Source organism: Acinetobacter sp. YH12144, assembly GCF_013418345.1.
GTDB classification, from domain to species: domain Bacteria; phylum Pseudomonadota; class Gammaproteobacteria; order Pseudomonadales; family Moraxellaceae; genus Acinetobacter; species Acinetobacter amyesii.
The window spans coordinates 1-115,343 of record NZ_VPCD01000009.1 but is presented as its reverse complement, the minus strand read 5'-3'; the positions used below and the strand labels follow the sequence as shown (position 1 = coordinate 115,343).

General features: G+C 40.9%; 114 protein-coding genes and 3 tRNA genes. 66 read left to right on the top strand and 51 right to left on the bottom strand.

Annotated elements, in window-relative coordinates; all coding sequences use genetic code 11:
* The first annotated feature begins 54 nt into the window (after positions 1 to 54).
* Both dapB and FTU79_RS07915 read left to right on the top strand, forming a co-directional pair.
* The gene (dapB, locus tag FTU79_RS07920; protein WP_078194102.1) at positions 55 to 876 is read left to right on the top strand and encodes a 4-hydroxy-tetrahydrodipicolinate reductase; all 822 of its coding nucleotides are present in this window, start codon (positions 55 to 57) and stop codon (positions 874 to 876) included.
* A 58-nt stretch (positions 877 to 934) separates the two neighbouring features.
* On the top strand, positions 935 to 1,579 hold the full coding sequence (locus FTU79_RS07915) for an START domain-containing protein (RefSeq protein ID WP_078191634.1): 645 nt from the start codon (positions 935 to 937) through the stop codon (positions 1,577 to 1,579).
* A 41-nt stretch (positions 1,580 to 1,620) separates the two neighbouring features.
* Here the strand turns inward: FTU79_RS07915 and FTU79_RS07910 are convergent, their stop codons facing one another.
* The 13 genes from FTU79_RS07910 to FTU79_RS07850 all read right to left on the bottom strand — a co-directional run bounded on the left by FTU79_RS07910 (position 1,621) and on the right by FTU79_RS07850 (position 12,584).
* Positions 1,621 to 1,983 carry a hypothetical protein gene (locus FTU79_RS07910; RefSeq protein ID WP_180049563.1) on the bottom strand — a complete coding sequence of 121 codons (363 nt, stop codon included), beginning with the start codon at positions 1,981 to 1,983 and terminating at the stop codon, positions 1,621 to 1,623.
* Positions 1,984 to 2,128: 145 nt separating this feature from the next.
* Positions 2,129 to 3,151, bottom strand: coding sequence for an NAD(P)-dependent alcohol dehydrogenase (locus FTU79_RS07905; protein WP_180049561.1), 1,023 nt, complete (start codon positions 3,149 to 3,151; stop codon positions 2,129 to 2,131).
* A 25-nt stretch (positions 3,152 to 3,176) separates the two neighbouring features.
* Positions 3,177 to 3,746, bottom strand: a complete 570-nt coding sequence (locus FTU79_RS07900) for a DNA-3-methyladenine glycosylase I (RefSeq protein ID WP_180049559.1) — start codon at positions 3,744 to 3,746, stop codon at positions 3,177 to 3,179.
* 19 nt (positions 3,747 to 3,765) lie between these two features.
* On the bottom strand, positions 3,766 to 4,011 hold the full coding sequence (locus tag FTU79_RS07895; protein ID WP_180003637.1) for a hypothetical protein: 246 nt from the start codon (positions 4,009 to 4,011) through the stop codon (positions 3,766 to 3,768).
* 15 nt (positions 4,012 to 4,026) lie between these two features.
* Positions 4,027 to 4,533 (bottom strand): M23 family metallopeptidase, encoded by a 507-nt coding sequence (locus FTU79_RS07890; protein WP_180026235.1) that lies wholly within the window; start codon positions 4,531 to 4,533, stop codon positions 4,027 to 4,029.
* Positions 4,534 to 4,618: 85 nt separating this feature from the next.
* On the bottom strand, positions 4,619 to 5,665 hold the full coding sequence (mutY, locus tag FTU79_RS07885) for an A/G-specific adenine glycosylase (RefSeq protein WP_180049557.1): 1,047 nt from the start codon (positions 5,663 to 5,665) through the stop codon (positions 4,619 to 4,621).
* A gap of 153 nt (positions 5,666 to 5,818) precedes the next feature.
* Positions 5,819 to 6,178, bottom strand: a complete 360-nt coding sequence (locus FTU79_RS07880) for an HIT family protein (protein WP_078191628.1) — start codon at positions 6,176 to 6,178, stop codon at positions 5,819 to 5,821.
* A 51-nt stretch (positions 6,179 to 6,229) separates the two neighbouring features.
* Positions 6,230 to 6,970 (bottom strand): dienelactone hydrolase family protein, encoded by a 741-nt coding sequence (locus FTU79_RS07875; RefSeq protein WP_168379440.1) that lies wholly within the window; start codon positions 6,968 to 6,970, stop codon positions 6,230 to 6,232.
* Positions 6,971 to 7,163: 193 nt separating this feature from the next.
* On the bottom strand, positions 7,164 to 7,856 hold the full coding sequence (locus FTU79_RS07870) for an FKBP-type peptidyl-prolyl cis-trans isomerase (RefSeq protein ID WP_180022944.1): 693 nt from the start codon (positions 7,854 to 7,856) through the stop codon (positions 7,164 to 7,166).
* Between the two features lie 54 nt (positions 7,857 to 7,910).
* Complete coding sequence (locus FTU79_RS07865) at positions 7,911 to 8,624, bottom strand: FKBP-type peptidyl-prolyl cis-trans isomerase (RefSeq protein WP_078191625.1); 714 nt, start codon at positions 8,622 to 8,624, stop codon at positions 7,911 to 7,913.
* Positions 8,625 to 8,870: 246 nt separating this feature from the next.
* Positions 8,871 to 11,063 carry a polysaccharide biosynthesis tyrosine autokinase gene (locus tag FTU79_RS07860; protein WP_180049555.1) on the bottom strand — a complete coding sequence of 731 codons (2,193 nt, stop codon included), beginning with the start codon at positions 11,061 to 11,063 and terminating at the stop codon, positions 8,871 to 8,873.
* A 16-nt stretch (positions 11,064 to 11,079) separates the two neighbouring features.
* Complete coding sequence (locus FTU79_RS07855; protein WP_180049553.1) at positions 11,080 to 11,508, bottom strand: low molecular weight protein-tyrosine-phosphatase; 429 nt, start codon at positions 11,506 to 11,508, stop codon at positions 11,080 to 11,082.
* Entirely contained in the window at positions 11,508 to 12,584 is a 1,077-nt protein-coding gene (locus FTU79_RS07850; protein WP_218945431.1) for a polysaccharide biosynthesis/export family protein, read from the bottom strand. The genes FTU79_RS07855 and FTU79_RS07850 overlap by 1 nt, the downstream gene beginning before the upstream one ends.
* 404 nt (positions 12,585 to 12,988) lie before the next feature.
* On the opposite strand from FTU79_RS07850, the gene tviB (FTU79_RS07845) reads away from it, so the two are divergent.
* From tviB (FTU79_RS07845) to FTU79_RS07750, 20 genes are all read left to right on the top strand, one after another.
* Positions 12,989 to 14,266 carry a Vi polysaccharide biosynthesis UDP-N-acetylglucosamine C-6 dehydrogenase TviB gene (gene tviB / locus FTU79_RS07845; RefSeq protein ID WP_180049551.1) on the top strand — a complete coding sequence of 426 codons (1,278 nt, stop codon included), beginning with the start codon at positions 12,989 to 12,991 and terminating at the stop codon, positions 14,264 to 14,266.
* A gap of 15 nt (positions 14,267 to 14,281) precedes the next feature.
* The gene (locus FTU79_RS07840; protein WP_180049549.1) at positions 14,282 to 15,304 is read left to right on the top strand and encodes an NAD-dependent epimerase/dehydratase family protein; all 1,023 of its coding nucleotides are present in this window, start codon (positions 14,282 to 14,284) and stop codon (positions 15,302 to 15,304) included.
* A gap of 10 nt (positions 15,305 to 15,314) precedes the next feature.
* On the top strand, positions 15,315 to 16,487 hold the full coding sequence (locus FTU79_RS07835; protein WP_180049547.1) for a lipopolysaccharide biosynthesis protein: 1,173 nt from the start codon (positions 15,315 to 15,317) through the stop codon (positions 16,485 to 16,487).
* Complete coding sequence (locus tag FTU79_RS07830; RefSeq protein ID WP_180049545.1) at positions 16,487 to 17,080, top strand: DapH/DapD/GlmU-related protein; 594 nt, start codon at positions 16,487 to 16,489, stop codon at positions 17,078 to 17,080. The genes FTU79_RS07835 and FTU79_RS07830 overlap by 1 nt, the downstream gene beginning before the upstream one ends.
* Before the next feature lie 119 nt (positions 17,081 to 17,199).
* Positions 17,200 to 17,748: an acyltransferase gene (locus FTU79_RS07825; protein WP_180049543.1), complete on the top strand. Its 549-nt coding sequence runs from the start codon at positions 17,200 to 17,202 to the stop codon at positions 17,746 to 17,748.
* 31 nt (positions 17,749 to 17,779) lie between these two features.
* Entirely contained in the window at positions 17,780 to 18,898 is a 1,119-nt protein-coding gene (locus FTU79_RS07820; RefSeq protein ID WP_180049541.1) for a glycosyltransferase, read from the top strand.
* Positions 18,895 to 19,989, top strand: a complete 1,095-nt coding sequence (locus tag FTU79_RS07815; RefSeq protein WP_180049539.1) for a glycosyltransferase — start codon at positions 18,895 to 18,897, stop codon at positions 19,987 to 19,989. The genes FTU79_RS07820 and FTU79_RS07815 overlap by 4 nt, the downstream gene beginning before the upstream one ends.
* Positions 19,986 to 21,125, top strand: a complete 1,140-nt coding sequence (locus FTU79_RS07810) for a glycosyltransferase family 4 protein (RefSeq protein WP_180049537.1) — start codon at positions 19,986 to 19,988, stop codon at positions 21,123 to 21,125. The genes FTU79_RS07815 and FTU79_RS07810 overlap by 4 nt, the downstream gene beginning before the upstream one ends.
* Positions 21,126 to 21,157: 32 nt before the next feature.
* On the top strand, positions 21,158 to 21,697 hold the full coding sequence (locus tag FTU79_RS07805; protein ID WP_180049535.1) for a serine O-acetyltransferase: 540 nt from the start codon (positions 21,158 to 21,160) through the stop codon (positions 21,695 to 21,697).
* Between the two features lie 142 nt (positions 21,698 to 21,839).
* Complete coding sequence (locus tag FTU79_RS07800; RefSeq protein WP_180049533.1) at positions 21,840 to 22,442, top strand: sugar transferase; 603 nt, start codon at positions 21,840 to 21,842, stop codon at positions 22,440 to 22,442.
* On the top strand, positions 22,442 to 23,098 hold the full coding sequence (locus FTU79_RS07795; RefSeq protein ID WP_180049531.1) for a NeuD/PglB/VioB family sugar acetyltransferase: 657 nt from the start codon (positions 22,442 to 22,444) through the stop codon (positions 23,096 to 23,098). Before FTU79_RS07800 ends, FTU79_RS07795 begins: the two co-directional genes overlap by 1 nt.
* A 35-nt stretch (positions 23,099 to 23,133) precedes the next feature.
* A complete protein-coding gene (locus FTU79_RS07790) occupies positions 23,134 to 24,303 on the top strand; it encodes a DegT/DnrJ/EryC1/StrS aminotransferase family protein (protein ID WP_180049528.1) in 1,170 nt (389 codons plus the stop codon).
* Between the two features lie 60 nt (positions 24,304 to 24,363).
* Positions 24,364 to 26,202, top strand: coding sequence for a nucleoside-diphosphate sugar epimerase/dehydratase (locus FTU79_RS07785; RefSeq protein ID WP_180049526.1), 1,839 nt, complete (start codon positions 24,364 to 24,366; stop codon positions 26,200 to 26,202).
* Positions 26,203 to 26,353: 151 nt separating this feature from the next.
* On the top strand, positions 26,354 to 27,631 hold the full coding sequence (gene tviB / locus FTU79_RS07780) for a Vi polysaccharide biosynthesis UDP-N-acetylglucosamine C-6 dehydrogenase TviB (RefSeq protein ID WP_180049524.1): 1,278 nt from the start codon (positions 26,354 to 26,356) through the stop codon (positions 27,629 to 27,631).
* A 19-nt stretch (positions 27,632 to 27,650) separates the two neighbouring features.
* Positions 27,651 to 28,676, top strand: a complete 1,026-nt coding sequence (locus tag FTU79_RS07775; protein WP_180049522.1) for an NAD-dependent epimerase/dehydratase family protein — start codon at positions 27,651 to 27,653, stop codon at positions 28,674 to 28,676.
* Positions 28,677 to 28,753: 77 nt separating this feature from the next.
* Positions 28,754 to 29,941, top strand: coding sequence for a lipopolysaccharide biosynthesis protein (locus tag FTU79_RS07770; RefSeq protein WP_180049520.1), 1,188 nt, complete (start codon positions 28,754 to 28,756; stop codon positions 29,939 to 29,941).
* A gap of 179 nt (positions 29,942 to 30,120) precedes the next feature.
* The gene (locus tag FTU79_RS07765) at positions 30,121 to 31,548 is read left to right on the top strand and encodes a hypothetical protein (RefSeq protein WP_180049518.1); all 1,428 of its coding nucleotides are present in this window, start codon (positions 30,121 to 30,123) and stop codon (positions 31,546 to 31,548) included.
* A 70-nt stretch (positions 31,549 to 31,618) separates the two neighbouring features.
* On the top strand, positions 31,619 to 32,800 hold the full coding sequence (locus tag FTU79_RS07760; RefSeq protein WP_180049515.1) for a glycosyltransferase: 1,182 nt from the start codon (positions 31,619 to 31,621) through the stop codon (positions 32,798 to 32,800).
* Complete coding sequence (locus FTU79_RS07755) at positions 32,797 to 33,903, top strand: glycosyltransferase (RefSeq protein WP_180049513.1); 1,107 nt, start codon at positions 32,797 to 32,799, stop codon at positions 33,901 to 33,903. Before FTU79_RS07760 ends, FTU79_RS07755 begins: the two co-directional genes overlap by 4 nt.
* 36 nt (positions 33,904 to 33,939) lie before the next feature.
* Positions 33,940 to 34,548: a sugar transferase gene (locus FTU79_RS07750; protein ID WP_180049511.1), complete on the top strand. Its 609-nt coding sequence runs from the start codon at positions 33,940 to 33,942 to the stop codon at positions 34,546 to 34,548.
* A gap of 510 nt (positions 34,549 to 35,058) precedes the next feature.
* On the opposite strand, the gene glmS is transcribed toward FTU79_RS07750, so the two are convergent.
* From glmS to FTU79_RS07710, 8 genes are all read right to left on the bottom strand, one after another.
* Positions 35,059 to 36,897 carry a glutamine--fructose-6-phosphate transaminase (isomerizing) gene (gene glmS, locus FTU79_RS07745; RefSeq protein ID WP_180049509.1) on the bottom strand — a complete coding sequence of 613 codons (1,839 nt, stop codon included), beginning with the start codon at positions 36,895 to 36,897 and terminating at the stop codon, positions 35,059 to 35,061.
* A 12-nt stretch (positions 36,898 to 36,909) separates the two neighbouring features.
* Positions 36,910 to 38,274: a bifunctional UDP-N-acetylglucosamine diphosphorylase/glucosamine-1-phosphate N-acetyltransferase GlmU gene (gene glmU / locus FTU79_RS07740; RefSeq protein WP_180049507.1), complete on the bottom strand. Its 1,365-nt coding sequence runs from the start codon at positions 38,272 to 38,274 to the stop codon at positions 36,910 to 36,912.
* A 21-nt stretch (positions 38,275 to 38,295) separates the two neighbouring features.
* Positions 38,296 to 38,772: a phosphatidylglycerophosphatase A gene (locus tag FTU79_RS07735; RefSeq protein ID WP_078194116.1), complete on the bottom strand. Its 477-nt coding sequence runs from the start codon at positions 38,770 to 38,772 to the stop codon at positions 38,296 to 38,298.
* Between the two features lie 22 nt (positions 38,773 to 38,794).
* Complete coding sequence (gene thiL / locus FTU79_RS07730) at positions 38,795 to 39,712, bottom strand: thiamine-phosphate kinase (RefSeq protein WP_180049505.1); 918 nt, start codon at positions 39,710 to 39,712, stop codon at positions 38,795 to 38,797.
* Positions 39,713 to 39,732: 20 nt separating this feature from the next.
* Entirely contained in the window at positions 39,733 to 40,182 is a 450-nt protein-coding gene (gene nusB, locus FTU79_RS07725; RefSeq protein WP_078191534.1) for a transcription antitermination factor NusB, read from the bottom strand.
* Positions 40,183 to 40,186: 4 nt separating this feature from the next.
* Positions 40,187 to 40,657 carry a 6,7-dimethyl-8-ribityllumazine synthase gene (gene ribE / locus FTU79_RS07720; RefSeq protein WP_067765591.1) on the bottom strand — a complete coding sequence of 157 codons (471 nt, stop codon included), beginning with the start codon at positions 40,655 to 40,657 and terminating at the stop codon, positions 40,187 to 40,189.
* An 11-nt stretch (positions 40,658 to 40,668) separates the two neighbouring features.
* Entirely contained in the window at positions 40,669 to 41,790 is a 1,122-nt protein-coding gene (gene ribBA, locus FTU79_RS07715) for a bifunctional 3,4-dihydroxy-2-butanone-4-phosphate synthase/GTP cyclohydrolase II (protein WP_078191533.1), read from the bottom strand.
* A gap of 314 nt (positions 41,791 to 42,104) precedes the next feature.
* Positions 42,105 to 42,677: a TetR/AcrR family transcriptional regulator gene (locus FTU79_RS07710; protein ID WP_180049503.1), complete on the bottom strand. Its 573-nt coding sequence runs from the start codon at positions 42,675 to 42,677 to the stop codon at positions 42,105 to 42,107.
* Positions 42,678 to 42,808: 131 nt separating this feature from the next.
* Between FTU79_RS07710 and FTU79_RS07705 the strand changes: the two genes are divergently transcribed.
* On the top strand, positions 42,809 to 43,558 hold the full coding sequence (locus FTU79_RS07705; protein ID WP_180049501.1) for an SDR family oxidoreductase: 750 nt from the start codon (positions 42,809 to 42,811) through the stop codon (positions 43,556 to 43,558).
* 314 nt (positions 43,559 to 43,872) lie between these two features.
* Positions 43,873 to 44,478, top strand: coding sequence for a 2-hydroxychromene-2-carboxylate isomerase (locus FTU79_RS07700; RefSeq protein WP_180049499.1), 606 nt, complete (start codon positions 43,873 to 43,875; stop codon positions 44,476 to 44,478).
* 192 nt (positions 44,479 to 44,670) lie between these two features.
* On the opposite strand, the gene FTU79_RS07695 is transcribed toward FTU79_RS07700, so the two are convergent.
* Both FTU79_RS07695 and FTU79_RS07690 read right to left on the bottom strand, forming a co-directional pair.
* Entirely contained in the window at positions 44,671 to 45,162 is a 492-nt protein-coding gene (locus tag FTU79_RS07695) for a hypothetical protein (RefSeq protein ID WP_180024783.1), read from the bottom strand.
* A 243-nt stretch (positions 45,163 to 45,405) separates the two neighbouring features.
* A complete protein-coding gene (locus FTU79_RS07690; RefSeq protein WP_078194071.1) occupies positions 45,406 to 46,917 on the bottom strand; it encodes an aldehyde dehydrogenase family protein in 1,512 nt (503 codons plus the stop codon).
* Between the two features lie 221 nt (positions 46,918 to 47,138).
* Here FTU79_RS07690 and FTU79_RS07685 point away from each other — a divergent pair, with 221 nt between their 5' ends.
* Positions 47,139 to 48,320, top strand: coding sequence for a transcriptional regulator (locus FTU79_RS07685; RefSeq protein ID WP_180041639.1), 1,182 nt, complete (start codon positions 47,139 to 47,141; stop codon positions 48,318 to 48,320).
* A gap of 21 nt (positions 48,321 to 48,341) precedes the next feature.
* Here FTU79_RS07685 and FTU79_RS07680 read toward each other — a convergent pair whose 3' ends face one another.
* On the bottom strand, positions 48,342 to 49,304 hold the full coding sequence (locus FTU79_RS07680; protein WP_180049496.1) for an alpha/beta hydrolase: 963 nt from the start codon (positions 49,302 to 49,304) through the stop codon (positions 48,342 to 48,344).
* A gap of 245 nt (positions 49,305 to 49,549) precedes the next feature.
* Positions 49,550 to 50,761 carry an iron-containing alcohol dehydrogenase gene (locus tag FTU79_RS07675; RefSeq protein ID WP_078191526.1) on the bottom strand — a complete coding sequence of 404 codons (1,212 nt, stop codon included), beginning with the start codon at positions 50,759 to 50,761 and terminating at the stop codon, positions 49,550 to 49,552.
* Positions 50,762 to 51,160: 399 nt separating this feature from the next.
* On the opposite strand from FTU79_RS07675, the gene FTU79_RS07670 reads away from it, so the two are divergent.
* Entirely contained in the window at positions 51,161 to 52,861 is a 1,701-nt protein-coding gene (locus FTU79_RS07670) for an NAD-dependent malic enzyme (RefSeq protein ID WP_180049494.1), read from the top strand.
* 138 nt (positions 52,862 to 52,999) lie between these two features.
* On the opposite strand, the gene FTU79_RS07665 is transcribed toward FTU79_RS07670, so the two are convergent.
* From FTU79_RS07665 to FTU79_RS07655, 3 genes are all read right to left on the bottom strand, one after another.
* Positions 53,000 to 53,075, bottom strand: a tRNA-Gly gene (locus tag FTU79_RS07665).
* A gap of 46 nt (positions 53,076 to 53,121) precedes the next feature.
* Positions 53,122 to 53,197, bottom strand: a tRNA-Gly gene (locus FTU79_RS07660).
* A gap of 47 nt (positions 53,198 to 53,244) precedes the next feature.
* A tRNA-Gly gene (locus FTU79_RS07655) sits at positions 53,245 to 53,317 on the bottom strand.
* A 241-nt stretch (positions 53,318 to 53,558) separates the two neighbouring features.
* Between FTU79_RS07655 and FTU79_RS07650 the strand changes: the two genes are divergently transcribed.
* The 5 genes from FTU79_RS07650 (at position 53,559) to FTU79_RS07630 (ending at position 56,490) form a co-directional block, all read left to right on the top strand.
* A complete protein-coding gene (locus tag FTU79_RS07650; RefSeq protein WP_078191519.1) occupies positions 53,559 to 53,870 on the top strand; it encodes a BolA family transcriptional regulator in 312 nt (103 codons plus the stop codon).
* 8 nt (positions 53,871 to 53,878) lie between these two features.
* The gene (locus FTU79_RS07645; RefSeq protein WP_180049492.1) at positions 53,879 to 54,271 is read left to right on the top strand and encodes a SirB2 family protein; all 393 of its coding nucleotides are present in this window, start codon (positions 53,879 to 53,881) and stop codon (positions 54,269 to 54,271) included.
* Between the two features lie 63 nt (positions 54,272 to 54,334).
* Positions 54,335 to 55,171 carry a ParA family protein gene (locus FTU79_RS07640; RefSeq protein ID WP_180003554.1) on the top strand — a complete coding sequence of 279 codons (837 nt, stop codon included), beginning with the start codon at positions 54,335 to 54,337 and terminating at the stop codon, positions 55,169 to 55,171.
* A gap of 13 nt (positions 55,172 to 55,184) precedes the next feature.
* A complete protein-coding gene (locus FTU79_RS07635; protein ID WP_078191516.1) occupies positions 55,185 to 55,589 on the top strand; it encodes a hypothetical protein in 405 nt (134 codons plus the stop codon).
* A 307-nt stretch (positions 55,590 to 55,896) separates the two neighbouring features.
* Positions 55,897 to 56,490, top strand: coding sequence for a LysE family translocator (locus FTU79_RS07630; RefSeq protein WP_180049490.1), 594 nt, complete (start codon positions 55,897 to 55,899; stop codon positions 56,488 to 56,490).
* A gap of 19 nt (positions 56,491 to 56,509) precedes the next feature.
* Here FTU79_RS07630 and FTU79_RS07625 read toward each other — a convergent pair whose 3' ends face one another.
* A complete protein-coding gene (locus tag FTU79_RS07625) occupies positions 56,510 to 57,136 on the bottom strand; it encodes a DedA family protein (protein WP_078191514.1) in 627 nt (208 codons plus the stop codon).
* A 194-nt stretch (positions 57,137 to 57,330) separates the two neighbouring features.
* On the opposite strand from FTU79_RS07625, the gene FTU79_RS07620 reads away from it, so the two are divergent.
* Positions 57,331 to 57,753: a DoxX family protein gene (locus FTU79_RS07620; protein WP_180049488.1), complete on the top strand. Its 423-nt coding sequence runs from the start codon at positions 57,331 to 57,333 to the stop codon at positions 57,751 to 57,753.
* 212 nt (positions 57,754 to 57,965) lie between these two features.
* Positions 57,966 to 59,534: a glutamine-hydrolyzing GMP synthase gene (gene guaA, locus FTU79_RS07615; RefSeq protein WP_078194056.1), complete on the top strand. Its 1,569-nt coding sequence runs from the start codon at positions 57,966 to 57,968 to the stop codon at positions 59,532 to 59,534.
* A gap of 224 nt (positions 59,535 to 59,758) precedes the next feature.
* On the opposite strand, the gene FTU79_RS07610 is transcribed toward guaA, so the two are convergent.
* Positions 59,759 to 61,093, bottom strand: coding sequence for a GGDEF domain-containing protein (locus FTU79_RS07610; RefSeq protein WP_171262679.1), 1,335 nt, complete (start codon positions 61,091 to 61,093; stop codon positions 59,759 to 59,761).
* A gap of 145 nt (positions 61,094 to 61,238) precedes the next feature.
* A complete protein-coding gene (locus FTU79_RS07605) occupies positions 61,239 to 62,414 on the bottom strand; it encodes a GGDEF domain-containing protein (RefSeq protein ID WP_180049486.1) in 1,176 nt (391 codons plus the stop codon).
* Positions 62,415 to 62,806: 392 nt separating this feature from the next.
* On the opposite strand from FTU79_RS07605, the gene FTU79_RS07600 reads away from it, so the two are divergent.
* The 3 genes from FTU79_RS07600 (at position 62,807) to FTU79_RS07590 (ending at position 65,050) form a co-directional block, all read left to right on the top strand.
* A complete protein-coding gene (locus tag FTU79_RS07600) occupies positions 62,807 to 63,754 on the top strand; it encodes a pirin family protein (RefSeq protein ID WP_180049484.1) in 948 nt (315 codons plus the stop codon).
* A 68-nt stretch (positions 63,755 to 63,822) separates the two neighbouring features.
* Entirely contained in the window at positions 63,823 to 64,221 is a 399-nt protein-coding gene (locus FTU79_RS07595; RefSeq protein WP_180049482.1) for an OsmC family protein, read from the top strand.
* A gap of 151 nt (positions 64,222 to 64,372) precedes the next feature.
* Positions 64,373 to 65,050, top strand: coding sequence for a glutathione S-transferase family protein (locus FTU79_RS07590; protein ID WP_180049480.1), 678 nt, complete (start codon positions 64,373 to 64,375; stop codon positions 65,048 to 65,050).
* On the opposite strand, the gene phoR is transcribed toward FTU79_RS07590, so the two are convergent.
* The 3 genes from phoR to FTU79_RS07575 form a co-directional block, all read right to left on the bottom strand.
* The gene (gene phoR / locus FTU79_RS07585) at positions 65,047 to 66,405 is read right to left on the bottom strand and encodes a phosphate regulon sensor histidine kinase PhoR (RefSeq protein ID WP_180049478.1); all 1,359 of its coding nucleotides are present in this window, start codon (positions 66,403 to 66,405) and stop codon (positions 65,047 to 65,049) included. The genes FTU79_RS07590 and phoR overlap by 4 nt on opposite strands.
* Positions 66,406 to 66,428: 23 nt before the next feature.
* Positions 66,429 to 67,139, bottom strand: coding sequence for a phosphate regulon transcriptional regulator PhoB (gene phoB / locus FTU79_RS07580; RefSeq protein WP_078194048.1), 711 nt, complete (start codon positions 67,137 to 67,139; stop codon positions 66,429 to 66,431).
* Between the two features lie 229 nt (positions 67,140 to 67,368).
* Positions 67,369 to 68,052 carry a TetR/AcrR family transcriptional regulator gene (locus FTU79_RS07575; RefSeq protein ID WP_111885789.1) on the bottom strand — a complete coding sequence of 228 codons (684 nt, stop codon included), beginning with the start codon at positions 68,050 to 68,052 and terminating at the stop codon, positions 67,369 to 67,371.
* 224 nt (positions 68,053 to 68,276) lie between these two features.
* On the opposite strand from FTU79_RS07575, the gene FTU79_RS07570 reads away from it, so the two are divergent.
* From FTU79_RS07570 to FTU79_RS07530, 9 genes are all read left to right on the top strand, one after another.
* Positions 68,277 to 69,107 (top strand): SDR family oxidoreductase, encoded by an 831-nt coding sequence (locus tag FTU79_RS07570; RefSeq protein WP_180022186.1) that lies wholly within the window; start codon positions 68,277 to 68,279, stop codon positions 69,105 to 69,107.
* 535 nt (positions 69,108 to 69,642) lie between these two features.
* Complete coding sequence (locus tag FTU79_RS07565) at positions 69,643 to 71,124, top strand: carbohydrate porin (RefSeq protein ID WP_180049475.1); 1,482 nt, start codon at positions 69,643 to 69,645, stop codon at positions 71,122 to 71,124.
* 33 nt (positions 71,125 to 71,157) lie between these two features.
* Positions 71,158 to 72,213, top strand: a complete 1,056-nt coding sequence (locus FTU79_RS07560) for an ABC transporter substrate-binding protein (protein ID WP_180049473.1) — start codon at positions 71,158 to 71,160, stop codon at positions 72,211 to 72,213.
* 9 nt (positions 72,214 to 72,222) lie between these two features.
* Complete coding sequence (locus tag FTU79_RS07555) at positions 72,223 to 73,476, top strand: MFS transporter (protein WP_180049471.1); 1,254 nt, start codon at positions 72,223 to 72,225, stop codon at positions 73,474 to 73,476.
* Positions 73,473 to 74,321, top strand: a complete 849-nt coding sequence (locus FTU79_RS07550; RefSeq protein ID WP_180049469.1) for an ABC transporter permease — start codon at positions 73,473 to 73,475, stop codon at positions 74,319 to 74,321. Before FTU79_RS07555 ends, FTU79_RS07550 begins: the two co-directional genes overlap by 4 nt.
* Positions 74,318 to 75,112: an ABC transporter permease gene (locus FTU79_RS07545; protein WP_180039779.1), complete on the top strand. Its 795-nt coding sequence runs from the start codon at positions 74,318 to 74,320 to the stop codon at positions 75,110 to 75,112. Before FTU79_RS07550 ends, FTU79_RS07545 begins: the two co-directional genes overlap by 4 nt.
* Before the next feature lie 12 nt (positions 75,113 to 75,124).
* Positions 75,125 to 76,180 carry an ABC transporter substrate-binding protein gene (locus FTU79_RS07540; RefSeq protein WP_257224267.1) on the top strand — a complete coding sequence of 352 codons (1,056 nt, stop codon included), beginning with the start codon at positions 75,125 to 75,127 and terminating at the stop codon, positions 76,178 to 76,180.
* 2 nt (positions 76,181 to 76,182) lie between these two features.
* On the top strand, positions 76,183 to 77,016 hold the full coding sequence (locus FTU79_RS07535; protein WP_180049467.1) for an ABC transporter ATP-binding protein: 834 nt from the start codon (positions 76,183 to 76,185) through the stop codon (positions 77,014 to 77,016).
* 20 nt (positions 77,017 to 77,036) lie between these two features.
* The gene (locus FTU79_RS07530; RefSeq protein WP_180049465.1) at positions 77,037 to 77,867 is read left to right on the top strand and encodes an ABC transporter permease; all 831 of its coding nucleotides are present in this window, start codon (positions 77,037 to 77,039) and stop codon (positions 77,865 to 77,867) included.
* Positions 77,868 to 78,041: 174 nt separating this feature from the next.
* Here the strand turns inward: FTU79_RS07530 and FTU79_RS07525 are convergent, their stop codons facing one another.
* Positions 78,042 to 79,136, bottom strand: a complete 1,095-nt coding sequence (locus tag FTU79_RS07525; RefSeq protein ID WP_180049463.1) for a sigma-54-dependent Fis family transcriptional regulator — start codon at positions 79,134 to 79,136, stop codon at positions 78,042 to 78,044.
* 230 nt (positions 79,137 to 79,366) lie between these two features.
* Here FTU79_RS07525 and FTU79_RS07520 point away from each other — a divergent pair, with 230 nt between their 5' ends.
* Positions 79,367 to 79,582, top strand: a complete 216-nt coding sequence (locus tag FTU79_RS07520; RefSeq protein ID WP_067765474.1) for a molybdopterin-binding protein — start codon at positions 79,367 to 79,369, stop codon at positions 79,580 to 79,582.
* A gap of 45 nt (positions 79,583 to 79,627) precedes the next feature.
* Positions 79,628 to 80,452, top strand: a complete 825-nt coding sequence (locus FTU79_RS07515) for an ABC transporter ATP-binding protein (RefSeq protein WP_180049461.1) — start codon at positions 79,628 to 79,630, stop codon at positions 80,450 to 80,452.
* A 163-nt stretch (positions 80,453 to 80,615) separates the two neighbouring features.
* On the opposite strand, the gene FTU79_RS07510 is transcribed toward FTU79_RS07515, so the two are convergent.
* From FTU79_RS07510 to FTU79_RS07495, 4 genes are all read right to left on the bottom strand, one after another.
* Entirely contained in the window at positions 80,616 to 81,983 is a 1,368-nt protein-coding gene (locus FTU79_RS07510) for an LLM class flavin-dependent oxidoreductase (protein ID WP_180049459.1), read from the bottom strand.
* Between the two features lie 296 nt (positions 81,984 to 82,279).
* Positions 82,280 to 83,641 (bottom strand): LLM class flavin-dependent oxidoreductase, encoded by a 1,362-nt coding sequence (locus FTU79_RS07505; protein ID WP_180049457.1) that lies wholly within the window; start codon positions 83,639 to 83,641, stop codon positions 82,280 to 82,282.
* Positions 83,642 to 83,896: 255 nt separating this feature from the next.
* Positions 83,897 to 85,264 carry an MATE family efflux transporter gene (locus tag FTU79_RS07500; RefSeq protein ID WP_180049455.1) on the bottom strand — a complete coding sequence of 456 codons (1,368 nt, stop codon included), beginning with the start codon at positions 85,262 to 85,264 and terminating at the stop codon, positions 83,897 to 83,899.
* 147 nt (positions 85,265 to 85,411) lie between these two features.
* Positions 85,412 to 86,566: a methionine aminotransferase gene (locus FTU79_RS07495; RefSeq protein WP_180049453.1), complete on the bottom strand. Its 1,155-nt coding sequence runs from the start codon at positions 86,564 to 86,566 to the stop codon at positions 85,412 to 85,414.
* Between the two features lie 228 nt (positions 86,567 to 86,794).
* On the opposite strand from FTU79_RS07495, the gene FTU79_RS07490 reads away from it, so the two are divergent.
* The 4 genes from FTU79_RS07490 to FTU79_RS07475 are packed head-to-tail and all read left to right on the top strand — an operon-like array spanning position 86,795 to position 93,648.
* Entirely contained in the window at positions 86,795 to 90,157 is a 3,363-nt protein-coding gene (locus FTU79_RS07490; RefSeq protein WP_180049451.1) for a type VI secretion system Vgr family protein, read from the top strand.
* Between the two features lie 10 nt (positions 90,158 to 90,167).
* Positions 90,168 to 90,680 carry a hypothetical protein gene (locus FTU79_RS07485; protein ID WP_180026146.1) on the top strand — a complete coding sequence of 171 codons (513 nt, stop codon included), beginning with the start codon at positions 90,168 to 90,170 and terminating at the stop codon, positions 90,678 to 90,680.
* 5 nt (positions 90,681 to 90,685) lie between these two features.
* Complete coding sequence (locus tag FTU79_RS07480) at positions 90,686 to 93,115, top strand: hypothetical protein (protein ID WP_180026145.1); 2,430 nt, start codon at positions 90,686 to 90,688, stop codon at positions 93,113 to 93,115.
* A complete protein-coding gene (locus tag FTU79_RS07475) occupies positions 93,115 to 93,648 on the top strand; it encodes a hypothetical protein (RefSeq protein WP_180026144.1) in 534 nt (177 codons plus the stop codon). Before FTU79_RS07480 ends, FTU79_RS07475 begins: the two co-directional genes overlap by 1 nt.
* Positions 93,649 to 93,691: 43 nt before the next feature.
* Here FTU79_RS07475 and FTU79_RS07470 read toward each other — a convergent pair whose 3' ends face one another.
* Positions 93,692 to 94,612, bottom strand: a complete 921-nt coding sequence (locus FTU79_RS07470) for a Dyp-type peroxidase (protein ID WP_180010769.1) — start codon at positions 94,610 to 94,612, stop codon at positions 93,692 to 93,694.
* Positions 94,613 to 94,770: 158 nt separating this feature from the next.
* Here FTU79_RS07470 and FTU79_RS07465 point away from each other — a divergent pair, with 158 nt between their 5' ends.
* Positions 94,771 to 95,391 carry a LysE family transporter gene (locus FTU79_RS07465; RefSeq protein WP_180026143.1) on the top strand — a complete coding sequence of 207 codons (621 nt, stop codon included), beginning with the start codon at positions 94,771 to 94,773 and terminating at the stop codon, positions 95,389 to 95,391.
* A 106-nt stretch (positions 95,392 to 95,497) separates the two neighbouring features.
* Here the strand turns inward: FTU79_RS07465 and znuB are convergent, their stop codons facing one another.
* From znuB to FTU79_RS07450, 3 genes are read right to left on the bottom strand one after another with little or no spacing between them, the layout of a single operon-like run.
* Positions 95,498 to 96,298, bottom strand: coding sequence for a zinc ABC transporter permease subunit ZnuB (gene znuB, locus FTU79_RS07460; protein ID WP_180009577.1), 801 nt, complete (start codon positions 96,296 to 96,298; stop codon positions 95,498 to 95,500).
* Between the two features lie 3 nt (positions 96,299 to 96,301).
* Complete coding sequence (znuC, locus tag FTU79_RS07455) at positions 96,302 to 97,063, bottom strand: zinc ABC transporter ATP-binding protein ZnuC (protein ID WP_373683469.1); 762 nt, start codon at positions 97,061 to 97,063, stop codon at positions 96,302 to 96,304.
* Positions 97,064 to 97,065: 2 nt separating this feature from the next.
* Positions 97,066 to 97,563: a transcriptional repressor gene (locus FTU79_RS07450; RefSeq protein ID WP_078191481.1), complete on the bottom strand. Its 498-nt coding sequence runs from the start codon at positions 97,561 to 97,563 to the stop codon at positions 97,066 to 97,068.
* 139 nt (positions 97,564 to 97,702) lie between these two features.
* Here FTU79_RS07450 and FTU79_RS07445 point away from each other — a divergent pair, with 139 nt between their 5' ends.
* The 12 genes from FTU79_RS07445 to FTU79_RS07390 all read left to right on the top strand — a co-directional run bounded on the left by FTU79_RS07445 (position 97,703) and on the right by FTU79_RS07390 (position 107,078).
* Positions 97,703 to 98,542, top strand: a complete 840-nt coding sequence (locus FTU79_RS07445; RefSeq protein ID WP_180035138.1) for a metal ABC transporter solute-binding protein, Zn/Mn family — start codon at positions 97,703 to 97,705, stop codon at positions 98,540 to 98,542.
* Between the two features lie 170 nt (positions 98,543 to 98,712).
* A complete protein-coding gene (locus tag FTU79_RS07440; RefSeq protein WP_078194025.1) occupies positions 98,713 to 99,111 on the top strand; it encodes an ATP synthase subunit I in 399 nt (132 codons plus the stop codon).
* A 102-nt stretch (positions 99,112 to 99,213) separates the two neighbouring features.
* Complete coding sequence (atpB, locus tag FTU79_RS07435) at positions 99,214 to 100,089, top strand: F0F1 ATP synthase subunit A (RefSeq protein WP_078191478.1); 876 nt, start codon at positions 99,214 to 99,216, stop codon at positions 100,087 to 100,089.
* Between the two features lie 84 nt (positions 100,090 to 100,173).
* Positions 100,174 to 100,419, top strand: a complete 246-nt coding sequence (gene atpE / locus FTU79_RS07430) for a F0F1 ATP synthase subunit C (RefSeq protein WP_000424060.1) — start codon at positions 100,174 to 100,176, stop codon at positions 100,417 to 100,419.
* Positions 100,420 to 100,457: 38 nt separating this feature from the next.
* Entirely contained in the window at positions 100,458 to 100,928 is a 471-nt protein-coding gene (locus FTU79_RS07425) for a F0F1 ATP synthase subunit B (protein WP_078191477.1), read from the top strand.
* A 12-nt stretch (positions 100,929 to 100,940) separates the two neighbouring features.
* Positions 100,941 to 101,477 carry a F0F1 ATP synthase subunit delta gene (locus FTU79_RS07420; protein ID WP_078191476.1) on the top strand — a complete coding sequence of 179 codons (537 nt, stop codon included), beginning with the start codon at positions 100,941 to 100,943 and terminating at the stop codon, positions 101,475 to 101,477.
* 42 nt (positions 101,478 to 101,519) lie between these two features.
* Positions 101,520 to 103,064: a F0F1 ATP synthase subunit alpha gene (gene atpA / locus FTU79_RS07415; RefSeq protein ID WP_078191475.1), complete on the top strand. Its 1,545-nt coding sequence runs from the start codon at positions 101,520 to 101,522 to the stop codon at positions 103,062 to 103,064.
* A gap of 88 nt (positions 103,065 to 103,152) precedes the next feature.
* Positions 103,153 to 104,022, top strand: coding sequence for a F0F1 ATP synthase subunit gamma (gene atpG / locus FTU79_RS07410; protein ID WP_078191474.1), 870 nt, complete (start codon positions 103,153 to 103,155; stop codon positions 104,020 to 104,022).
* A 29-nt stretch (positions 104,023 to 104,051) separates the two neighbouring features.
* Positions 104,052 to 105,446, top strand: a complete 1,395-nt coding sequence (gene atpD, locus FTU79_RS07405; protein WP_078191473.1) for a F0F1 ATP synthase subunit beta — start codon at positions 104,052 to 104,054, stop codon at positions 105,444 to 105,446.
* Between the two features lie 26 nt (positions 105,447 to 105,472).
* Entirely contained in the window at positions 105,473 to 105,892 is a 420-nt protein-coding gene (locus tag FTU79_RS07400; protein WP_078191472.1) for a F0F1 ATP synthase subunit epsilon, read from the top strand.
* 117 nt (positions 105,893 to 106,009) lie between these two features.
* Positions 106,010 to 106,555 carry a hypothetical protein gene (locus FTU79_RS07395; RefSeq protein ID WP_180049449.1) on the top strand — a complete coding sequence of 182 codons (546 nt, stop codon included), beginning with the start codon at positions 106,010 to 106,012 and terminating at the stop codon, positions 106,553 to 106,555.
* 217 nt (positions 106,556 to 106,772) lie between these two features.
* Positions 106,773 to 107,078: a hypothetical protein gene (locus FTU79_RS07390; protein WP_168378803.1), complete on the top strand. Its 306-nt coding sequence runs from the start codon at positions 106,773 to 106,775 to the stop codon at positions 107,076 to 107,078.
* 6 nt (positions 107,079 to 107,084) lie between these two features.
* Here FTU79_RS07390 and FTU79_RS07385 read toward each other — a convergent pair whose 3' ends face one another.
* Entirely contained in the window at positions 107,085 to 107,528 is a 444-nt protein-coding gene (locus FTU79_RS07385; RefSeq protein WP_180010757.1) for an AAA family ATPase, read from the bottom strand.
* A 105-nt stretch (positions 107,529 to 107,633) separates the two neighbouring features.
* Here FTU79_RS07385 and FTU79_RS07380 point away from each other — a divergent pair, with 105 nt between their 5' ends.
* Positions 107,634 to 108,101 (top strand): hypothetical protein, encoded by a 468-nt coding sequence (locus FTU79_RS07380; protein WP_180049447.1) that lies wholly within the window; start codon positions 107,634 to 107,636, stop codon positions 108,099 to 108,101.
* A 7-nt stretch (positions 108,102 to 108,108) separates the two neighbouring features.
* Here the strand turns inward: FTU79_RS07380 and FTU79_RS07375 are convergent, their stop codons facing one another.
* The 5 genes from FTU79_RS07375 to FTU79_RS07355 form a co-directional block, all read right to left on the bottom strand.
* Positions 108,109 to 109,122: a pirin family protein gene (locus tag FTU79_RS07375; RefSeq protein ID WP_180026138.1), complete on the bottom strand. Its 1,014-nt coding sequence runs from the start codon at positions 109,120 to 109,122 to the stop codon at positions 108,109 to 108,111.
* Between the two features lie 158 nt (positions 109,123 to 109,280).
* Positions 109,281 to 109,904: a hypothetical protein gene (locus FTU79_RS07370; protein WP_180049445.1), complete on the bottom strand. Its 624-nt coding sequence runs from the start codon at positions 109,902 to 109,904 to the stop codon at positions 109,281 to 109,283.
* Between the two features lie 143 nt (positions 109,905 to 110,047).
* Positions 110,048 to 110,410 carry an RcnB family protein gene (locus FTU79_RS07365; protein WP_373683897.1) on the bottom strand — a complete coding sequence of 121 codons (363 nt, stop codon included), beginning with the start codon at positions 110,408 to 110,410 and terminating at the stop codon, positions 110,048 to 110,050.
* A 213-nt stretch (positions 110,411 to 110,623) separates the two neighbouring features.
* Positions 110,624 to 111,169, bottom strand: coding sequence for a glutathione peroxidase (locus tag FTU79_RS07360; protein WP_111885877.1), 546 nt, complete (start codon positions 111,167 to 111,169; stop codon positions 110,624 to 110,626).
* A 144-nt stretch (positions 111,170 to 111,313) separates the two neighbouring features.
* Entirely contained in the window at positions 111,314 to 112,072 is a 759-nt protein-coding gene (locus tag FTU79_RS07355) for a helix-turn-helix transcriptional regulator (RefSeq protein WP_180049443.1), read from the bottom strand.
* A gap of 122 nt (positions 112,073 to 112,194) precedes the next feature.
* Between FTU79_RS07355 and FTU79_RS07350 the strand changes: the two genes are divergently transcribed.
* Entirely contained in the window at positions 112,195 to 113,076 is an 882-nt protein-coding gene (locus tag FTU79_RS07350) for a DMT family transporter (protein WP_180049441.1), read from the top strand.
* 439 nt (positions 113,077 to 113,515) lie between these two features.
* Here FTU79_RS07350 and FTU79_RS07345 read toward each other — a convergent pair whose 3' ends face one another.
* Both FTU79_RS07345 and dprA read right to left on the bottom strand, forming a co-directional pair.
* Positions 113,516 to 114,085 (bottom strand): L-threonylcarbamoyladenylate synthase, encoded by a 570-nt coding sequence (locus FTU79_RS07345; protein ID WP_111885874.1) that lies wholly within the window; start codon positions 114,083 to 114,085, stop codon positions 113,516 to 113,518.
* Between the two features lie 31 nt (positions 114,086 to 114,116).
* Positions 114,117 to 115,214: a DNA-processing protein DprA gene (gene dprA, locus FTU79_RS07340; protein WP_373685653.1), complete on the bottom strand. Its 1,098-nt coding sequence runs from the start codon at positions 115,212 to 115,214 to the stop codon at positions 114,117 to 114,119.
* Positions 115,215 to 115,343: the final 129 nt, after the last annotated feature.

Below are 115,343 nucleotides of genomic sequence, written 5' to 3'. Positions count from 1 at the left end.
GCATGGAGTTTTGATATAGTAAGACCAATTTCGAATCAACATTAGGAAAATGTTATGTCAGCAGCTCCACGTATTGGTATCTTGGGCGCAGGCGGTCGTATGGGACGCATCTTAATTCAGGCGGTTCAGCAAGCTGGTTATCAATTGGCTGCTGCGGTAGAACGTCCTGAAAGTAGCTTGGTCGGTGCAGATGCCGGTGAACTTGCAGGGATTGGCGCGGTTGGCGTAAAGGTTGTCGGTAACCTTGCTGAGGTTTTAAAAGATTGTGATGTCGTGATCGACTTTACTGCACCTGCAGCAACGGCACAGCATCTTAAACTTTGCCGTGAAGCAGGCGTTGCGATTGTCATTGGTACCACAGGTATGAATGATGAGCAAAAAGCTTATCTCGATGAAACAGCAACAGAAACCCCAGTAGTCTATGCAGCGAACTATTCTGTCGGTGTAAACGTTTCAATCAAACTTCTTGAATTGGCATCAAAAGTGTTTGGCGATACTGTGGATATTGAAGTGATTGAAGCCCATCATCGTCATAAAGTTGATGCACCATCAGGTACAGCGCTAATGTGGGGCGAAGCCATTGCCGGTGCTTTAGGACGTGACTTAAAACAAGATGCTGTGTATTGCCGTGAAGGTCATACGGGTCCACGTGAACGTCAAACCATTGGCTTCCAAACGATTCGTGGTGGTGACATTGTGGGTGAACATACTGCGATGTTTATTGCGGATGGCGAACGTGTTGAAATTACCCATAAAGCGACCAACCGTATGAACTTTGCCTCTGGTGCAGTACGTGCAGCTGCATGGGTAGTTGGTCGTGAAGCACGTAAGTACGATATGAAAGATGTACTGGGTTTTAACGATATTGACGTATAAAAGCGCGTTAAAATCCGTTATAACAACAGCATAAAATTAAAATAAGACGATCAATGGAATGAAAAAAGTCATCTTTATGGCCTGTGCTGTCGCATTCACTGCGGCAGTACAAGCGAAAACTATGGATAATGCCAAACTCACGATTAATAAAAATAATATTAAAGTTTGGACCTACCAAAATGCTCAAAATCCTGTCTTTCAATACAAAGCTGAAACCAGTTTTGATGTGCCCATTGAAAAAGCGGTTTCCCTGATTTTAGATGTGGAAAATGCAGTGAATTGGGTCCCTTATATGGGCAGTGTCAAAGTATTATCCCGTGATGACCAGAAAGGCGAATTCAGTTTATATATGGTGCTGGATTTTCCATTTCCCTTGAAAGACCGTGATTTGGTGGTACAAGGCAAAATGCGTAAAGATGCACAAGGCATCATTAGCATCCAAAATAAAGCGGTGAAAAAAGGTTATCCGATTAATCCCAATTATGTACGCCTCACTGATTATGAGGGCGATTGGACCTTCCAGCGTTTAGGCAATCAAAAAGTCAAAGTGTCGACCTATGGCTATGCCAATCCGGAAGGTTCCATTCCGCTCAGTTTCGTGAATATGTTCGTGCAGCAACAGCCTTATCAAATGCTACAAAAAATGAAAGTGCAGTTGGGCAAAAGTAAAACTGCAACGGCATTTCCCGAAATTTTAAAATAAGCAGCAGTAATGATTCAGTTCAATATGAACGATCAATGACTTTACTGATCAGGCAGACGAAAAGCAGTCAACTGCTGCATGTGCTGTGCTTCTGGAAGTTCGATACTGAGTAAGGTCTGTTCTGGAAATGGATGCGGATGTAACTTGATTTGAAATTGCCGCGCGGTCATTTGTTCACAGGCAAAGCGAAGTTTGGCTTGCTGCGGCATCATATTCATGCCGTTTTCAGATTTGGCTTTATAAATATATAGCGTCTGATGTAACCCGCCGCTGGTGATCGGTTGGATCTGCTCAAGTTCATATTGCGTCAGTTTTTGGGCACTCAAAAAACTTTGAATTAAAGATTTACAGATAAAATTTTGCTGGCTTTGAGCTTGAGTGTGCTGTTCGGGTTGGCACGCCATAAGCGTGAGTGTACTGATGATGATTAGACCCGCTCGAAGCTGCGTAAGGAATGCATAAATACAAACACCGTCTAATTTTGATGAGTGTATAAAGGGCAGAAGAAAGCCTGCATGCAGCAGGCTTTTGGGGCTTAGATTTTTAGCGTTAAAAATCAGCTTTCAGCACAATTCGATAACGAACATTTCCTGAATGCAAACGTTCAATCGCTTCATTCACCTGAGACATTGGATACATTTCAATTTGTGGTGCAATATTTTGACGTGCAGCGAATCGAAGTAATTCACGCAGTGCTGCAGGAGAGCCTGTTGATGAGCCAGTGACAGATTTAGCACCGCTGATCAACATTCCTGCAGGGATTTGCATCGGCTCAAGTGCTAGGCCGAGCATGTGAACGCTTCCATTCGGTGCCAAAGTTGAAAGATAGGCTTGCCAATCCAACGTCACATTGACCGTGCTTAAAATTAAATTGAACTTACCACGTTGTGCTTTAATCGCGGCAAGATCACGACTATTCACCACATGGTCAGCCCCCATAGCTTTAAGTTCATCGGTTTTATCTAAGTTTGAGCTGAATGCGGTAATTTCACAGCCCCAAGCTTTGAGCAATTTAATCGCCATATGACCTAAACCACCAATGCCGATCACGGCAACATGGTGAATGGCCTGAATTTGGTGCTGTAATATGGGATCAAATACCGTAATCCCGCCGCAGAGTAGAGGACCAGCACTGGTTGGATCGAGATCATCTGGAAGGGGAATAACCCATTGCCAGCCCGCACGGACTTTGTTGGCAAAGCCACCCGCATGACCGACGATTGTCGCCGTCTTGGTTCCAGTACATTGCACTTGGCGACCATCGATACATGGGTCACAGTGTTGACAACTTTCTGCTGTCCAGCCTATGCCCACACGTTGTCCGATTTTCAGTCCTTTGGCTTCGCTGCCGAGTTGGGTAATGGTTCCAATCACTTCATGCCCTGGGACCACAGGATAAACCGAAGATTTCCAATCATTTTGGATAATAGAAATATCTGAGTGACAAAGACCGCAATACTCGACTTTGACTTCAACCTGATGGGCTTGTAATTCACCTGCATCAAATTGGTAGGGAACAAGGGCTTCACCACTGTTCATTGCTGCATAGGCGTGGATCGTGTTGTTACTCATTATTCTATCCTTTCTGTTTTTGAGGTCATTCTTCGTGCGTGTATTTAAAGTCACAGTGATTTTCATGATCATTGACCATGCCGATGGCTTGCATCAGAGCATAGCAAGTCGTCGGGCCGACAAATTTAAAGCCATGCTTTTTTAATGCTTTGGACATGGCCTGACTTTGAGCGGTTTGTGCAGGGGCGCTGCGATATTCAACTACATCATTATTGGCAATTTGACCTTCGACAAAACTCCAAAGAAATTCCACCGGATGAATCCCTTGGGCTTTTAACTGTTGCCATGCTTTTGCATTATCTCGAATGGCAGTGAGTTTGCCGATATGACGAATCAAACCTGAATCTTGTAATTTTTCTTGTAATTGTAGGTCACTCAACGCTGCAATTTTGGCAATGGGATATTGAAAAAAATGCTGCTGATAGCAGGCCCGCTTTTTCAGCACAGTGATCCAAGACAGCCCCGCTTGTTGTCCTTCAAGACATAGCATTTCAAAGAGATGCTGCTCATCAAAACTAGGTTTAGCCCACTCAGTGTCGTGGTAGGCAATATATAAAGGATCTTCGGAGCACCAAGCACAGCGTTGTATCGTCATGTTGAATGCTCCTTTTGACTTAAATTTTAAAAGCTGTCCATTGGTCGTTTTTATTGTCCCAATACAACAGTTCCGCTTGATCGAGATCGGCAAATTGAATCCATACATCTTTACCTGATTTGTCTGCGTAGCCGGTGCTGATGAGTAATGCTTCTTCAGTGATCTCCATGATCCAGCCCTGATAAGACTGTCCATTGAGGCTGATTTTTTGTTGATTACCAGATTCTGCAAATTCCACCAGACGATTGATCAACGCTTCTGACATGTATGTTTCCTAAAATTAACGTAAATACGGATAGGGGTTAACGGCATTGCGACCTTTACCACCCAAGTAAATGCCATAATGCAAATGTGGTGCAGTATGTCGAGCATTGCCAGTATTACCTACATAGCCAATGACATCACCTTTTTTGACATAGTCGCCGACATTTAAGCCACGTTTATGACCATCAAGATGCGCATAATAATGCCAAGAACCTGCGGGCCCCATAATCCATATCACTTTACCACCCAAATTGTTATTACGTAAGTCAGCAACTAAACCTTCTGTAGCACTGAGAACTTTTGTTCCACGTGGAACAATAATATCAATGCCTTCGTGGCTTCGTCCTTGGCTACGCGCTGCGCCCCAAGTATCCTTGAGCGCACTTCGTTTGACTTGATGAACAGGAACAGGCAATTGATTGGATAAACGCATGTTTTGTAATTTTTTCACTTCATGAGCAGGCAATGTACTACCAGATGGTTTGGGGGGAGTTGACGTACAGGCGCTGAGTAAAAGCAACATAAAACCAATACCGCCGAACAACCCTCTGCGAAGCAAAAACTCTTGAGTCACATTTGTCCCTATTCAATTGATGAGCAGTCCAAAACTATGGCATAGAATGGCTTTCGAGTTCTAGCGTAGAAATGAGTTTTTTCATGGCGGTTGGAATACCGAGTGCAGTGGCTTGTATCGGGCTAAACCACTGTCCGTTGCATTCAATCGCTAAATGCTCTTTTTGATCGGCAGCAACAGTAAATACAGTAGCTTCTAAAAGCCAAGTGAAGTGGGTAAAACTATGCGATATTTGCACTTGAGTAGTGGTAGGTTTCAGTCCAAGCTGCTGAGTGTAGGATTGAAACTCATGGGGTTGATCAAAAATAGGTAAACACCACAGACCACCCCATAGACCGCTATTCGGACGTTGTATCCACAACCATTCTCCTGCAGATTGAATCAGCATGACTTGGGCCTCTCTCACTGGAACAGGCTTTTTAGGCTTTTTATAAGGTAATTCAGTTTCTAAACCCTGAGCATGTGCTTTGCAGTGCTGCTGCATAGGACAATATAAACAGAGCGGCTTTTTCGGCGTGCAAACGGTTGCACCAAGATCCATAATCGCTTGGGTATAATCGTGGTTGCGTTCAGTGGGGCAGAGCTCTGTCGCCAGTTGCCACATGGCCCGTTCATGTACAGGTTTCGATAAATCATCTTCTATAGCAAAGAAACGAGACAATACTCGTTTGACGTTGCCGTCCATAATCACGCCATATTGTCTTAAACCCAAAGACATCAGCGCACCTGCGGTAGACGGGCCGATGCCTGGTAGTTCCATCCACTGCTCAAGATTGATTGGAAAATGTCCCTGACGTGCAACAATACCCGCGGCTTTGTGTAAGTTCCGAGCCCGTGCATAGTAGCCTAAGCCAGCCCAATAGGGCGCCACATCATCCCAAGAGGCATGGCCTAAATCTTCAACAGTCGGAAACCGTTGAATAAATCGATCAAAATATTGTAAGACGGTTTTGACTTGAGTCTGTTGTAGCATAATTTCTGAAACCCATACTTTGTAAGGGTCATCCTTCACTTGCCACGGTAAGTCATGACGACCATGGACATCAAACCAGTCGATAAGGGCATCAGAAAAGTTAAACATGCAATACAGTCAAAATTGAAAAAACCTGCCTAGTATACATCTTTCAATAGGCATTCTTTTTGTTCAAAACGAAATCTGTATATCAGGGGAAATGCAAAAATAGCGGCTATCAAAAAAGGAGCCGAAGCTCCTTAGTGAGTGTAAATTTAAAGTTTAGCTTTTAAAGCCCCAGCGGGTATCAAGCGCCAATGTTTGGTTTTCATAACGTGGAATAATGTGAATATGCACATGTTCAGTGGCTTCGCCAAAAACTTGTCCATCATTAAACCCAATATGAAAGCCAGTGGGTTGATAGCGTAAATTTAATTCATTACGCGCTTGTTCAAGTAAGGACATTAAACTTTTACGTTCTTTATCAGTAATTTCAAAAAATGAACCAACATGACGTAGCGGGACAATGACAGCATGCCCTTTAGACAGTGTATGTGGTTCAGGAAGTACAACACCAAAATCATTTTTTGCAATAACGTCATATTCGTCAAAATTGCAATATGGACAATTGAGTTCTGTCATTGTGCTCTCCTCATTTTTATAAATTAAATATTGGTAGTGGTTCTTATGGCTTTAAGAACCAAGCTGGCGTGCTAACAAGGCATACATGGCCGCTAAGCTTTGTTGTTCTGCAGCAGCGTTATAAGCTAAATCTACGCCGTTGGCTTTGGCACGTTCATCCGCCATCGGGTTGCTAAAGCCGTGTTTTGCGCCTTCAAAAATATTGATTTGATACTGCACTTGGGCAGCATCCATTTCATTTCTAAAGGTCGCAACATCATCTAAGCTCACCATCGAGTCGAGCTCACCATGTTGCACTAAAATCTCTGCTTGGACTTGTCCTGTTTGTGCAGGAGTCGCTGTAGCAAGTGTTGCATGGAAGGTCACCACAGCTTTTAATGCAGCACCTGAACGAGCTAAATCCAGCACGACTTTTCCGCCATAGCAAAAGCCTATAGCTGCGAGTTTATCTGCATTTACTTCTTTTTGCTGTGCCAAAGTGTTTAATGCAGCAGACGCACGGGTCACAATGGTGTCGGCATGATCAAAAGTCTGCATCATCCATTCATAAGCTTGCTTGGCATCTGTGGTGACTTTTTTGTCACCATACATATCCAAAGCGAAAGCAGCATAGCCTTGTTCAGCCAATTCGCGCGCACGTTGTTCGGTATATTCATTGCGTCCCCACCATTCCGGGGCAACTAACACACCTGCGACTGCAGTGTCTGACTCTGGTGCGGCAAAATAGCCAAAAAGTTGAGTTCCATCAGCTGCTGTATATTGAATTTCGCGAGTCTTAATTTTAACGGTCATGGTCAAATCCTTATGTGCGGCTACGCAGTTGATGAAGACTTAAGATAAAGGGAAATTGGTTTTTGTGAAATAAATATAAGATATCAATGTGAATTTTAAGTCAAATCAATCAAAAAAATTGTAAAAGAAAATAATGGAAAGAAGAAATATTGAGGAGCACCGAGATTTGTCGATGCTCCTAAAGAGAGTATTGTTATTTCGGGAGAACTTCAATGAGCTCTACATCAAAAATCAGCGTGCTATTTGGCTCAATGACGTCTGCTGAACCAATTTGACCATAGCCCAAATTGGCAGGAATGAAGAAGCGATATTTTGCACCTTCTTTCATCAACTGTAGACCTTCTGTCCAACCCTGAATGACTTGACTCACTTGGAACATCGCAGGTTGGTTGCGTGCAATTGAACTATCAAAAACAGTACCATCAATTAAGCGACCTTCATAGTGAACTTTCACTGTTGAATTTGCTTTGGGTGACTTACCTTTGCCAGCTTGAATGACTTGATACTGCAGGCCAGATTTCGTGACCTGAATGCCCGGTTTTTTGGCATTTTCAGCAAGGAAAGCGGCACCAATGGTGGCATTCGCATCCGCTTTTTGCTTCAGTTCAATCAGTTGTTTCGCTTCGGTTTGCTTTTTATATTGGGTTAAGGCACGGGTCATTTCTTCATCTGTTAATGACGAAGCTTGACCTTTAGAAGCTGCCTTTAAACCTGCAACAAATGCATCAATATCCAAATCCTTAATGGATTCAGCATTACTGCGTCCCATTAAATAACCAAAACTATAACCCACTTGTTCTGCAGCACTACTTTTATTACTGACATCTTTGGCAAATACAGTGCTTGAGCAGAATGCCAAACACAACATACTGATCTGTAATTTCATGACCGAGTCTCAAAATAAAGCAGGAGAGCGAAAAGCTCTCCTGTACCGGTTTTATTATTTAACTTCAATGAGTTCTACATCAAAAATTAAAGTACTGTTCGGTGGAATCGTTCCCGGAACACCTTGAGCACCATAACCTAGGTTTGAGGGAATATATAAAGTAGCTTTGCCACCTTCCTTCATTAACTGCAGACCTTCAGTCCAACCCGGAATTACTTGGTTCAACGGAAATTCAATTGGCTCGCCGCGCTGTACTGAACTATCAAATACTGTGCCATCCACTAACTTACCTGTGTAGTGAACTTTAACAACTGATGTGGCTTGCGGTTGTTTACCTGTACCTTCTTTCGTTGTTAGGTACTGTAAACCAGAAGCAGTGGTTTTAACCCCAGCTTTGCTTTTATTTTCTGTTAAGAAATTATCGCTGCTACTTTGTGCTTGCTTATTGCTTTCGAGCTGCTTATTTTGCATTTCTTGTTGGAACTCAGCATATGCTTTTTGTAATTCTTCTTCAGTATATGCAGGTTTTGCACGAGCATGGCCTGCACGAACGCCAGTGACAAAGCTATCAATATCTAATTCTGGAGGCGTTTGATGGGCAACTTCATAACCAAGGGCATAACTTATTTTAGCGACAGCAGAAGCATTGGCAGCTGGTTGAGTTGATGTTGCTGATTGCGTAGCAGGTGTTTTAGTTGCATAGTAAACAGGAACAAGTGCGGCACCGCCGAGTAATACAGCGACAGCGATAGGTAGGGCCTTACTCATATATTTTCCCACAATTATTTTATATGTAAAAAGTTGCTGAAATTCTAGCAGACTTTTCCTGTTCAGCGCTTACCTATCTCTACGATTAGGTAAGGTGCAGGAAAGATCATCATAGTCATGTTCTTATTTTTATACTATAACGGTATGAATATATAAAACATTTTTTATACAGAAAGTGGCATGCAACATAAATTTTGCACATAAAAAAAGCCACCGTATTCGGTGGCTTTTTTGAATAGGCTTGAATTAGTCTTGGTCTTTTGAAGCTTTATAACCATAAGAATAGTTATAGCCATAACCATAACCATAACCAGCTGAGCTACGTTGAATGTCGTTTAGAATAATACCATTGACCTTCACACCCACTTGTTCAAAGCGGTTCACGGTTAACTCTAGTTCTTTCAACTGAGTTTTCGCATAACGAGCAATCACCAAATTCACACCAGCATATTGCGAAATAATGATACCGTCTGTCACAGCAAGTACAGGAGGCGTATCAATGATCACATGATCAAACATCGGTGAAATCAACTCTAAGAATTCTTTGAATTTACCAGAACTTAAAAGCTCAGATGGGTTAGAAGGGCTCTTACCGCGAGTAATCACACTTAAATTTGGAATTTCAGTGGTTTTAATGATGCTGTCTAGATCACGCTGACCATTTAAATACTCAGAAAGACCTGGTTGGTTGTCATGATTGAAGTATTTGTTTAAATAACCACGACGTAAATCGGCATCAACAATTAAAACGCGTTTATCACTTTGCGCAAGAATCGTAGCTAAATTGGTTGAAATAAACGATTTACCGACTTCTGGTGCAGGCCCCGAAATCATGATCAGGTTATTTTTTGCAGATGTCAGTGCAAAGTGAATGGCAGTACGCATACTGCGCAAGCTTTCAATTGCAATATCATCGCTATTTTTAACTGCAAGTACAGGAATGGTCTTTTTCTTCTTCAGTAACTTGATGCGACTTTCTTGAACAGGTGAGCGGGGCACAGTGGCATAAACAGGAAGATCCAGATTGTTTTCAATTTCTGATGAATCTTTGATCCCTGAGCGCAACATGTTACGAAACAACGCAAGTAATGTACCGAGGAAACCACCGAGGAAAATTGAAAGTATCAAGATTTGTAGTTTTTTCGGCGCAATCGGTTCAATCGGCTCTACAGCAGTATCCACAATACGGACATTACCAATTTCACCAGCTTTGGCAATACGAAGCTGTTGGTAAGAATTCAACAACGCTGTATAAAGTTGTTGTTTTACTTCAACTTCACGGTATAGCTGTAAATAACGACGTTGTAAGTCTGGTAATTTTTTTAAGGTGGTATTTAGTTCACCAATTTTGCTATTGATTGCACCCAATTGAGCATTCATTTGTTGCATCACGGGATGTTCACTGGTGTACTTCGCAGAAGCTTCGGCAACTTTTTGCTCTAATTCAGCTTTTTGAGTTTCAAGAGTGACGCTTTGAGTTAAATATAGCTCAGATTCTTTAGTCACATCGACGGTATTAAACTCTTGACGGAATTTGTTAAATTCACGTTCTGCGACATCAAGCTGTTGTTTTAGCTCAGGGAGTTGTTCGTCCAGGAATTTTAAAGTTTGTGCACTTTCAGCAGAGCGTCTTTCAATATTTTGATGACTGTATGCTGCTAAAATGGCATTTAGAACCTGAGTAATATGTTCTTTATCTTGGCCTTGATAGTTAAGGCCAAGCACGCCCGTCATTTTACCTTTTTCAGCAACAGAGTAATTTGCCAAAATACTGTCAACTGCGGCAGGTAGAGACTGCTTTTGAATTAAATAGTCGTCTTTGAGTTGATCTTTGCTATAAATTGAGATTTCCCAAAGGCCTTCTGCTGTACGTAAAGAATTTTTTTGGTTCAATGGTGCTGTTAAAATTGTTTGTTCAGCCTGAAGATCAATCAAAGAAAATTTATTTTCTTGAAGCTGTAGGCCAAGATCCTTGTCGCGATAGAGTGCGGGGATATTAAATTGGCGGATTTCAAAACTTTTTTCATTATCTTTGAAAACCACAGATTTATTTTTATATTCGGTGGCATATTTATGAGCTGAAATTAATCGGTCAGTAAAGGAATTTTCAGTACCTGAAATTTTTAGATCGAGATGTAAGTTTTGAATCACGGTACCGAGAACTAAGCGCGATTTAAGAATCTCAATTTCTGCTTGGGCTGGTTGTTTTTGATCAATCATATTAGAAAGATCACCCAATAGTGCAGCTGAAGCCCCTTTACTTTCTTCAACTTGTACTAAAGCATTGACTGCATAAGTATCTGGTGTTGCTCTTAAATAAAGTAAGGCACAAACGAGGCTTAAAATCACACATAGAGCAATTAACTTCCACTGTGCAATCAGAGAGAAAAATAATTCTTTTAAATCAATTGTATCTTCTGTATTGGTATTTTGGCTCATAATCGTACATCAAAAGTTAAATTTGTTTAGTCCAATCTGCAACGCAAGATTGGATCAGTTCTGAGGTTTGGTCAAAAAAGGCTTGATCATGTTGGTAAGGATCGGGCACATTTTTACCTTGCCAATGTCCTAAACGAAAAGTCTTTCCCTTTGCAAATGGCCATGTTTGTTCAATATGCTTTTGTTGATTTGAACTCATGACCAAAATTAAATCTGATTTTTTGATCAGTTCGGCATTTAATTTTTGGGCAATATGGCGACTCATATCGATGCCAATTTTTTGCATACAGTATTGGGCTTTATCATCTGCTGCATGTCCAATCATGCCTGAGATTCCCGCTGAATAAATATTCAGATCGGGATGATTCTTTTTCAGAAGATATTCTGCCATAGGACTTCGGCAAATATTACCTACACACACCACCAGAATATTTTTAAATAACATTATTGACCCATTCTGTCGATGTTATAGATCATATTTGAGAAAGGAATCACCTGATTGATCACACGCTGCCAACGTGCCAAGCCAGATGCATCGACATACACAATATCGTTGCTACGCATTTTGAACTGGTTTGCGAGTCCAAAGTCACCAATACTGGTTAAATCCAAATGATAAATTTCGGTCATTGGGCTATTCATATCACTACGTACTACGTAGATTTTACCTCGACTTGCAGAAAGCGAGTTTACCCCAAGACTTTCTCCGAGGACATCACTGAGACTCATTCCTTGATCACGCATTGGTAGGGATTGATTTTTACCAGATTCACCCATTACATAAATTTTCTGATTTTCGCGTGAATTGACATAAATTGTATCGTTAGGCTGTATGAGTAGATTATGTAGTGAATAGCCTGCCTTTTCTAACTGGATACTATTTAAGTTATAAGTTTGACCTTGGCGCACTAATGTAATCGATGTATTGTCACCCAATTGCGTATTCACGCCGCCAGCAAGACCAAGTGCGGTATACACGCTAGTAGGTTGATCCGTTAAATTAAATTGACCGCCTTTCATTACATTACCTTGGACAGAGTAACGTTGTCCTTGGTAGGAAAGTACGCGAACAATCACATCTGGGGTTTTTAAGTAACGAGCAAGTTGGCTGCGTAATTCCTGATTGACTTGTGTCAGCGATTTTCCTGCAGCTTTATATCGGCCAATAATTGGAAATTGGATATAGCCACTTTGATCAATTTGGTAGCCATTAGAAATAATGGCATCTTGATTGTTAATTGTATTTGTGGGTGGTGTAATTTCAGGGTATGCCCATAAATAAATAGATAAAATATCACCTGAGTTTAGGCGATAACTTTTTTGTTGTTGATTGAATAGATGGGCAAAATTTTGCTGATTTACTTGGGCGGGTTGAACAGCAACTAAATTTTCTTGAGTTAGTTTAATAACATTGACTGTCGAGCCTAAATCAGTCTGAAATGTGCCTTCTTTAGGAAGGTCATAGGTTTGTAAGCCTGAAGTAATGGCACAACCCGTCATACTTAGACTCAAAGCTAACATACAGCTATAACGATAGTAACTCACTCGAATACAAATCCTATTTATAAAATATTTGAATCATTGAATTGAAATACGGGTTTAAGTACCCAAATTACTCATTTTAGAATGTTAAGTTTATACTATTCACCTTGTAGAATATAGTTTTACATTTGTTTTAAATCGTAAGTTTAATCAACACTTGTATGGATGAATATCTTTTTAAAGATCTAGTTGTTATTTGAATTTTTTTAAATATGCAATGTTGGTTTTATAGGGTGAATTGTTTAATCCAATAAATTTTTTTGATTAAAATTACAGTCGTCATAGAACATCATTACACAATCGAAATTTGATTTTCTGATATAATTTAGCGCTATTTACAACATAACGATGATTGATGATTCATCGATGACATAGGCTTCAGTATGTTACAACTCTCCGAATTAAAAATTGCCATAATCGGATTAGGTTATGTCGGTTTACCGCTAGCTGTTGAGTTTGGAAAAAAAGTTCCCGTGGTGGGCTTTGATATTCATCAGAAGCGTATTGATGAATTGCGTAGCGGACGTGATCATACCTTAGAAGTTTCTCCTGAAGAATTAGCACAATCAGCTCAATTAAGTTACAGCGCAAATTTAGAAGACTTAAATGACTGTAATTTTTTTATTGTTACTGTTCCAACCCCGATTGATGAATATAAACAACCAGATTTAACCCCATTGGTGAAAGCTTCAGAAAGCATTGCAAAAGTGTTGAAAAAAGGTGATGTGGTTGTCTACGAGTCAACAGTTTATCCGGGTGCAACCGAAGAAGTTTGTATCCCTGTTTTAGAGAAAAATTCAGGCTTAACCTTCAATCAAGATTTTTATGCAGGTTATAGCCCTGAGCGTATTAACCCAGGCGATAAACTGCACCGTGTGACGAATATTTTAAAAATCACCTCGGGTTCTACGCCTGAAGTCGCTGATTATGTTGATGCAGTTTATAACCTGATTATTGAAGCAGGCACACACAAAGCAGCAAGTATTAAAGTTGCAGAAGCGGCGAAGGTGATTGAAAACACACAGCGTGATGTGAATATAGCTTTAATTAATGAATTGGCGTTGATTTTCAATAAAATGGGCATTGATACTGAAGCGGTGCTGCAAGCAGCAGGTACGAAATGGAATTTCTTACCCTTCCGTCCGGGTCTTGTGGGCGGTCACTGTATCGGGGTTGATCCGTATTACTTAACCCATAAAGCGCAAGCGATTGGCTATAACCCAGAAATTATTTTAGCGGGCCGCCGTCTCAATGACGGTATGGGCGCATATGTGGTGATGCAGCTTGTTAAAGCGATGCTAAAAAAACGCATTCAAGTAGAAGATGCCAAAGTCCTCATTTTAGGCTTAAGCTTTAAAGAAAATTGCCCTGATATCCGTAATACCCGCATCATTGATATTGTGAATGAATTGAAAGAATATCATATTGATGCTGATGTCTATGATCCTTGGGTCGATGGCGCTGAGGCTGAACATGAGTACGGTATTAGCCCTGTGCAGGCACTGGAAAATGGCAAATATGATGCAGTAATTTTAGCGGTTGCGCATCACCAGTTTAAAGACATGGGTGTGGAGGCGATCCGTGCTTTGGGTAAAGCTGATCATGTGTTGTATGACTTGAAATATGTGTTATCTCAAGCCGAATCTGATCTTCGTTTGTAAGAGGGCCATACTAAAATGAATCAATATCAACAGGTATGTGAAAACCTTAAAACAGCGCCTAAAACATGGCTGGTCACAGGTGTTGCGGGCTTTATTGGCTCGAATCTTCTCGAAACATTGCTCAAGCTGAATCAAACCGTAGTGGGTTTAGATAACTTTGCCACAGGGCATCAGAATAATTTGGATGAAGTGCAAAGCTTAGTCACTGCTGAACAATGGGCAAAATTTAGTTTTATTGAAGGCGATATTCGCCAATTTGCCGACTGCCAAAAAGCCTGTGTTGGCGTGGATTATGTCTTGCATGAAGCTGCTTTAGGTTCTGTACCGCGTTCGATTGCCGATCCGATCACCACCAATGACACCAATATCAGTGGTTTCTTAAATATGCTCACTGCTGCGCGTGATGCGGGGGTTGCCAGCTTCACATACGCAGCTAGCAGTTCGACTTATGGTGATCATCCTGCATTGCCAAAAGTTGAAGAAAACATTGGTAATCCATTGTCGCCGTATGCCGTGACCAAGTACGTCAATGAGCTATATGCAGATGTTTTTGCACGTAGCTACGGTTTTAAAGCGATTGGTTTACGCTATTTTAATGTCTTTGGTCAGCGTCAAGATCCAAATGGTGCTTATGCCGCCGTGATTCCGAAATGGACGGCATCGATGATCGCTGGTGAAGATGTCTTCATCAATGGTGATGGTGAAACCAGTCGTGATTTCTGTTTTATTGATAATACGGTTCAAGCCAATATTTTAGCGGCGACAGCATCGGATGAAGCGAAAAACCAAGTGTATAACGTGGCTGTGGGTGACCGTACTACGTTGAATGAGTTATATCGTGCCATTCAGGTGGCACTTGCTGAAAATGCGGTGAACTTTGAGCGCGATCCTGTGTACCGTGATTTCCGAGCTGGTGATGTACGTCATTCACAAGCCAGCATTGCCAAAATTGAGCAAGGCTTGGGTTATGCACCGCAGTTCAAAATTGCCGAAGGCATTCAACTGGCGATGCGTTGGTACGTAAACAACTTAAAATGATATTGAACAGATGATTGCGAAAATTTTCGCAAAGTATCAGTCGATTGGGCTGATTACCTTAAGTTTACTGGCAGGTGCGATAATGACATTTATCGCACTTCCTGTTTTAACACGCCTATATTCTGTTGCTGACTTTGGGGCTTACGGGATTGCATTGGCGATAGTCAGTGTTATATCGACGGTGGCGAATTTACGTCTTGATCAAGCTTTATTGGTTGCCGAAGAAGGTGATAAAAAAAGCCTGATCTTTGAAGGGGTAGTATTTTCAACTTTCATCGCGATTGTTAGCGGTATTGTTATTAGTTTTATTCTAAATATTGAAATGGCAGGGGCTGTTGCCACAGGCATACTTGCCAACACTTTGATTCAAAGTCTGTATAACTATCAATTTGCAGCGCATAAAGAATATTTTTGTGCAGGTTTAAATATTTTTAGAAATGCAATTGTCGTGTTAGTGCAACTCTCGTTGCCATTCGTGATGCAGATCAGCTTGGTGAATAGTTATAACATTAGTTCGATTATCATGATTGTGGCGGTGCTGATTTATTTACTGAAACATCAACTTTATCAAGTCAGTTGGCATGCGTTTAAAAATTATAAAGATTTCATTTACGCCAATACACCGCATGCCTTGCTGAATAGTTTTTCACATAACTTGCCATACTATGTGGTGTCGCATTTTGTGGGTGTGCAGGCAATGGGCTTCTATGCCATTGTCGAGCGTACCTTACGTGTGCCGATCAATCTGATTTCACAGACTTTACGTCAATTTTTTATCCGTAAGTTTAAAAGCACGGATTCAAACAATAATGCGTTAAAGGCAAGTGTGCTTTTAAGCTTGGTGTCACTGCCTCTTTTTGCAATTTTCTTTATCTTGCCTGAATCGGTATATCTATGGATTTTCGGTTCTGAATGGGTCGGGATTTCGACCTATTTTCAAATTTTAGCGTTGGGCTATTGGGCGGTTTTTTGTAATCCGCCAAGTTCGGCTTATTTAATTGCCAAGCGCAATAGCCAAGTATTATTTAAACTGCAAATTGTTGAACTCATGATTAAGTTCGCTTTATTTGCAGGCTTATATGTTTTATGTGCTGATAAAATTTATATGCTCCTGGCGGTGCCTGTGGCGTTAATTATTTATAACTTTGCCATTTTATATGTGGTGTGGAGAAACAAAAGCTGATGTTTTTTAAACTGTTAAAACTGATGAATTGGTTCACTGCACAATGCCGTCAGCAATTTTATAATGTGGCTTTTGGCACGAAATTTCGTTATTTCGGCAAAGCCTGTACGGTCGATATCAGCGGTCAGGTCAAAATCGGTCAGAATGTTTATATTGGCGATCATGTCAGTTTAATTGTCGAGCAAGGCGCAATTTTAGAAATCGCGGATAACAGTTTTATTGGTGAAAGCTGTTATATCAAATGCTTTGGTGGCAAGGTGTCTATTGGCAAAGACGTGAGTATCAATTCTAAGTCATTTATCAATGGTTGTGGCGGTGTGAGCATTGGCGATAATACCCGTATCGGCACGCAGAGTATCATCATTGCGAGCAATCATAAGTTTGGTGAACCCGATTTGTTGGTGAAAGATGCCATCACTAAACAAGGGGTCAGCTTGGGTGAAAATATTTGGCTCGGTGCCCGTGTCACAATACTTGATGGCGTAACGATTCCAAATGATTCCGTGATTGGTGCGTGTAGTCTTGTGTCGAAGCCTTTGGATGTGTCAGGGGTGTATGTCGGCAGTCCTGCCAAAAAAATCAAATCGATCTGATCTTATTTTTCATCCTGCATCGTGACTGCGGTTTCCATATCGTAAAGTGGATTTTCAGCGTAAAATAGCTGACTTATTTTCCTCCTTTTAAGTTGCCTCGCTTCATTCAGGTACTGTGTATGTCATTTATGGTTTCTGCTTTTCGACAGCTGTTTGATCTCGCTTATTTTATGGCAAAGGGCAGTGTGGCTTATGCACGTAAAAAAGGCGTAAAAGTCGGTGAAAATTGCCGAATTTATATTAAAAGCTGGGGCTCAGAACCATTTTTGGTCAGCATTGGTGATCATGTGACTGTAACTTCAGGGGTGAAATTTATTACTCATGATGGCAGTACGTGTTTGGTGAAAGATGCGCAAGGTAAACGCTACCAACGCTTTGCACCAATTCAAGTCGGTTCGCATGTATTTATTGGGGTCAATACAATCGTTATGCCCGGTGTGAGCATTGGCTCGAATGTGGTGATTGGCGCAGGCTCGGTGGTGACCAAAGACATTCCTGATCACAGCGTAGCCATCGGTGTGCCAGCCAAAGTGGTATCCAGTTTTGCAGACTATCAAGCCAAAATTCAAAGTACCTGTGCCAGTGACAGTGAACTTGTCGGCATCACGGATTATCGTGAGCGGGTTGAGCGCGCTATGGCCATTCAAGCCTCAAAAACACCGCATTAATATTCTCCCATTTTAAAATTTAGGTCTGATTATGTTGAATAAAGTCATGTTCTTTTTGCCAAGCTTGGGCGGTGGCGGTGCAGAACGTACAGTCATTCAACTGGCGAACAGCTTTGCAGAACAAGGTCTGAATATTCATTTGGGCGTGTGTGATGTCACAGGTGATAAAGCCAAGTTGTTGCCTGAAGTCAGCCGGAAAATTCAATTGGTGAATTTTAATTGCGGTCGGGTGATGAATAGCATCACACCCTTAAAGATGAAGCTGAAAGCTGAGCAATATGACTGCTTGGTGGCAACGCAAACCCATACCAATATTGTGGCAGGTATTGCCAAAAAGCTGGCAGGCGTGCAAACCGCTTTAATCTTCCGTGAAGTATCGACGCCGTCTAAGAATTTGAAATTACAGGGTCTCGCTAAATTTGTTTTAAAAACTTTGGTGAATTGGACGTATCCCATGGCACAGCAAGTGGTTTGTGTCTCTAAAGGTGTAGAAGCCGATTTTCGTGAATATTATGTTTATAAGAAAAATAACCTGAGCACCATTTATAACCCTGTACTGGATGATGCCTATTTTGAAAAACTGAAAGTGCCCGTCACACACAAATTTTTCAATGAAAGCAATAAAGTGATTTTGGCAGTAGGGCGTCTGACTGAAGCGAAAAATTTTGGTTTTCTGATCAGTTCCTTTAACGCTTTACATGATCAGTATTCTGAAACTCGTCTGATCATTTTAGGTGAGGGTGAACTGCGTACTGAATTTGAAGCTTTAGTATCGGACTTAGGCTTAAACGATGTGGTGGATTTACCTGGCTTTAATTCAAACCCGTATGCCTATTTTAAATATGCTTCGCTATTTGTTTTAAGCTCGAATTGGGAAGGCTTGCCGGGTGTACTTATTCAAGCCTTAGCCTCTAAAGTGAAAGTGGTGAGTACCAACTGTCCAAGTGGACCAATGGAAATTCTAGAAAACTCTAAGTTTGGTTTATTGGTTGAATGTAATGATCAAGCAGGTTTAACCCATGCGATGCAGCAAGCGATATTTGCAGATTATGTGCGATATCAAGAAGCTGATTTTGAAGCGCATATTCAGCAATTCCACAAAGCAACGGTATTGAAGCAGTACTTAAACATGATGGAGTCTGCAACATGAGCAAACCGTTGATGGTACATGTGATCACCAACTTTGCAGGCGTGGGGGGTGCCGAAATGATGTTGGCACGCTTAATTCAGCAAACTGAGCATGACTATCAGCACGTGATCATTGCACTGATGAAAACTTCCAAGGTGTATCAAAGTACTTTAGAACGTTGTCAGTCGCATTATGCGCTCGGTTGGAATGGTTTAAATACGCTGAGTACGGTGAGTCAGCTGCGCGCATTACTCAAAAAGCTACAGCCCGCAACGGTGCAATGCTGGATGTACCATGCCAATGCATTGACCAGTCTCAGTGTTATTGGTTTAGCGAAAAAACCAAAGGTCGTATGGGGTATTCATCATTCTCTTGCTTCTCCTAAAGATGAATCAATCAGCACCAAGATTGCCTTGGGCATAAGCAAAATACTGTCACAGCAACCTAGTGCTATTATTTATTGTGCGCATTCGTCTATGCAGCAGCATCAGGCCTTCGGCTTTAAAAATGGCAATAGCCAAGTGATTGCCAATGGCGTGTTTCTTGATAAATTTCAGCCTAATCCCCAATTGCATGAACCAACCGTGATTGGTTTTGCAGGGCGTTATCACACGGCCAAAGGCTATCCGTATTTATTTGAAACGATGGGCTTACTCAAGGATCAACACATCATCTTTAAAATTGCAGGTAGCGGCGCGAGTTTAGAGAATCCTGAAGTAAAGGCTTTATTCGATCAATATCAATTGGATAGTCAAAAAGTCCATTTATTGGATCAAATCTCAGATATGCCTGCTTTTTATCAATCGATTGATGCATTCCTCATGACTTCAATTACCGAAGGTTTTCCGAATGTGTTGGTCGAAGCCATGGCATCAGGTTTGCCTTGTATCAGCACCGATGTAGGTGATGCGCAATATATTGTGCAAGAGCTTGGCGAAATTGTACCGCCGCGTAATTCGGCTGCATTGACGCAAGCAATTTTAAATTATGTGCAGCAAAGCAATGATGAAAAATTGCAGTTGAAACAAGCCGTGCGTGAGCGCGTAGAAGCACATTTCAGTATTGAGAAAGTGAGTCAGCAATATATGCAAGTTTGGGAGCAAAGCCGTTGAAATTTCTGATGATCAGCAGTTTTTTGCCTTCTGTTTTAAATTTCCGCGGGAAACTGTTGGAAGCTATTCATGCACAAGGCCACGAAATTCATATTATGGCGCCTGAATTCGCATCATTCCCTGAAGAACAGCAAAAACTGCAAGCCCTTGGCTATCATCTGCATGAAATTCCCATGCAGCGCACAGGCACCAATCCGCTGTCGGATTTAAAACTGTTAAAACATCTCTATCAGAAGATCCGTCAAATTCAGCCTGAGTATGTGCTGTCTTATACTATTAAACCTGTGATTTATGGCACGCTGGCTGGATGGCTTGCGAAAGTACCGCATCGTTTTGCTTTAATTACAGGTCTGGGCTATGCCTTTCAAAATGTGGAATCTGGCAAGCGTAGTCTGTTTCAAAAGCTGGTGCATGGCTTATATGCACAAGCGCTCAAACGTAGCGATAAAGTCTTTTTTCAAAACCCAGATGATTTAAAGCTGTTCCAAGAGATGCACTTACTGGATGTTAGTAAACCGACTGTAGTGGTGAATGGCTCAGGGGTGAATGTGCAAGACTTTGATGTTATGCCTTTACCCAAAAATGAACAAGGGCAGGTCAAAGTCTCATTCTTACTCATTGCACGCCTTTTAGGTGATAAAGGCGTACGTGAATATGCTGAATCGGCGCGCATCATCAAAGCACAATATCCTGAATCGGAATTTCATTTGGTCGGTTGGATTGATGATAATCCATCTGCTATCTCGCAATCTGAACTCGATACATGGATTGCCGATGATCGCCTCAAATATTGGGGCAAACTCAGTGATGTCCGTCCTGCAATTGCGGAAAGCTCGGTCTACGTGTTGCCCTCCTACCGTGAAGGCACGCCACGTACGGTATTAGAGGCGATGGCTATGGGACGGGCGATTATTACCACCGATGCACCAGGTTGTCGTGAAACGGTATCGCACGGTGTGAATGGTTATTTGGTTGGAGTGAAGTCTGTAGATGATTTGGTGCAATGCATGCAATACTTTATTGAAGATCCAAAACTGATTGAGTATATGGGACAGCGTTCGCGGGAAATTGCGCTGAATAAATATGATGTGCATCAAGTGAATAAGCACATGATGGCTGAAATGGATATCCATTAAAGGCGATTCATCCAATTTTAGAGACGATCCAAATGACCTTCAAATATATAAAAAGTGATTTATACCGCTATACCGGTAATCTTGGTTTTAAATCATTTTTGAAAACTTATTTTTTCAATCGCGGTTTTAATTTTTCATTTTGGCTGCGTTTGGCCAGTGCAAAATCATTTTGGGCAAAGTTGGCTTATCCCATTTATTATTATAAAAAAAAGCAGTATGGCATAGATATTCATACCACAACTCAAATTGGCTATGGCTTGTTTATTGGGCATGGCGGCCCTCTAGTCGTTAACCCTACTGCTGTGCTTGGTAACAATGTTAACTTATCGCAATTTACAACGATTGGTGCCAATGGTGGGCGTAAAGCTGCAGAAATTGGTGACAATGTTTATATTGGGCCAAATGTTTGCATCATTGAGCATGTCAAAATAGGTAGCAACTCTACTATTGGCGCAGGCAGCGTTGTGACTAAAGATATTCCTGAAAATGCAACTGCAGTAGGAAACTACGCGAAGGTCATCAGCATGAATAACCCAGGTCATGCAGTCAATCGTCGTTGGACAGATTTTTAAAAGCGTATAAGTACAGGAATAATATGAGGCTTTATTTTATGCCTCTTGAAATTTCTCATGGTGCTCGATTGCTTGATATTGAACGCGTTATAATATGCAGAATACGATTCTTTCTATTTCAATGAAATCTAATGAGTGAACAATGTTAAAGCGTGTATTAGATATAGCAATGGCCTCAACTGCATTAGTTCTTTTATCTCCTGTCTATGCATTGGTTGCTTATAAAGTCCGTAAAAATTTAGGATCACCAGTTTTATTTCGTCAAGTACGTCCGGGTCTGCATGGCAAGCCGTTTGAAATGGTGAAGTTTCGCACCATGAAAGATGCTATTGATTTAGAAGGCAATCCATTACCTGACAGTGAGCGTTTGACGCCATTCGGGAAAATGCTCCGTGCAACCAGTTTGGATGAAATGCCAGAACTGTGGAATGTGATTAAGGGTGATATGAGTATTGTCGGGCCACGTCCATTATTGATGGAATATTTGCCCCTTTATAATACGCAACAAGCGAAACGTCATCACGTGCGTCCGGGCATCACAGGGCATGCTCAAGTGAATGGTCGTAATGCCATTTCATGGGAAAAAAAGTTTGAGCTAGACACATGGTATGTGGAAAATCAGTCTTTATGGCTGGATTTTAAAATCATGCTAAAAACCGTGAAAAAAGTGATTGCCAAGGATGATATTAGTGCTGAAGGCGAGGCAACCATGACAAAATTTACCGGCACACCGGAACAAAAATAATGACAACACTCTCTGCGATTTATGGGGCTTCAGGTTGTGGGCGTAGCCTGATGCCTGTCGCGCGTCAGCAATTGGCACGTCAAGGTGATGCGTCTGAAATTATCTTTATCGATGATGCTTTAACAGACATTGCTTCAGTCAATGGTCATCGTGCCATGAATTACCAAGCGTTTCTAAATGAATTTGCATCGACAAAATACGTGCAAATTGCGATTGCCAATAGTCGTGTGCGTGAAAAAATCGCTCAGCGTTTAGAAGCGGATGGCATTCAGCTTTGGTCGATCACTGCGGACAATGTGGTTTTAATGGATCAGATAGAACTCGCTGAAGGTTCTGCTTTGAGTCCCTTTGTCACCATTGGCTCAAATGTCAAAATCGGCAAGTGTTTTCATGCCAATTTATACAGTTATGTCGAGCATGATTGTGTGATTGGGGATTTCGTTACTTTCGCACCAGGCGTAAAATGTAACGGCAATATTCATATACATGCACATGCCTATATTGGTGCGGGTGCGATGATTAAGCAGGGCACACCTGATCAGCCTTTAGTGATTGGTGCAGGTGCGATTGTGGGTATGGGTGCTGTCGTGACCAAAAGTGTACCCGCAGGCGTCACCGTGGTGGGTAATCCCGCCCGAATTGTGACTTCAAAATAGATTTTTAAACTAGATTTTTAGACTGGGAAAACTCCATGTTAAACAGTGCATTTGAGCCTTGGCCAAGCTTTACCCAAGTAGAAGCCGATGCGGTGTCAAAAGTCCTATTATCCAATAAAGTAAATTATTGGACAGGTCAGGAATGCCGTGAATTCGAAAAGGAATTTGCACAGTTTGCAGGAACCAAACATGCAGTTGCCGTTGCCAATGGTACAGTGGCACTCGATTTAGCCCTCAAAGCTTTGGGTATTGGTGCAGGTGATGACGTGATTGTCACTTCACGGACTTTCTTGGCTTCAGCAAGTTCAATTGTCACCGCAGGTGCCAATCCTATTTTTGCTGATGTTGAACTGGATTCACAGAATATCTCACGCCGTACAATTGAAGCAGTCATCACTCCAAATACCAAAGCCATTATTTGTGTGCATTTGGCAGGGTGGATGTGTGATATGGATCCGATCATGCAATTGGCTGAGGAAAAAGGCATCTTCGTGATTGAAGATTGCGCCCAAGCACATGGCGCGATGTATAAAGGAAAATCGGCAGGTTCAATTGGTCATATTGGGGCGTGGTCATTCTGCCAAGACAAGATTATGACCACGGGTGGTGAAGGCGGTATGGTCACTACCAATGACGAGAGTCTGTGGAAAACAATGTGGTCGTATAAAGATCACGGTAAAAACTTTGATAGCGTGTATAACAAGCAACATCCACCGGGCTTCCGTTGGTTGCATGACTCCTTTGGCACCAACTGGCGTATGATGGAAATGCAAGCTGTGATTGGTCGTCTGCAACTCAAACAAATGTCTGAATGGACGGCAAAACGTAATACTAATATGGCGCGTATCCAAGCCGTATTTGAAAGTAGCCCTTATTTTACTGTAGCAAAACCCTCTAGCGACTATGTACATGCCGCTTATAAATGCTATGTGCAAGTCAATGTTGATGCTTTACCCGACGGCTGGTCACGTGACCGCATCATGGCGGAAATTTCATCTCAAGCTGTTCCATGCTTTAGCGGTTCATGCTCAGAAGTGTATTTAGAAAAAGCCTTTGATGGCACAGCGTGGCGTCCAAAACAATCATTGTCAAATGCAAAACAACTCGGTGAAAGCAGTTTGATGTTCCTTGTACATCCAACATTGTCGGATGCCAGCATGCAAAAAACAGTGGATGCTATTACGCAAGTCATCGCAAAAATCTAAACCTGAAAAGCGCGTATAATATTAGGCGCGAATATTCCCTTGACCTGATTCGAGCACGTTGTGAAAGACATTATCCGATCTATAGCATCATTACCGCGTCGCCAAAAGCAAATTGTTTTGGTGCTGATGGATATCTGTGTTTTACCGTTGATGATGTGGCTGGCGTATGCCATTCGTTTGGCGCGTCCGAATGTACAGGTCATGCAAGGTTTAGATGCTTGGTACATCTATGTCGGTCTTTTTGGCATTGCTATTTTTGCTTTACTTGGGATTTACCGCGCAATTGTCCGTTCTTTTAATGAAGACTATTTGTTACGGATTTTAATCGGGACATTTATTCAAATCGTGGCCTTGTACACGATTAAAAAATTGAATGTCGCTTTTATTCCCATGAGTATTCCGCTCATGTATGGCTTTATGCTGTTTTCATACATGTGGTGGAGCCGTGCCGTCATTCGCTACGCAACCCTCAAAACCTTCGCAAAAAAACAGAGCCGTAAACGCGTTGCAATTTATGGCGCAGGCTTAGCAGGGCAGCAAATTGCCGCCGCTTTAAATCGTTCAGATGATTATTTACCTGTGTGTTTTATTGATGATAAACGCTCTTTACAAGGGCAGTCACTGAGTGGTTTAAAGATTTACTCACCGAAAAAAGCGCAAGCGAAACTTGGGAAATTCGGTATTGAAGAAGTATTACTTGCCATGCCTTCTGTCGGTCGAACCCGTAAAAAAGAAATTATTGAGTCTTTTGATACGGCAGATGTCAAAATTATGGAGTTGCCGGGTGTAACCCAGTTGGTCGATGGTCAAGTCCAAGTCTCTGATATTCGTGAAGTGGATATTATTGACTTATTAGGCCGTGATCCTGTACCGCCGAAACCTGAACTGTTAGAAAAAAATATTAAAAATAAAGTGGTCATGGTGACAGGGGCAGGAGGGTCGATCGGCTCTGAACTTTGCCGTCAGATCGTGAAACATCAGCCGAAAATGTTGGTGCTGTTTGAAATGTCTGAATTTGCTTTGTATTCAATCGACCGTGAATTGCAGGCTTCTGATATACACATTATTCCAGTATTAGGTTCTGTCACCAATCAGCAAAAATTAGAACGTATTATTCAAGAGTACAAAGTGCAAACGGTGTATCACGCCGCAGCTTATAAACATGTACCACTTGTTGAAGCAAACCCATTTGAAGGTATTTATAATACGTCTATTGGCACACAGCGTAGTGTAGATGCAGCGGTGAATCAAAATGTTGAAACTTTTGTTTTAATTTCAACCGATAAAGCCGTGCGACCAACCAATGTTATGGGGGCGTCTAAACGCATGGCAGAATTGTATTGTCAGGGCCTAGCGTCGACGAATCCAAAGACCCAAATCAGTATTGTACGTTTTGGAAATGTACTGGGTTCGTCAGGTTCTGTAGTCCCTTTGTTTAAAAAGCAGATTGCTAAAGGCGGGCCTGTTACAGTAACGCACCCAGAAGTCACGCGTTATTTTATGACCATTCCTGAGGCAGCTCAACTCGTGATTCAGGCAGGTGCGATGGGGACAGGTGGTGATGTATTTCTGCTTGATATGGGCGAGCCAGTTAAAATAATAGACTTAGCTAAACAAATGATTCGTTTAAGTGGGTTTAAACCAATTGATGATAAAGGTATTGGTGATATTGCCATTCAATTTACTGGTTTGCGTCCAGGTGAAAAGTTATATGAAGAGTTGTTAATTGATGCTGAAAATGTTGAAAAGACGGAGCATGAACGGATATTAAAGTCTTATGAAAAGTATTTATCTTTTGATGAGGTGTTAAAGGTATTTGAAGATTTGAAAGACAATCAAATGCTATTATGTAAGTTGAAATTAATTTTAAATAAATATGTAGATGGTTATAAGCTTTAAATGTAATTTTATATTAATTTAGTTGCATTATTGTTTTAATATAGAATTTATCTATATAAAACAAAGCTGGGGATTATGAACGAAATCTGTTATATTGTGCCCGTTTTTTTTATTTACTGAAGTAATAATACATAATATAAGGCTTGATGGAATGTTACAACGCTCTGAATTAAAAATTGCTATAATCGGATTAGGGTATGTCGGTTTGCCGCTAGCTGTTGAGTTTGGAAAAAAAGTTCCCGTGGTGGGCTTTGATATTCACCAGAAGCGTATTGATGACTTACGTGGCGGTTGTGATCATACCCTGGAAGTTTCTCCTGAAGAATTAGCACAATCAGCTCAATTAAGTTACAGCGCAAATTTAGAAGATTTAAAAGACTGTAATTTCTTTATTGTTACAGTGCCAACCCCGATTGATGAATATAAGCAGCCAGATTTAACCCCTTTGGTGAAAGCTTCAGAAAGCATTGCTAAAGTACTGAAAAAAGGTGATGTAGTTGTTTATGAGTCAACAGTTTATCCGGGTGCAACCGAAGAAGTCTGTATTCCTGTTTTAGAGAAAAATTCAGGCTTAGTATTTAATCAGGATTTTTATGCAGGCTATAGCCCTGAGCGTATTAACCCGGGTGATAAACTGCACCGTGTCACCAATATTTTAAAAATCACCTCAGGTTCTACGCCTGAAGTCGCTGATTATGTTGATGTAGTTTATAACTTGATTATTGAAGCGGGTACCCATAAAGCATCAAGTATTAAAGTTGCCGAAGCGGCGAAAGTCATTGAAAACACCCAGCGTGATGTGAATATTGCCTTAATTAATGAATTGGCTTTAATTTTTAATAAAATGGGCATTGATACCGAAGCGGTATTACAAGCGGCAGGTACTAAGTGGAATTTCCTTCCATTCCGTCCGGGTTTGGTTGGCGGTCACTGTATTGGCGTTGACCCGTACTATTTAACCCATAAAGCGCAAGCGATTGGCTACAACCCTGAAATTATTCTAGCAGGTCGCCGTTTAAATGATGGTATGGGGGCTTATGTGGTGACTCAGTTGGTGAAAGCTATGCTGAAAAAACGCATTCAAGTTGAAGATGCTAAAGTGCTCATTTTAGGCTTAAGTTTTAAAGAAAATTGCCCAGATATCCGCAATACACGCATTATTGATATTGTGAATGAGCTGAAAGAATACAATGCTAATGTAGATGTTTATGACCCTTGGGTAGATACATCTGAGGCTGAGCATGAATATGATATTAGTCCAATTTCATGCTTAGAAAATGGCAAATATGATGCAGTAATTTTAGCGGTTGCGCATCACCAGTTTAAAGAAATGGGTGCTGAAAAAATTCGTGCATTGGGTAAAGAAGCACATATTTTGTATGATTTAAAATATGTGTTAAGCCAAGCTGAATCAGACATTCGTTTATAATTTTAAGGAAAAGAAAAGAATGAGCCAATATCAAGTTATATGTGAGCAGTTAAATCAAAAACCAAAAAATTGGTTAATCACTGGTGTTGCAGGCTTTATTGGCTCAAACCTTTTAGAAACCTTACTCAAGCTTAATCAAACTGTAGTGGGTTTAGATAACTTTGCTACAGGGCATCAGCATAATTTGGATGAAGTACAGAGCTTAGTAACTACTGAGCAATGGGCGAATTTCCGCTTTATTGAAGGCGATATTCGCCAGTTTGCAGACTGCCAAAAAGCCTGTGCAGGTGTGGATTATGTCTTGCATGAAGCAGCGCTTGGTTCTGTACCGCGTTCAATTGCTGACCCCATCACCACCAATGAAACCAATATCAGTGGTTTCTTAAATATGCTCACTGCAGCACGTGATGCAGGTGTTTCAAGCTTTACTTATGCGGCCAGCAGTTCAACTTATGGTGACCATCCGGCATTGCCAAAAGTGGAAGATCAGATCGGTAATCCGCTTTCACCTTATGCAGTAACCAAGTATGTCAATGAACTGTATGCCGATGTATTTGCACGTGCATACGGTTTTAAAGCAATTGGCCTACGTTATTTTAACGTGTTTGGTCAACGTCAAGATCCAAACGGTGCTTATGCAGCGGTCATTCCAAAATGGACAGCATCGATGATAGATGGTAAAGATGTCTTCATCAATGGTGACGGTGAAACCAGTCGTGACTTCTGCTTTATCGACAATACTGTTCAAGCCAATATTTTAGCGGCAACCACAACCGATGACGCAGCAAAAAATCAGGTTTATAACGTGGCAGTAGGTGACCGTACTACGCTGAATGAGTTATATCGTGCTATTCAAGTCGCGCTTGCGACCAATAACGTTCAATTTGACCGTGATCCTGTATACCGCGAGTTTCGTGCAGGTGATGTTCGTCATTCACAAGCCAGCATTGCCAAAATTGAGCAAGGCTTGGGTTATGCGCCACAGTTTAAAATTGCCGAAGGCATTCAACTTGCAATGCGTTGGTACGTAAACAACTTAAAATAAAATTTGGATGTGTGAATATGCTTATCATCAAAGCATTTTAAAATACTCATTTAAGCTTTGATTCTATAGATATCATAATGAATAAGGTATTGATAAATTTAAGCGCATCATTAACCTATGCGCTTGTTCAGTGGTTGATTATAACAATCATTAGTAGAGAAATGTCTGTTAGTGATGCAGGAATTTATGCTTACTATTTAGCAATTTTTTCACCTTTAGCTATTTTATGCTCACTAGGTATAAGAAATAATATTGCTACTGATATTAATAAAGATTATTTGGATAAAGAATATAAGTCTTTACGAAATGTTGGGTTAGTTGTTTATTTTAGTGTTTTTTTAATACTATTTTTCTTTTTTAATAAAAGTAGTTTTATTCTTTTTTCAATTTTTTTATTTAAATTAATCGATTTAATTAGTGAATTAACATATGGATCTTGGATTAGAGCTGGAAAGACAAATTTATATGGAATTTCTAGATTAATGAAGTCTGCTATAACTTTACTAGTTATGGCTATATGCTTAATTTCATTAAACTATTATGATCAATTAATTTATGTTTATTTTTTCATAAGTTTAATAGTAATTATTTTATTTGATAATAGGATGAAAATTGTAGCATCAAAAGAAGATGGTGATTTTATAGGAAAAGGTGTAAAAAATTTATTTTTGTTTTCATTACCTTTAATATTTAGTTCATTTATTGTTAGTTTAAATGTTGGTGTTCCAAGATTTTTCCTAAGCAGTGTTAGTATGGATGCAGTAGCAATTTATACCATGCTGACTTATTTCGGCTCCATAGCAATTATGCCTTTAATGTCGGCATATCCAGTTTACATGTCAACTTTTTCAAATAAATCTTTAGATAGACGTAAGTTGCTAAAAAAAATTACATTTTTAACAATTTTATATTCATTAGGATATTTGGTGTTTATTCTTATCTTTTGTCCTTTAATTATGGAATATATATATAAAATTACTGATTTTACAATGCAAGAGGTATTGCTATCTGGTATTTTTGGGGCATTACAAATTCTTCTTGTATGGCAAAATTTTTTGATAACATGTGAGCGTAAGTTTAAAGTACTATTTAAAAATAATGTTTTAAACTTTTTCCTTGTATTATTTTTCTGTGGATTGCTTGTTTCTAAATATTTGTTGTTTGGCGGTTTACTTGCAATGTGTTTAGCGAGTTTTATTTTAATTGTTTTAAATTTTAAAGAAATTAAATCTTTTAAATTTAATAAAAATGAATCGCTTTTATAGTAGTTTATTGTAGCATGAGGTGAAAAATTAAATAATTTATTATTGATATAAATTGTTTTATTGATGTTGAAAGTAAAATTATTTTCAAATTAAAAGAGTGTCAAAGTGGTTGTAACAGAACAAGTTATAATTATTTTGTATTTTGATGAGTCTAATCTACTAAGGGTGTTTTTTAAATAATGCGTATAGCAGTGCATAAGAATAATTTTTTATTTAGTATTATATGCAGTCTTTTATCGGCCGTAATGGTTGGTATTGACTTTGTATACATTGCTATACCATTTTTTTTAGGAAGTCTTTGTTTGCTTGAGGCTATTAGTCTAGGTTATAGACGAGGAGGGACACTATTTCATCCATATTTATTTGTGTCTTTAATACTTATATGGGTTTTAATATTATCACCAATAGCTTCTTTGTACTATAAACAATATTTGTTTTTGTCTCCAAAAGAGATTGATTGGAATAAGTGGGTTTATATTTGTTTCTGGTTTTATTTTTTTATCGCAATTCTACATTATATTTGCGGGTTGTTTTTCTTAAAAAAGGTTAGTCCTAGTGTAGTACGTTATGAACTGAAAAAAAGAAGTGCTCTTTTTATTTGTAGTTTATTTTTAGTATTTTCTTTGTTATGTCAAATATTTGTGTTTGCAAAATTTGGCGGCATAATGGGCTATATGACTACCTGGTCTGAGGATAGGACTGAGTTTGATGGGTTAGGCACACTACTTATGCTGGCTGAACCTTTTCCTATTTTGGCACTCTTATCACTATGTTTGTTTGTGAAGAAAGAGGATTTGAAAAGACCTTTATTATTTATTGTTTCTATATTTATAATATTCTTTATACTAAAGCTTTTATTTGGTGGATTTAGAGGAAGCCGAAGTAATACTATTTGGGGGCTTTTTTGGTTTGCGGGGATAGTGCATCTATATTATTTTAAATTAAAAAAAGCCCATTTAATCACTGGATTAATTTTCCTAATGATATTTATGAATGTGTACTCACTTTATAAAAGTTTTGGTGTTGATGCATTTTCTATGCAATATTCATTGGAGGACACGGGGCGTTTTGAAGATAATCCAACCATTACTATTCTTTTAAATGATTTCTCTAGGATTGGTTTACATTCATATATGCTTTATCAATATTATGACTTTAGCTTTTATGATATTAAATTTGGACAAACATATTTATTTACTCTAAATAAAGTATTACCTTTTTGGAGTGAAATTGATTTATATAGTAAAAATTCAGCAGGTTCCGAGATTTTGTATGATAGAAAGTCTAGTCTAGTATTCCAAGACTTTCATAATTCAAGGGTCTATGGTGCTTATGGTGAGGCATTTTTAAACTTTGGACCTGTTTTGGCGGTATTTATTTTTGGATTATTTAGTACATTTATCGCTTTTATTGATAATTTAGTAAGAAAATTTAGTAATACAGATCCTTATTTATTTTTAATCCCATTCTTTGCAAATTTTAGTTTAATGTGTCTCTTAGTTGATTCTGATAATTTGTTATTTTTCTTTTTTAAAAATGGGTTTTTAGTATTTTTATTTTTATTTTCAATAAAGAAATTTGCGATGATAAGGATATATAATTCTTAGTTTTCTTCATATGAATGTTATATAATTATGGTATAAGTTAAAGATATTTTATTGGTTTTTTGAAGTAATTATGAAAATAGTTTTTGTACATGATCATAAAATTAGACGTGATATTCTTGAAGGTAAATTTTATACTGATGGAAAGTTAACAAATGAATTATTTCAAAGATATATTTTTAATGAAGATGATAAAATATTTGCAATAACTCGCGTTATGGATATTGAAAGTAAACAGATTGGAAAACTAAATTTAGTTGATCAACAAAATGTTATTTTCAACCCAGTCAAGGGTATTAGTCCTATAGATATTTTTTTAAAGAATTTTATTTTTAATATGAAAGTTTTTAAAAATATAACCAATAGTGATATGAATATTATAAGATTGCCATCATTCATGGGTTTGTTTGCTTGTCTGATAAGTATGCTATTTGGTAAAAAATATTTTCTTGAGTTAGTCGGGCATGCTAGAGATTCATTGATTGATAAAAACTCTTCTATCCCTAAAATTTTTTTAGCTAATTTATATTCTTTTTTTACTAAATTTTTTACTAAAAAAGCTTCTGGAGTAATATATGTTACACAATATGCGTTACAAAAAGATTATCCAACCTCAAGAATGAGTGCTGTTGCTTCCAATGTCGTTATTCATGTTTCTGATCGCGCTGCAAAAACAAACTATCAACTATCTGCTAATGATTGTTTTAAAATAGGGTTAATTGGTTCATTTAATAATCACTATAAAGGTATTGATTTTTCAATCAGGACAATAGCTTTACTGCGAAATAGAAATATTATTACACATTTGCATATTTTAGGTGAAGGCAGCCTTCTTTCTGAATATATGAAATTAGCAGATGAGCTTAATATCAAAGATCTGATTCATTTTGATGGAATATTGCCAGGTGGAGAGCCAGTTAAAGAGTGGCTTGATCAGTTAGATCTTTATATTCAACCTAGTTTAACCGAAGGATTACCTAGAGCCATGATTGAAGCAATGGCTAGAGGTTTACCTGTCCTAGCGAGTGATGTAGGTGGAATTCCTGAATTATTAGACTCTAAATATATGTTAACAACATTTGATGAAGAAATTTTTGCAGATATGATTTCTGAACTTGTTACGGACGAAAATCATAGAAGCTTATGTGGACAAAAAAACTTTGTGAAGTCGAAACAATATGATTTCTCTCAGTTAGAAGAAAATAGACGTAATTTTTGGATGGCTTGTCGTAATACTGTTGAGAAATCATTATGAAAAAAATCTGTTTTGTGATGACTGATTCTTCACAATTTAATATTCTCTGCCGTGATCAGTTGGAGTATTTTGCACATGAAAAAAATGTAGAATTAACTTTAGTATGCGGGAACTGGTCTAAAGAGGATGAAAAACTCAAAGCAAGAAATGTTGGAAGAGTTGTCATATTTCCAATAGAAAGGAATATTTCATTATTTAAAGATTTTTATATGCTCTTTAGGTTATTCTTTTTTTTCATATTTAATCGATTTGATGCAGTTGTTTATTCTTCTCCTAAGGGACTTCTTCTTGGAAGTTTATCCTCATATTTAGCTTTTCATAAAAATCGAATAGCGCTAATTCGTGGACGGGCTTATGAAAACTTTACAGGAAAAAAAAGACTATTCTTTGTCATTTTGGATAAACTTTGCTTAAAGATTTCTAATAAAGTTATTTTCATATCAAATACAATGAGTGCTGATTTTATTGCTGAAAAAATAATTACTGAAGATAAGGCGACGGTTATTGGCAAGGGTTCTTCTAATGGGGTTAATGTAAATAAATATTTTCCAATAATGCGCGATGATTCAAATATATTTAATATTTTAGTGATTGGACGTGTGTGCCGTGATAAAGGTATTTTCGATTTATATGAAGTATTAACCCGATTAAAAAAGACGGATAAAATCGCGCTAAACATTGTGGGCAGAATTGAGGATGAGGAGTCTAAAATTATGCTAGATAAAATCATTCAAGATTTTCCTTTTGTGCAATATTATCAACATTCGCCAACTCCACAGGAATTTTTTCAAAAGGCTGATTTGCACTTGTTCCTAACGCATCGTGATGGTTTTGGAAATGTCGCTATAGAAGCGGCTTGCTGCGGAACTCCAACTTTTTGTTATGATATAAGCGGTTTAAAAGACAGTGTCGAACAAAATCTTTCTGGTAAACGGTTTAAATTTCAAGATTTTGATGGCATAGCTTTTGATATTGAACAAGCTTCTGATAATAAAATGCTATTCTTAAAAAAGTATGAGCAAGCGCCGATATGGGCAAAATCTAATTTTAATAGTGTTGAAGTTTGGGATCGTTATTTAGAATTTTATCTTCATTCTAAATAACGAGAGTTTACTGAAATACAAATAAGGGATGTAGCTGTGAAACGTTTGGTTGACGTATTAATTGCTTTAACAGCATTAATAATTTTAAGCCCGATATTTTTTTTTGTGGCCTATAAAGTTCGCAAAAATTTAGGTTCTCCTATTTTCTTTTACCAAGAAAGACCGGGGCAAGATGCAAAAATTTTTAAAATGATGAAATTTAGATCGATGCTGGATGCAGTTGATAAGCATGGTAATCCATTGCCAGATGATCAGCGTATTACGCCATTTGGACATAAGTTGCGTTCAACAAGCTTGGATGAAATGCCTCAGCTGATTAATGTCTTAAAAGGGGACATGAGCATCGTAGGTCCTCGTCCTCAAATGAAAGACTTTTTAGAGCACTATACACCGCATCAAATGCGTCGCCATGAAGTAAAACCAGGTATGACTGGCTTAGCTCAGGTTAGTGGTCGTAATAACCTTTCGTGGGAAGAGAAGTTTGAGCTTGATGTGCACTATGTAGAAAATCGATCTATTTTGGGAGATTTTAAAATTATGTTTAAAACAGTAAAAGTGATGCTTAACAAAGAGGGGATTAATGCTCCGGATCAAGAAGTTGGTGCGGAAAGGTTTGTAGGAAGTGTCAATAAAAAAGCTAAGTAGTCTGTACAATGATATATTTGAATATTTTTTGGTGATTCGATAGTTGCTCAATGTCTTAGATTGCGGTAGGTCAAAACGTTCGACGTCAATACAAGTTTATAGCTGATATACCATAAATTTGGCTTTATCATATTTATATAATTTATTCCGTACTATTCTAGATGTGCTTAAAAATCTGCGAATTCTAGAAAATCAATGCTGCAAAATATTTGGTTGGTATAGTTGATTAAATGAACGAGGCGATAGTTAGCAAAATTCACTAGAGTATTTTGAATATATTTTCTTTACTTATTTAATTAAGGCTATGTAACGAGTAAGCACTTTGATTTTGTGTTTTCGGGCTTATTTTTGGTGGGTTTTTCGGATAATCAGAATAGTGGTGGGTTCCTCAATAGGGATTAGAATAAATCTGACGTGATAGTTTGAAGTAAAATCTACAATCTCAATGGATATACTTGAAAAGCGCGTCTAAAAAAGGGAGCATAAGCTCCCTTTTTTAGACTTTAAATTTTATTCCACCGTCACAGACTTCGCCAAGTTACGTGGCTGATCGACATCTGTTCCACGCAGCACTGCAACATGGTATGAGAGCAGTTGTACTGGAATGCTATACACAATCGGCGCCAAGATTTCATTCACACTTGGCACATACACAACATGTTGACGATCTTTAGTTTTAATGCCGCTATTCTCATCGGCAAAGACAAACAACTCACCACCACGTGCTTGCACTTCTTCCATGTTCGATTTGAGTTTGTCCAACATGTCATCTTGTGGAGCAAGAATCACCACAGGCATATCATTATCTACCAGTGCCAATGGACCGTGTTTTAATTCACCAGCCGCATAACCTTCTGCATGGATATATGAAATCTCTTTAAGTTTCAAAGCACCTTCAAGAGCGATAGGGAACTCAGTTCCACGACCCAAGAATAGACAGTGATTTTTTTCAACAAATAATTCTGATAGACGTAGAATCTCAGCATTATTTTGTAAAGTATCTAAAATCACTTTCGGTGTATGCCAAAGCGCAGCAATAATTTCAGAGACACGGTCAGTTGAAATGCTTTGCTTAATTTGACCAATTTTCAATACCAATAGCATCAATGCCGCAAGCTGTGTGGTAAATGCTTTAGTCGAAGCAACACCAATTTCAGGGCCTGCGAGTGTTAACAAACTGTAGTTGGTTTCACGTACCATTGACGAAGTTGCGACGTTGCAAATGGTCATGGTGGTGATATTCAAGCTTTTCGCTGCTGCACGTTTTTGCGTATCACGCAGTGCAGCTAAAGTATCGGCTGTTTCACCTGATTGAGAAATACAAACATACAGTGTGTTATTCACAATCACAGGCGAGCGGTAACGGAATTCACTGGCAATTTCGACTTGGCAAGGCACGTCAATCAGTTGTTCAAACCAATATTTGGCAATCATGCCGGCATGGTAGCTGGTACCACATGCGATGATTTGCACTTGTTGAATTTGGCTGAAATCTTGAGCTGCATTGGCAAGGAAATCATCACGAAGCGCATTACCATTTAAGGCTTGTGAAATCGTTTGTTTAATCGCTTCAGGCTGCTCATAAATTTCTTTGAGCATATAGTGTTTATATTCACCTTTTGAAGCATTGCTTACAGTCGCATCAAGCTCTTTGATTGGACGATTCACCAATTTACCATCGACGAATACTTCAATGGTATTACGTGTCAAACGTGCAATATCACCTTCTTCAAGGTAGATAAAACGGTTGGTAATCGGTAAAAGTGCCAATTGATCCGAGCTAATAAAGTTCTCGCCAATACCGACACCAATCACAAGAGGTGAACCTTCACGCACTGTGATTAATTCATCAGGATGGTCGGTATGTACGATACCCAGTGCATAAGCACCTTTGAGTTGAGGCACGACACTTTTAACCGCTTCTAAAAGACTTGGGGTGGTTTTTAAAGCGTCATTGACTAAATGCGCGACAACTTCTGTATCGGTTTGTGAGGTAAAGATATAACCAAGCGCTTCTAGATCATCTTTAAGCTCTTGATAGTTTTCAATAATACCGTTATGAACAACAGCCACATTGCCTGAAATATGCGGATGGGCATTATTTTCAGTCGGTTTACCATGGGTTGCCCAGCGCGTATGAGCAATACCGACTGAACCTGCGATATCTGCTTCTTCAACGGCTTGTTCAAGATTTGCAACTTTACCTACGCGACGTTCACGTAGAACGTGGCCTTTATTAATCAGCGCTAAACCTGCAGAGTCATAGCCACGATATTCAAGACGCTTTAAGCCTTCAATTAAAATATTGGTAATACTACGTTCTGCAACGCCACCGACAATACCGCACATAATTTAATCCTCTTATTTCTTCAATTTTTGTGGACGTTGATAGTTTTCTTTGGCAAATTGCTTCGAACGTTCTACCGCAAGGCTATTGTCTGCCACGTCACGTGTAATGGTTGAGCCAGCACCCACTGTTGCACCATGACCAATGGTGACAGGAGCGACTAATGAGCTATTTGAGCCGATGAAGGCTGAGTCACCGATAATGGTTTTAAATTTGTTTGCGCCATCATAGTTGCAGGTAATGGTGCCTGCGCCAATGTTTGAACCTGCACCGACTTCTGCATCACCTAAATAGGTAAAGTGGTTGGCTTTTGAGCCTAACCCGACAGTGGTATTTTTAACTTCAACAAAGTTACCAATATGCACTTCATTGGCCAATTTTGCGCCTGGGCGTAAACGTGCAAATGGACCGATTTGAGCGTCTTCACCAACAATGGCGCTGTCAAAAACGCTATATGGTTGAACTTTAGTGCCTGCTGCAATCTTGGTGTTTTTAATGATACAACCTGCACCAATTTCAACGTTATCACCGAGTTCAACATCACCTTCAATAATCACGTTGATATCGATACGGACATCTTGACCAACAGTCAATGTGCCACGTAAGTCGAAACGTGCAGGATCAATCAGGTGAACGCCTTGTTGCATCAGTTGTTTAGCTTGGAATACTTGAAATTCACGTTCAAGGGCTGCCAATTGTACGCGGTCATTGACACCTTCCACTTCGAAAGCACGTTCTGGTTCAACAGATGCCACTTCGAGACCGTCTGCAATCGCCATGGCAACGATATCGGTCAGGTAATATTCACCTTGCGCATTGTTGTTGCTTAATTTTGGCAACCATTCATGTAATTTGGCATTACTTACGGCATAAATACCGGTATTAAATTCTTTGATTTTACGTTGTTCTTCAGAGGCATCTTTGTGTTCAACAATGGCTTGAATTTTGCCATTTTCACGTACAATACGACCATAACCTGTCGCATCATTAACCGTTAGGGTTACTAAGCCAATACCTGTTTGAGCAGATGCATCTAATAGTTTTTGTAATGTTGCTTCAGTGATGCAAGGTACATCACCCGAGAGAATCAAAGAAATACCGGTTTTTGCTAGGACAGGCAGAGTCACTTTGACTGCATGGCCTGTACCCAATTGTTCTGCTTGTTCAACCCATTTGACATTTTCATGTGCAAACGCGTTTTGAACCAATTCACCGCCATGCCCATAAATGGTAATTATTTCTTCTGCATTTAGTTTTTTCGCCGTGTTGATGACATGGCCAAGTAGGGGTTGTCCTGCGAGTGGTTGTAATACTTTGGGTAAACGAGAACGCATACGTGTCCCTTTACCTGCAGCAAGAATAATAACGCTAGTAGACATGTTTAATCCTAGGTGTTTCTATTACATAGACAAAATATAAAAATAAATACAGATGCAAAGCGCGGCCCAAAGACCTGCAATGATGTCGTCGAACATGATGCCAAAGCCACCACCGACTTGACGGTCAATGACACGAATTGGCCACGGTTTCCAGACATCAAATAAACGGAATAAAGCAAAACCAATCAATGCCCAAGTCCAGCTCATTTGCCCAAGATATAAAATCGGGAGGAAGGTAATGGACTGACCGGCAAATTCATCCCATACGATGCGGCCATCGTCATGGACACCCATGACTTTGGCGGTTTGACCACAAATATAGATCCCAATAATCGACATGATGATCATGACTATAATGGAGTTGAAAAAGCCGATTGCAAGCCAACCTGGAATAAACAACAAAGCAAAAGCAGAGCCAAAGGTACCCGGTGCTTTGGGTGCAAGACCCGAGCCAAATCCCACGCCACAAAAGGCGATGACTCGGTTAAACCAAGACATGGATTTAAAGTTAATGGCTGGCTTATGCAAAATGCTGGTATCCCTTAAATTTTATGACTTGGTCAACACCGTGATTGTTATAACGGATTCCCAAATTTGGGGTGATTTGACCGATTTTACTAATGTTTACATCTAATTCTAGTTGCAGAAGCTTTTTATAATTCTGCGGACTTATTGTAAAGCATAACTCATAGTCATCTCCACCCGCGAGGGCGTATTGCCACTGCTTTTCTTGTTGTAATTGTTTTACATCGTGATCGATAGGAAGTTGATCTAATTCAATTTCTGCACCGACGTGTGAAGCAGCGAGGATATGTCCTAAGTCTTGCGCGAGCCCATCAGAGACATCAATCATACTGTTGGCTAAGCCTTTGAGCTGTTGGCCCAGTAAGCAACGGGGTGTGGGATAATCTAAACGGTGCTGTAAGCGATGACCTAAATGGTTTAAGCCAAATGCTGCGTCACCGACTTGTCCGCTGACGCAGATATAATCACCGATTTGGGCACCTGAACGCGGGACGGCTTGTCCCGATTCAACCCAGCCGAGGGCTGTGACTGAAATCGTCAGATGAGGACTTTGTGTGGTATCACCACCAATTAAACTCACACCAAATTGATCGCAACAATCATATAAACCCTGACTAAAGCCTTTGAGCCAGTCATGATCAATTTGGGGTAGGCTCAATGCCAATAAAATACTGTGTGGTTTGGCACCCATTGCGGCAATATCAGAGAGATTGACGGCAACAGATTTCCAGCCTATGGCATGTGGGTTTGTGTCGAGGGGGAAGTGACGCCCAGCAACCAGTGTATCGGCACAGATGACCAATTGTTGCTGTGGAGGAGGGGTGAGCAAGGCTGAGTCATCACCGACCCCTAAATCGACAGAATTGATATTCTGTCGATTAAAATAGGTATCAATGATCGAGAACTCAGCCATACAACGTACTACTTAAAAAATTAATTAGCTTGTTGTTTTTCTGCTGCACGCAATGTAGTCGCTAAACGATCCAATACACCATTGATGTATTTGTGGCTGTCTGCACCGCCAAAATGTTTAGCTAACTCGATCGCTTCATCTAACACGACGCGATATGGAATCTCAAGATGTTCTTTGAGTTCATATGCGCCAAGACGAAGTGTTGCAAGTTCAACACCATCTAAAGCGTCTACTTCACGATCGAGTACAGGGATTAAAAGCGCATCCAATGCTTCATGATTGGCAACAACTTCGGTCAATAACTCGTGGTAATAGCCGAGGTCGACCTTGTGCATGGCATTATCCACACGTGTACGTGCTTCAATCTCATGGACAGGATTGCGGCTCATTTGCCATTCATAAATTCCTTGTACAGCAAAGCGACGTGCTTTACGTTTTGCTGCATAAGTTGCTTGAAGTGTTTGCGACATAGCGTTAAATAGCCTTTAACAAGTTAACCATTTCAATAGCAGTCAAGGCAGCTTCACTACCTTTATTGCCTGCTTTTGTACCTGAGCGTTCAATCGCTTGTTCAATACTATCCGTAGTCAATACACCATTAATTACTGGTAAGCCAGTGTCTAGACCAACAACGCCTAAACCTTTGGCACATTCGCCAGCAACAAAATCGAAGTGAGGCGTGCTACCACGAATCACTGCGCCAAGCGCGATGATGGCATCGAAACGATCTGAAGCTGCAAGTTTCTTCGCAACCACAGGAAGTTCCCAAGCACCCGGTGCATGAACAACAGTGATATTATCCTCTGATACGCCATGACGTTTCAATGTATCAACGGCACCTTCTAGCAAATGTTCAACAACAAAGCTATTAAAACGACCAACTAAAATCGCATAACGGTCTTCGTTCGCGAGATGTAACATACCTTCAATACGGCGAACTGCCATAGCAACCTCGATTATTTCTCTGATGTTTGATTTGCGGTGATGTATTCCACCACTTCTAAGTTAAAACCTGATAGTGCATTAAAGCGTAGTGGCGAGCTGAGAAGCTTCATTTTTTCCACGCCTAAATCACGTAAAATTTGTGCGCCGACACCAATGGTTTGATACTGCTGAGACAGTGCCGCATTGGATTTAACATTTTTCGGTGCAGTTAAATTTTCTAAAGCAGGGCCTAAGTCCTGTAAATGACGCTGACCAATCCATACTAAAACACCACGATCGCTGGATGCGATTTCTTTGAGTGCTTTATCGAGATTCCACGCCGGAGCGCCATCTTGTTTATTGAGTTTTAATAAGTCACGAACCGGGCTGAAACCATGTACACGGACCGTGGTTACTCCTTGTTTCGGTTCGCCTTTAACCAGTGCCAAATGAATGTCTGGATTACCAATTTCACGGTAACGGAACAATTCAAAAGTACCATATTCAGTATCTAAAGTTTGTTGATCAATGCGCTCAACGGTTTGCTCATTGGTCATGCGGTAGTGAATTAAGTCCGCAATCGTCCCCATTTTTAAGCCATGTTTTTCAGCAAACACTTCAAGATCAGGGCGACGTGCCATAGTGCCGTCTTCATTGATGATTTCACAAATCACTGAAGCTGGTTCAAGACCTGCTAAACGCGATAAGTCACAGCCCGCTTCAGTATGGCCTGCACGGTGAAGAACGCCACCAGGCTGCGCCATCAGCGGGAAAATATGGCCTGGCTGTACGATATCCGCAGGTTTAGCATGTGCTGCCACCGCTGTTTGAATCGTGTGCGCACGTTCAGCAGGAGAGATCCCTGTAGAAATGCCATTTGCTGCTTCAATAGACAAGGTAAAGTTGGTGCCGTGCTGGGCACCATTGGCATCAACCATGAGTGGTAGGTTCAACTGTTGGCAACGCTCTTTGCTGAGCGTTAAGCACACAAGACCACGCGCATGCGTAATCATGAAGTTGATATCTTCAGGACGTACGTGGGTCGCAGCGATAACAAGGTCGCCTTCATTTTCACGATCTTCATCATCCATGAGGATGACCATTTTTCCTGCACGAATATCAGCTACGAGCTCTTCAACAGTATTGAGCGGCATCAATCTTCACCTTTTTGTTTGTCTCGAATGACATTTACTTGCATTGATTGTTGCATAGTCTAACGTTTTTTTGCGTTCTTTGCCTATGCTTATCATTTTCCTTTAATGGCTCATTGTTATACACAGTCGTCAGAACCTTGAAAAGAGGACTTTATTTGAATTGTGCCATTTATGCCCAATCTTTAAGCGATTGAAAAGCATAAAAATTGGCAACCTTATATGGATTTTGAATAATTGAGCCAAATGAAACTGACAGTTTGTCGGAAGCGTTTAATCGCTTAACTACATGAAGGATCACACAAAATAATCGTCACTTATGCAGTTGAGTGCGCGGCCAAATAATCTTGAATGACCATTTTATTGGCCTGCAAAATGCTTTTTTGTAATTCGGGATCATGCATTGCCCGTGCAATTAAAACCGCACCGACCAGTTGGGACATTATGGCCCAAGCTTTTTCTTCACTCGCCAAATGTGCGCTAAATAAAGCATGACCGCGCAGTAATTCCTTTTCATAGGCCTGTTTAATCGTGTCATCTGCACGAGCTACTTCGGTCGCAAGTGTCGGCAAAACACAGCCTTGTTCAGGATGTTCAAGGTGGGAAGGGGTTAAGTAACGGTCTAATTCAAAATTAATCCAGTCGGCTGCATTATGATGCGGGTTGCTTTGCCACATGTTAAAGCTTTGCTGCAATTCATATTCAACCAATGCTTTGAGTAAATCCTGTTTTGACGAAAAATGTGAATAGAATGCGCCACTAGTGACACCTGCAGCTTTCATTAAGCCGTCAACACCTGTTGCAGCAAAGCCATTTTTTTTCGCAATTTGCCCCGTAATGTTGAGCAATTCTTGTCGTTTTTGTTGTTTGTATTCGGGTTTATAGCGCATGTGCATGACCCTAAAAAATTATGATTGACGATAAATTAATCATAACATAGTATTCGTTATAGTAACGATCGTTATTCAATAAAATTGATCGCATATGGAATAAAAAAACTATCCAGCACGAGGAGATCGTCATGGAAAATAATCATTTATCTAAGCCTGCCAAAGGTGTGGCATTGATCATTGGTGCAGGAGATGCCACCGGCGGTGAAATTGCCAAACGCTTTGCTCGTGGTGGCTATACCGCATGTATGACGCGGCGTAATGTCGACAAATTACAGCCCTTAATTGCTGAAATTCAAGCACAGGGAGGGACTGCTTTTGGCTTTGGTTCGGATGCTCGAAAAGAAGAGCAAGTGATTGAACTCATCGAGCACATTGAATCAAACATTGGCCCGATTGAGGTCATGGTCTTTAATATTGGTGCCAATGTGCCATGTAGTATTTTGGAAGAAACCGCACGTAAATATTTCAAGATTTGGGAAATGGCATGTTTCTCGGCATTTTTAACGGGTCGGGAAGTGGCGAAGCGCATGGTGAGCCGTGAATCTGGCACAATTATTTTTACGGGTGCGACGGCTGGGGTTCGTGGTGCCGCAGGCTTTGCCGCTTTTGCTGGCGCAAAACATGCGCTTCGTGCCTTGGCACAAAGCATGGCGCGTGAACTTGGGCCTAGAAATATTCATGTGGCGCATGTGGTGGTTGATGGGGCGATTGATACCGACTTTATTAAAGAGACTTTTCCCGATTTGTACGCAAAAAAAGCGCAAGATGGTATTTTAAATCCCGTACATATTGCAGAAAATTATTGGCATCTCTCACAGCAACCACGAGATGCATGGACGCATGAATTAGATCTGCGACCGTGGATGGAACGCTGGTAAGCGTAATTTGATTCAAATAAAACAACGATACGCGGTAACGTCATCCGCAAGTGTTTAAGACAGGACTACTTCTAATCAAAAATGTTTTTGTGATGCTTTGAATAATTTGACGGTAGTGAACGAGTTTTGCGGATGACAATGGTTTTGGGTACTTTTGCCGAAACAAAAGTATCTCCAGCCGAAGGCTAATCCCTTTATTTAAACCCTGGATGTAAGACTCCGTCAAATCGGCTTAAAAATCATTTAAAAAATACGATGTTACTTTTACGTGCGTAACATCAGTTAGGAAAATAAGCAAAAAAAGGACGAAAAACATGAAAGTCATTGAATTTTATTTTGATGTGGGCAGCCCATATAGTTATATCGGTTTTCATCGCATTCAACAGATTGCACAGCAGTATCAAGCCGAGCTGATCTGGAAGCCGATGCTTCTTGGTGGAGTGTTTAAAGCCACAGGCAATAGTAGCCCAATGGCGGTACCTGCGAAGGCACGTTATTCCATGATTGATCTTCAACGTTGGGGAAAGTTATGGCAGATACCCGTACAGATGAATCCGTATTTTCCGATCAATACTTTGCAGTTGATGCGTTTGATAACCGCAGTCCAATTATTTCAGCCTGAAGTATTTCTCAATGTACTGACGGGTATTTTTAACGCAATGTTTGGTCAGCCACGCAATTTAAATGATCTCACCACCTTCATGCAACTCTTGCAAGAACTGGGGCTAGGTGCAGAACAAGTGAAACAGTGGTTGGATGATGAAAAAGTAAAGTCTGAGCTTAAAGTGGTGACCGAAGAAGCCATTGCACGTGGTGTGTTTGGGGCGCCAAGTTGGTTTGTCGATGATGAGTTATATTGGGGTGTTGATCATTTACATTTTGTTGAGGCGGCTTTACAGGCTTCATCACGATCAGCCTAATTGGACGAATACTTGAGTGAATGCTATTGAATATAAGCACCAGTTTTAGGGCGGGAATGCAGAAGTCATTGTAGATGTAAGTGGAATTATAGAATGGATCATGGCTGATTGTCTTACTTACATCTACTTTTACTCAGCTTTCATTTGTATTGAGTCTTATTTTTGGGGGTACTAACTTAAAAAACTTAAGCTTTATTCCGTATATAAATAATGCTGACATTTGGTGCAATTTACGGTGCATGAATCGCTTGCATAAATACCTTTACGAAAGAATCGTTTATTGCCGCAAAAGATACAGATAAATTCATCTTTATGATTTTTAGCGCTTGGTAGCTCTTGGTAAACGAGTCTTAATCCATTGTCTTTATAACGATAATTTCGACCATAAATTTGTTTAGCAAGCCAATAGTCCAAACTTGTAAATTTTATGGCAATACAACTGATGATACAAAAAGGAAATAGCCATATAGATTCAAATGCTTTGGAAACAGACGCCCAACCTGAAAATACACTTGTGAAAGTAAAAAACATGACCGCGAAAGCACCAAAGAAGAAAAGATAGAATACTTTGCTTTGGAAAGAGCTTAATTTGTTTAAGTATTTGAGATGATGTTCATAGGTCGAAATATCATCTTGGTTGGGCACAAATGCGGGATAACGTGCTTGCTTAGGTTTGTCTGACACTTGATCACCAAATGAATGACCACAGGCACTACAAAAGTGATGTTGTACTAATGCTTTTTCTCCACAGGAGACACAATATTTCATAGCTATTTAAATATTTTTAATTAATAAAGTTATTTGTTTAGCAAGCATAAGAAAATTTGCAGCTTTTTAAAAGAAATTTTAATGAATTCTTTGAAGAGGCTTCTAACAAAAAAAGCGAACCGAAGTTCGCTTTTTATCTCATGTATTGTTCAACGCTGCTTAGAAGAAGCCCATTGGTTTGGTGTCATAGCTCACCAACAAGTTTTTGGTTTGTTGATAATGATCAAGCATCATTTTGTGGTTTTCCCGGCCGATCCCTGATTTTTTGTAGCCACCGAATGCTGCGTGTGCAGGGTAGATATGATAACAGTTGGTCCATACACGACCTGCCTGAATCGCACGGCCTGCACGATATGAAGTATGCGCTGAACGCGACCAAACCCCTGCACCTAGACCATAAATCGTGTCATTGGCAATTTTAATGGCATCATCAAAGTCTTTAAAGGTTGCTACTGAAAGCACAGGGCCGAAGATTTCTTCTTGGAAAATCTTCATGTCATTGGTGCCTTTGAAAATGGTTGGTTCAATATAGAAACCTGTACCGACTTCATTGCGTGGATCACCACCAGTAATGAGCTGTGCACCTTCATTTTTACCTGTCGCGATACAGCCCAAGATTTTGTCTTGCTGCTCTTGCGATGCCTGTGCACCAATCATGGTATCGGTATCGAGTGGATGACCCGTCTTAATACGTTTCACACGTTCGACAGCCATTTCCAAGAATCGATCAGCAATGCTTTCCTGCACCAAAGCACGTGATGGACATGTGCAAATTTCACCTTGGTTGAGCGCAAACATGGCAAAACCTTCGAGCGTTTTATCTAAGAATTCATCGTCTTTGTCCATGATGTCTTCAAAGAAAATGTTCGGTGATTTTCCACCAAGTTCTAAAGTCACAGGAATGATATTTTCAGTCGCATATTGCATGATCATTTGACCGACAGCGGTTGAACCAGTGAAGGCGATTTTTGAGATGCGTGGATTGGTCGCTAGTGGACGACCCACTTCAACACCATAACCATTCACAATATTCAGCACGCCCGGTGGGAGTAGGTCTTGAATGAGTTCAGCCAAAACCAAGATGCTGACAGGCGTTTGCTCCGCAGGTTTCAACACGATGCAGTTACCCGCAGCCAATGCTGGAGCTAGTTTCCAAGCCGCCATTAAGATTGGGAAATTCCACGGAATAATTTGACCGACCACACCAAGTGGTTCATGGAAATGGTAAGCAATAGTATTTTCATCAATTTCAGAAATGCCGCCTTCTTGGGCACGGATACAGCCGGCAAAATAACGGAAGTGATCGATACAAAGTGGAATATCAGCGGCTAAGGTTTCACGAATCGGTTTACCGTTGTCCCAGGTTTCTGCGACCGCAAGGAGCTCTAGGTTTTCTTCAAGTCGATCGGCAATTTTTAATAAAATATTTGAGCGTGTGGTTGGGGAAGAGGCGTTCCATTGGGCTTTGGCTTTATGCGCTGCATCCAAAGCCAATTCAATATCTTCAGCAGAAGAACGTGGCACTTTGGTAAAAACTTTACCGTCTACAGGGGAGATATTTTCAAAGTATTCACCTTTCACTGGCGCGACCCATTGGCCACCAATCAGGTTTTCATACTGAGCTTTAAACTGAACTTTTGAACCGGGTTGATTAGGATCGACATAACGCATATGAATTTTCCTTTGCTTGTTTATTATGATCTTGTTGGGCTGCCCATCTGTGGCAATCTACAGCTTTGGTATAAGGTACTTTTGTACATTATTTGATTAGCATAGCTTGTATAAGGTTGGAAAAAGGTTGGAGACAAGAAGGTTTACAATATTTTTTTTCAGTCTTAAAAACAAAAGCCGGGAAACGGATTTTTAGTCATGAATTGTTGTGAGAATAATGAATGATGATACAGAAGGATTTATCTGAAAAACGACAGAATGTCGAACGGTTAAGGCAGGGCATGAGTCTGTCAAAGCAGCAAAGCTCGCAATTGAATGAGAGCATTGCGAGTTCTTGGCAGCGATCGGCGCAGGCGGAAATTCCGGAAAACCGGAGTGCTGCGCCTTTGGTGAATTTAAGCCCTCAAAGTCAACAACAGTCGGCATTGCATCATGCCTTGCAACATTGTGCCGAAGATTTAAAACACATTGCCGAACAGTCGTCGATGGTACTTGCCGTGGGTGATGTGGGTAGCACGATTATTTGGAGTGCGTCGAGTCGGCAAATGCAAAGTGCTGCGGAAAGTGTGCATTTTATTGCAGGTGGGCAATGGCGCGAAGAATTGGTCGGAACCAATGCTTTAGCGTTGTCTCTAAAAACCCAACAGTCGAGTTGTGTGTTTTCAAATGAACATTATATGCCGTCTGTACATGAATGGGTCTGCTATGCAGCACCGATTATCGATCCACACACACAGCAAATTTTAGGTGTGGTTGATTTATCCACCGTGTGGAAAAACCACAATAGTTTAGGGCTACTTGCGGCTGAACGCTGCGCTTCGATTATTCAATCGGCTTTGCTCGATTTTCAAAAACAGCATTTGTACATTCGGGCCTTTGCAGTGCCGCAAGTGTTATTTAATGGCAAAGTGATGGTGCTGACCCCACGGCAAATTGAAATTTTGACCATCTTGGCGCTATGTCCACAAGGCATGACCTTAGATACATTGCATCAAGCCTTATACGGTGAACGCAAGGTGAGTGTTGGGACTTTAAAAGCAGAAATGTCGCAGCTACGCGATATTTTAGGCGGCATGTTAGGCTCAAGACCCTATCGTTTATTGGCGCAAGTCGAAGCCGATTTTTTACAAGCCGAGCAAGCCTTAGATGCAGGTTATCTCGATTCGGCGTTAAAACTGTGTTCAGGGGTTTTCTTGGCCAAAACCGAAAGTCCTTTTTTAGGGGCATGGCGTGATTGTCTTGAGTCACGATTGAGCCAAGCGATTTTTAATGCCAAAGAAACAGATGTTCTGCTCAAGCATGTCGCGCGTTTTCCTGAAGCTATTGATGCGGTTGAACGCCTGATTGAGCTGATGCCGAGATCACATCCCGTACATCAGACTTTGTTGAAACTAAAACAGTAATTTGCAATGTGATTCAGGCTATTAAAGGCCTTTATTGGCCAGCCATTGAAAGAGCTGGGTATAGACTTGTGCTCGCGCGGTTTTTTCCGAAAGTACTAAATCATGCAAGCCATTGTGAATGCTTTGAATGGTGACATCGCCTTGAATTTTCTTGGCATATTTTTGGATATCTTTTACACCCAAAATCACATCACTGGTCTGCGCTGCTTTACCCCATTTTTTGGGATTTTTAGTTTGATGCGAGTGCATGACTAAGACCGGTACATCTAGGCTGACACCTCGGTGGATCTCCTTTTGAGCTTCATAAATACTGCGGACGAAACTGATGTATACCATTGGATAGCGGGTCTTTTTCCAGTCTAAATTGAAGTCCCATTCACCCTTGAGTTCACGGTGTAAGCTGGCGGTGTACCATTTATTTAGTTCACTTGGGAATTTTAAATTTGGAAAAGTCTTTGCCAATTTACTCAGCTGTGGAATACCCAGTGCGCGTTTCACTGGATTCATGTTGAAATCATAAAATGGGCTGTTAACCCAAAGGGCTTGAATTAAAGGATGATTTGGATGATGGGCTGCATACAAAGTGGTGGTTAAGCCACCGGTAGAATGACCACAGAGCAGCAAGGCATCATGACCTTCATCAGCAATGATCTTTAGGGCTTGATCTATTTCGGCATCGTATTCAGACAGTGCATGCACATTATAGTATTTTTGATGCGGGCGGATGGAGCGGCCATATTTTCTTAAATCTAAGGCATAAAAGTCGAAACCGTGCTGATTGAAGCGTTCCGCCATTTCGGTTTGGAAAAAATAATCGATAAAACCATGGATATAGAGCACCGCTTTGGAGGTAGGAGCCGTGGCTTTTTTGCGAACCAGTGTGGCAACCACTGGGCCTTCATAATCATCCGGGAAGGTCAGCGTGGCTTGTTCATAGCCTGCGCCCAAAATGTCAGGCTGATACTGAATTGGTGAATGGCTCATTATTATACTCATTAATATTATTGGACATTATGCTTTATCCTTGATGAGTCATGAGCTTTTGTCAAATGAATAATCGATGCTGTTTTACCGACTAAAAAAGAGTGACCTCAGTATGAAAGCGACCAATCTATAGTCGCTTTCCTGAAATAAAAGGTGAAATGGATTCAGTTGAGCCTACATCACCAGACTCAAAGGGTAATGTAGGCACTTGGGTCACTTAAACATGAAGACCTTTTGGGCTTAACTTAAACAGCCGCTTTGAAGTCGACCACAGAAGCATTGGCTTTAAGCGCTGCCTTGAAAATATCAACCACTTGAGCATGATTCGCTTTACGTGGATTGGTTAGCATGCAGGCATCTTTTTGCGCATTTTCAGACATGATGCTGAGGTCTTGTTCTTTCACACCGAGTTCAGAAAGGCTTGATGGAATGCCAATCGAAGCAGACAGTTCACGGATTGCTGCAATCGCTGCATAAGCCGCTTCAGTCACCGTTAAACCGTCGGTTGGCACACCCATGAGCTGTGCGATACGTGCATAGCGGTCAGGGCAGGCGATCAGGTTAAATTCGCAAACGTGTGGTAACAGCACGGCATTACATACGCCATGTGGCAAGTTGTAGAAGCCGCCAAGTTGGTGCGCCATCGCGTGGACATAACCTAAAGAGGCATTGTTAAAAGCCATTCCTGCTAAGTACTGTGCATAGCTCATCGCATCACGAGCTTCTAGGTTTTCGCCATTGGCGACGGCAGGGCTGAGCCATTCACTGATCATTGCAATGGCCTTTTCAGCACAAGCATCGGTAATTGGGTTTGCAGCAGTTGATACATAAGCTTCGACCGCATGTGTTAATGCATCCATACCGGTTGCTGCAGTGAGCGCCGCAGGTTTTGCAATCATTAGTTTCGGGTCATCAATGGCGATAAGAGGGGTACAACGCCAATCGACAATCGCCATTTTAACGTGGGTGTCAGTATTGGTAATGATACAGAAACGGGTCATTTCTGATGCCGTACCTGCGGTGGTATTAATCGCAATGAGTGGAGTCATTGGAACTGTGCTTTTATCGATGCCTTCATAGTCACGAATATGACCACCACCTGCAGTGACTAAGCCAATGCCTTTGGCACAGTCATGAGAAGAGCCGCCGCCGAGAGAGACAATAAAGTCACAGCCATTGTCATTGTAGGCATCAACACCGCTATGTACGTTGGTGTCAGTTGGGTTGGGTTCTGCGCCCGGAAAGATGTGACTTTCTACGCCAGCTTCAGTTAAATATGCGGCAATCGTATCTGCTACACCAAATTTGTAAAGACCGGCATCGGTCACGATAAGCGCTTTCTTTGCGCCAAGATTTTGCGCCTTTGCACCAATTTCTTTAGCACAGCCGGGGCCAAAAAGTGAAACACAAGGGATGTAAAAACCGTTTGTTTGATCTGCAATATTTTTAAAAGCCATGGTGCGATTCCTTCTACCATCATTTTGAGTTGTTATGGGTGATACTCACCTAAACTGAGTATTGCGAGGGATGTTTTAAATTCACACCTACCAAAGACCTACCAAAATTAAGGCTTTGTTTTGAATTTATTTAATTGATTGAAATTTAATCATTAATTATTTTTGTTATTTTCTAAGATTCGCTAAAAGTCGTATACATTTAAGCCAAAATAGGCGTTGCGATGATTGGATGCATGATCGAGTTATCAGATTATAAAATCTAACTAAAACTACTATCAATTTACTAAATGCCCCAAAGCGCTCGAATCAGGATAGGCTATAACAAATAACGAGATAGTCACTTTTGTGCATTTCGCTTTTTGCAGTGCGAAACAAAAGATTAATTAAACGAGTTAAATAATGCCCAGTGAAAATTTGAAAACGAAACGACCTTTATATATTCCTTATGCCGGAAATACACTTTTAGAACTCCCACTTTTAAATAAGGGTTCTGCGTTTAATGAAGATGAACGTAAGAGCTTTAATTTACACGGTTTAATTCCACACGTTACAGAAAGCATTGAAGAACAAAGTCAGCGTTCTTATCAGCAATATTGTGCATTTAATAGTGATATCAATAAGCATATTTACCTGCGCAATATTCAAGACACCAATGAAACATTGTTCTATCACTTAATTGAAAACCACCTCAGTGAGATGATGCCGATCATCTATACACCAACAGTGGGTGAGGCTTGTCAGCGCTTCTCGGACATTTACCGCCGTCATCGTGGGATTTTTATTTCATATCCTGACCGTGATCATATTGACCAAATTATTCATAACGTGAATAAAAAGAACGTGAAAGTGATCGTGATTACGGACGGTGAACGTATTCTTGGACTTGGTGACCAAGGCATTGGCGGGATGGGGATTCCAATTGGTAAGTTGTCGCTGTACACCGCATGTGGTGGGATCAGTCCAGCTTATACATTGCCGATTACTTTAGATGTCGGAACCAATAACCAACAGCTGTTGAATGACCCGATTTATATGGGATGGAGTCAGCCTCGTATCAGCGGTGAAGAATATTATCAATTTGTCGATGACGTGATTAAAGCCATTCAACAACGTTGGCCAAAAGCGCTGATTCAATTTGAAGACTTTGCACAAAAAAATGCGATGCCTTTATTGGAAAAATATCGCGATAAAATTTGCTGCTTTAATGATGATATTCAAGGAACAGCAGCGGTGTCTGTCGGAAGTTTAATTGCGGCATCACGTGCAGCAGGCAAGCAGCTCAAAGATCAAATCGTCACATTCTTAGGTGCAGGTTCAGCAGGTTGCGGGATTGCAGAACAGATCATCAAACAAATGGTGGCGGAAGGTTTAACCGATGCTCAAGCGCGTGCGCGGGTGTTTATGGTCGATCGCTTTGGTTTAATTACTGAAAATCAGCCGAATCTTTTAGATTTCCAACGCAAACTTGCGCAAGCACCGGATAACGTTGCTCATTGGGCAAATGCAGATTCAGTCATTTCGCTATTGGATGTAGTTACACATGCTAAACCGACTGTATTGATTGGCGTTTCGGGACAACCGGGACTGTTTAGCCAAGAGGTCATTGAAACGATGGCTGCAAATTGTGAACAGCCTATTGTGTTGCCACTGTCTAATCCAACATCGCGTGTCGAAGCGGTGCCTGCAGATATTATTGAGTGGACCAAAGGTAAGGCCCTGATTGCGACTGGCAGTCCATTTGCACCAGTGAATTATCATGGCAAGATTCATCAGATTTCACAGTGTAATAACTCCTATATTTTCCCGGGGATTGGTCTCGGTGTGATTGCATCTGGGGCGAAACGTGTGACGGAAAATATGCTGATGGCATCTAGTACGGCGTTGGCAGACTGTTCACCAAAATTGGCAGATCCAAATGCCGATTTATTGCCAAGTTTGGATTATTTACAGGATATTTCGAAGAAAATCGCATTGAAAGTGGCATTAGCTGCGATTGCTGATGGTGTTGCGCCAAATGTCAGCATTGAAGTGCTCGAACATGCGATTGAAGCGAATTTCTGGAAACCTGAATATCGTGATTATGTCCGTGTGACCTATTAACGCAATTTTAATTTTTATTCATATTTGTGGAACCTGACTCAAACCATGTTCCACATACTGAATAAATATAGATTGATTTTGATTGGTGTAAGCGATAGATAAAAAAGCCCCCATCTTTCGATGAGGGCTTTTTGAATTTGGAGCGGGAAAGGAGACTCGAACTCCCGACCCCAACCTTGGCAAGGTTATGCTCTACCAACTGAGCTATTCCCGCGGAGTCTATCCTGTTTTTTTACTAAAAAACTGAATCGAAAAAAATTTGGAGCGGGAAAGGAGACTCGAACTCCCGACCCCAACCTTGGCAAGGTTATGCTCTACCAACTGAGCTATTCCCGCGGAGTCTATCCAATTTTTTAAATAAAAAACCGAATGAAAAAATTTTGAGCGGGAAAGGAGACTCGAACTCCCGACCCCAACCTTGGCAAGGTTATGCTCTACCAACTGAGCTATTCCCGCATAGCCACGTATAATACATTAAGGATTTTTCAGGTCAATAACTTTATGAAAATCTGTGCATCGTTTGCATAAAATAAAAACAATTTGTTTGAAAATTGGAAGATTTTTGCAGGTCAAAGGCTTCCATTCTGATGAAATCATGCAATTCAGGCGGTTTCAGCAACTTTGCGACACAAGAACTTCAACAAATACAGGCTATACTAAGACCAGTTGAACCTTTTTTGAATTTTGGAGAGCCGTTTTGAGTTTAGAACAGCAATTAATTGAGCGTCTACAGACATTAGCGCCTACACATCTTGAAGTGGTGAATGAGTCCGCAGGTCATGGTGGTTATTTCCCAGGTAAAGAGTCGCATTTTAAAGCGGTGATCGTGAGTGAGGCTTTTGCAGGCTTGCGTTTGGTGCAACGTCATCAAAAAGTCTATGCCGCAGCAGGTGATTTACTCAGTCCGGGGCAAATTCATGCCTTGGCTATTCATGCGTTTTTACCCGAAGAATGGAAAGGTCAAGACACCACTAGCCCTGAATGTGCGCATGCACCAAAGTCATCTTAAGGTGAGCCATGGAAACGCAATTAATCATTAAAATCATTCATATGTGTGGCGTGGCTTTAGGCTGTGCTGCCATTTTCATTCGTGCTTTTACGCTGTTTAAAGGGACGCAGGGCAATTTACCCAATCCGGCAGGACGGAAGTTTTTTGTTGCTTTGCAACATGGCTCAATGACATTAATTGCCGTAACAGGAATTATCTTATTGTTTATGAAAAACTTTGATGTGCAGCCATGGTTCTATGCCAAAGTTGTACTATTTCTAGCGTTGCTGTCTTCTTTATCTAAAGCGTATAAAAAAGATGACAGTGTTTTATTGGTTCAGCGCCGTGCGGGCTTATTTATTGCAGCTGTTGCACTTATTTTCATCATTACATTGGTTATAATCAAACCAGTTTTTGGATAAATGGCTTATCCACATGGCCGATTTCAAGGCTTGAGTAAAAAAACAAAGATTAGAGGGTTTTGAATGCGTACGCGTGTGGTATTTAACCAAAAAGGTGGTGTGGGGAAATCGAGTATTACGGTCAATTTAGCTGCGATAAGCGCGCACCAAGGTTTAAAAACTTTGGTGATTGACCTCGACCCTCAAGCCAATTCAAGTCAATATTTGTTGGGGGATGATGCGACGTATTCGGCAGATAAGCCTGCTCTTGAACCCAATATTGAAAATTATTTTGAAGAAGTCTTGGGGACGCAACAAAGTAAAGGTTTGTTGGGAAATGCCATCGGTTCGATTTTGAAGGGTCGTGCCAAAGGTTTGGAAAGTTATGTGCATGCATCGCCTTATCCACGTTTAGATGTGATTCCTGCCAGTCCAAATTTAGGCGCGTTGGCACATGCCTTAGAATCTAAGCATAAAATTTACAAACTGCGTGATGCTTTGCAGCAGATGAGCGGTCAATATGATCGAGTGTTTATTGATACACCGCCTGCCTTTAACTTTTTTACTTTATCTGCGTTGATTGCGGCAGATCGCGTGCTGATTCCATTTGACTGTGACGTGTTTTCAAAACGAGCTTTACAGACCCTGATCGAAAATGTGTTGGAAACGCAGGATGATCATAATGATCATTTGGAAATTGAAGGCATTGTGGTCAATCAATTTCAGGCACAGGCGAAGTTGCCGCGCGAAGTTGTACAACAACTCAAAGATGAAGGTCTGCCTGTATTGGACAGCATGTTGCCGCCTTCGGTGCTGATGAAAGAATCTCATCATAAAAATCAACCTTTAATCCATTTGGCTGCAGATCATAAATTGACGCAAGCCTATCAATCATTGTTCAATGAAATTGAGCAAAAGTAGTATCGAGAAAAGTATGAATGCACTTAAATGTGGTCTAGTTGCTTTCACTGCTGTTGTATTGGGTGCATGTGCAAGTACGCCTAAACCAAGCTATGTTTCACCTACACAGTATCAGTCTTTGAGTTGCCAACAATTGCAAAGCGAATACAACCGAATCCACGACTATATTCAAAATGGTGTAGAAACACCGAAGCGCACAGGCGTTGGTGTCGGTGTTGGCCTCGGTGGTGGCTGGGGCAGCCGTGGAGGTTGGGGAATTGGTCCGAGTATTTCGGTCAATATGGGACAATCTTCAAATACCAAACGTACCGAACTTTCTCGTGTTTTAGGTGAGCAAGAAGCGATTGTACAGGCAGCAAAATTTAAAGGTTGTCCGATTATCGTTCGCGCAAATTCGGCTACCGCAGCAAAATCATAAACGGATCATGAGCAGGGGCTCAGGCCTGTGCTATGAGAAAAGTGTAATAAAATTTGTCAGTAGGCGAGGCGTCTACTGGCATTTTTTTTGAGTCAAATAAACTGCACTATTTAGAGTCAATAAAATATTTAAATCTATGAAAAAATTAAATTAAATATCATTCGTAAATTTTAATACCTTCTTCTGGTCTTGAACATTCAGCGTGAGTGCATTGACTTGTACAAGGATAAAACTGACCTAGCGCGTACTTGTTTTTTTAAATTCATTTCGGCTAAGGTGTGCGCTTTGAAACATTGTCTGGATATTTATGATTGAGAGTTGGCTTTTTGTATTGGCAATGATTGCGGTGATGATGACGCCGGGACCTAGCAATGCACTAATGGCAAGCTCTGCACATCAACAAGGCATTGCAAAGACGTGCATGCTGATTCCTGCAGAATTATTGGGCTATTTCTATGCCATTAATTTATGGGCGATGATTATTCATTTAAGTGCTCCAGTGTGGCCGAATTTAATTCACTTGCTACATTTTCTCAGTATTGCCTATGTTTTATGGTTGGCTTTTCATTTGTGGAAATCGACGCATTTACATCAGTACAATCAAAAACATCCTTCAATTCAACCACGTGAATTATTCATTTCCTCGTTAAAAAATCCGAAAGCGTTGCTTTTTGCTGCAGGTATTTTCCCGATTGAAACTTGGGCTAGCCCATTAAATTTTATTTTGGTTTTCGCTGTATTTAGTGTGGTTTTGCTGCCGGTTGCGTTGTTTTGGATGTCATTTGGACGGACGATTTTGGCCGGTAAGACCCAAAAAATTAAGGCCGATCTTCTGTATAAAGGGTCGGCCCTGATGCTGATTTTATGTATGTTTCCCGTGGTTTTGCGCTTTTTTGCTTAAAGGCGTTCACCACATCGGTTTATTTCTTTAATTTTGCTCGAATAAAACCAATCACACCCGGTAAAACACTAATAATAATGATGCCAAAGATCAGATGGGTGAAGTTATCTTTCACGATTGGCATATTGCCAAATAAATAACCCAAAGTGATAAATGAGCCAACCCAGCAAATCGCACCAATCATGTTAAAAGTCAGGAAGTACTTGTAGTTCATGCTGCCTGCACCTGCGACAAAAGGCGCGAAGGTTCGTGCAAAAGGAATAAAGCGGGCAAAAATAATGGTTTTACCACCATGTTTTTCAAAGAATTTTTGCGTATTCACCAAATGTTGACGGTTAATGAAGCGTGATTCAATTTCAAAGACACGTGGGCCAATATATTTACCAATATGGTAGTTCAGCGTGTCGCCCAAGACTGCCGCGATAAACAGCAAAATCACCAAAACCCACGGATCCATGGCACCTGTTGACGCAGCGAGCGCGCCTGCTGCAAACAGAAGACTGTCACCCGGTAAAAAGGGCATGACGACTAAACCGGTTTCAACAAAAATAATCAGGAACAGAATTGCATAAATCCATACGCCATAATTGGTAATGAACTCGAGTAAATGGTCATCAACATGTAGTATAAAATCAATCAGTTCCATGGGGCTTATATGCGTAAAATAGTGGTCTGATGCTATCAGTCTGGGGCAGCAAAGTCAGTATTAAAACGTAATTAATTATCAGTAAAACCGTTCTATATATAGAATGATGAGTATTATAAAAGCATATTTAAAGAGAATAAGAAACGACCTAATCTAAGCACATCTTTTGAACAGTATTAAGAATAGGTTTCAGTATGCTTAACCCAAATTTGATGGTGAAAAATCTGAGTCAACAGCCGCAAATCAATGCAGTGATCAGTCTCGTTGCACGTATATTAATGGCTTATATTTTTATTGTGGCAGGTTGGGGCAAAATTACGGCTTACACTGCAACAGCAGGTTATATGGAGTCAATGGGTGTACCGGCAGGGCTTCTTCCGATTACTATCTTAGTCGAGCTAGGTGGCGGCTTAGCTTTATTGTTTGGTTTTCAAGCACGTTTTGCGGCATTGGGTCTAACCGTATTTAGTTTAATCACTGCGTTTTTATTCCATGGTGGTGCTGAAGATGGCATTAACTTTATGAAAAACTTGGCGATGTCTGGCGGCTTATTATTTCTCATGTTACATGGTGCTGGTCAATTTAGTTTTGATCATTGGATCGAAAAATCAAAATAAAGCGGTCATGAGTCCGAGCATCCATCAAAGCGGCGTTCTGCCGCTTTTTTCATGTCTACCGCTGATTGAAAGCGGATGGGTAAAGTCCTGAAATGTGTTGTAAAAAACACCGTTTGGCTTGTGGTTTTTGCCCCTGTCCGAATAGTGTGCGAAAGTCCAAGAAAAATGTTAGAATACGGCGCTTATATTCGTTGCCTGCATAGTTGTTTGCCATGACTACCAATACCCAAATTACTGAAGACCGTATCCTGATTTTGGATTTCGGTTCTCAATATAGTCAGCTTATTGCACGTCGTGTACGTGAAGCTGGTGTTTATTCAGAAATGTACGCATTTGATATGTCTGAAGAAGACATTCGTGCATTTAACCCAAACGGGATCATTCTTTCAGGTGGTCCAGAAAGTGTTCATGAAGAAGGTAGTCCGCGCGCACCACAAGTTGTATTTGAACTTGGTGTACCTGTTTTAGGTATTTGCTATGGTCTACAAACCATGTCAGAACAGCTTGGCGGTAAAGTTGAGCCAGGTACTGTGCATGAATTTGGTTATGCAGAAGTTGATATTAAAGTCCGTGATGCTTTAATTGGTGATCTTGAAGATACCAAAGACCAATTAAAAGTATGGATGAGTCATGGCGATAAAGTGACTCAAATTCCTGAAGGTTTCCAAATCACTGCCAGCACACCAAGCTGCCCAGTGGCGATGGTTTCTGATGAAAAACGTCGTTTCTACGGTATCCAATTCCACCCTGAAGTGACACACACTGCGAAAGGTGCTGAGTTATTGTCTAACTTCGTACATGGCGTATGTGGTTGCCGTAACTTGTGGAACTCAGAAAACATCATCGATCTTCGCGTAGAACAACTTCGTGAGCAAATTGGTGATCAAAAAGTTCTCTTGGGTCTTTCAGGCGGTGTCGATTCATCTGTTGTAGCTGCACTTTTACACCGTGCGATTGGCGACCAATTGACTTGTGTATTCGTAGATAACGGTTTACTTCGTTTGAACGAAGGCGAGCAAGTGATGGACATGTTTGCGAAAAACATGGGTATTCGCGTGATTCGTGCCGACGCTGAAAATCGCTTCTTAACAGCGCTTGCTGGTGAAGTTGATCCAGAGAAAAAACGTAAAATCATCGGTCGTGAATTCATTGAAGTGTTTGCTGAAGAAGCACGTAAGCTTGACGGTGTGAACTTCCTTGCTCAAGGTACCATTTACCCAGACGTAATTGAATCTGCAGCAAGCAAACAAGGTAAAGCACACGTGATTAAATCACACCACAACGTGGGTGGTTTACCTGAAGATTTAGCATTCGAATTGGTTGAGCCAATCCGTGATTTATTCAAAGACGAAGTACGCCGTTTAGGTACAACTTTAGGTCTTCCATTTGAAATGCTTTACCGTCATCCATTCCCAGGCCCAGGTCTAGGTGTACGTATTCTTGGTGAAGTGAAAAAAGAATATGCAGATATCCTTCGTCTAGCAGATGACATCTTCATGCAAGAACTTCGCGCAAGCGGCTGGTATGACAAAACTGCGCAAGCATTTGCTGTATTCCAACCCGTGAAATCGGTTGGTGTGGTGGGTGATGGCCGCCGTTATGCATGGGTGATCGCGCTTCGTGCTGTAGAAACTGTGGACTTTATGACTGCACGTTTTGCACACCTTCCTTATGACCTTGTAGACAAGATTTCTACACGTATCATGAACGAGATTGCTGAAGTTTCTCGTGTTGTTTATGACGTATCGTCTAAACCACCTGCTACGATTGAGTGGGAGTAATTTAGGGATTTCAAGAAACAACGTTTCTTGCCTAAATTACGGCAAAGGCTATGCCTGCGCCAGACTGGGGTTTCACGAAGCACTGCTTCGTGCCAGTTTTACGCCATGAACAAGATTTAAAGCACTGCTTTAAATTTTGTGCAAGATGCCTGTGGCAGTATCTCATTTAAGATATATCCAATAAAAAAAGGACGCCTCGGCGTCCTTTTTTATATCTCAACATTCTATTTATAAACAATTGACCAACTACTATCGCTTTCATTATTCGGTTCAGCTTTAGGCTTCGCTTTATGGGTAAAGCTTTGCCAAGACTTCGTCGATTTACGTTCGGGTTTCATGCTTGAATCATAGCGCTCTACACGGTTACGGCCATTTTCTTTTGCCTGATACAGCGCAATATCAGCTTGCTTAATCAGTTCAGTTAAATTTTGTTTATGTGATTTAAGCTGTGAAACACCAATGGAAACGGTAAATTGGATCGGGTGATTTGCGACATTCAGCAAAGATTGATTTTGAAGCGTTAAACGAATACGTTCCGCGATCAACATTGCATCCTGTATTTGCGTTTCCGACAAAAGCACAATAAATTCTTCGCCACCAAAGCGAGCCAAAACATCTTTTTGGCGCATTTCTTTGCGGGTGGTTTCAGCGATACATTGCAGCACCTGATCACCAACATCATGCCCGTAATTATCATTAATATGTTTAAAATGATCGACATCAAACATCAGTAAGCAGGTGCTTGCGGGTGTTGGCCATTCATGGATGCGATGTTCAGCCAGTTGAACAAACTGACGACGGTTATATAACTGGGTGAGCTCATCTGTATGCGCTAGATTTTTCAGCGTATGCATATTCCAATCGTCAAGCAGGGTGCGTAAAAAATGACGTCGTGCATTGAGCGTATTGTTCCAGCTCATATGCAGGCTGATCATCCAAACGGGAATAGACACGACCACAAAAATCAGCGCTTCTTGCCATGATAAAAGCTGACTCACCGCAAAATATACCAATAGCGAAATGAGACCCGAACAATACAAGGCAGGCTTAAATTGTGTTTGTACGCAGACATTGGCAATTAAAATAAAGATCGCCGCACCATAGATATAGGACGAGACCATTGGGCTATTTGAAGCCAGTAATAAGCCAATCCAAATCGCGGTGCTACAGACCGTACCAATCGGTAAGATCATGTCGAGCACACGAATATCTTTTTTGTATTTAAACAGATAGAAGCTGACCAATAGGGCAGCAATAATCATGGCCACTCGAGAAAGACCTGACCAAAAGAACATGTCAGGGATAATAAAAATGTCAGCAAAAAAATAAAGAAGAAACGTAATCTGCGCCATGTAGTTTACTTGACGCAAATAAGGTAACTGATGGGCATACTGATGTTGTAGAAAATAATTTCTAAACTGCGTAGGAATACGTGCAAAAGGATCTGCAATGGCTTGTTCAATCTCGGCACGATTGGCAAGATCACACTCAGAAAGTTTCAAAGTATGAGTATGATTTTTACGAACTTCCTGAGCAGACGAATTAGTCCGAGAACTCATTCGTACATCAACAGACATGTCCCTTCTCCATAAAATGGCTTAGGATAAATTATGAACAAAAAACACACAAAAATATCTACCTGAAACTTGGGATTTTTCGAATGAATGATAAAAAATTGTCTGATGAATGTTACAAAATATATTATTAACTTGCTGTTTTATAAGTTGAAATTTGATTGCGTCCTGCAGATTTTGCTTGGTAAAGTGCCTGATCGGCCATGCGAATTACACTTTGTAAATCTCGGTTTTTTTGACCAAATTCGGCAACACCAATTGAAACGGTAAATTTAAGTTTTTGTAGTGTATCAAGTTCTAAATAATCATCGGCTATTGCCCGTCGCAGACGTTCGGCAATGTCTTGAGCCTGACGCAGGTGTGTCTGCGGTAAAAGAATTATAAACTCTTCACCGCCGAAGCGGGCAATGATGTCTTGGCTACGTAAAGTATGTCGGCATGTTTCGGCAATATGTTGTAAAACATGATCACCAATATAGTGCCCAAACTGATCATTAATATTTTTAAATTTGTCGACATCAAAAATCAGTAATGAAAGTGGCTGTAACGGTTTGGACTGATGATGAATATGATAATTGGCAAGTTGAATAAATTGACGGCGATTGTTTAAGCCGGTCAGCACGTCGGTATGCGCCATAATATTGAGCGCTTCACGGTTCAACTGATCGAGTTTACTGTGTAAAAATACAATTCTGGATTTTTGCGTTGAATTCCAACTGATATACAAACTAAATAACAACACGGGCGAATAGATCAATATAAACAGTTGCAGTTGATGGATATTGCCAGAAATGGCGAAATACACCCCAATCAGTAAAATAAGACTGATACATAGAGAAATGAGCACAGCAGCCTTAAAGCGGATTTGCACACATAAATTGGCTAACACAATAAAAACCAAAGATGCATATAAATAGATCGGCACATCGGGGCTATTGGATAAATTGAGTAGGCTAAACCACAGCGCAGAAGCACCAACGATCGATAGGGGAAGCATCAAGTCAAAGAGTAAAATGCTCTTACTATATGTATAAATGCCCCATGTGATGCCCATCATCAGTAAGGTATAGGCCGTTTTTAAGCTTATCGCGAGCAAACCCACATCGGGCAACATAAACCAATCCGCTATGGCATAAGAGAGATAGGCCAATTGTGCAACGATGTTGACTTGCAAAAAGAATTTAAAAAGTTGATGACGATGATAGTGGAAAAATTCTTGACGAAATTGAGCAGGAACGCGAACAAAGGTTCCTTTCAAGGCTTTTTGGATCAGTGCACGTGATTCTTTCTTATACTCATTAATCATGCAAGATTACCGATGGGTGAGCATGGTTTGTATGTAAGTTTATGTAACTAAAATAATCTATATCATTTTTATTTAAAATTAAAAACGTTATTTCAATGATTTGTGAATTATTTGGTATTGTTTGGTCAAAAGTGAGTGTTAATTTGTGTTACTTAAATTTACATTTCACGTGATCTGAACAAGTAATTTCGCATTGGGTGTTGTCTAAATAAGCATCAATAACTGTTATGCTGTATGTCATATTAGGCAACAAAAAAACGATTGTCCTATCTCTGTGATTCAGCGTATTAATGACAGCTGAAGAAGATTGAGTTAATGCAGATATAATGGAAAAAATGCATAGCTCTAGCCGATAGTCCTTGCATCGGCTTAGCCAAATTTAGGGTAAGAATATGACCAATACCAATTACACAGAAATATCTCATTCCGACGATTGTGAAAAATACGTCAATCAGTTCATTCAAGAATTTCCACTGCGCCGTGCTGAAATTGGTCAAGGCACAGTGATAAAACGTGCTTTACCGAGTCGGCATAAACGGATGATTGGTGCATGGTGTTTCCTTGACCATGCCGGTCCAGTGCATTTTCCTCAAGGTGATGGCTTAGATGTTGGGCCGCATCCACATATTGGTTTGCAAACATTTACATGGATGATTGATGGCACCATGATGCATACCGACAGTTTGGGCACACATCAGTTAATTCAGCCCAAACAAGTCAATCTCATGACAGCGGGTTATGGTATTTCGCATACTGAGGTTGCTCCAGAGTCTGAAACACAAATGCATGCTGCGCAGCTTTGGATTGCATTGCCAGATGACAAAATCAATATGGCGCCCCAGTTTGACCATTACCCAGAGTTGCCAGTGGTGACACAAGACGGGATTGAATTGACGGTCTTGGTCGGTGAATTTTTACAGACTAAATCGCCGGTAAAAGTACATAGTGAATTATTAGGTGTCGATCTGCGTGGTTCGGAAAGTCAAAGTACCGTCTTGCCGCTCAATCCAAAATTTGAATATGGCTTTATGGCCCTCGAAGGGACTGCCAGTGTCAATGGTCACGAGCTCAATGAAGACAATATGGTGGTACTTGAGCCGGGCTTAACCCAAGTCAAAATTGACCTACATGCAGGTGGCCGTGTTTTATTATTAGGAGGTGAACCTTTTGAATCACCGATTTTGCTGTGGTGGAATTTTGTGGGGCGCACACAAGAAGAATTGAATATTGCCCGTGAGCAGTGGATTAATCAGGACGAACGCTTTGGCTCTATTCCAGACTATGATGGTCCACGACTAGAAGCACCGGCGTTCCCTGATAAAATGCGTCCATCACGTTAACTTAAAAATAAAAATGAACAGCCGTACCTGTGGTAAAAATGGTGCAGCATAACCATGAGGGAGTCATTATGGGTATCGTCGCAACGGCAACAGTAAACACCTTACAAGCACCATGGTCAGGTGAAGTTCAGAGTGGAAAACATCAACTTATTACAGATAAGCCCGAATCATTTGGTGGCGGGGATTTAGGTTTAGCACCGTATGATTTACTGTGTGCCTCCTTAATTTCATGCACCATGATTACTTTGCGCATGTATGCAGCACATAAACAAATTCAATTGGGTGAGTTTAGTGTTGAGGCAGACTTTTGTGCGAACCGTGAAGGTGCTGAATGGATTGAGCGACGTCTACATTTTCAAACGCCCTTGGATGCAGAATTAGAGCAAAAAATCTTGTCCATTTGTGAAAAAACCCCAGTGACAAAAACTTTATTGCGCAGTGTAGACATTAAAACCACTCTAGTTTAATTTAAATGCAGGTCGCTGCTGTACTGTGCAAAATTTAGTTTTGATATAGCCCTAAGCAGTGATCTGACACTTTTTATGATTTAAGTACTTCAAAATAATAATGGCTTGCCAGAAATAAGAAAATTTTAGACTTCATATAGGAGATGAACCCATGCGGGTGCTACATCATCTAGAAAAATCTCGTTCATTTCGGATTTTATGGGCAATGCAGGAATTAGGACTGGATTATCAGGTTCAGTTTTATCTGCGCCAGCCAAATTTGTCTGCTCCCCCTGAGCTTAAAGTCATCCATCCTTTAGGGAAGTCGCCCATATTGCAGGATGATGGACTGGTCTTGGTAGAATCTGCAGCGATCTTGGAGTATTTACAAGAGAAGTATGATCGGCATGATTTCTTTGCAGCCAAGGCGGAACATTCAAAACAACAATATCGCTTTTGGATGCATTATGCCGAAGGTTCTCTAATGCCGTTGTTGGTGATGCAGTTGGTCATGAGCAATGTGCCACGCCATGTACCTTGGGTCATCAAACCCGTAGCTAATCGCATTTGTGATGGGGTCAAAAAAGGTTTTGTACGACCTCGCTTAAAAGAACATATCGAGTTTTTAGAAAACCATTTAGCGGAAAATGAATATTTTGCGGGACCGTTTAGCTTTGCGGATATTCAGATGACGTTTCCATTAGAAGCCGTCATGACCAGAACTCAAGGGCGATATCCACAAATTCAGGCTTTCTTACAACGGATGCAACAGCGTCCTGCATATCGCCGTGCCAAACAACAAGAAGAACAGTTGGAAGCACAGCAAGACCGGCAGGATGATTCTGCTTAGCTCACATGATACAAGCGTTCTTTAGGGAAGACGACTTTAAACAGCGAACCACGGTTTTCTTTGGACTCAATTTCAAGGTGTGCCTGATGTTGCATCAAAACGTGTTTCACGATGGCAAGACCTAAACCTGTGCCTCCCGTTTGGCGACTACGTGCGCTGTCCACACGGTAAAACCGTTCCGTTAAACGGGGTAAGTGTTTCGGGTCAATCCCGATACCCGTATCTTCAACGGTAAAATAACCATGCGTACCATCATCATGCCAACCAATGGTCACAGTACCGCCTTTGGGGGTGTATTTAATTGCATTGGTGATGAGGTTACTAAAGGCACTCGCCAATTCCATATCTGATCCGATCAGGTCACAGTGACTATCAATATCGAGATTCAGTGTATGTCCATAATCCACATTGTAAGCATGTGCATCGTCATATAGTTGGTTCATTAGGCTGGGCATTTCAATGATTTGATTTTTAGCAACTTTTTTATCATTTTCCAGACGAGATAATAATAACAAGTCATTAACCAAAGCATTCATACGGCGGGTTTGAGACTGCATTTGATCGAATGCGCGTTTCCAGCGTGGATTTAAATCTTCCTGATCGGTAAAGGTTTCGATATAACCACTTAAAACCGTGAGCGGTGTGCGTAACTCATGTGAAATATTATCGACAAAGTCTTTACGCATCTGCTCAAGGTTATGCATACGTGTGACGTCATAGGCCACCAATAAACGACTTTCGCGACCAAAACGGGTCAATTTGACTTGCACATAATGGTCTTCGAGCACTGATGATTTCATTTTCAAACCATCGGGGGCTAAATCGATATTGGTAAAGTATTCGATAAAACTGGGCTGTCTTAAAATGCTTAAAATATTGCGCCCTTGATCGAGCTGTTGAATCCCCAAAAGCTTTTCTGCGGCAGGGTTCCACCATTCGATTTGGTGTAATTCATCAATCAATACCACAGCTTCAGCAAGTGCCACCAAGGAAGATTGAGCGCGGTCGATCAGACCAACCATTTCAGCTTGTACAATGCGTTCTTGACGCTGCGCACGGTATACATTAAAGAGCAAAGCCCCCCAAATACCGTCTAAATTTGGCGGGACATCATAGGGACGATTTGAAATCCATTCGTTGACCAAGTACAGCGAACGCATTTGCAATGCAAAGAACACTGCAAAGGCGATTAAGATGCAGATCCATAAGTACCCGATACCAAAGCCGATGAGTGCAGCAATGAGTAGGAAAAATGCCAGAAGTCTCAAATCCTGCTTGGCAAAAGTCCATAAACTGCTGTAACGGAATTTTTTATGTTCACTGGCAAGTTCAGGGACGGGATACGGTTCGTACATAGAAAATTAAAGACCTAAAATGACTAACCCATCACAGCGTCTGCACGGGTAGAGAAACGGTAACCTGTACCACGAACAGTTTGGACATAACGATCGGCTTGGAAAGGTTCAAGAACTTTACGCAAACGACGAATATGAACGTCAATGGTACGGTCCTCAATATACACGTTTCCACCCCAAACCTGATCTAATAATTGAGCACGGGTATAGGCACGTTCAGGATGAGTCATGAAAAAGGCCAATAGACGATATTCAGTCGGTCCCATATCTAAAATGGTGTTGCCAAAGCTGACACGTTGGCTGACTGGATCGAGGATTAAGCCATTGGCATCAATGGTTTTTTCACCACCCAAGGCATTTGAGCGACGCAGCACCGCTTTAATGCGTGACACCAACTCACGGGTGGAAAAGGGTTTGGTCATGTAGTCATCTGCACCCGCGTCCAGACCTTGGACTTTATGGTCTTCTTCGCCGCGCGCAGTGAGCATGATGACTGGAATTTCTGACAAATTTTCATCGCGTTTTAAACGACGACATAGGTCTACACCACTCACGCCGCCAGGCATCATCCAATCTAATAAAATCAGTGCAGGACGCTGATCCACAATCATTTGGTGCGCTTGTTTGGCATCTTCAGCTTGCTGACATTGAAAACCAGCCATATCCAGTGAAGTATGGATCATTTCCCGAATCGGGAGTTCGTCGTCGACGATTAAAATATAGTCATCTTTCACAGCGCAATACCCTATTTTATGTAAACGGTAGACCGTTTTATATTTATGACAGGCTTATTACAAAGATTAATTATGACAGTATCATTGCAAAAATGATCTTTCATTGGGGTTTAGAAAGAAATTGTGACAATTTAAATCCTGAAATATTCAACAACATGGGCTTTGCATCATGCTGCTGTCACAAAAAAATCATTCAAAAAATTGTAAAGATCAGTGTTGAGCTCAGAATTTATTTCCTGGGTTTTTCAGAAAAAGCATCCAACAAGGCCAAAAAGACCACGCTACATGACGATAAAACTTCGTCAATCGGCTGTTTATAACCACTCATGACCCAGCGAATCGCAATTTGGGTGACATAACCATTGAGACCGGTTGCAACCATCGAAATTTCACGTTCTGAACGATCAATATTCGGCATCATCAGCATGACAAAGGCATGAATCATACGGTCAAAGCGCATCATGGTTTCATGAATTGTGGCTTGGTTATGTAGCTCTTGTACCAACATAGCATCGATGTAAATGATGCGCGCCATACGGGGATTATTTTTTAAAGTTAACAGTAGGGCGGTTAAACCTGCTTCAATCATTTTTTTAGAATCGGTGGATGCTTGCATGATGGCTTGCATCACGTTTTGTTGCAGTTCATCGATTAATTTTAAAAAGATGGTCTGGAACAGTTGCTCACTTTTCTTAAATGATTCATAAAAATAGCGTTCGGTCAGCTTGGCTTCCAAACAAATATCTTTCACGGTCACGGAAAAAAAGCCATGTGTACCATAGGCTTCTATACCGGCTTCAATCAGTTTTTCACGTCGCGCTTGCTTACGTTCACTGAGAGAAAGCCCTTTAAATTGACGTTCCTTCACATTTTTTGCCTGTTGTTGTTCTGTGTGATTTGTTGCATCTGTCATGAAAATATACGCTGAACTAAAGCAGAATTTTGTCTTATTTTAGCAATAATTTCAGTTTAAACCTATGTTTAAGCATTGGCGATTTCAACAGCTTAGCACGTCCTAAGATGACATTGACAATATGTATTGTCAAAACTATATTAAGTCGACGAACTGCACACATTGGCAAATGAGATCACGCTGTGATAAAGCCAAGCGGCAGCATAAAGGAATAAGGAATCACAATGAAAAACTTCAAAAATAAAGTGGCTGCCATTACAGGTGCAGGTTCAGGTATTGGTCAGCAATTGGCAGTGCTTTTGGCGAAACAAGGCTGTCATCTGTCTTTAAGCGATGTGAATGAGCAGGGTCTTGCGGCAACCGTAGACTTAGTGAAAGCCAGCAATGTACGTGTAACCACGCAAAAACTCGATGTGTCAGACCTTGCGGCAATGAAAGCATGGGCAGCACAGACCGTTAAAGATCATGGTTCGGTGAATATGATTTTTAACAATGCGGGTGTGGCATTGGGCACGACCGTTGAAGGCGCAAGCTACGAAGAGCTGGAGTGGATTGTCAATATTAACTTCTGGGGTGTGGTTTATGGCACCAAGGAGTTTTTACCGTATATTAAGCAAAGTGGTGAAGGTCATATCATCAATATTTCCAGCTTGTTTGGCTTAACGGCACAGCCAACACAGTCGGCATATAATGCCACTAAATTTGCAGTACGTGGCTTTACCGAATCTTTACGCCAAGAATTGGATATTGAAAACTGTGGCGTGAGTGCGCTATGTGTTCATCCGGGCGGGATTCGTACCAATATTGCCAATGCCGCAAAAATGAATGATAGCCTGAAAAGTTTAGGCATGAACCCGCAAAAATCGGCACAGTCCTTTAATAAATTCTTGCGCTGTCCACCTGAAGAAGCGGCTCGTCAAATCATTGAAGCAGTACAAAAAGATAAGCGTCGTTTATTGATTGGTAATGATGCAAAAGCGATTGATTTAATTCAACGTTTTCTACCGACGGGCTATCAAAAATTAACAGCGATGGCGACTAAATTTGGTCAATAAGCGGTAATTAAAATCGATTGAAAGCCCACGTCAGTGGGTTTTTTTTATGCCCAAAGGAAAGCCCAAGGCGTATTGCTTATTTCATAAAATGAGATATAAAAATGGAGATATCTGATGATTTGAAATAAGCAACTGTTGAATAACCAACAGTTTTTTGGCGTCAAAACCAACAGAATCTATCGGGTTTGAATAATAAAACTTTAAAAAATAAATACTTAAAATGTTGGCACAGTTGTTGCCATATTAGAGTGAACAAAACTCACCACTGTATGGAACATTTATGAGTACTTTTACGCATCGATATCTTTCTGCTTTTCGTGTCCTACAACAGGCATGTTGTTGTGCTATGACACTCGCGATGATGCGCGCTTAAATTCTAAAAGCTGTCTTCGAGTTTCGGTCGTGCATAAGTTGAATAAAACCTACGACCACTCAGATTAATTTTTAAAAAACCCACGCAGTACATTCACTTCATGCACCTTGCATGGGGTTGGGGGATTTTGCGCTTTGGGAAAAATGTTAGTGAAACCAAATCATGAAAAAAACCACATTAACCGTTGCGGTCGGACTGATTTTATCCGCAACCAGTCAGCTGAGTTTTGCATCCGATGAAGCACTTCAGCAAGAACTGAGCAGCTTAAAACAACAAATTGAGAGTTTGCAAAAACGCTTAAATGCCGTGGAATCTGGTGCGACGAAAAGCCAAGTCGTCGAAACGGCCGCTGTGACGACAGAAGATACGAGCAACGCCGCTGATGTTGAAGGTGAAACGCAGGTTGCAGAAGTAACCACAGCAACATCCGAAGATATCGACGGCTTACGTGCAGATATTGAAAACTATAAGTACGATCAGTCACGTCAATATGAACGTCAAACCACCAAATCGACCCGTGACACAACCCTGTATGGCACGGTTCAACTACGTGCCAGTGCGCTCGATGAAACGGGTGTGTTGGGTTCAACCAAATCGACATTTGATATTGGGACTGCGCTGATCGGTGTACGCGGGAATTTATTCCGTGATTATAACGAAGGCAAAAACCTCGATTATCAATTGTCCTTTGGTTATGGCAAACGCAATGATGGCACCAATAACAGTAACTTTAATTTACTGGATGCCTTTGTTCGCTATAACGCTTTTGCCACCAATGCGGGCCCCGAAACAGCCAAACTCAACTTTACGCTCGGTCAGCAGTTATTGCCCTTTGGTCTAGATGTGCAGTCTCCTGAAGATTTGCGTCCAACCATTAGTACCGCTGCAGCTTCGACCTTTTTAGGACTGTTTAATCGTCAAAATGGATTTATCGTCCGTGGAGATGCCAAACCTTTTGTCGACTTTGCATCGAACTACCGTGCGCCGCTGTTTGAGTATGCCTTAGGGTTGACCAATGGGAACGCCAGTAATAAGGCAGATGACAACAACGGCAAAGATTATATCGGTCGTGTGGCTTTTACCTTGCCAGTGGACTACGCCAGCATTTTCCGTGAGTTGAAGTTTGGGGCCTCTTATATCAAAGGTGAATCGAAAATTTCAGCCGGCGGAATCACTGATAATGCTGCAAAACGCGATCGTTTGGGTTTCGATATTTATTATAACCACGCCCCATTTGGCGTGACTTATGAATATCTGCAAGGCAAGACCGATTATGTCGACACTGTAGCCCAAGACATCAAAGAAGCCAAAGCGGAAGGGCATACTTTTACTGCTTTCTACACCTTGGGCGATCAGTTCTACAACAGTATTAAATCCAATGCCAAATTTGATGATTTCTGGCCAAAGTCAGTCCAAGGCTATTACCGTTTTGACCGCTATAACCCGAATAAAAACAACGCAAGCTATCTCGACACCGCGAGCGGTCGTATTGGTGAATATGACATTCACTCTTTGGGCTTAAATCTGTTTTTTGCGCAAACCACAAAATTCCAATTACAGCTGAATCACTACCTGTTTGATGTCGAAACGGCAAATCAAAAAGACACCAATGAGCTGCAAGCTCAAGTTCAGTACACCTTTTAATTCAAATATTTAAACCATTAAGGAACATTTAAAATGAAAATTATCTCTAAAAAAATCGCAGCTACATTCTTGGCACTTTCAGCACTTGGTTTAAGTGTTCAATTGCATGCTGCCAATCCCAAAGAAATTCGTATTTCTGTATCAGCTGCGGGTGAGGGGGGTAAACCCAAAGTGGGCGGTAGTTTTGTAGCTACAGCACATTTACGAGGTGTGCTTGAACAAGAATTTAAAAAAGATGGCATTAAGGTGAATTGGCTGTTCTTCCCCGGGGCTGGACCTGCAACTAACGAAGCTTTAGCTAATGGCAAAGTTGACTTTGCATTGCATGGTGATTTGCCCTCATTGGTTGGACGTTCAACGGGATTAAAAACCAAAGTGTTGTTTTCAACAGGGCGTTTTGGCCCAACTTATGTGGTGGTGCCTGCCGGCTCTAATGCCAAATCCTTTGCAGATCTAAAAGGCAAAAAATTCTCCGTCTTTAAAGGCACCAATGGTCAGATCGTCTTTAACCGTGTATTAGCAAAATACAATTTAACTGAGCGCGATTTACGAGTGATTTCGCAAGATGCCTATTCGGCACGTACTGCGTTAGCGACAGGTGATATTGATGCCACGATTACTTCACCATTTAGTTTGCAAGCGCGTGGAGTGGCGAAAACTTTAGTTGAAATTAAAGATCCCAAAGTTGCACCGATTGCGCACTTTTGGGTGACAGAAAGTTTTGAAAAACAATATCCAGAGGTGGTGCAACGTGTCGTGACGACACTGATTAAACAAGCGCAGTGGAGTTCTCAAGAAGCCAACCGTAGTGCGCAATATAAACTTTGGGCACAAAGTGGCATTCCGTTGGTGGATTATCAAAAAACATGGGATGGTTGGAATTTAAAAGACCGTACTACACCGCTGCTCGATGAATTCCATCGTTCACAAATTGATAGTGCTTTAAAAATTGCCAAAGATGCACGCTTAATCCGTCGTGATGTGGATACCAAAACGTGGTATGAGCCGAAGTATCTAAATAATGCCTTGAAAGAGCTGAAGTTAGAGGGTTACTGGCGCCAATTTAATGCTCAAGGTCAACCGAAGTAAGTCACAGCCATGAGTCGTCCGATTGAAAGCAATGTAATTGCCAGTCCATTAACCACCAAATTTATGAGCAGTTTTGTGCTGCTCACGATTTTGGCTGGACTGGGTGTAGGCGTAGCACGGGTATTAATTTCCTTGTATGCCGTGCATTTAGAAGCCACCGAATTGCAATTGGGGTTAATTTCTGCAGCGCAAAATTTTGGCATTTTGATCATGGCATTGCCGATTGGCGTGTTGGTACAGCGCGTTGGGTCTTTGAAAATATTCTGCATCGGCAGTGTGTTGGGCGCTGTGATCTATAGCTTAACGCCACTCAAAGCCGGTGCATGGTATCTCTTTGCGGTGACAGCCTTGGTGAGTTTTGTCTTACCCATGCGTTTTGTTTCGATCAATACCGTTTTTTTGAGCAACTTAAAACGTCTAGGTCCAGCCCGTGCGGGTTGGTTTCGCGGTTCGCACATGATGGGATATTTCCTGATTGCGCCTGCGCTGAGCGTGTTGTTGATCGAGCATTTCGGCTATGGCGGAAGTTTTTATGTGGTGTCTTTGCTTTTTTTAGGCACCTTGCTGTTGGCTCCGTGGTGCTTTCAACGTAGCACTCCGCAAGCGACGAATCACCCGCATTTTCAATGGCGAGATATTGTGGCGCCTTTGGCACTCATCAAAACCCATGCCTCGCTGCGGATTGTTTGCATATTGGAATTTTTGAGCAGCGTGGCAAATAACTACTTTGGCTTTTTCATTGTGGTGATTGCTATCCAAAGTTTTGCACTTTCAGAGCCAATGGCGGTGATGCTGCTGACCGTACAAGGCATCGTCTTTGTGGGATCGCTATTTAGCATGGGCGGTTTGGCTGAGCTGATGGGTTATCAAAAGTTTTATTTGATTGGCCTAAGCCTGATGGCAACGGCATTACTGATTTTAGCCTTAACCAAAATCACGCTGTTGATGTGGCCTGCTTCGGTCATGTTTGGACTAGGGCTCGGTATGTTGCATATCGCCAATTTTATGTCTTTCGCCCGAGTGGGTGAGCAAACCGCGATGGCTAAGATTTCTCCAATTTTAGCCCTCGTCGGACCTTCGGGTGGACTGTTGGGTGGCTTGATAGGCGCCGTATTTGGCGCACAGGTTGGACTACAAAATTTATTTTTACCGATCGGGCTGGTGTTTATTGGTCTGATTATTTTGATCAGCAAAGATCAGGAATTTATTCAATTTTTAAAACCTGATGTCTCAGAACAGAGCGTAAAAGGACAAGAATTATGAGCCTTACGGATGTATCTGCACATTCGGTTCCCTTGCAAAGTGACCGAAGTGCGTTGGATTTTTTTAAGACCTATTTAAAACTAACTTTGCAAGTGGCGTGTGGACTCCTGATGCCAGTTTTGTTGTTGGGTCTATGGTATGTGGCAACACTTAAACAGTGGTTGCCTGAGCAGATTTTACCTGCACCGAGTCTGGTGTGGCAAAGCACAGTCGAATTATGGCAAAGCGGTGAATTGAGTTTTCATTTTGCCATCAGTGCCAAACGTATTTTATGGAGTGTCTTGCTTGGTGCCAGTGTCGGGATTTTGCTTGGTACTGTGTTGGGATTAGCAAAGCGTAGTCGGGACTTTATTTTTCCAACGGTGAATCTTGTTGCGCAATTTCCCATAGTTGGCTGGATTCCATTATTGATGATTTTCTTAGGCATCGATGAGGCTTTGAAGATTGCCGCTATTTCATTGGCTGTGTTACCACCGCTGTTGATTGCAACCTATAAGGGCATTACTCATGTGCCGAATAGTTTGATGGAAGTGGCAGAGGTTTACCAATACAGCAATTGGCAGAAATTCAAAGAAGTGATTTTCCCAGCTGCACTACCCAGTGTGATCAGTGGTTTACGTCAAGGCATTATGCAGGCGTGGTTGGCATTGGTTTTTGTCGAGTTATTAGCAAGTAGTGAAGGAATTGGTTATCTCATGGTGTGGGGACGTCAGCTAATGCAGATGGACTTGATCTTCATGGCGATCATTCTGATTGGTATTACGGGCTATGTCTTAGATACCTTGCTGGCTTGGTTAGAAAAAACTGCGCGCTTTCACGCAACCCGAGTAGGAGGGAACTTATGAGCATTCTTTCATTACACGGGGCAGCGCGCCAAGTCTTAGTTAAAGCAGCAAAAGCACTCGTTCTACCTGTGGCATTTATCGCACTGTGGGCAGTGGCCTCACAGCAAAATTGGGTCGATCCGAAGTTGATTCCTAGTCCATGGCTCGTGCTGCAAAAAGCAGTAACCGTGCTCCAACAACCGAGCTTTTTGACAGGCTTTGCCGAAAGTTTGGCACGTAATTTTATTGGCTATGGCATAGGTGCGATAGCGGGTGTGTTATTTGGCATCTTAATCGCGAGTTCACGCCTTTCGAATTGGTTATTTGCACCGAGCTTTCATGTATTGCGTCAAATTTCACTGTTTGCATGGTTGCCACTAATTTCGACTTTTTTAGGTGAGGGACATGGCGCCAAAGTGCTGTTTATTACTTTGTCGGTGTTTTACCCCGTGGCGCTACATACCTTTGAAGGCGTGAGCAGTATTTCGCATAAATATCGTGAAGTGGCCGAAGTCTACCAATTTCCCAAGACATACGCGTTTCGTAAATTGATATTACCCGGTGCTTCGGCGCAGATTTTTGTCGGTTTACAACTTGGGCTGATTTTCGCATGGCTTGCCACCATCGGCTCTGAATTTTTATTGGCGAACTATGGCAATGGTCTAGGCAATATCGTGATTCAAGGGCGTCAGGCTTTTGATGTCGAACTGATTATTTTTGGCATGTTGCTGATAGGCATTGTGGGCGTGTTGCTCAATACGGTACTGACTTGGGTTGAGCGTAAAGTTTTAGCTTGGCAGCAGGTTGGATAGGAGAACATAACAATGAAAAAAATGACAATCCATAACATTCCTCAACTCTGGCGCAATATGTTCCTTGCAGCATTGGTCGGTGGCACAGCCTTGGTTGGTTGCAGCACACAGCGAGTGGATGAACCTCAGCAAGTGGCTTTAAAAGAACTACGCTATCAAAGCTATCCGGGACTGGTGTCATTACCTGAATTGGCACAAGACTTGGGCTATTTAGGCGACGTTAAACTCAGTTATGTCGGCACGGTACAAGGTGGGCCACAAGATTTACTCACTTTGGTGGCCGGTGATGTTGATTTTGCTGGCGCCTTTAATGGTGCTGTGGTGAAAGTCATCGCTGCGGGTCTAGATGTCGTTCCCGTAGTGGCTTCTTATGGCAGTGATGCTGAACAAAACGTGGGTTTTTATGTGCTAGAAAATAGTCCTATTCGTGGCCCACGAGACTTTATCGGCAAGAAAGTCGCAGTGAATGCCTATGGGGCACATTATGACTTTGTGGTGAAAGATTATTTGGCCCGTCATGGCTTAACTGATGATGAAATCCGTCAGGTCGAACTGATTATGTTGCCACCCGTGAGCTCAGAACAAGCTCTACGGAATGGGCAAATTGATATTGCAGTGTTCTCTGGCATTTTGGAAAAACGTGCCTTAAAAAATGGTGGTGTACGCAGCATCTTTAAAGATATTGATTTATACGGCCCCTTTACCGCAGGGAGTTTTTCGATGCGAGGAGAGTTTATTCAAGAACATCCCGAGTTGGCTCGCACTTTTGTCAGTGGCGTGGCCAAAGCTCAAGAATGGCTACACCACATGCCGAAAGAGCAAATCATTGCCCGTATGGAAAGCATTATTGAAAAACGTCAACGCAATGAAAATACAGCACTGATTCCATATTACACAGGCACAGGTGTCCACGAAGTGGGTGGTGTGCAAAAAGATCAGGATTTTGCACCATGGGTGAGTGCCTTAGAAAAAGAACACAAATTAAAACCAAATCAAATTGAGGTCAGTCGCATCTATAGCAATGAATTTAATCCCTATGCGAAAGACCAAAAATCAAAAGGAATATAACAATGACTAGTGCATTACATTTAGATCACGTGCGTAAGGTATTTCCTGCACAAAACCATGTCGGCAGTAAAAAATATAAGCCTGAATTTGTTGCTGTAGAAAATGTCACTTTGGATATTCAGCCGGGTGAATTTGTTTCAATCGTGGGGCCAAGTGGCTGCGGAAAATCTACATTATTAGACTTAATTGCGGGTTTAACCAAACCGTCGACAGGGCAGATTTTACTGAGTGGCAAGCAGATTACTCAACCGGGTTTAGACCGTGGCATTGTGTTCCAGCAATATGCGCTCTATCCATGGTTAACCGCACTGGAAAATATCGAATTTGGTCTAGAAGCCAAAGGCGTAGCAAAAAAAGAACGCCATGAAAAAGCCGAATACTATTTGCAGCTTGTGGGTCTCAGTGGCTTTGAAAAGCATTATCCGAATGAGCTTTCCGGCGGGATGAAACAGCGGGTTGCGATTGCCCGAAGTTTGGCTTATGAACCAGAAATTTTATTAATGGATGAGCCCTTTGCTGCCCTAGATGCGCAAACCCGAGAAACCTTACAAGCCGAGCTGATCAATATCTGGAAAAGCTCGAAAAAAACCATTGTTTTTATTACTCACAGTATTGATGAAGCAATTTATCTGAGTCAGCGTGTGGCGATTATGACCTCAAGACCGGGGCGGATTAAGGAAGTAATTGAAATTCCGCAAAGCCTGCGCAGCTCGAGTGAAGATGTCCGTTCATTGCCTGAATATGGCCGAATTCGCCATAAAATTTGGTCATTGCTCAGTGAAGAAGTGATTAAAGCGCAAGCCCTCGAAAAACATAAACAGCTTGCACATAACTAAAATATTCAGAGGATTTATTTATGTTATCGACTAAACAAGCCATCAGTTATACGCAAACCTATAACGACATTAAACCCAGACTACAATTCACTTGGTTAAACACGGTCTTTAAACGCACCATTGCCATTGTGGCTTTTTTCTTGCTGTGGGAGATTCTGCCGCGGAGTGGTGTGGTCAATCCGGCTTTTTTACCGCCGTTATCTGTGGTGTTGGAAACTACATGGCAGCTATATCAAAGCGGTCAATTAGGCATCCATTTCTTGGCCAGTATAAAGCGTTCCATTATTGGCTTCATTTTGGCCCTAGCGATCGCCATTCCTTTAGGTCTCATCATTGGTTGGTACAAGCTCGTGGCTGAAACCTTAAATCCCTTGTTAGAATTGTTTCGAAATACCACAGCACTGGCGTTAATGCCGCTGTTTATCTTATTTTTAGGTATTGGTGAAACCTCAAAAATCAGTCTGTTGGTGTATGCATGCACATGGCCGATTTTATTGAACACCATTACAGGCGTACAAACGGTCGATCCTTTACTGATTAAATCGGCACGAACCATGGGCCTAAAACCCTATCAATTGTTCAGAAAAGTGATTCTACCTGCATCCGTACCCACGATTTTTGTCGGTATCCGTCTGGCAGGGGCGATTTCGATTTTGGCCTTAGTGGCAGTAGAAATGTTTGGTGCCAAAGCAGGTCTGGGATATCTGATTATTTATTCGCAATTTAGCTTTGAAATTCCACAAATGTTTGTGGGTATTTTAGTCATTACCCTCGTGGGTTTATCCTTCAACTATTTCTTGATTGGACTAGAAAAATACTTCACAGCGTGGAAACGCAACCCTGTGGAATAATCTAAATGCAATAGAAAAATAAATAAAAAACCTCGGGATATACCGAGGTTTTTTATTACTGATTTTTTATATTTTAAATAATGCAATGAATAAAGAATAATGTAGATGACTATTTATTTATCAGTTTTGTATGGATTATTATTTTAATGTGGAGAAAATAAAAATATGACTTATTTATAATAAGCCATATTTAATTAGGCGAGTGCGAATGACGTTGCGTGTCACTCCAAGCAAACGAGCCGTATGCACTTGATTGTATTGACAGTGCTGATACGCACTTCGGATAAATTTTTCTTCAATCAGCTCATTAATATTGTCATGCTTAAGTTGATTTGCGGCTTGAAAAATTTGTAAAAAGGTCTGCTCAAGTAACTGTCCAGCATCTTGAATATCTTTGATGTTGGCTACAGCAGAGGTGGCATTTTGTAAGTTAAAAGGTTCTGCACGCGAAAACGACGATGCACTTTGAATACTCGAAAAACTAATATCTTCTGGTTCAATCACACCTTTTTCACTGACTAAAATCGCATGTTGAATGGTATTTTCTAATTCGCGAATATTTCCCGGCCAGCTATGTAAATGGAGTTTCTTGAGCGCCAATGGGCTGAGGCGTAATGGTGTGTCATGTGGGTTGGTTTGATAGACCTGAATGAAGTGTTTAACCAAAGGCAAAATGTCGCCACGACGCTCTGCGAGACGTGGAATGCGTAGCAACGCCACATGTAAGCGGTAGAATAAATCTTCCCTGAAACGCCCGTCCTGTACGGCATGCTCTAAATCGACATTGGTTGCGGCTATGATTCGGACATTAATTGGAATGGATTTGAGTGAGCCGACTCGAACGATCTCTCTTTCTTGTAAAACACGGAGTAATTTGACTTGCATAGGCAAGGACAGGTCACCAATTTCATCTAAAAATAAGGTGCCATTATGGGCTGCTTCAAACCAACCGACACGGCTATTAATTGCCCCTGTAAAGGCTCCTTTTTCATGTCCAAATAGTTCGCTTTCGACTAATGACTCGGTAAAGGCACCACAGTTCACTGCGATAAATGGACCTTTGGCACGATGGCTTAATTGGTGGATTTGGCGTGCAACCAATTCTTTACCTGTGCCTGTATCACCAATGATGAGTGCATTGGCCTCACTTGGTGCAATTTGTTCAATTCGTGACAACAACGCTTGCGATAACGGGTCTGCAAAGACCGTCGCTGTTGCCCGTTTATGTTTCAGTGCAGAGGGCACTGCAGGGTGGGTCAAAATAGACATATCGTCTCTTATAGTTGTTGAAAATGCAGATCATGATGAAAGATTTAAAAATAAAAGATAAATAATAATTCGATATTTAAATATCAGTTTCACCGATAAATTCATGCGTGGATTATTTATCTGATTTTAAGATAAATAAAATCGGGATAACTAAAGGATAAATCAAGATATAGCAAGTGATTGAACTGTTTTATAGTAAAGCTCTCTTAATAACAAAAGGCATAATTAAAATGGCGATTACTTCAGTAAATGTGCGAAACCAATTCAAAGGCGTGATTAATGAAATCGTAGAGGGTCCTGTGGTTTCAGAAATTGATGTGGAAACCAAAGCGGGCTTTTTTACGTCCGTGATCACGACGCGTTCGGTGAAGGATTTAGACTTAAAAGTAGGTTCAGAGGTGGTGGTGTTAATTAAATCGACGGAAGTGTCGCTGGCTAAACTCTAAGGTTTAGTCCAGCAAAGTTTGTCAGCACAAATAGAGAATAATGATATGAGCGTAGAACAAGCTGGTTCGGTTTCTATTCAGCAGCTAACGAAACATTATCCCACACAAAAGCAAGAAGACTTAACCGTACTTAAGGACATTAACCTGAATATTCAGCCGGGTGAGTTCATTAGTATTGTGGGAAGTAGTGGCTGCGGAAAATCCACATTATTACGGTTGTTGGTTGGTCTAGAGCGTCAGTTTCAGGGCCAGATTTTGGTTGATGGTCAGCCTATACAGGGCACGAGTTTGGAACGTGGTATCGTGTTTCAAGATCATCGCCTGTTTCCATGGTTGACGGTAAGAGAAAATGTACGGATTGCCTTGCATAAAAGTCAGTTTAGCCGTGCAGAAGAAGATGTATTGATTGATGAGCATCTGGAGTTGGTCAAATTAACCCAATTTAAAGATGCTTATCCTTCGCAGTTGTCTGGTGGGATGAATCAACGTGTGGCGATTGCCCGGAGTTTGGTGAATCGACCACAGATTTTATTACTCGATGAACCCTTTGGCGCACTCGATGCATTGACGCGGCAAAATTTACAGGATGAATTACAGCGAATCTGGCAAAGTGAAAAAATCACCATGATTATTGTCACCCATGATGTCGAAGAAGCGGTATTTTTGGGTGATCGGGTTGTGGTCATGCAGCCACATCCGGGACGAATTAAACGTATTGTAGATATTCATTTAGCCCATCCGCGTAAACGCGAAGATGTCCGTCTGATCAATATTAAAAATGACATTTTGACTGACTTTAGTGATCCAGTAAAAGATCAGTTGCTTGAACCTTTATCTCACCGATTTGCCGATTATAAATTTGCATGGTAAGTCTGGATTGACCATCTCATAGACAATGTAAAAGTCCCGAATTCAGGGCTTTTTTAGGCTTATCAAATATAGTCAGTATGATCATCGTTTAAGCTAGATCAATTTCAGTCCATAAAAATGCCCCAGTTGGGGCATTTGTTTTTCAGTTTTATCAAGCGTTGGTTTATGAGGCTTGAGAGGTATGTCTTTTTTCTAAAACATATTGGTTTTCAGGTCGTTTTAAACCTAAGTTTTCACGTAAGGTCTTGCCTTCATAAGCCGTGCGGAATAGACCACGACGTTGCAGTTCAGGGACAACCAAATCCACAAAATCATCTAAGCTTGCAGGTGTGGTTGGTGGCAAAATATTGAAACCATCCGCCGCTTCATTTTCAAACCACGCTTGTAGTTGATCGACTATTTGTTCGGGTGTTCCGATCAGTGTCCAATGCCCACGTGCGCTTGCAACCCATTGGTAAAGTTGTCGGATGGTAAAATTATTTTTACGGGCAATCTCTAAAATCAGTTGTTGACGGCTTGCGCCATTTTGCGCCTGTGTTAAATGTTCTGGCAGCGCTTGGTCGAGGTCAAATTGCGACAGGTCTTCAGTAAAACCACCCAATTGTTTGAGTAAGTTCAGTCCCAAAGTCGGATGAATATATGCATTTAATTCATCGTATTTTGCCCGAGCTTCGGCTTCAGTTTGTGCAACAAAGATCGACACACCCGGCATGATTTTTAAGTCATCGGCATGGCGACCATATTTGATAAGACGCGACTTTACATCACGATAAAAGGCTTGGGCATCTTCTAATTTTTGCTGTGCGGTGAAAATGACTTCGGCATATTTGGCGGCCAGTTCACGACCATCTTCAGACTGTCCCGCTTGTACAATCACGGGATAGCCCTGTGGTGGACGAGCAATATTTAATGCACCATGTACCGCAAGATGTTTACCCTTAAAGCGAGGTGGATGCAGTTTATCGCCCGTGAAAAATTGCCCAGTCTGTTTATTGTATTCAAAGGCATCATCTTCCCAAGAGTCCCAAAGCTTTTGTGCCACTTCTATAAATTCATCCGCACGTTCATAGCGTTCTTTGGGGAGCAGCGCATCATTGATGCCATAGTTTTTTGAAACCACACTGCCAGAAGTGGTCACCACATTCCATGCCGCCCGACCTTCAGACAGATGATCTAAAGAGGCAAATTTTCGCGCCAAATTATAAGGTGCTTCATAGGTGGTCGACGCTGTGGCAATAAAGCCTATATGTTCGGTTACCGCTGCAAGTGCAGAAAATAGGGATACCGGTTCGAGCCCGGCAGAGAAGGTGCCATTGAGACCCAAATCAGGTGTTGTATCAGGATCGACGGTGACGGGAACATCCGCAAGGAAATAGGCATCAAATAAGCCACGCTCTGCGGTCTTTGCCAGTTCAATAAAGTATTTTAAATTGTGACTATCCTGTGGGCGAGCCTGAGGATGGCGCCAACCTGCCACATGTTGCGAAGTCCCTGGTACGAATGCCCCTAAGCGAATTTGACGTTTTGACATAAATAAACTCTGTAAATGTTATTGTTCACTAGGAGTATTACAATGTTTATGCCAATAAAAATATTGTTATAAAACAAGATATTATTTTATTGTGAAGTTTTTACTGTTTTAAAATCAACAGAGAAATTAATCGCTTGTTGTGGATGCATCATCCAAAATCTTGCAGAACTTATCTGTTTATATATAAACACATAATAAAATTAAGGGATTTTATGCAGATGGCCTAACTCAGATAGAAAAAATGCCTCGGAAGAGGCATTTTAGAGATGGGTTAATAAAAACACTGTAAAAATTTACTAAGAGGCCTGCACCTGTTGATTCTTCAGCACATATTGATTCTCAGGGCGTTTTAGACCGAGGTTTTCACGTAAAGTCGTGCCTTCGTAGGCTGTTCGGAATAGACCGCGACGTTGCAGTTCAGGAACGATGAGATCGACAAAGTCATTTAACCCCGCAGGTGTTGTTGGCGGTAGGACATTAAAACCATCGGCAGCGTCATTCTCAAACCATTCCTGCAGTTGGTCTACGACTTGTTCCGGCGTGCCGATCAAGGTCCAATGTCCACGGGCTGAAGCGATATATTGATAGAGCTGACGAATACTAAAATTGTGCTTCCGGGCAATATCAATCATCATCTGCTGACGACTGGAGAAATTAATGTCTGCATCTTCTATTTTCGGGAAAGGGGCATCTAGATCAAATTTGGCCAGATTAATGCCACCTGCCAAAGCAGACAATAAACTTAAACCCACTTCTGGGTGAATTAAACTATTTAAAAAGTCATATTTTTCTTGGGCTTCTTGAGTTGTCTTGGCAACAAAAATCGAAACGCCCGGCATAATTTTCAGGTCATCTGCATGGCGGCCATATTTCACTAAGCGGTTTTTGACATCACGATAAAAGGCTTGCGCATCTGCTAAATTCTGTTGTGCAGTAAAGATCACTTCGGCATATTTACCGGCCAGTTCACGACCATCTTCAGATTGTCCTGCTTGAACAATCACCGGATAGCCTTGCGGTGGGCGAGAGACGTTGAGTGCACCCAGTACTTGATAATATTGACCTTGATGATTGGGCTGATGTTGTTTGCGGGCATCAAAAAATTGCCCGGTTTCTTTGTTGTAATGGAAGGTATCATCCTCCCATGAGTCCCAAAGTTTTTGAGTCACCTCAATAAATTCATCGGCACGTTCATAACGCTCTTTGGGTTCAGGGTGCTGCTGAATGTTAAAGTTTTTTGCGGCATCGGCAGAGGCTGTCGTTACCACATTCCACGCAGCACGACCTTTAGAAATATGATCTAAAGAGGCAAATTTACGCGCCAAAATATAAGGGTCTTCATAAGTCGTGGATGCTGTGGCAATAAAGCCAATATTTTGCGTCACAGCCGAAAGGGCAGCAAATAATGTGACGGGTTCAAAGCCAACGCCTTTATCGCCCAAACCCTTCTCACCTTCGACAGCAGAACTCCAACGGACAGACAGACCATCGGCAAGAAAGTAGGCATCGAATAGACCACGTTCTGCGGTTTTTGCCAGTTCAATTGCATAATCAATATTGAGATGATCTTGTGGGCGCGATTCGGGGTGACGCCAACCCGCGACATGCTGTGAGGTGGTTGGAATAAAAGCCCCAAGCTTTATTTGACGTTTAGACATAAAAAATTTCTCATCCCAATTATTCTTAAAAGATAAAAGGGATAAGAACAAAATCTATGCCAAACTGTAATTGTTTGAAAATATGCAACTTTTAAATCTATTGTGTTTTAAGTGTAGATAAATCAACAGGATATAAAACCAAATGTTGAAAAATAAACAGCAGTTTAACGGCAAACTTTATGTATGAATCTGTACAAGGTTTTCCATATGTAAACCCTAAAAGTATGTATCGGCTTTAGACTTTATAAGCGAACCTTATAGCAATACTTTGATGGCTTTTCGTCTCCATACCAGTTGGTAATACAGCCCTTGTAAGATACATAAGCTGACAAAGGCCAAGGCATAGGCATACCAAATACCTTTTAAGCCCCACCATTCACTGAATAGGTAGGCACACGGCACTTCAATGCAAATAATCGCCATAATATTAATAATCATCGGCACGGTCACTGTTCCGCTGGCCCGCATAATGGAAGCAAAAATCGCACTGGCACCAAAAAATAAAATCGACCAAAGCACAATGAACAGCAATTCTTGACCGAGAACCACAACTTCAGGATCTGTAATAAACAGCGCCATTAAATATTTAGAGAACAAATAGCCCAATGCCACCAAAATACCAGTAATAATGAAATTCATCCCGATGGCCGTACGTTTCACGCGATTAATTAGTTCAGATTGACCCGAACCGATGGCTTGCGCGGCAAAAATAGAAGCTGCAATCGCGATGGACAAGGCCGGGAATTGGATATAGTTCAAAACCTGATTGACCGCGCCATATGCAGCAGTAGCATCAGCACCATGGCGGTTAACTAAACCGACAATCACGAGACCAGCCACAGAGGTCGTGACCATCTGAATACCCGTTGGAATCCCCAGTCTTAAGATAATTTTGCTGAGATCATGTTGATGGCGAATATGACGAATCAACTCGAAGTCGAGTTTGAGCGGGTGATCTTTCTTTTTTAAATAGAAATATAAAAATACCAAGGCAATTAAAAAGCCGATATGACTGGCAATGGCAGGGGCAATAATACCTAATGTTGGAAATCCAAATTTTCCTGCGATTAGCACCGGTGTAATGATCAGTCCTGAACCAATGGTCATTCCTGACGCTATGAGCGGTGTTGTACTGTCACCGACACCACGCAAAATCGAGGTATAAATAATATAAATAAAGAGCAGTGGGCTACCGGCAAGCATCCATTGCACATAAGGCAAAGATAAATGCATCACGTCTGGGGCTGTGCCTAAGGCCAATAAAATGGGCTTGGCAAATATCACCCCTAAAAAGGCAATGATGCTGCCACCAATCAAGGTCATAAACAGCGTGGAACCCACGACGGTACGAACTTTTTCAAGGTTTTGCGCGCCCCAAGCTTGACCCACCAACACGGTTGCACCTGCCGATAGTCCAATCACAAAAGCCATTAAACAGAACAAAATTGGGAAAAATACCGCGACGGCTGCAATGGCATGTACCCCAAGCATCTGACCGACAAAAACGGTGTTAATGGTCCCAGATAAATTCTGCAAAATATTGGTGGCGATCAAAGGCACCAGAAAAACTAAAAACGTTTTCCATAAATTTTGCTGAGTAACGAGGGACTGTTGTTTTGACATGCTCAGTTCCTAGACGCGGCTTTTTATGATTTTAAGTTACTGATAACACTATCATGTTTGCATTCAAAAAAGCCTTAGTTTTTGAGTAACCAAGGCTTCATTATTTCTACATGTCTGTTTTAAAAAAACGTTTGGGCAGATACTGCTTTAAACCGCGGAGAGAATCTCTGCAGCTTGATCTAAGGTGGCATCTTGTTTGGCAAAACAGAAGCGTAATAAGCGTAAATTTTCCGGTGGTTTTTGATAGAACACCGAGACAGGAATCGCCACGATTTTATGTTGCTGTGCCAACAACTGACACATTTCCACATCATTTAAATCTGGACGTATGGCGCTGTAGTCAAGGTTTTGGAAATAAGTGCCTGCGGACGGAATCAACTCAAATCTAGAGTGGCTTAAGCCCGCATTGAAACGTTCACGTTTGGTTTGGTAAAAATGTGCCAATTCAGCAATGTGCTCAGGATGTTCTGCCATAAAGTTAGCCAATGCCATTTGTACGGGCGTAACACCGCAGAAATTTGCAAATTGATAGATTTGGCGAAACACTTGCATCAAGGCTGGCGCTGCAATGCAATAACCGGTTTTCCAACCTGTGACGTGAAAGGTTTTACCAAATGAGCCCACGACAAAACTGCGTTCACGCAGCTCAGGAAATGACAAAGCGGACAGATGCTGACGACCATCAAAAATTAAATGCTCATAGACCTCATCCGACAGCACAATAATATTTTTATCTTGAATCAGTTCGATCAAGTTGAGCCAGTCCTCACGCCCCCAAACAGCACCTGTTGGGTTGTGCGGTGTATTGACAATAATCATCCGGGTTTTATCGTTAATCGCAGCGGAAACACGATTCCAATCCACAGTAAAATGTGGCGTCTCTAAGGCAATGTGAATGGGATGAGCCCCAACCAATTTTACACTGGGCGCATAACTGTCGTAGCTCGGATCAAAAATAATCACTTCATCATCCGCATGAACCACGGCTTGAATGGCACTAAAAATACCAATGGTTGCACCCGGGGTAATGGTCACTTCGGTGTGAGGGTCAATATTTAATTGGTCTCGATGGGCAAACAGTTGGACCAATTGTTCACGCAAATGTATCAGTCCATCGCCGGGTGCATATTGGTTAAAACCTTGTTGCGTCGCATCACTTAGCGCATTTAACAGTGCAGGAGGTGCAGGGAAATCAGGAAAACCTTGAGATAAATTCAGTGCACTTAGACGCTGAGCCATTGCGCTCATGACGCTAAAAATAGTCACACCTTGGGCAGGTAGTTTGGATTCAATTGTGATCATGGAGCTTAAATTTTTTATAGATTGCTTTTTGAGTGTAGCAGTATCTCAACAGCTGCGAAAAGCTAGATCCGTAAAATTGATCCAGCATTGACGTTCCTATTCACTTGAATCCTAAAGTGTTGCAAAAGCCAACAAGAAGAATTCAACAAATTATTTGCAAAATAGGGTAGACGAAAAAATAATCATTTCCTAAAATGCCGTCATTAAAAAATTAAATACATAATAACAATGCTTAAAAATATTCACGCCATGGTGGAAAACTTTGGCTTTAGCGTACAGAAACGTGCGCTACACATTCATTTTTCAAATGAACCATTAAACACCGAAGTTTTTATTCAGCGGATTGAGGGTCAGCACCGAATCAATCAAGGCTTTCGTGCAGAAATTATTTGTCTATCCACCAATGCACATTTGGCTTTAAAGCAGTTTATAGGCGGCCGAGTGGCTGTCGATCAAGTGACTGATCTAGGTCAACTCAGTCGCCTGACTGGTGTGATTACCGGGGCCAGCCAAGGTCAAAGTGATGGTTCCCTGACGGTATATAAACTCATTATTGAAGATGCGACAGCACTTTGGCATAAGCGCCGTAATAGCCGTGTATTTATGAATAAGTCGGTGCGTGAAATTACCGAAGTGCTATTTACTGAGTGGCAGCAAAAAAGCGCATTATTTGCCGCGAGCTTGAGCCTCAACATGGATGGATTGACTCGAAACTATGATGTTCGACCATTTACTATGCAAGCCAATGAGAGTGACTACGAATTTCTGACTCGACTGTGGCGTAGTGAAGGGATCAATTGGTTAATTGATGAAGCTGAGTTATTTGTCGCATTTTCGGCTGCACCGATGCAAGCACAGCGGCTGCGTTTAATTGATACGAATCAGGCTTATAGTGCTTTAGAGCGGAAAAAAATTCGCTTTCATCGGAGTCATGCCACGGAACGTTTAGACACAATCACCAGTTTTGTGGCAGAACGCTTTTTACAATCGACCACGATTCAAACGCAGCGTTGGCAAGCTCAACATTTGGCACAAGACCAAAGTAATCCGCTCTTAAGTGCCCATGCACAGAGTGAGCAACAGCACAATGAAACCTTAAGTTTAGAGCAGGCGTGGACCATGAGTTCGGCTTGGACAACTGACCTTAAAGGTACAGATCAGGCGACCACTTCAAATACACAGCAATTGGATCAGTTGAATCGGCAACTCAATCAATATCAGGAATTACAAGCCAAATATTTTACCGCCAGCAGTAGTGTAAGGGATGCGCAAGTTGGGTACTGGTTTGAATTAGAAAATCATCCTGAAATCGATCAACATCAAACGACAGATCGTGAATTTCTCATATTGGGCAAAGTATTTTATAACCAGAACAATTTACCCAAAGATATTTTGGTTCAATTAGAAAAGTTACTTGCGGCGAGCCGTTGGCTATCTTTAGGGGATGAACGGCAGGCCAATGACCTATATGTGGTCCGTCGGCAAATTTCTGTGGTGCCTGAATATGATCCTTTATTACACCGGCCACCTGCGTTTCCACAGCGGGCTAAAGTGGTCGGTCCAGAAGGTGAAAGTATTTATGTCGATGCTTGGGGGCGTATCAAAGTTCGGTTTACGTTCACCCGCAGTGATGATCACAGTCATGATGGTGGAGCAGGGAGTAATGATAATGACAGTGACTCGGCTTGGGTCGATGTACTGACTCCATGGGCGGGTGAAGGTTATGGGGCACGTTTCCATCCTCGTATTGGTGAGATCGTGGTCATCGACTTTTTTGAGGGTGATGTGGATCGTCCCTTTGTAGTAGGACGAATACATGAGGCTGAGCGATCTCAGACCATGTTTGACCTCAAAGGTCAGCTTCCTGAAACCAAAAAACTCAGTGGTATCCGCTCACAAGAAGTTGCGGGAGCAGGCTTTAACCAACTGCGCTTTGATGACACGACGGGGCAGATCAGTACCCAATTACAGAGTAGTCATGCAGCGACACAGCTGAATTTAGGTAATCTCAGCCATCCTAAAGAACAAGACAGTAGCCATGGCCGTGGTGAGGGTTTTGAGCTGAGAACAGATGCTTATGGTGCAGTGCGCGCAGGTAAAGGGTTACTCATTAGTACCTATGCACAGGATAAAGCAGTTGCCGATCATCTTGCTGCTGCTGAAGCTCAGTCGCTTTTAAATCAAGGGCATCAGAGCATGAATATGCTGAGTGGCTTAGCTGTAAAGCAGCAGACCGATGCATTAAATGTGATTAATCGTTTGCCGAAGTTAATAAACTCTTTAGAAATCAAAAGTACTGCCGAAGCTGTTAAAGCGACTTTAAATTTGTTCAAGGAGGAGCTAAGTCGAGACCCATTGGCAGCGTTAAAAAACTGCAAAAGTTTTGTCAAAGAAATGGGCTCAATCGCACATGATGTCAAAAGTACAGTAAAAGAATTTAAATCATTTTTTAATGATGCCGAAGATGCCTTTGATAACTTAAAGTCTGTCATAGATCATATTGAAGAAAATGGTAAGGATGTGATTCAAGGGCGGGTTGCAAGTCTGAAAAGTAACCTAAAAGAAGATCCATTAAAAGTATTAAAAGATGTGGGTAAATTGATCGAAGACATCAAATTTAACCCTGATGATTTGTTGAATAATGGTGGTTTTGGTTTGCCACCAGCGATGACACCCATAAAAGCATTAGAAAAAGTACAAGGCTTTATGGAAGGCTATGCGCAGGGTTTAGAAAAATCCAATACAGCGGCAAAACAAGAACAAGGCAAATTATTCCGCCAAGCGTTGATGTTGCTTGCATCACCTAATGGTATTGCACTCACTACACCGGAAGATATTGTTTTACAAGCATCGCAGGATATTGCAGAAAGTGCGCAAGGTTCGATTAATTTCAGTGCTCAAAAGAATATTGTCGGTCATGCACAAGACAAAATCAGTCTGTTTGCGGCTCAAAAGGGCCTGAGTGCTTATGCCGCAAAAGGGAAAGTTGAATTACAAGCCCAAGATGATGCTATTGAAGCAATTGCACGAAAGGTGATTAAGCTCATTTCAACAGAAGATAAAATTGAAATTACCAGTCCTAAAGAAATTGTGCTGACTGCAGGAGGTTCACAGCTGAAAATTAATGGCAGCGGAATATTTACCACGACAGGCGGCAAGTTTGAGAGTAAGGCGGGGCAGCATAGTTTTGTGGGAGGAGCGACTGTAAATGCACAATTGCCTAAGCTGCCTGAGAGTGGGGTTTTTAGTCGGAGATTTGATTTTAAAGATCTAATTTCTAAAGAATTATTGGAAGATGGATTTAAATATAAAGTTATAAATAAAAATAAAAATACGGAATTTATAGGCCTGCTTGACAAAGATGCACGTACTCAAAGAATCTTTAGTGATAATCCTGACAATGTAGAAATAAGACTGTTAGGAAAATCTGAGATTGATTCGGATAAATTATTTCTTATGGAGGAAGATGTTTCTCAGGATAATTTAGGTGAAGCATGCTGTGGCGGTCATGAAGATGATCATAATCACGATGCTGAGGAAATTGATGACGATAATAATTTAGAAGATGATTTTAAGAGTTTTGGAATTTAAGGGTGAGTTTATGAAAAAAATAAAAGAAATAATAGCTATAGTTGTATTTTTAAATAGCTCAACGTTATATGCGGAAAGTTCGAAAGACTGTATGAGTTATTGGAATCAGCCAATTAAAAAGATACAGGTGCTTGAGGAAGTTGAATGTGAACATATTTGGAATTTTGGTAGAGATAAAAGTAGCTTAAATCGCTTGCAAGTAATTAATGATTTGAATTTAAAAACAAATAAATCACAATGGTTATCAACAGGACAGTGTCAAAAAATATCATATAATAAAAAAATATATAATATTTATAATGCCGAATACAAAGAATATGGGCACAATGTTTGGTTAATTTATGATGAAAAAAATGCTTTTGCATATTTTAGAAAAATAAATAGTAAAGATCAGTCAGTAGTTTTAAGTTGCAATCAGGTTGGTAAGGATCAAGAATTAAAATTTATACTTAACAGCTATTTAAAAAATAATACATCTGTAAGTATGGAAAAATATAAAGCTAATGATTGGTACAAAGAGTAATAATAATGAAAAAAACAATCACTTTTAAGGATGGTACTACTAGAAATTTTGAAACTAATTTATCGGGTTTTATTGAAGCGGTTAGCTTTAAAGAATCCTCATCAGATTTATCTTTGTCATTAAATCATCCAATAAATCTATGGTGTGCAAAAAAAATTAATGATGCTGGATATTTGGGTTTATTTCAATGGGGGGAGTCTGCACTTTATGAGTTAGGATATTATTTAGGTGATAAAGGGATCTCTTATGAAGATATTAAAAAGGCAAAGAAAGGATCTGCTTTGCATGAAAATTGGAAGAATCAATTTGACTCTAATAATTGGTCAGGACATTGGTCAGGTAAAAAAAATATAAATTCGAAATTTGAATTTTTGAATAATCCTCAAATTCAATATGAAGTAATAAAAGAATGGATTAATTATTTATGTAAACAGATTAGAAATAATAATTTAAATGAGCATTTTGGTCGGGTGATTCAAGGTGTAGAGATTAATGAGTCTGGCGTTATCGCTGGCATGCATTTGGTTGGTATAGGAGGTTTGGGGGCTTTTCTAGGTGTTTCAAAATTTTCTAGTCATAAACAAACAGATGGTAATGGAACACATATTAAAAAATATATTCAAGACTTTGGTGGATTTGATTTAGAGCAGTGTTGTAATCGAAAAATATATATAAATCTAAAAGATAAAAATGAAAAGGCATTAATAAATAAAGAAGTTACAGTTGTTTCAATATATTCAGGAAAATCCTTTTCTGCAGAGACGAAGGTTCGGGTTAAAAGTGATGAAAATGGCAGTCTCCCTGTCATTGTTAGACACCCATCAACTGAGATTAAAATTGTAGCTGATGGTAAAGAATCTAATCCTATTATTCAAAAAGCTGATCAAAAACAAATTGCAACCTTAAAAGATTTTGATGTTTCAATATTTCAAGCGAATTTAGAAAAAAATAATACGCCTCAATCAAAGCCTCAGTCTAATAAAACACCTCAAGAAGTAAGAAATGAACAGAATACATCTGAAGAAAAAAAAGAAGTAGTTACTGGTAATATAAAAGATGTGAGTTTTAATATTCAAATTATAGAAGAGGATACAAAGAAAGCTATTTCTAATATGGGTTTTTACTTAACTTATAAAGGGAATATAAAAAAGCATACAGCAGATTCATCAGGGACTAAAAAAGGTGTAGTGGCTGAAGTAGGCGAAGATATCGAGGTTTCAGTATCTGGAGCTGGACAACGTCAAAAGATACATCATTTTAAAGTTGAACAGTCTTTATCTAATCAGACTGTTAAAATTAAATTACCTGTATGTTTTTTTAAAATTAATGTTAAAGAAAATAATGAAAATGTAACAAATACTCTAGTAAGTATTTTTTATAGAAATAAGCAAATTGCGAAAAGAACAGATAGTAATGGAGATATTAGTGTTAAAATGCTATTGGGTTTTGTTTTTGGCTTTGGAATAAAAAATAAAGAGCTGGAGAAGCTCCGTGTTCTGAAAGGAATACCAATTAGGCATTTTAAAGTTAATGAGGGATTTGTAAAAGCTTCAAAGCTATATGAAATTGCCGATCAAAAGCGTAAGGAAGCAGATGAACTCAAGAAAAAATCTGACCAAATGCAGCGAAAAAAGCAACTAGAAGCTCAGGAAAAAGAAGCAAAAGAACAGGCAGAAAGAGCAAAATCAGAGGCTGAAAAAAATCAGCCTATTCAAGATAATACATACACGGAAAATGGCGGTGAGCCACTAACAACTGTTAGTAATCAATCTCCACCTACAAGTGATACAACACGTTATCATATTTACCATGATGGTAAGATTAAGCGTGAAAATAAGGCTGCTACTGGTTATGCAGAATTTATTTACTATGATTCGGTGGGAAGATTTTATAATTTAGGTAAGTCTCAATTTGTAGTAGCTGATAAATGGCAATCAAAAGGTGTTAAGGCAGGTGGTAATACATATTTGATTGATCAACGTAAACATAAATATTACAAAAGTGGATCTTTAGGTTATAAGTGGAATATTATTAGTGGTGATGGTCGGTATTATTTATCAGGATTATCAATGTCTGCAGTTCTTGGTGCTATGTGTAATTTGGGTTATGCCGAATATATTGGATCTGGATTTAGTTGTAGGGATGGTTCCCCAGGTGAAAGTGTAAGTCATTTGAATGGTATAAATGGTGATTTTAGATATATAGCTATTAATAATAGACATATGACAGAAGTAACATATACTTCTCATGATCATTTTGATTGGAATAAAAATGTCGCTTTTGTTGAAGAGTTATTTAAATTTGGCTATAAATTGTTTGGCTCACATCCAGTGAAAATTAAAAAAAATGCATTATTGCCTCATTCGCAGTCATGGAAGGATCATAATCATCATATTCATCTACATGACTTTTCTCCAAAAGTGGAAGATTTATAATGAAAAAGAAATCAGTTTTTACTATTAGTTTTTTAATATACTTTTTATTAATAGCATGCACAGAACAATCAAAGAGTGAAGTTGAAGTTATACGAAATGATAATGTAAATGCTATATTTACAGAAAATGGTTTTGGTGGAGTTGAAGTAAATCAAAGAATTAACGATGAATTTATTGAAATTGAAAATAGTAGAGTAGATAATTGTTTTTTTGCTAAAAATAGAAAAATAAAATCCGATGTGGATTTTCAAGTTCTTAATAATAAAATTTCTGTAATTTCTTCAAATCAACTCGGAGTTTCTACGAATCTAGGAATTAAAGTAGGGGATGAAGAAAGTAAAATTTATGAAAAATATAAGAATTCAGTGATTGATAAAAAAATAAATCCATATGGTGAATCTCAAAATGATTATTCAATTATTATTTGGAATCATGATAAAACAAAGGGTACACGGTATGATATCGAAAGCAAAAAAATTATAGGTATAAAAGTAGGTGATACTAACCTAACTTTAATGGAAGGTTGTGCTTAAGCATTTTTAAAAAATAAAGCCGACTCTCGTCGGCTTTATTTATTCAACCTTCCAGCACTTCTTCCAATAACTCTTCACTCGGTGCAAAGTAATAAGCGCCATCCATAGGAGTGACAAAGTGAAGTAAGCGGTCATGAATGCCGTCACCACTGGTGCCAAACATACGTACTAGCATGCTGTCGATAATGCTTAAATCATTGGTATATGCCACAAAGAACAAGCCTTGATCGCCACGGCCATCACCATAAGGGAGTGAATGACGCAAAATCGCCATTTCTTCACCTTCACCATCTTCTACAACTGTACGTGATACATGTGAGTTTTCAGGCTGTTCATCTTCATCTAACTCAATAGACTCAAGTTTAGTACGGCCAATTACATGCTCTTGCGCATCGACTTTCAGCTTTTTCCATTTATCCAAATTATGCGCATAACGCTGTGCAAAAATAAAAGAGCCATTGGCAAATACGCCAGCTTCTTCAGCTAGTAATGCTGTTTCAGCACGATCATCTGGAAATTGCGGATTTTCAGTTCCGTCAATAAAGCCGGTTAAATCACGGCCATCAAAATTGCGGAAGCACACACGTTCATCCAGTACGTCAACTTTATCTTGAATACCATCAAAGAATGCTTGGCTCAGCGCAAAGCAAATATCTGTACGCTGTGCTGCAATATGGATAAATACATCTGCTGGGGCTACAGGCATGTTAAATGAACCTTGAATTGGATCAAGTTGTTTAAAGCCTGCCGGGGATTGACTGTAAAGTTGTGCCCAAAGTTCTGGTCCAAAAGCCACAGCCGTTTTAATCTGTGCATTTGGATGTTGGGTAATCAGACGATCACGAGTATTAAGTAAGTCTTCAAGTTGTTCTTTTAATTCGCTAATCGTTAAATCTTTTAAACGTAAAACAATAAAACGAGCATGATCTGAGGGTAATGGCAAAATTACAGATTGAGCAGACATTCATGGCTCCTAAAAATTATAATTTCTGAGTGGCTGTGTGTATTGTGCCTTAAGCAGCGCTGAGAGTGTAGCCTTCATTTGGCCTTTTAGCGTGCATTATTGTCATGAAAATAGAGTAAATGTCTATAATACAGACCCATTTCAAACTTGAGCTAATGATGTCCTATCAAATCTGGATTGCATATATGTTGGCATGTTGGGTGATTAGTGTTTCCCCAGGTGCAGGTGCAATTGCGTCTATGTCGAGTGGTTTGAATTATGGGTTTAAGCATGGGTATTGGAATGCCATCGGCCTGCAATTGGCACTTTTGGTTCAGATAGTCATTGTTGCAGCTGGGGCAGGGTTCTTATTTGCGACGACACCATGGGCTTTTCTGATCGTGAAATGGTTTGGTGTGGGCTATTTATTGTATTTGGCTTATTTACAGTGGACAGCGCCAACAGAGTCAATTGAAATCCAACAAGATTTACCAAATAAATCACCTTCAAAATTAGTTTTACATGGCTTTTTGGTCAATATGAGCAACCCTAAAGCGATTGTATTTTTATTGGCTGTTTTGCCGCAGTTTTTAGATTTATCCAAACCCCAATGGATTCAATATGTCATTATGGCTGCAACGATGATTAGCATCGATCTGATTGTCATGGCGGGGTATACCGGTCTCGCTGCAAAAGTGCTGCGGTTATTAAAATCACCCAAACAACAAAAATATTTGAATCGAACCTTTGCGGTATTATTTGCTTGTGCTGCGAGTTTATTGAGTTTGGTGCATCAATAAATCCAGTGAGATGATTCTGAGTATCGTATTTGACGTGCAAAAAAAGCCATGCAACTGCATGGCTTTTTTTTTGATATGTCGCGAATTGAACAATGAACGTTGCTACTTAAGCCACTTTCTTAAATTTTTGCATAATAAAAATTAGGGCAAAGAGCAGCGCCATAGTTAATACAATGGTCAGTCCTGTAGAGGTGTTTAAACCAGCACTTGACCATAAACCTACAGTTACACCGACTTGGGCAATGATGAAAGACCACAGTACCATTTGCTTCGGAGAATTTGCCAATAAACGAGCGGTTAATGCAGGAATCACTAACAGTGCACCCATCAGCAATGAGCCGACAGCACGTAAAGCCAATACGGTAAATAAGGCCAGTAACAACATAAAAATCAGACGTTGCCATTTGGCGCTGACACCTTCACTGACCGCAATATCGGGGTCAATGGCAATCTGAATCTGCGATTGCCAACTTTTATACAGCACGGTCAGTGCCACAATGATCACCATTGCAAAGACAGGCAAATCTGACCAAGAAATGGTGAGTAAATCACCAAATAAATAGCTGAGTAATTCAGGTCTTAAGCTTGGCAAATGTTGTATGAAGAGTAAGCCTGAGCACAGGAGTGTAGCCGAACAAAGCGCGAGCAAGGCGTCATTGGGCAAGCGTGGATCGTGTAACACCCATAAGATTGCAACCAATAAGAGCGCAATCAATGTAACGCCCGTCCAAAGCGGTAGACTCATTGCACCGGCAATGGCGACACCGAGTAAGGTGCCATGTGCCATGGTGTCCGCAAAAAATGACATGCGACGCCATAACATTAAACAGCCAAGCGGTGCAGTCAGGAACACCAGCAAAGTGCCCATGATCCATGCTGGCAAAAGGAGTTGTAGCCATTCCATCATGGATTATGCTTCCGGTTCAGGGTGAATATGAGGACGAGAGTCATGCTGGCAAGGCGTTGCACTATCGCCATGCGCACAGTGATCATGATGGTGTTGATAGAACACACGGTTTGTCCCAAAGATCGCTTGATATTCAGGATGTTGCTGCACATTTTCAGGCAAGCCACTACAGCAAATATGCTTATTGAGGCAAACTACACGATGTGTTCCTTGCATGACCCACTGTAAATCATGAGAGACCATCAAAACTGCACAGCCATATTTTTCAGGCAGGCTACGCACGTAGTCATACAGTTCCGCTTCAGACTGGATATCTAGACCTTGCATAGGTTCATCCAGAACCAATACATTCGGTTGACGCAATAAAGCCCGTGCAATCAATACACGTTGACGTTCGCCGCCCGATAGTTGTTGAACTTTAGATTGTTGTAACTTGGCAATGCCTGTATCACGAATAATTTCTTGCTTAATGCTGGCATCACATTTTTCTAATGCCAATAAATCACACACACGTAGCGGTAAGCTGTGTGATGGATTAAATTTTTGTGGCACATATGAGAATTTTAATTTTTGTATGCTGATCACTTTACCAGATACAGGTTTTACAATACCCAATAACACTTTGATGAGCGTGGATTTGCCTGCACCGTTAGGACCAATCAAGGTGACAATTTCTTTTTCGTGTAAGGCGAAATCTACATTTTTTAAAATGTCACGTTCATCGATTCGGACATGAACATGCTCTAAAGCCACAATGGGCTTCATATTTAGTGTTTGCTGCGGCACTGCTGACAGATCCCTGAAATTTCAATAATACTGTGATGTGCAGTAAAGCCATCGGATGCAGACAATTCATCGAGTTGCGCCATCAAGCCTTGAGCAGATGCTTCTTTGACTATTTTACAATCGGTGCAAATCAGGAATGCGGCTTGATGTCCTTCGCGCGGATGACAACACGGGATGTAAGCATTAATCGACGTTAGACGGTGAATCAAACCTTTTTCAAGCAGAAAATCCAGCGTACGGTATACCGTCGGTGGCGCTGCAGGTCGGTCAGACTCACTTTTGATTTTAGCCAAAAGGTCATAAGCACCCATTGGTCCCGTTGCGTTCAAGATCAGTTCCAATACTTCTTTACGCAAGGGCGTAAGTCGAGCACCCGTCGCGCTACAGAGACTCTCAGCTTCAGCAAGGCGCTGTTCGACATTATGATGATCGTGTACACCATGCAAAGCATTATGATGTTCGTGTGAACATGCGCTCATAGCCAACCTCGAGTACGAAACTGTATAAAGAAAAAGACTTTAAATCTTAACATGAAGCGTAAGGACTTACGAACAGACGTAGGTTTTTTTACGATTTTGTTATATTATAACACTATTCATTTTATGGTGCTCTCTCCCCATGTCCCGTGTAATTCTTTTTTGTAGTTTGGCTTTATTCAGTGTGATGAGCTGGGCGCAAGGTCTCGTTGTTTCTACACAACCGATTTATCTAATCGCAAAGGATGTACTCAAGGGTGTAGAGCAACCGAAATTACTGCTTGACCATCAATCTGGACATGATGTGAGCTTGACGCCTGCACACCGTAAAACCGTGCAAGATGCCAATCTCGTTTTATGGTTAGGTCACGCGCACGAAGCACCATTGGCAAAAATGTTGGGTGAAAGTGGCAAAAGTATCGCTATTTTAGACTCAGGTATTATCAGTGCTTTGCCATTACGTGATGTTCGTGGCAATGCATTAAAAGGCACAATCGATACGCATGTCTGGCTTGAACCAAACAATGCAGTTCGAATCGGCTTTTTTATAGCCGCGTTACGTTCACAACAGTTTCCAGAACATCGTGAAAAATATTGGGCCAATGCACGTGCATTTGCGCAGAAACTCTTGGTTACTGCACAAAAAACCGATGTGTCGAGCCGTGCTCAACCTTACTGGTCTTACCACGATGCCTATCAATATCTTGAGCGCTCACTGAATTTGAAATTTACCGGTGCGTTGACAGATGATCCACATGTCGCACCGACATTGGCACAAATCAAGTACCTGAAAGACCATCGCGCGCAGCCAAAAGTATGCTTACTTGCAGAAGCACATGCCAGTCAAAATCAGTATCAAAAGCTCGGTGGTATCGTCTTTCAGCCAGTTGACGAAACGATGAGTGGGGCAGGGGATTTTGTAACAGCATGGAAGATGTTGGCTGATGAAACCCTTAAATGCACACTAAATGCACGAAAGTAAAGTAAAAAATAAACAACTATTGATTAGTTTGAAAGCAGTTTGCCAATTTAAAAAAACACGACTAAGGTCGGGAAAAGATTGCAAGTTAAGGGGTGTAACTCTATAATGCCTGCGATTAAAAATAATCATCAGTTAAACTTGTCAAGCAGAATTGCTGTGAGTGAACAAAAATGAGTCGAACTAGTCGCATGATTGATCGACGATTAGCGAAAGCTTTAGTCATCTTACAAGCAGTAATGATTCCTGTTTCAGCCCTGATTGGTTGGGTCCTTAAAGACACAATCACAGCATATAGTGCAGCTTTGGGTGCGTTGGTATGTTGGCTAGCAAGTAGCTACTTTTCATGGCAGTCGTTTCGTGCGGCTGGTGCCCGTGCCTCTAAACAGGTGCTGTCAAACATGTATCGTGGCTTAATGGGCAAGTTTGCAATCGTGATTGTTGGATTCATTTTGATTTTGATCAATGTCAAGCCGTTGTCAGCGGTGGCATTGTTTTGTGGTTTTATGCTCGTACAAAGTATGTCGTGGGTCGCTCCTTTTTGGGCAACACGCTTAAAAAAACGAGTATAAACACAACAAAAAATTGAAAAGTTTTTTGGAGAGTAACGAGATATCAGGCAGCACGCGATATTCGTTTTCTCTATTAGTTTTGACATTGACCAGGTGTGATTTATGGCTGCTGAAGAACATGCCCTTACTTCGACCGAGTACATTCAGCATCACTTGACTAACTTGACCTATGGCAAAATGCCAGATGGTACTTGGAAGTTAGCTGAGACTGCTAAAGAAGCTCAAGAGATGGGGTTCACTGCTATTCACTTGGATTCAATGGGTTGGTCTATTGGCCTTGGTATTGTTTTCTGTTTGTTGTTCTGGGTTGTAGCGAAAGCTGCAAACTCTGGTGTTCCGACCAAGTTCCAGTCTGCAATCGAAATGATTATCGAGTTCGTTGACTCAAGTGTCCGTGACACTTTCCATGGCAAATCGCGCTTAATCGCGCCGTTAGCGTTGACCATCTTCGTGTGGATTTTCCTCATGAACTTGATGGACTTGATCCCTGTTGACTGGATTCCTTATACAGCTCAATTGATCGGTGCTAACGTGTTTGGTATGGATCCTCACCACGTTTACTTCAAAATCGTTCCATCTACTGATCCTAACATTACCTTGGGTATGGCATTATCAGTATTTGCGTTAACTATTTTCTATAGTATCCGTGAGAAAGGTCTTGTCGGATTCGGTGCAGAATTTGCACTTAACCCATTTAACCCAAGTAACCCAGTTTTAAAAGCATTACTTATTCCAGTAAACATTATTCTTGAATTAGTAACTTTTATTGCACGTCCAATCTCATTGGCTCTTCGACTGTTCGGTAACATGTATGCGGGTGAGTTGATCTTCATCTTGATCGCATTACTACCGTTCTGGATCCAGTGGGCGTTGTCTGTGCCTTGGGCGATCTTCCATATTCTTGTTATTACGTTACAAGCATTCATTTTCATGATGTTGACTATCGTATATATGAGTATGGCTAGCGAAAAGCATTAATGGTATTGCTCAACTGTCAAAGGGTGGTTGGGCACACAATTTTTTAACTTAATTTGGTATAAACCTAACCTCTGAGGAATTATCATGGAACTCACTTTAGGTCTAGTTGCAATTGCATCTGCTATCTTGATCGCTTTTGGTGCTTTAGGTACTGCGATTGGTTTTGGTCTTCTAGGCGGCCGTTTCTTAGAAGCTGTTGCTCGTCAACCAGAATTGGCTCCACAACTTCAAACTCGTATGTTCTTAATCGCAGGTCTTCTTGATGCTGTGCCTATGATCGGTGTTGGTATTGGCTTGTTCTTCATCTTCGCTAATCCATTTGTAGGTTAATCAGCTTAATTCCTAAATTAAACTATTGAGGAATAGCAATGAATATCAACCTCACATTGATTGGCCAAGCGATTGCATTTGCGATTTTTGTCGCATTCTGCATGAAGTTTGTATGGCCACCACTAATCAATGCGATTAGTGAGCGTCAGCGTAAAATCGCTGATGGCTTAAACGCTGCTGAAAAAGCAAAAGCTGACCTTGCGGATGCGCAAGCACAAGTGAAAGCTGAATTAGACGCGGCTAAAGCACAAGCGGCTCAATTGATCGAACAAGCGAACCGTCGTGGTGCGCAATTGGTAGAAGAAGCGCGTACTCAAGCTGCGGCTGAAGGTGAGCGTATTCGTCAACAAGCGAAAGAAGCTGTTGATACTGAAATCAATGCTGCTCGCGAAGAATTACGTCAACAAGTTGCTGCTCTTGCAGTTACTGGCGCAGAAAAAATTCTGAACCAGCAAGTTGACGCAGAAGCTCACAATGCCATGCTGACTCAGCTGGCTGCTAAACTTTAAGAGAGGCGGATTATGGCTGAACTCTTGACGTTGGCACGCCCATACGCTAAAGCAGCATTTGCTTACGCTTCTGAGCAAAATGCAACTGACGCTTGGTCAAATGCATTGAATTTGCTCAGTGCTGCGGTGCAAGACGAAGCATTTTCAGCTTATCTAAATCGCCCTGAGCTTACTCCTGCTGAGCAGGTAAGTGTTTTCGCAAAAGTTTTAGGTGAAGACCAGACAGCAGCAGTGTCAAACTTTTTGACATTGCTTGCCGATAATGACCGTCTGGCACTTCTTCCTGAAATTTCAGAAGAATACGAACAGCTCAAATCACAGAATAACAATACTGTGGATGTAGTGATTGAATCTGCATTCCCATTGACTTCTGTACAAGAACAATTACTTGCGCATGCATTAGAGAAAAAATTCGAAGCTGCCGTAAATGTTTCTGTAGAAGTTAACCCAGCGTTGATCGCGGGTGTAGTTATTCGTGCAGGCGACCAAGTGATAGATGATTCTGCGCTTAACAAGCTTGAAAAAATGCGGACTCGTCTTCTTGCTTAACAGCTCGAAGACTGAACTTTAAAAAGATTGAGGTATAGCGCAATGCAACAACTGAATCCATCCGAGATCAGTGCGCTCATTAAACAGCGTATCGGCGATCTGGACACCAGCGCGACCGCTAAGAACGAAGGGACCATTGTTATGGTTTCCGACGGTATTGTGCGCATTCACGGCCTTGCTGATGCAATGTACGGTGAAATGATCGAATTCGACGGCGGCTTATTTGGTATGGCACTGAACCTAGAACAGGATTCAGTGGGTGCCGTTGTCTTAGGTAACTACTTAAGCCTTCAAGAAGGTCAAAAAGCTCGTTGCACAGGTCGTGTATTAGAAGTTCCGGTTGGTCCAGAACTTTTAGGCCGTGTAGTAGATGCTCTTGGTAACCCAATTGATGGTAAAGGCCCTATTGACGCAAAACTTACTGATGCTGTTGAAAAAGTAGCACCAGGCGTAATTTGGCGTCAATCAGTGGATCAACCTGTACAAACTGGTTATAAATCAGTAGATACAATGATCCCTGTTGGTCGTGGTCAACGTGAGTTGATCATCGGTGACCGTCAAACTGGTAAAACAGCTATGGCGATCGATGCGATCATCGCTCAGAAAAATTCTGGCATTAAATGTGTATACGTAGCAATTGGTCAAAAACAATCGACTATCGCTAACGTTGTGCGTAAGCTAGAAGAAACTGGCGCTATGGCGTACACAACTGTTGTAGCAGCTGCTGCAGCTGATCCTGCAGCGATGCAGTATCTTGCTCCGTATGCTGGTTGTACAATGGGTGAGTACTTCCGTGACCGCGGTGAAGACGCGCTTATCATTTATGATGACTTGTCTAAACAAGCTGTTGCTTACCGTCAAATTTCATTGCTTCTACGTCGTCCACCAGGTCGTGAAGCATATCCTGGTGACGTATTCTATCTACACTCACGTTTACTTGAACGTGCTTCACGTGTATCTGCTGACTACGTTGAGAAATTCACTAACGGTGAAGTTAAAGGCCAAACTGGTTCATTAACTGCATTACCGATTATTGAAACTCAAGCCGGTGACGTATCTGCATTCGTACCTACAAACGTAATTTCGATTACTGACGGTCAGATCTTCTTAGAAACATCATTATTCAACGCAGGTATTCGTCCTGCTGTGAACGCGGGTATCTCTGTATCACGTGTTGGTGGTTCTGCTCAAACTAAGATCATCAAAAAATTGTCAGGTGGTATCCGTACCGCTCTTGCGCAATACCGTGAATTAGCTGCGTTTGCTCAGTTCGCTTCTGACCTTGACGAAGCAACTCGTAAACAGCTTGAACATGGTCAACGTGTAACTGAGCTTATGAAGCAAAAACAATATGCTCCATACTCAATTGCTGACCAAGCTGTTTCAATTTATGCATCTAACGAAGGCTACATGGCTGACGTAGAAGTGAAGAAAATCGTTGCATTTGATGCTGCGTTGATCTCTTACTTCCGTTCAGAAAATGCTGCGTTAATGCAAAAAATTGACGAGACTGGTGCTTACGATAAAGAAATCGAAGCAGCAATCAAAGCAGGTATTGAAAGCTTTAAAGCGACTCAAACTTACTAAGATTCAACTGTGTTGAATCTGGTTTTGGTTTGGTTCACGGATCAACCTTCGGAAGCTCGAAAGGGCTTTCGAATACTAGGTTAAGCGTATGGCAAATTTAAAAGAAATTCGCGCCAAAGTAGCTAGTATCAAAAGCACGCAGAAAATTACTCGCGCGATGCAGATGGTAGCAGCTTCTAAGATGCGTCGTGCGCAAGAGCGCATGGCTCAAGGCCGTCCGTATGCCGAAAATATGCACCGTGTAATTGCTCATTTGGTACAAGCGAACCCTGAATACAAACACCGTTATATGGTTGAACGTCCTGTAAAGCGCGTTGGCTATATCATTGTTTCTTCAGATCGCGGCCTTGCTGGTGGTTTGAACATTAACTTGTTCAAAAAAGTGGTCAAACACGTACAACAGCAACAAGAGCAGTCAATTGAAGTTCAATTTGCTTTAATTGGTCAAAAAGCGGTTTCGTTTTTTAAAAACTACGGCGGTAAAGTTCTTGGTGCAACTACAAACGTAGGTGATGCTCCGAGTCTTGAACAGTTAACTGGTTCTGTACAGGTGATGTTAGACGCGTTTGATAAAGGCGAGTTAGATCGTATTTATCTAGTGTCAAACGGCTTTGTCAACGCCATGACTCAAAACCAAAAAATCGAACAGCTTGTTCCTTTAGCAGCTGCTGAGGAAAGCGAAGGCCTAAATCGTCAATACGGTTGGGACTATATCTATGAACCAGAAGCTGAAGAGCTTCTAAATGGTTTATTGGTTCGTTACATTGAGTCTATGGTTTATCAAGGTGTGATTGAAAACATCGCATGTGAACAGTCTGCTCGTATGGTTGCAATGAAAGCTGCAACTGATAACGCGGGTGAATTGATCAAGAGCCTACAACTTATTTATAACAAGCTGCGTCAAGCCGCGATTACTCAGGAAATCTCTGAGATCGTTGGTGGTGCCGCTGCCGTTTAACATTATTAGTTTGAATTGAGGAGACAGCAATGAGTAGCGGTCGTATCATTCAGATCATCGGCGCGGTTATCGACGTCGAGTTTGAACGTAACAGCGTTCCTAAGATCTATGACGCTCTCCATGTTGATGGTACTGAAACTACATTAGAAGTTCAGCAGCAACTTGGTGATGGCGTAGTTCGTACTATTGCAATGGGTTCTACTGAAGGCCTTAAGCGTGGTCTTACTGTAACTAACACTGGCGCGCCTATCTCTGTACCTGTAGGTACTGCATGTTTAGGTCGTATCATGGACGTTCTTGGTCGCCCTATCGACGAAGCTGGTCCTGTTGGTACTGAAGCTCGTTTACCAATTCACCGTCAAGCGCCTTCTTATGCAGAACAAGCGGCTTCTACTGACCTTTTAGAAACTGGTATTAAAGTCATTGACTTACTTTGCCCGTTCGCCAAAGGTGGTAAAGTTGGTCTGTTCGGTGGTGCCGGTGTTGGTAAAACTGTAAACATGATGGAGTTGATCAACAACATCGCAAAAGCTCACTCAGGTTTATCTGTGTTTGCTGGTGTTGGTGAACGTACTCGTGAAGGTAACGACTTCTATCACGAAATGAAAGACTCTAACGTTCTAGACAAAGTAGCAATGGTCTACGGTCAGATGAACGAGCCACCAGGTAACCGTTTACGCGTAGCGTTGACTGGTTTGACTATGGCTGAGTACTTCCGTGACGAAAAAGACGAAAACGGTAAAGGCCGTGACGTTCTATTGTTCGTCGACAACATCTATCGTTATACACTAGCGGGTACTGAAGTATCAGCACTTCTAGGTCGTATGCCATCTGCAGTAGGTTACCAACCGACTCTTGCAGAAGAGATGGGTGTTCTTCAAGAACGTATTACGTCTACTAAGTCTGGTTCTATTACGTCAATTCAAGCGGTATACGTACCTGCCGATGACTTAACAGATCCATCGCCTGCTACTACCTTCGCTCACTTGGACGCGACTGTTGTATTGAGCCGTGACATCGCATCTTCTGGTATTTACCCAGCGATTGATCCACTTGACTCTACTTCACGTCAGTTAGATCCACTTGTGGTGGGTACTGAGCATTACGAAATCGCTCGTTCAGTTCAAAACGTTCTTCAACGTTACAAAGAATTGAAAGACATTATCGCAATTCTTGGTATGGACGAATTGGCAGAAGAAGACAAACTTACTGTATATCGTGCACGTAAGATCCAACGTTTCTTCTCTCAACCGTTCCACGTAGCTGAAGTGTTTACTGGTGCTCCTGGTAAACTTGTACCGCTTAAAGAAACAATTCGTGGCTTTAAAGGTCTTCTAGCTGGTGAATACGACCACATTCCAGAACAAGCGTTCTACATGGTTGGTGGTATTGACGAAGTTATTGCTAAAGCTGAGAAACTTTAATTAGTTACCTAATTTAGGAGATTCTCATGTCAACTATGCAATGTGACGTTGTAAGTGTTAAAGAGTCTTTGTACTCTGGCACTGTAACTATGCTAATTGCTAAAGGTGCTGGTGGTGAGTTGGGTATTATGCCTGGCCATGCACCACTAGTAACTTTGCTCAAGCCGGGCGCAATCCGCGTTCTGCTTGAAAATGGTACAGAAGAATTAATCTATGTATCAGGTGGTGTACTAGAAGTTCAACCGCACGTTGTTACTGTACTTGCAGATACTGCAGTACGTGCTGACAACCTTGATGAAGCAGCAATTATTGAAGCTCGTAAACAAGCTGAACAATTGTTAGCAAATCAAAAGAGCGACTTGGACTCAGCTGCTGCATTGGCTGCTCTTGCAGAAACTGCTGCTCAGTTGGAAACCATCCGCAAAATCAAAAACCGCGCTCAATAAGACGCAGTTTGAGATTGAAAGAGCCACCCGAAAGGGTGGTTTTTTTATGTTCAAATATACAACTTAAATCGAGATGGATATAATATTTAGCAAATAAATCTTGATATAAAAAATAAAATGAAACTCAATATTAAATTAACCAATGAAGATTTTTATGTATTTCAGGTGCTAAACGAAGAGCTTATTAATCCTGTTGTATATGACAAATTCGAAGTTAAGTTTCTCAGATTAGTGTTTAAATTTTTTATACTATTAATAGTCAGTCTCTTTATTTTTATTTTCTTCAAAAATGACTCTTCACTTTTGAATTACTTGATTTTGTTGGTCGCTCTTTTATTGGGATTGTTGCCCAAAGTAAACTCTATTTTTCAAAATATGTTTAAGATACGATATATCGATCAAATGGCTGAAAATTCGAAAATTCTTATTGGGGATAAAGAAATTGAGATTACAGAGAAAAATCTTATCGAAAGTACTGAGTATTACACTCAAATTTTTTCATGGAGTTTAGTATCAAATATTGAGAAAACGCAAACTCATTTAATTGTTTTCTTCGGTATGTGTATAGGGATTATTTTGCCCTTAGACCAAATTAATAATGACGTAGAAAAGATAATACAACAATATTGCCCAAATATTGAGTTCAAAGAACATAACTGGTAAGTAAATTTCATTTGATTGTCTTTGATGAATTTGAAGTGATTTATTTGTAATGAATAATTGAGAAATTTCTATTCTCCATAATATTCACATCAAATCTCTTATCAAAATTTTCCCCTAAATTTTTCAGCTCAGGCTTTATATCTATCACCTAAAGTTGAATATATTTTATTCAATACAATCTTTATAGTGATTAAATTCAATCAGCTAGCATTGCACCATGAACCTTATCGCCTATGAGCCGCATTTTTGGGAACTTTATCAAGACTTTGATCAATATTACTTGAGCATTGCGGTTGATCTCAGTTCTGTAGTGTCATGTTGGGATGTTGAACTCACCCATGAAGAAGTTCAACAATATGAACACCGTGGGCGCGTGAGTATTCAAGAACTGGCAAAATCGATGGTTGCTGCTGCCTATAAAGGTGATTTTGCTTCATTAGAAAGTCGTTTAGTGAAACCATATGAACGTCAGGCCATGCAATCGGCTTTTAAAAAATGGCAAGATAGCCAAAAAGCAGGTTAATGGTTGTTATTCATGCATGGGTAAAATTGAAAACTCGCCGTGACTGATAATTTTAATTTTAAAAATTAGATCAAAGCCTTCATCCTGTGATGGAACTTGAAGTTTGCGATAAGTAGCACGCACGCCAACTTCTGGAATATGGGCTTTGCCTTCACGAAAACTGTTGCGTTTTAAGGTACTGTCCAAATCGGTTTCAAAATAATAAGCAATCACCTCAAAACCTGCATCAATTGCACGTTGGATATAGCGAGCACGAGCTTCCCGATCTGGGTTGGTATTATCAATCACCATTTTCGTTTTGGATGCCAAACCAGCTTCAAAGATCATATTTTCCCGATGTCGGGTTTTCAACATATCCAAATTAATACGTAAATGGCTATGATATAAATTCAACATGTAAAAGGTTGATTTGCCAGAGGCTTGAACGCCTGTAAAAATAATCAGCTGCATGGTGTCTGCAATGAAAGCATGGAATGAATAATAGAGTATTAAATCAGCAACGCAGTTTTGCTACAATCGCTGCAAAATGAATAAGAACAATTTACATAGGTCTGTATGCACAAATTTTTCAACAGTTTATCGCTGTGTCTTTGTTATAGTTTGCTCGTTGCATGTCAAAGCCAATACGTCACGACACCCAATCTTCCCACTGAAGCTGCACTTGTCGCTGAATCGGTTGATAATGGCATCAGTACGGAGCTTAAAATCCCATATATGACCGCCTTTCGAAATCTGCGACAAGCCTATAATCACTGTGTTGCGTTTACCGCGAACAATCGCTACGTCTATACCGATAATCGTTTAGAAGAGCATTTGGAGCAGGGGACATTGATGGCACGAACTGAGAATGGGGCGTATTTGCATAAAATGTTGGTCGAAAGTTTAGATCCACAGACGACACGTATTACCTTATTTTTACCGAAGCAATATACCTTTGCCCAAGCACGTTTTAAACAAGATGTTCAACGCGCACTTGGACAAGATAAAAACTGTAATACCTTTGAATTTGCTCAATCCAACTAATTGAACTTTAAGACACTTGTGAGTTTTCTTGCTCTGGGTGCTCTACACGTTGACCGCCTTCATAACTGGCAAATCGAGCCTGATTAGGTTTGAAGACCGGTGCGGGTGTTGGCCAAGGCCAATCTCCAAAATGGGTTTCACGATAGCGTTTAAAAGCCGCATTGAGTTCTTCAGTGGTATTCAGCACAAATGGACCGCGCATTGCCACGGGTTCATTAATCGGTTCACCTTCTAACCACAGAATCCGGGCTTCTAATCCACCTGCTTTGAGATGGACGTCGGCATCTGATTGGAGTTCAACCAAATGCTTCATCTGAATGGTTTGACCTTCTATTTCTAATGTATTGCCTTGATAAAAATAAGCAAAACGGTTGGAGCTACTTGTTGTTGCGGGAATCACCAACTCCGCACCTGCTTGCAGGGTGATTAAATAAATGTTGACTTTATTTTCTGCGGCAGCCGCCCATGAGTGTGGCGGTCGGGAAATAGCATCAGTGGATTTGAACTGCCCTGAAATTACACGTATATCCGATTTTTTTCCTTCACTATCGGTTTCAAAGACGTGAGGAATGTCTTCACGCCAAAACATTTTATAGTCGGCATCATGGGTTTTCTGTTCAGCCGATGAATTAAACCAAATTTGGAAAAGTTCAAATGGATTGGCTTTGTCTTCATGCAGTAGGGGGAACATTTCACAGTGTTCAACGCCATTGCCTGTAGACAGCCATTGCACATCACCAGCAGCATAGCGTCCGCCATTGCCTAATGAATCGAAATGATCGACATAGCCTTGTTCAACCAAGGTAATGGTTTCAAAGCCAGTATGTGGATGCTCCGGAAAACCTGGAACCACATCGCCATAGTACATATTGAATTCATCTTTTTCTGCGGCTGTTTTTGGCCCCATATCAGCATTTGCAGCAGGAAAATGATCAATATGATGGGCAGTAAATAAGAAAGGATCTTTTAAATCTAAACGAAAGGTAATGGGTGTAATGTTATAAATCACAGCGTTTGACATAACTGTTCCATCATTGGCTTTATTATTAAGCATTAATCTAAAAGGAAAAACAGTCGTGTTCTATAGCGGAACTGTAAGAAAAAAAGCGTTAGCTCAAGGTCTAACGCTTTTTTGATTTAAAACAGGTGGAATGCAATGGAAATGCTAGATTTCGCTATTTATTCAGTTTCAGAGGGTGCGGTAGATGAGCTTTTGCCTACTTGATCTTGGATCAACATACTTGCCAATTTCAGCATTTCAGCTTGAATATTGCCCATTTGATTTTGAATTTTCTGAAAATCAACTTTGCTTAAATCGACTTGTCCATTGAGAAAAGGTGAGGCCAATACTTGCTGATTCGCTGCCTGTAAATTGCTGCGAATATCATTAATTTCAGTGCTTTTTAGATTTAAATCATTCAAAGCTTGATTGAAACCTTTGAGCTGCTGTTGTAGCTGGGTTGCCGCTTTTTGCAATTGGAGATGATCTTGGTTGCTGACTGCGGCTTCTAAATCGACCTGCGTTTGTTTGAGTTGTTCAACATAATTGCCGGCTTTAAGTTGCATATCCGCAACATCGCGAACGATATAAAACATATTGCCGCTTTTTAATTGGCTTTGATCTGTCGCCTGACTTTGTGTCGCAGATTGATCTTCGTTTGTTGATGTTGTTGCAGGGCGATCATTTTCTGCTGCGATTTCTTGTTCCTGTTGCGGTGCTGTGGCAGGTTCACAGCCAATCAGCACCAAAACACCACTAAAAATGGCAAAAGGGAGAAGGGCATTCTGCACAAGCTTTTTCATTCAATCATCACTATGTGTTAAGTCTATGCTTTGAATATAGGGGCAGAATGTGGATTAAAAATAGATTGTTGCAAAGCAATAACAAAATAATCGCTTGAACAAAAAAAAGAGGGCATTTGCCCTCTTTTGATGTTTTGGTGGGTTTAACCCGCAATGATTTTGATCATGGCGTGGCTGACAGCATTCATTAAAATGTAGTCACTATTCACTTTAATCCATTGTTGGTTTTTGCCTGATTTAGACAATTTTTTATATTTGTTGTGGTCACCTTTGTAGCGATGACCACGGTATTCAGAAGATACTTTTCGTCCAGAACGCCAGGTATGTGATGGATTTACCGCTTTTTTCTTGTTCTGGCTTTGGTTTTTACCCCGTGTGTATTGTTTAGTGTGCTGTTGGGTTTTCGCCTTTTGAGTATTTTGCCGTGCATCTATTGTTAGCGCAGATACACGTGCTGTCAAAAAATAGATAAAACGATAGCTTTCATTAATGTATTTTAAGTTCACCTGTTTACTGCTGGATGTGAATTGATAAGACTCATCATAATGAGTATTTACAGGGAAGCTTTGAACAATGTGTATATGAAATATTAAAACAATGGGTGAAATGTGTAAATTATCAATATGTGATAATTATTAAATATTATTGTGATAATTTAAAATGATTAATCTCAGTTAAAATCACAATAATCTTAACTGAGAGATTGAGATATTGTCGAATTATTTGGCTAATTCAGCGTTAATGGCATCGACAATACGAGCATCATCTGCCTTGATGTCAGGTGCAAATCGTGCCACAACTTCGCCTTGTTTATTCACGAGGAATTTTTCAAAGTTCCAGAGCACTTCAGGCTTTGGATTTGGTGTTAATCCGTATTCGACTAAATCATCCCACCATGGGCCTTCACCAATGCGTTCAGGAATGGCTTGGGTTAAGGTTTGATAAAGTGGGTGTTTATCTGCGCCTGCAACAGAAATTTTTGCAAAAAGTGGGAAATCGACCTTGTAGTTGATCGAGCAAAATTCTTGAATTTCAGCTTCAGAACCAGGTTCTTGTTCTAAAAAGTTATTGGCAGGAAAGCCTAAGACTTCAAAGCCTTGCGACTTCTTCTCTGTATAGAGTTTTTCTAGGCCTTCATATTGCGGTGTTAGCCCACATTTAGAGGCTACATTGACCAATAATAAAACCTTGCCTTGGTATTGATTGAGTGTGGTGTCATCACCTTGGATCGTTTTTACTGGGATATCGTAAACTGAAGCTGACATATTCGTTCCTAATTGAAGTTGTGCCTTTCATCCTTGTTTTAAAGGGAAATCTGGTGAACAGCAAGCTTTTATCGATAGGCTTTTCGCATAATTTTTGTAGTAGTTTGCAGAATTCGAGCTAATGCTTGGTTTATTGCTTTGTATTTAACTTGAGGCACGATGTTGGTTCGGGGTTTTTCCTGTATAGCGTTTAAAAAACTCAATAAAGCTTGAGCTGTGTTGATAACCCAATTCATAGCTGAGAGCTTTAATAGACTGACCAGCGCGGAGTTGTTGAATGGCATAAATAATTTTGGCACGGTTTCGCCATTCAGAAAGGCTCATTTGTAGTTCGTGCTGACTCAGCCGCAGTAACTGACGCTCACTCAAACCCACATTGGCTAAGCATCGCTGTAGGCTCAAGCTAAAATGATCTACATCTGCAAGCTGCACCAAGATCGGCTTTAACACCGCATCATGGCTTTGCGGTAAATAATGTTGATGTTTGGGTGCTGTTTTTAACTGGTCGAATAAGACCTGTAGCAGGTGTCGATAGGGTGGTGTGGTATGTTGCTCTGTAGGAAAGGCCAAAATTTCTTGCGCCAATAAACGAAAGAAAGGCTGGATGCTAAATACTTCCGTCTGCTTGGGGAAATTTATGCAGAGATCAGGTGCTAGTCGGATTGCCACATAATGAATGGGTTGCTCATCAATCGCGACTGAGCAATGTTCTGTCTGTGGGGGAATCCACACCCCATAACTGGCAGGTGAGAGATGATGTTGCCCTTGTATCTCATATTCGAAAATACCATCGAGACAAAAATTAAAATCACCCCAAAGACAACTGTGCGGATAGACAGCATCTAATGTGGTGTAGTGTGCTTCAAAAAGCTCGATTTGTTGTTCAATCGGTGCTGATGTCATATAAGCCTAAGTGTCGATGTCTGAACTACAATATAAATGTCTGAAATCATGTATTTCAATTAAAACAGACATCACTCAAAATACCTAAACCAATCTTTGCACAATATATTGAGGAGTCAGACATGTTGCTTCAAGCGCGTTGGGCGAAATTTGCAATTTGTTTGCCTCTGATCGCGGTATTTATATGGTCGTTAAATATTACCGTCACCCGCTATGTGACGGATTATATTTCACCAGTCAGTATCAGTTTTTATCGATGGTTTATTGCATTTTTGATTCTGACCCCTTTTATGCTCAAAACCGTTTGGCAGCAAAGACAGCTTATCGGGCAGCATTGGCAGCAATTGGCTGTGCTGAGTGCTTTTGGCATGGTGTTATATCAAGGCTTGGGCTATACCGCTGCGCATTATACGACGGCGACCAATATGGGCATCATCAATGCCTTTATCCCTGTTTTTACGATTGCCGTTGCATTTTTCATACTGAAAGATGTGCCTAATCGCTATGCCATCTTGGGCTGTGCGATTTCATTTACGGGGCTATTGTTTGTCATTGCGCAAGGCGATTTCAGTCAATTACTGAATATGGGCGGACATTTCGGCGATATCCTCATGATTTTCGCAGTGTTTTTCTATGCCTTTTATGGGGTGTTTTTAAAAAAATGGCAATTGAAACTTCCGCTACTGTTGAGTTTATATGTACAAATTTTCTTTGCCGTTTTATATCACTTGCCATTCGTGTTGTATTTAGGCATTGACGCGATTAATCCTGCGAATGCGCCAAGTGTATTTTATGCGGCAATTTTTCCATCATTGATTGCACCGTTGGTATGGATGTTGGCTGTGCAACATCTCGGGCCGAATCGCACCAGTATTTTTATGAATTTGATGCCGGTATTTACCGCGATCATTGCTTATTTCTGGTTGGCTGAGCAGTGGATGTTTTATCATAGTGTCGGCACAGTGATGGCGATTACTGGGGTGATCTTGGCGCAGCGTAAGTAAATCCAGTAAAAAGTTGAAAATTTACGAGAAGTGTTGATTAGAAAACAATCAAACAAACTTATTTTTTTATAGAGCAAATCTTTTGAAAATGGATTTTTGAATGTAAAACTGAATTAAAAAAACAAATGCTCGTCTTAAAAATCAATCAAAAATAGATACATATTTTGACTAAGTGGTTATAAAATCACAAATAAAGTGCTTATCAGTAGTTTTATTTATATAAAAAATCTATTTGTTAAATTTAAAAAAATATTACATAATACTTTCATCGTAAATGATGAAGTAATTCTTAATAATTACTTGATATTTACCCAGAGATTGCAAGACCCTCTGGATGTGATTTTATACACATCCTTTTTTATGCTCAGCCATCCCTATATGGCTGAGCTTTTTTTTGTCTGTATTTTCCCGAAAGGCTGGTGTAGACAGGCATCCGAGCTTATGCGCGGATGATTTCACCTGTTTCAGCATCAATAATTTTGCTTGGTTCTTGGCTTAGGCCGAGATCACCATTTAAGTAATTGAGTTCATTGGCAAAATACTGATTGGCTTCTTGTAAGGAACGTGCAGGGGTTAATCCCGCAGGATTGGCACTGGTAGACACAATAAAGCCATTAAAAGCTTGGCATAAAGCCACACATAAAGAGTGGGTCGTCACACGGACTGCGACTTTTGGATGATTGCCTTTAATCCATGTTGGAATATGGTCGCCAGCCGGTAATAACCATGTGGTTGCACGTTCATTGGGTTTACGGTTGGTCCATGTCGCAATGACTTGCTGACGCATATCTTCTGTTAAGCCTTGGAGCAGGTGTTCAACTTGAGCGACATTGGCAGCCAATAAAATCACGCCTTTTTCAATGGGACGTTGTTTTAAGCGCAAAATTTCGAGAAAGGCTTGCTCATTGTAGGGATCACAGCCCAATCCCCAAACAGCCTCTGTAGGATATGCGAGAACCTGACCTTTTTTAAGACAGGAAGCTGCTTCTGCAACAGAGGTGGTAATCATTTCTATAGACCTTAACTGATTCGACAAAGGACTATTGTGAACCTAATTTACCCATTCGACAACGTAAGTAGTGTCCGGCTTGTTGTGTGGCATAGCCCATTAACTCTAATTCCATCAGTTGACTGGTCAATGTCGCGGTATCAATTTTGAGTTGAATGGACAATTGATCAAGGCCTTGGCCGACCCAATCAAGCTGCCGATACAGCGCAATTAAATGTTCTGGGATAGGTTCGGGTGGCGGGGTGTCCGGTATTACTGTTTCGGGTGTCGCTATTTCGGTGGTTGTTAAGGTTTTAGCAGTCTGCGATTGCCATTGTGTAGCCAATGCCAAGTCTTCAATGACCTGTTGTGGATGATCAATCAAAATTGCACCTTCGCGTATGAGTTGATGGCAACCTTGATGTGACTCACTATAAATATGGCCTGGAATGGCAAAAATAGATTTGCCTTGTTCGGCAGCGCGTTGAGCCGTGATCAGTGAACCACTTTTTAATGCCGCTTCCGCCACGATGACACCAAGACTGAGCCCACTGACGATACGATTTCGATGTGGAAAATGGTGTTGCAATGGGGGAGTGTGTGGAAGAAACTCACTGATTACGGTTCCCCCATGTTGGATGATTTCTTGTCTTAAACGCTGATGTGCGGTCGGATAAGTTTGATCTAAACCTGTGCCCATCACGGCAATGGTTCTGTGGTGTTGTATGGCAGCGCGATGTGCCGCTTCATCAATTCCTTGTGCTAAACCGCTATTGATATAGAACCCTTGCTCACTTAGATAATAAGCAAAATCATAAGCAATTTGCCGACCTTGGGGACTAGGTTTGCGGCTACCAACAATCGCAATTTGGGGTTGCATCAAGGCTTGGGCATTACCTTGCCCAAATAGAATGGGCGGCTTGTCGCTATAAGGTAAAAGCTGTTGAGGATAGTTCAGGTCTTCAGGAATCAGTACAAAGTCACTGTATTGTTGAATATCCTTGAGACATTTTTCAAAGCTAAGCTGTCCACTTGGACTATGAAATTCTTCAAAGCGCTGTAAATGATTTTTATGCAGTCCTAATTTTTGCCATGTGGTGATTTGATCAGGCTTAAGGGCGTGGTGTAGGGCAGGATAGTGCTGCTGAATTTTCTCTGTACACGACAAATTTCACAGAACCCTTATCCTATCAGGATTCTGCTTTCTTAAAATTGCCAAAATTTCCTTAAACTCTTCTTTTTTCCCAAAACCAATTAAACGCTGAATCGCCATTTGAAC

What these genes read in the sequence shown, in the direction of transcription:
- dapB (WP_078194102.1), top strand. Translation starts at nt 55, where the DNA reads ATGTCAGCAGCTCCACGTATTGGTATCTTGGGCGCAGGCGGTCGTATG.
- FTU79_RS07915 (WP_078191634.1), top strand. Translation starts at nt 935, where the DNA reads ATGAAAAAAGTCATCTTTATGGCCTGTGCTGTCGCATTCACTGCGGCA.
- FTU79_RS07910 (WP_180049563.1), bottom strand. Translation starts at nt 1,983, where the DNA reads ATGGCGTGCCAACCCGAACAGCACACTCAAGCTCAAAGCCAGCAAAAT.
- FTU79_RS07905 (WP_180049561.1), bottom strand. Translation starts at nt 3,151, where the DNA reads ATGAGTAACAACACGATCCACGCCTATGCAGCAATGAACAGTGGTGAA.
- FTU79_RS07900 (WP_180049559.1), bottom strand. Translation starts at nt 3,746, where the DNA reads ATGACGATACAACGCTGTGCTTGGTGCTCCGAAGATCCTTTATATATT.
- FTU79_RS07895 (WP_180003637.1), bottom strand. Translation starts at nt 4,011, where the DNA reads ATGTCAGAAGCGTTGATCAATCGTCTGGTGGAATTTGCAGAATCTGGT.
- FTU79_RS07890 (WP_180026235.1), bottom strand. Translation starts at nt 4,533, where the DNA reads ATGTTGCTTTTACTCAGCGCCTGTACGTCAACTCCCCCCAAACCATCT.
- mutY (WP_180049557.1), bottom strand. Translation starts at nt 5,665, where the DNA reads ATGTTTAACTTTTCTGATGCCCTTATCGACTGGTTTGATGTCCATGGT.
- FTU79_RS07880 (WP_078191628.1), bottom strand. Translation starts at nt 6,178, where the DNA reads ATGACAGAACTCAATTGTCCATATTGCAATTTTGACGAATATGACGTT.
- FTU79_RS07875 (WP_168379440.1), bottom strand. Translation starts at nt 6,970, where the DNA reads ATGACCGTTAAAATTAAGACTCGCGAAATTCAATATACAGCAGCTGAT.
- FTU79_RS07870 (WP_180022944.1), bottom strand. Translation starts at nt 7,856, where the DNA reads ATGAAATTACAGATCAGTATGTTGTGTTTGGCATTCTGCTCAAGCACT.
- FTU79_RS07865 (WP_078191625.1), bottom strand. Translation starts at nt 8,624, where the DNA reads ATGAGTAAGGCCCTACCTATCGCTGTCGCTGTATTACTCGGCGGTGCC.
- FTU79_RS07860 (WP_180049555.1), bottom strand. Translation starts at nt 11,063, where the DNA reads ATGAGCCAAAATACCAATACAGAAGATACAATTGATTTAAAAGAATTA.
- FTU79_RS07855 (WP_180049553.1), bottom strand. Translation starts at nt 11,508, where the DNA reads ATGTTATTTAAAAATATTCTGGTGGTGTGTGTAGGTAATATTTGCCGA.
- FTU79_RS07850 (WP_218945431.1), bottom strand. Translation starts at nt 12,584, where the DNA reads ATGTTAGCTTTGAGTCTAAGTATGACGGGTTGTGCCATTACTTCAGGC.
- tviB (WP_180049551.1), top strand. Translation starts at nt 12,989, where the DNA reads ATGTTACAACTCTCCGAATTAAAAATTGCCATAATCGGATTAGGTTAT.
- FTU79_RS07840 (WP_180049549.1), top strand. Translation starts at nt 14,282, where the DNA reads ATGAATCAATATCAACAGGTATGTGAAAACCTTAAAACAGCGCCTAAA.
- FTU79_RS07835 (WP_180049547.1), top strand. Translation starts at nt 15,315, where the DNA reads ATGATTGCGAAAATTTTCGCAAAGTATCAGTCGATTGGGCTGATTACC.
- FTU79_RS07830 (WP_180049545.1), top strand. Translation starts at nt 16,487, where the DNA reads ATGTTTTTTAAACTGTTAAAACTGATGAATTGGTTCACTGCACAATGC.
- FTU79_RS07825 (WP_180049543.1), top strand. Translation starts at nt 17,200, where the DNA reads ATGTCATTTATGGTTTCTGCTTTTCGACAGCTGTTTGATCTCGCTTAT.
- FTU79_RS07820 (WP_180049541.1), top strand. Translation starts at nt 17,780, where the DNA reads ATGTTGAATAAAGTCATGTTCTTTTTGCCAAGCTTGGGCGGTGGCGGT.
- FTU79_RS07815 (WP_180049539.1), top strand. Translation starts at nt 18,895, where the DNA reads ATGAGCAAACCGTTGATGGTACATGTGATCACCAACTTTGCAGGCGTG.
- FTU79_RS07805 (WP_180049535.1), top strand. Translation starts at nt 21,158, where the DNA reads ATGACCTTCAAATATATAAAAAGTGATTTATACCGCTATACCGGTAAT.
- FTU79_RS07800 (WP_180049533.1), top strand. Translation starts at nt 21,840, where the DNA reads ATGTTAAAGCGTGTATTAGATATAGCAATGGCCTCAACTGCATTAGTT.
- FTU79_RS07795 (WP_180049531.1), top strand. Translation starts at nt 22,442, where the DNA reads ATGACAACACTCTCTGCGATTTATGGGGCTTCAGGTTGTGGGCGTAGC.
- FTU79_RS07790 (WP_180049528.1), top strand. Translation starts at nt 23,134, where the DNA reads ATGTTAAACAGTGCATTTGAGCCTTGGCCAAGCTTTACCCAAGTAGAA.
- tviB (WP_180049524.1), top strand. Translation starts at nt 26,354, where the DNA reads ATGTTACAACGCTCTGAATTAAAAATTGCTATAATCGGATTAGGGTAT.
- FTU79_RS07775 (WP_180049522.1), top strand. Translation starts at nt 27,651, where the DNA reads ATGAGCCAATATCAAGTTATATGTGAGCAGTTAAATCAAAAACCAAAA.
- FTU79_RS07770 (WP_180049520.1), top strand. Translation starts at nt 28,754, where the DNA reads ATGAATAAGGTATTGATAAATTTAAGCGCATCATTAACCTATGCGCTT.
- FTU79_RS07765 (WP_180049518.1), top strand. Translation starts at nt 30,121, where the DNA reads ATGCGTATAGCAGTGCATAAGAATAATTTTTTATTTAGTATTATATGC.
- FTU79_RS07760 (WP_180049515.1), top strand. Translation starts at nt 31,619, where the DNA reads ATGAAAATAGTTTTTGTACATGATCATAAAATTAGACGTGATATTCTT.
- FTU79_RS07755 (WP_180049513.1), top strand. Translation starts at nt 32,797, where the DNA reads ATGAAAAAAATCTGTTTTGTGATGACTGATTCTTCACAATTTAATATT.
- glmS (WP_180049509.1), bottom strand. Translation starts at nt 36,897, where the DNA reads ATGTGCGGTATTGTCGGTGGCGTTGCAGAACGTAGTATTACCAATATT.
- glmU (WP_180049507.1), bottom strand. Translation starts at nt 38,274, where the DNA reads ATGTCTACTAGCGTTATTATTCTTGCTGCAGGTAAAGGGACACGTATG.
- FTU79_RS07735 (WP_078194116.1), bottom strand. Translation starts at nt 38,772, where the DNA reads ATGTCTTGGTTTAACCGAGTCATCGCCTTTTGTGGCGTGGGATTTGGC.
- thiL (WP_180049505.1), bottom strand. Translation starts at nt 39,712, where the DNA reads ATGGCTGAGTTCTCGATCATTGATACCTATTTTAATCGACAGAATATC.
- nusB (WP_078191534.1), bottom strand. Translation starts at nt 40,182, where the DNA reads ATGTCGCAAACACTTCAAGCAACTTATGCAGCAAAACGTAAAGCACGT.
- ribE (WP_067765591.1), bottom strand. Translation starts at nt 40,657, where the DNA reads ATGGCAGTTCGCCGTATTGAAGGTATGTTACATCTCGCGAACGAAGAC.
- ribBA (WP_078191533.1), bottom strand. Translation starts at nt 41,790, where the DNA reads ATGCCGCTCAATACTGTTGAAGAGCTCGTAGCTGATATTCGTGCAGGA.
- FTU79_RS07710 (WP_180049503.1), bottom strand. Translation starts at nt 42,677, where the DNA reads ATGCGCTATAAACCCGAATACAAACAACAAAAACGACAAGAATTGCTC.
- FTU79_RS07705 (WP_180049501.1), top strand. Translation starts at nt 42,809, where the DNA reads ATGGAAAATAATCATTTATCTAAGCCTGCCAAAGGTGTGGCATTGATC.
- FTU79_RS07700 (WP_180049499.1), top strand. Translation starts at nt 43,873, where the DNA reads ATGAAAGTCATTGAATTTTATTTTGATGTGGGCAGCCCATATAGTTAT.
- FTU79_RS07690 (WP_078194071.1), bottom strand. Translation starts at nt 46,917, where the DNA reads ATGCGTTATGTCGATCCTAATCAACCCGGTTCAAAAGTTCAGTTTAAA.
- FTU79_RS07685 (WP_180041639.1), top strand. Translation starts at nt 47,139, where the DNA reads ATGATGATACAGAAGGATTTATCTGAAAAACGACAGAATGTCGAACGG.
- FTU79_RS07680 (WP_180049496.1), bottom strand. Translation starts at nt 49,304, where the DNA reads ATGAGCCATTCACCAATTCAGTATCAGCCTGACATTTTGGGCGCAGGC.
- FTU79_RS07675 (WP_078191526.1), bottom strand. Translation starts at nt 50,761, where the DNA reads ATGGCTTTTAAAAATATTGCAGATCAAACAAACGGTTTTTACATCCCT.
- FTU79_RS07670 (WP_180049494.1), top strand. Translation starts at nt 51,161, where the DNA reads ATGCCCAGTGAAAATTTGAAAACGAAACGACCTTTATATATTCCTTAT.
- FTU79_RS07645 (WP_180049492.1), top strand. Translation starts at nt 53,879, where the DNA reads ATGGAAACGCAATTAATCATTAAAATCATTCATATGTGTGGCGTGGCT.
- FTU79_RS07640 (WP_180003554.1), top strand. Translation starts at nt 54,335, where the DNA reads ATGCGTACGCGTGTGGTATTTAACCAAAAAGGTGGTGTGGGGAAATCG.
- FTU79_RS07635 (WP_078191516.1), top strand. Translation starts at nt 55,185, where the DNA reads ATGAATGCACTTAAATGTGGTCTAGTTGCTTTCACTGCTGTTGTATTG.
- FTU79_RS07630 (WP_180049490.1), top strand. Translation starts at nt 55,897, where the DNA reads ATGATTGAGAGTTGGCTTTTTGTATTGGCAATGATTGCGGTGATGATG.
- FTU79_RS07625 (WP_078191514.1), bottom strand. Translation starts at nt 57,136, where the DNA reads ATGGAACTGATTGATTTTATACTACATGTTGATGACCATTTACTCGAG.
- FTU79_RS07620 (WP_180049488.1), top strand. Translation starts at nt 57,331, where the DNA reads ATGCTTAACCCAAATTTGATGGTGAAAAATCTGAGTCAACAGCCGCAA.
- guaA (WP_078194056.1), top strand. Translation starts at nt 57,966, where the DNA reads ATGACTACCAATACCCAAATTACTGAAGACCGTATCCTGATTTTGGAT.
- FTU79_RS07610 (WP_171262679.1), bottom strand. Translation starts at nt 61,093, where the DNA reads ATGAGTTCTCGGACTAATTCGTCTGCTCAGGAAGTTCGTAAAAATCAT.
- FTU79_RS07605 (WP_180049486.1), bottom strand. Translation starts at nt 62,414, where the DNA reads ATGATTAATGAGTATAAGAAAGAATCACGTGCACTGATCCAAAAAGCC.
- FTU79_RS07600 (WP_180049484.1), top strand. Translation starts at nt 62,807, where the DNA reads ATGACCAATACCAATTACACAGAAATATCTCATTCCGACGATTGTGAA.
- FTU79_RS07595 (WP_180049482.1), top strand. Translation starts at nt 63,823, where the DNA reads ATGGGTATCGTCGCAACGGCAACAGTAAACACCTTACAAGCACCATGG.
- FTU79_RS07590 (WP_180049480.1), top strand. Translation starts at nt 64,373, where the DNA reads ATGCGGGTGCTACATCATCTAGAAAAATCTCGTTCATTTCGGATTTTA.
- phoR (WP_180049478.1), bottom strand. Translation starts at nt 66,405, where the DNA reads ATGTACGAACCGTATCCCGTCCCTGAACTTGCCAGTGAACATAAAAAA.
- FTU79_RS07575 (WP_111885789.1), bottom strand. Translation starts at nt 68,052, where the DNA reads ATGACAGATGCAACAAATCACACAGAACAACAACAGGCAAAAAATGTG.
- FTU79_RS07570 (WP_180022186.1), top strand. Translation starts at nt 68,277, where the DNA reads ATGAAAAACTTCAAAAATAAAGTGGCTGCCATTACAGGTGCAGGTTCA.
- FTU79_RS07565 (WP_180049475.1), top strand. Translation starts at nt 69,643, where the DNA reads ATGAAAAAAACCACATTAACCGTTGCGGTCGGACTGATTTTATCCGCA.
- FTU79_RS07560 (WP_180049473.1), top strand. Translation starts at nt 71,158, where the DNA reads ATGAAAATTATCTCTAAAAAAATCGCAGCTACATTCTTGGCACTTTCA.
- FTU79_RS07555 (WP_180049471.1), top strand. Translation starts at nt 72,223, where the DNA reads ATGAGTCGTCCGATTGAAAGCAATGTAATTGCCAGTCCATTAACCACC.
- FTU79_RS07550 (WP_180049469.1), top strand. Translation starts at nt 73,473, where the DNA reads ATGAGCCTTACGGATGTATCTGCACATTCGGTTCCCTTGCAAAGTGAC.
- FTU79_RS07545 (WP_180039779.1), top strand. Translation starts at nt 74,318, where the DNA reads ATGAGCATTCTTTCATTACACGGGGCAGCGCGCCAAGTCTTAGTTAAA.
- FTU79_RS07540 (WP_257224267.1), top strand. Translation starts at nt 75,125, where the DNA reads ATGAAAAAAATGACAATCCATAACATTCCTCAACTCTGGCGCAATATG.
- FTU79_RS07535 (WP_180049467.1), top strand. Translation starts at nt 76,183, where the DNA reads ATGACTAGTGCATTACATTTAGATCACGTGCGTAAGGTATTTCCTGCA.
- FTU79_RS07530 (WP_180049465.1), top strand. Translation starts at nt 77,037, where the DNA reads ATGTTATCGACTAAACAAGCCATCAGTTATACGCAAACCTATAACGAC.
- FTU79_RS07525 (WP_180049463.1), bottom strand. Translation starts at nt 79,136, where the DNA reads ATGTCTATTTTGACCCACCCTGCAGTGCCCTCTGCACTGAAACATAAA.
- FTU79_RS07520 (WP_067765474.1), top strand. Translation starts at nt 79,367, where the DNA reads ATGGCGATTACTTCAGTAAATGTGCGAAACCAATTCAAAGGCGTGATT.
- FTU79_RS07515 (WP_180049461.1), top strand. Translation starts at nt 79,628, where the DNA reads ATGAGCGTAGAACAAGCTGGTTCGGTTTCTATTCAGCAGCTAACGAAA.
- FTU79_RS07510 (WP_180049459.1), bottom strand. Translation starts at nt 81,983, where the DNA reads ATGTCAAAACGTCAAATTCGCTTAGGGGCATTCGTACCAGGGACTTCG.
- FTU79_RS07505 (WP_180049457.1), bottom strand. Translation starts at nt 83,641, where the DNA reads ATGTCTAAACGTCAAATAAAGCTTGGGGCTTTTATTCCAACCACCTCA.
- FTU79_RS07500 (WP_180049455.1), bottom strand. Translation starts at nt 85,264, where the DNA reads ATGTCAAAACAACAGTCCCTCGTTACTCAGCAAAATTTATGGAAAACG.
- FTU79_RS07495 (WP_180049453.1), bottom strand. Translation starts at nt 86,566, where the DNA reads ATGATCACAATTGAATCCAAACTACCTGCCCAAGGTGTGACTATTTTT.
- FTU79_RS07490 (WP_180049451.1), top strand. Translation starts at nt 86,795, where the DNA reads ATGCTTAAAAATATTCACGCCATGGTGGAAAACTTTGGCTTTAGCGTA.
- FTU79_RS07485 (WP_180026146.1), top strand. Translation starts at nt 90,168, where the DNA reads ATGAAAAAAATAAAAGAAATAATAGCTATAGTTGTATTTTTAAATAGC.
- FTU79_RS07480 (WP_180026145.1), top strand. Translation starts at nt 90,686, where the DNA reads ATGAAAAAAACAATCACTTTTAAGGATGGTACTACTAGAAATTTTGAA.
- FTU79_RS07475 (WP_180026144.1), top strand. Translation starts at nt 93,115, where the DNA reads ATGAAAAAGAAATCAGTTTTTACTATTAGTTTTTTAATATACTTTTTA.
- FTU79_RS07470 (WP_180010769.1), bottom strand. Translation starts at nt 94,612, where the DNA reads ATGTCTGCTCAATCTGTAATTTTGCCATTACCCTCAGATCATGCTCGT.
- FTU79_RS07465 (WP_180026143.1), top strand. Translation starts at nt 94,771, where the DNA reads ATGTCCTATCAAATCTGGATTGCATATATGTTGGCATGTTGGGTGATT.
- znuB (WP_180009577.1), bottom strand. Translation starts at nt 96,298, where the DNA reads ATGATGGAATGGCTACAACTCCTTTTGCCAGCATGGATCATGGGCACT.
- znuC (WP_373683469.1), bottom strand. Translation starts at nt 97,063, where the DNA reads ATGAAGCCCATTGTGGCTTTAGAGCATGTTCATGTCCGAATCGATGAA.
- FTU79_RS07450 (WP_078191481.1), bottom strand. Translation starts at nt 97,563, where the DNA reads ATGAGCGCATGTTCACACGAACATCATAATGCTTTGCATGGTGTACAC.
- FTU79_RS07445 (WP_180035138.1), top strand. Translation starts at nt 97,703, where the DNA reads ATGTCCCGTGTAATTCTTTTTTGTAGTTTGGCTTTATTCAGTGTGATG.
- FTU79_RS07440 (WP_078194025.1), top strand. Translation starts at nt 98,713, where the DNA reads ATGAGTCGAACTAGTCGCATGATTGATCGACGATTAGCGAAAGCTTTA.
- atpB (WP_078191478.1), top strand. Translation starts at nt 99,214, where the DNA reads ATGGCTGCTGAAGAACATGCCCTTACTTCGACCGAGTACATTCAGCAT.
- atpE (WP_000424060.1), top strand. Translation starts at nt 100,174, where the DNA reads ATGGAACTCACTTTAGGTCTAGTTGCAATTGCATCTGCTATCTTGATC.
- FTU79_RS07425 (WP_078191477.1), top strand. Translation starts at nt 100,458, where the DNA reads ATGAATATCAACCTCACATTGATTGGCCAAGCGATTGCATTTGCGATT.
- FTU79_RS07420 (WP_078191476.1), top strand. Translation starts at nt 100,941, where the DNA reads ATGGCTGAACTCTTGACGTTGGCACGCCCATACGCTAAAGCAGCATTT.
- atpA (WP_078191475.1), top strand. Translation starts at nt 101,520, where the DNA reads ATGCAACAACTGAATCCATCCGAGATCAGTGCGCTCATTAAACAGCGT.
- atpG (WP_078191474.1), top strand. Translation starts at nt 103,153, where the DNA reads ATGGCAAATTTAAAAGAAATTCGCGCCAAAGTAGCTAGTATCAAAAGC.
- atpD (WP_078191473.1), top strand. Translation starts at nt 104,052, where the DNA reads ATGAGTAGCGGTCGTATCATTCAGATCATCGGCGCGGTTATCGACGTC.
- FTU79_RS07400 (WP_078191472.1), top strand. Translation starts at nt 105,473, where the DNA reads ATGTCAACTATGCAATGTGACGTTGTAAGTGTTAAAGAGTCTTTGTAC.
- FTU79_RS07395 (WP_180049449.1), top strand. Translation starts at nt 106,010, where the DNA reads ATGAAACTCAATATTAAATTAACCAATGAAGATTTTTATGTATTTCAG.
- FTU79_RS07390 (WP_168378803.1), top strand. Translation starts at nt 106,773, where the DNA reads ATGAACCTTATCGCCTATGAGCCGCATTTTTGGGAACTTTATCAAGAC.
- FTU79_RS07385 (WP_180010757.1), bottom strand. Translation starts at nt 107,528, where the DNA reads ATGCAGCTGATTATTTTTACAGGCGTTCAAGCCTCTGGCAAATCAACC.
- FTU79_RS07380 (WP_180049447.1), top strand. Translation starts at nt 107,634, where the DNA reads ATGCACAAATTTTTCAACAGTTTATCGCTGTGTCTTTGTTATAGTTTG.
- FTU79_RS07375 (WP_180026138.1), bottom strand. Translation starts at nt 109,122, where the DNA reads ATGTCAAACGCTGTGATTTATAACATTACACCCATTACCTTTCGTTTA.
- FTU79_RS07370 (WP_180049445.1), bottom strand. Translation starts at nt 109,904, where the DNA reads ATGAAAAAGCTTGTGCAGAATGCCCTTCTCCCTTTTGCCATTTTTAGT.
- FTU79_RS07360 (WP_111885877.1), bottom strand. Translation starts at nt 111,169, where the DNA reads ATGTCAGCTTCAGTTTACGATATCCCAGTAAAAACGATCCAAGGTGAT.
- FTU79_RS07355 (WP_180049443.1), bottom strand. Translation starts at nt 112,072, where the DNA reads ATGACATCAGCACCGATTGAACAACAAATCGAGCTTTTTGAAGCACAC.
- FTU79_RS07350 (WP_180049441.1), top strand. Translation starts at nt 112,195, where the DNA reads ATGTTGCTTCAAGCGCGTTGGGCGAAATTTGCAATTTGTTTGCCTCTG.
- FTU79_RS07345 (WP_111885874.1), bottom strand. Translation starts at nt 114,085, where the DNA reads ATGATTACCACCTCTGTTGCAGAAGCAGCTTCCTGTCTTAAAAAAGGT.